The sequence below is a fragment of the Paenibacillus sp. FSL W7-1332 genome (genome assembly GCF_037969785.1).
Taxonomy (GTDB): domain Bacteria; phylum Bacillota; class Bacilli; order Paenibacillales; family Paenibacillaceae; genus Paenibacillus_AQ.
Window position 1 is genome coordinate 4410619 of the sequence record NZ_CP150209.1, and the last position, 115343, is coordinate 4525961.

The window sequence follows — 115343 nt, forward strand, 5'->3', positions numbered from 1 at the left end:
GCTGCGCCCCAGGCTTTTGCCAACTGGCATGCAAAGGTACCAAACCCGCCTGCCGCGGCATGGATGAGCACGGTGTCTCCTTCCTCAATTCCAACAGATTTCAATGCCATATGTGCCCCCTGGCCATTACCGGAGAAACCTCCAGCTATTTCCCATGGCATGCGCTCGGGTTTGATTACAATCTGATCCGCATCCACCACGACATATTCAGCGTAACAATGGAGCAGTGAGAACCCAAGTACCTCCATGCCCACTGCGAATTGATCGACGCCTTCCCCGACCTGATCGATCACGCCAGCGAACTCATTGCCCGGTATCATCGGGAAACGCTGTTGACGGACATAGCCTATGGTTCCGTTGCGAACCCCGCAATCAAAGGGCAGCACGCCAGCTGCCTTCACGCGGACTCGCACAGTACCCGGTCCTGCCTGCGGCTGCTTCATTTCCGTTAATTTTAAGACCTCAGGTGGACCGAATGAAGTAATGGCCATAGCTTTCATCTGCAACATCTCCTCTTTTCGTAATGCTTATTAAAAAATGAAATAAAAAGCGCCGCTACAACTGCAATCATGATCATCAGCATGAAGTATATATTGCTAAAGACATACGCGCTCAGATCGTGGATCAACGGGTTCCAAGCCTTAGCGGCTTCCAGATCCACCATGGTTCCGTAAAGGCTGGCAAATATCGCTCCTGCCATGAAATTCAACATCGACAATATGCCCATTCCCACTCCACTTTGTTCATGCGGCAGCGTCAATGAAATGGATTTGGACAGCGCAATCGACATAAAGGCTTGCCCGACACCACCGAGAATCAGGAACAAGGCAATCCATACAGGCGAGGCCCCCGTAAATGACGATAATAATAGAAAACAGAACAGAAATAAGCTTACGGCGATGTGGAACAGATATGAAGTGCCTTTACGGTCCGCCATCGTGCCTCCGAATTTGCTGAGTAATGCGGTAGCGATTGCTGCTGGCACCATAACATATCCCGTCAAACCCAGCCTCAATTGGTGAACTTGCGTTAACAGCGTCGGCGTCAGGAACACAAGAGAATATCCTATTCCTGTTACTGCGAAAGCAATTACCAAGCCAAGCGTGTAACGAACGTTTTTGAATACCCCCGGGTTTATAAAAGGAGCTGCCGCTTTCCGGATTCTCCAGATGAAACAAGTCAATAGCAGGACAAAACTGATCAGGGTCAATGCTGTTGGATTCGTAATAGAGAGCAGCAGGCTAGCTACAGCTCCTGCTAGCAGACCGCAACCGGGCCAATCCATTTGGGCTGTGCCAACTCTTTCATCATGTAAATATTTGTAGTAGAAAGGCAATGTCAACAGAATGAGTAACGGCATGCAAAATAACACGCGCCAATGGACAAAGCTTACAAGCATTGCCGCTACGGCTGGACCAGCTGCACTGCCGATAGCGCCGCCTGTCATCGATATCCCTAAAGCTCTTCCCCTATGCTTCGGAGGAAAATAGCGCACGGGGATGATGCCGGATATCGCCGGTATGACTGCTGATCCTGCAGCCTGCAGCATCCTTCCGAAGATGAGCATTCCGTAAACCTGAGACAGCATCCCGATAACCGAACCGACTATAAAGGTGATAAACCCGATGGAAATCAAGATTTTCAGCTTGTAACGATCGGCAAGCTTTCCGTAGATAACACTTCCCATAGCAAATACAAGCAAATACGATGTCGTTACCCAGCTGACTAAGGCCATGCTCAGCCCAAACTCTCGCCTGATTTCTGGGAGCACGATATTAAACATCGTTGCATTCATAACCGATATGGCAAGAGTAAATGCCAGAACGCTGATTAATGCTTCGCTTGATGACTTTCTTTTCCCGATTCCCATAAAAGCCCCTTCCTTCCGAATTTTAAAAGGGATACCCTATTACGTTTGTGTACCGATGTACAAATCTTAAAAGGGATTGTTTTCCTCTCGTTGTTTATTTTATAATGGGTTCGAAATAAACAAAAATATATAATATGCTATATAGATCATATACTGGAGTATATAGGGGGATGAAGGATGGAACTTCTGCAGCTGCGTTATTTTCAAACCGTAGCCCGAACGGAACACATGACGAAAGCAGCTCAAGAGCTTCATATTGCACAGCCTGCTTTAAGCAAAACCATATCCAGGCTGGAAGCGGATGTCGGAGTTCCGTTGTTTGATCGTCATGGCGGGAGAATCCGATTGAATACATTTGGGAAGCTCTATTTGGATAAAGTTGAACGTGCACTTCATTTGCTGGAGGAGGGCCAGAAAGAAATCAATGAACTTGCAGGACTTCAGCATGGCAGTATTCATCTGGCAACCTCAACCCTGGATCCGTTATCCGAACCGCTGAGTCAGTTTCTGGCGGAGCACCCTGACGTTAATTTTCAAATATCCCAGGTCGGAACGGATGACATGATGAAGTTGATGGAAATGGGGCAGGTCGATTTATGCTTTACTTCGATGGCGATGGAGCAACCCCTGTTATCTCAAGTGACCGTGCTTCGCGAGGATGTGTATTTGGCTGTACCCCAAGCGCACAGGCTCGCTGACCGTACGTCCATTAACTTGGATGAATTGAAGGAGGAAGCTTTTATCGGCTACAAGGAAGATTTTATATTCCAGCAAATGAACGATACATTCTTTCAGGAGGCTGGAATTACGCCCAGATATGTATGCCGGGTTGACGAACCTCCGGCTATTGCAAGTCTGGTTCGTGCCGGTCTTGGTGTTGCCCTCTTCGGATGTTCTCATGTCCAAGACGCCAAGCTTAAGCTTCTGCCCATTGCGAAGCCCGAATGCAAACGGCACTATCGGCTTATCTGGCATGAGAAGCACTATTTATCCTTAGCGGCTCGTCAGTTCCGTGATGACGTCATTCATTACTTTTCGGAAAAATCGTAATACACAGCAAGATTCCAATCATATACAATTTCGATTATTGAAGGCACTTCCTGCTCATGAACAAATGCAGGAGGTGTTTTTTTGCGAGAGAAATGTAGATGAAACAAAAAAATGATTGATTATTAATAGACAAAATATTATTATGTCTATGTATAAAACAACGAAATGCGCATTCGTTTGTTTTTACGCTATCCGATCTGTAAAGTACAGACCTCGAAAGGAGACTCTTTTATTTTGCTTAACAACCCCTATGTTCGAACGATTGTCTTGTCACGCGTTCTCTTGAATCTTGGCATTTGGGTTCGTAACTTTGCCATTCTTCTATACGTTACCGACTTGACGGACAATAATCCTATGTATGTATCCCTCATATCCGTAGCCGAATTTGCGCCGATTTTCTTGTTTGCCTTCATCGGAGGTACTTTTGCGGACCGCTGGCGGCCTAAGCGTACCATGGTCAGTTCTGATGCATTGTCTGCGATATCGGTATTTCTCGTGCTGATCGCCGTTCATAACGGGTCGTGGCAGGCATTACTGGTACTTACGTTCTTCTCAGCCGTCCTGTCCCAATTCTCTCAGCCTTCAGCGATGAAGCTGTTTAAACAGCATGTCCCCGCTGAACAGCTGCAATCCGTGATGGCCATGTTTCAATCGATGGTTGCCTTCTTTACGGTGATCGGCCCAATCGCCGGTGCATTTGTATATCAAACGTTCGGCATTGAAGTATCGCTGGTCGCAACAGGAGCGTTATTCCTGGGTTCTGGATTGATTCTGACTTTGCTGCCCCGTGATATGCAGAAAGAGACACAATCCAAGCAGCAGAACCTGAAACAAGAGCTTATCGAAGGCCTTCGCTATGTATGGAGTAATCATACGCTCCGAACCCTTGCCGCGACCTTCGCCGCGGCTGGCTTGGCAGCGGGACTTATTCAGCCGCTCGCGATATTTGTGACGATTGAGAACCTCGGTCGGGATAAGTCATTCTTGCAATGGCTGTTAACGGTCAATGGAGCGGCGATGCTCGTCGGAGGAGGCTTCGTCATGGCATTTGCCAAGAAAATCCCCCCTCAAACCTTACTAGCACTCGGTCTGAGCGTTAGTGCCGTCGGGACCCTTGGTATTGGCTGGTCAACCAGCGTCATCTTTACGATGCTCCTTCTAGTGATTAACGGATTCTTTTATCCCACCATACACATTGGAATCAACACCATGATCCTAAACAATACGGAAGGGCCATATATTGGTCGGGTCGGCGGCGCCCTAACCCCGATTTATATGGGAATGATGGTGCTGGGCATGTCGATCGGGGGATTGCTCAAAGACCAGCTGTCCCTGTTCGTCGTTTATGCGGCTAGCACACTCTTGTTCCTGACTGGTTCGGCTCTGCTGCTTCCATTATTTAAAAAGAGAAAGAGCACGGCCGGCGTATTGGAGCAATGAACAACAAAAAAGAGCCGCCTCACATTTCAAGAGGCGGCTCTTACTTAACTAGAGACCGTGTAGCAACTGGCGGTCATGTCGTCTTATTGTTTCAGGCTCGGATGATCCAGGCTTTGAATGCCTTCCCTTCTTTTAGCGTTGATCGCTTGACCCATGCTCTGCACGTCATCTCCTGAACCGCTTCCAGCGCATCATATCGGTTCCGCAAGTAACTGTAAGCTATATGGGTCAGTGTTTCCTTGTGTTCCATAATGGCCTGGTAAAAATCGGTCTCATCATCCGTTTTCGTCAGTGCCACCTTTTTCATCTCTGCTTGGGAGCCCATCATGATCTCCTAAAGTGCTATAAACAATAAAACCGAAGCTCTTCTCAAGAAGAACTCCGGTTTGTTGATAATTGAGTATCATTATGCGTGAAATTGTTGTCCGTCCAACACTTCCTTCACATAGCCGGCCCGGATCACAAAGTCACCGAAATGCTCGCCCTGCTCGCGTTCTTGTGCATATTGCTTCATGAGGGGACGAAGGGAATCCAAAATCTCGGCCTCTCCGATGTTTTCCTTATACAGCTTGTTCAGGCGATGTCCGGAGAAACCGCCACCCAGGTACATGTTATATTTGCCAGGCGCCTTTCCGATAAATGCGATTTCAGCCAGCATCGGTCTGGCGCACCCATTCGGGCACCCAGTCATTCGAATGACGATATCCTCTTCGCGAAGTCCGTTCTCTTCCAGGATCACATCGATTTTATCCAATAACGTCGGCAGATATCGCTCGGATTCGGCCATAGCCAATCCACATGTCGGTAAAGCTACGCATGCCATGGAATTTCGTCTCAGGGCAGAATAATGATTACCGTCCGTAAGTCCGTAACGCTTGATGAGGTCTTCAATCTTTTTCTTCTTATGGCTGCTGACATTGGCGATGATCAGATTCTGATTGGCCGTCAGACGGAAGTCTCCATTATGGATTTGAGCGATTTCGCGCAGCCCTGTCATCAGCAGGTAATCGGATTCGTCTTTCACACGTCCGTTTTGGATGAACAGTGTAAAATGCCATTTGCCATTGCTGCCTTTAACCCAGCCGTAGCGGTCTCCGTTATGATCAAAATGATACGGTTTTGCCTCCTCCAGCTTCCAGCCCAGACGGCTGGTCAGCTCGTTGACAAACCAGTCGATACCGCGATCATCAATCGTATATTTGAAACGAGCATGCTTGCGCACCGCGCGGTCTCCGTAATCACGTTGAATCATTACCGTCTTCTCGGCCAAGTCAACGATCTGCTCGGGTTTGCAGAAACCAATGACTTTCGCCACTTGAGGATAGGTTAACGAATCACCATGCGTCATCCCCATGCCACCGCCTACCGAAACGTTAAAGCCTTTCAATTGTCCATCCTCAATGATGGCAATGAAGCCAAGATCTTGGGAAAATACATCAACATCATTGGATGGCGGCACGGCCATACCGATCTTAAATTTCCGCGGCAGGTACACCGGGCCATAGATCGGCTCCTGCTCCTCTCCCTCTTGCAGGCTGTCTACAATCTTCTCGCCGTCCAGCCAAATCTCATGATAAGCACGCGAGCGCGGATCGAGATGACTGCTAAGCATTCGTGCCCATTCGTATACCTCCGAATGAATTTCGGATTGATAGGGGTTCGGGTTGCACATCACGTTCCGGTTGACGTCGCCGCAAGCAGCCAATGTGCTAAGCATGGCTTCATTCACTTCTTGAATGGTGCTCTTCATATTCCACTTCAATACGCCATGAAGCTGAAAGGATTGGCGGGTGGTCAAGCGAATCGTCCCGTTGGCATACTTTTGGGCTACACGGTCCATCATCAGCCATTGCTCCGGAGTCACGACTCCGCCAGCGGCGCGAACACGCAGCATGAACTGGTATGCGGGTTCCAGCTTTTGCTTATGCCGTTCGTTACGCAAATCCCGGTCATCCTGCATATAACTGCCGTGAAATTTCATCAGCCGGTTATCGTCTTCCGGAATCGACCCCGTTATGCGATCCTCTAAGGTCTCTACAAGACTGCCACGCAGATAGTTGCTTCGACGCTTGATGTCCTCAACATCACTATGCGGCGCACTATGGGGTGATACTAGATTATTATCAGACATGTTCATTTTTCTCCTCTCGCAACCACAGGGGTGATCTTAATACACATCCCGCTGATAACGTTTCTGTTGCTGCATGAGCGTCAAATATTCCGCAGCTTCTTCCGGACTCATCCGGCCTTCTTGTTCGAGAATAGACCCCAACGCAGAATGCACATCATGAGCCATCTTCTTCTCATCGCCGCAGACATAGACGCAAGCTCCTTCTTGGAGCCACTGATATAGATCCTTGCTCTTCTCCAGCATGCGGTGCTGTACGTATACTTTTTTATCCGTATCCCGTGAGAAAGCAACATCCATGCGCGTCAATACTCCATCCTTCAACCAACGCTGCCATTCAATCTGATAGAGGAAGTCCGTCGAGAAATGCTGGTCTCCGTAGAACAGCCATGATTTTCCTTCTGCCCCCGTCTCTTCCCGTTCTCCCAGAAAGGCTCTGAAAGGTGCCACGCCTGTACCGGGTCCGATCATAATGATCGGGGTGTCCGGATTCTCGGGCAGCTTAAAGTTCGGATTATGCTGAATGTATACAGGCAGCGTATCGCCCGCTTTCAGACGTTCCGCCAATTGCACGGAGCATACGCCGTAGCGGCGGCGGCCATGTGCTTCATAACGCACCGTTCGAACGGTAACATGAACTTCATCAGGGAAGGCTTTGGAGCTGCTGGCAATCGAGTACAATCGAGCAGGAATTTTGCGCAGTATGGATACAAAATCGCTTGCCGCCACTTGCTGCAGGCCATAATCCTGTACCAGATCAAGCAAATCCCGTTCCTCGATATAAGTGCGCAATTCTTGCTCATGACCTGGCTCCAGCAATGTCCGAAGACCTCCATTCCCTGACATTTTAACCACTTGCTCGATCAGTGGTTTCGTGAGAACGGTAATCTCGTAGTGACGGAGCAAGGCATCCCGAAGAGCTCGCGCTTCACCTTGTTTATTAATAACGACCACTTCATCCGCATTCCATCCCATTGCAGCGATGAGGTCATCCACCAGCTGCGGATGGTTTTCCGGATAGACTCCTAAGCTGTCGCCCGGCTCATACTGCAGATTCGATCCTTCAAGAGAAATTTCGATATGACGAGTTTCACGGTCGGATCCTCTTCCGTTCAAATTCAGGTTCTCGAGAATTTCCGCTTGAAATGGATTGCTTCTCGAAAATTCCGATTCCGTACTATCGCTCAGGGCTACCGCACTCCCATTTTCGACAACGGATGATCCCGCTCCAGCTTCATTCAACGATAGAAGAACCTGATTCATCCATTCTGCAGCCGACTCATCAAAGTCCACATCGCAATCGACTCTTGGCGTCAGCCGCTTGCCGCCCAATTCCTCGAGCCGTTTGTCGAAATCTTTACCCGTTTGGCAGAAAAATTCATACGAGGTATCCCCCAGCGCCAGTACGGAATATTGAAGATGGTCTACCTGAGGTGCTCGCTTGCTGTGCAGAAATTCATAGAATGGTATAGCATTATCCGGCGGCTCTCCCTCTCCATGCGTACTGACGATTATCAGGAGATTCTGCAACTTCTTCAGGTTATTGGGTTTAAAATCGCTCATAGAAGACATCGTGACCTGCAGGCCAACCTCTTCGAGCTTCTTGGATAACTTTTTCGATAATCCATGACCATTGCCTGTCTGTGATCCGTACAGGACTGTGACTTCTTTAGTAGCCGTCGCCACCGGTGCCGATGCGGCAGCTAACGTGTTCGCTTGTGGTGCTGCCGCAACTGCTGCTGCGGCTTCCGTTCCCTGTAACGCAGCGATGAATCCGCTGAGCCAGGTCCGCTGGGATTCCGTCAGTGTAGGCAGTAGGCGGTTCAGCAGTTCCACCTGCTCCTGATTAAAAGGACTGTTCATTACTTGAAGTTCCAACAATATCCACCTCTCAAAAGCGCACATTATTAATTCCTACTATTACGATACAATTAATTTTATTACTCCTCTGAACCTATCACAGCTTACCTGAACCGGTCAATTACAATGTTCTTATAGCATTTATCAGTTTTACTAATAAATCGATTTTCCGGGCTTTACTACAAGCGAAACCCGACCCTGTTTACGATAGAGAATATCGATATCTCCGAATGGCAATGATACCAATCATAAGGAGGAAGATTTCGGATGTTAAATCATGATTGCAATTTTACGCCGCTGAAAAACAAATTGAAGGAACAGCTCACAGATATCACAAGGCAATTACAGCATATCATTCTCAATTTGGACCAGGACAGTTCATGTCTGCTGGGTGAGCTGGATCATGTCAGAACAAAATTTTTAGAAGCAGAATCGATTTCTTCTACGTATTATCTCAATTGTTTTCTCTTCCCCTTCACCAGCAAATATCAAGAAATCGCGAAATCCATATATCATCTCAGTCAAAAAAAACGGGGTGCGCTCATTGTGATTCAACGGGAAGATGGACTTGATTCGTTAATGACGCCAGGGATTCCCTTGTCCGCAGAAATCACAAGTCCCCTGCTTGAATCCATCTTCGTTCCAGACAGCCCGCTGCACGATGGAGCCGTGCTTGTACGTAAAGAGATGATTATTTCCGCCGCGAACGTGTTGCCTTTAACAGCCAAAACGTATGGGGATCGTAAGCTCGGCACGCGTCACCGTGCAGCCATTGGCTTGTCCGAGATCAGTGATGCCTTGGTCCTCGTTGTATCGGAGGAGACGGGCAAGACCTCCTTCTGCATGAAGGGCACCCTCTATCCTTTATCCATCAGCAGCCCCTAATATCTAATGCTTAATCGTAGAGCCTCCTAGATAGCAAATGAAGTGAAATCTTCCCTGAAGGCTGTCATCTTCAAACAAAGCACTCGATTCCAAACCATGCAAAAGAGCCGCAGATGCTGATTCTGCGGCTCTTTTTATGGATCATCCCATGGTGGGATTTTATGCAAATGTATAGGTCCAGAAACGTTCCGTACCGAAGCGCTGTTCCACTTCCTTGGCCTTCATCTGTTTCTTGCCTAGCAGCTCTGCTGCCTGGAATTGAGAGCGATGGGCTTGAATGGAGTTCAGCTTCTGTACCATGAACATGGATACATCTTGATAAACATCCGGTTTACCCAATTCTTGCTCACAATTGTTGGAGAATGCCAGACATTGAACGACAGGTCTATCTCCTGCCGGCATCCGCTGAATCGTGCGGATTACGGCCGCGCCCGTTGCGTCATGGTCAGGGTGGACGCTATATCCAGGGTAAAACGTGAACACCAGCGATGGCTTTATCTCCTGAAGCAGAGAGGCAATCACGCTATCCAGCTTATTTTGATCCTCGAATTCAATCGTTTTATCATGGAAACCAAGCAATCTCAAATCCTGTATGCCTATAGCTTTGCAGGATTCCTCCAGCTCTGCTTTGCGAATGGTTGGAAGGGTGATACGGTTCGCAAACGGTGGAATGCCCATATTACGGCCCATCTCCCCAAGCGTTAAGCAGGCATAGGTAACATGAGCGCCTTCCATAATATATTTAGCCAGCGTACCGGACAAACCAAATGCTTCATCATCCGGGTGCGGCAATACGACCAGTATGTTTTGCTCCATCAATCCTCGTCTCCTCTCTCTATTAAAAAGGCTCCCGGCTCAACTGCAAAGCGACAACCAGTTTGCCCTGACTGTCATGACCTGCCATAATCAGCCGGTCGGTATCCGTCTGTTCGAAATGGGTGAGTCCTTCGGTATATACCCAACCCTGACTCATTTTCAATCCAACCCGATAGGGTCCATTGCCGGATATCGAACCGTGGCTGTAACGAATGATTGCATTCGTAATAAAGTTAGCCGCGGGATGCTTCGTGCTGTCATAATGGGCAGCATAAGCGCCTGTCGTCATCTCAAGATGAATATATAAATCCTGGTCCTTCAATTTATCAATCATTTGTTGTACTTCGGTTTGATTTATGAGTTCCATAGTTCCCTCCAATATAAAGAATCACAACATGCAAGCAGTCGATAGGATCATTCTATCATAATTTTAGAGCAGGACGAAAATACATAAACCAAGACGCATGATTTATCTCGCAGTAAAAAGCGTGGCGTATTCCGGTTGTACTGCATATGCATTAAGCTCATGCTCCGAAATAACCGTATAGCCTTCCTTGCGCAGCAGAGCCGTTGTCACGCCATAACCGGCTGTTTTCTCATTGGCAAATTCTCCATTATAAATCATGGAGCTTCCGCAGGAAGGACTGCTCTCTTTTAATACGATCAGCAAAGCTCCGAGCTCTTGTGCCATTCGAAGCGTTTGGTATGCACCTTTTATATACATCTCGGTCACGTCTTTCCCGGATAGCTCAACCACTCTAGCATGCCCTGCCAATACATCATCTCCGTTTCCTCCAACGATCTCCGCCGGCTCCCGTGGAGTTGAGAATCCGCCAAGCAGTTCGGGACATACGGCCACGGCTTTCTTTGCTTCAACCAGCTGCTGAATATTCGTATCCAGGCTGTCCGTAGCGTTATAACGAACCTTCAAACCGGCTAAACATGAGCTTACAACAATCACAAAGGCCACCTCAAATCTCTCGTTCTTACCTTTTTACTACCTACTACTGCCTAAGCCGTTTGCACTTATTTTAGTATCAGGAATCGGAACTCAAATGTCAACGAAATGCATAGGGCACCGATCATATCCCTCATCTAACGGATCATGGGAGCAACCCTTTTGAGGAAGTGATTCATTAATAATGGCAAAGAAATCAATATCGGCGGATCATCCAGCCGGGGAACATGCAAAGTTACATGAAGATGCGGAGTCTTAGCGTTTGGGGTAACGATAATAGGTTCCTTCGAACGGGTACGCAGTGTGGTAGACTTTGGAAGCAAAAAATCGACCGCCTGCATGCCCCATGGTACCGAAGTAGCCATCAGATAATACGTTCCGGGACTGACGTCGCCGAACCGAAACGAGCCGACGGAAGGTAACAAAGTTCCGTATAACGGAAGCCCTTCGGGAATCGGCTTGGCAAACAGCCCGATCAAGATCACGCCCTGAAATGGAGCCATTGCCTCTATCGTGCCTTCTACTGTCAGATTGGGATTCTCGACCGGTATGGAGTCACGCCAGCTGTTCAGTTTCTGCAGGGATGACAAATGCTCGTCCGCCTCTTCCTTCGAGTTTCGAAACTGGGAAGGGGTCACGCCTACTCTTTCCGTGAAGCGTGTCGTAAATGTGCCCAGACTCTGCTGACCGATCTCCATGGCGATATCCCGGATACTCAGATGTGTATGTAATAGCAAATCCTTCGCCTTCTCCAAACGAAGCGAGGACACGTAATATAATGGTGGCAGTCCGATTCGATCCTTAAATATACGTGAAAAATGATATGGGCTGTATCCTATGTAATTCGCCAGTGTTGATAACGGAAGGGGCTCATAAATATTGTTGTGAATATACGCGATTACCTCATCGATTTCAGCATATCGATCAGTCATCAGGTCTGCACCATCCTTCATTCCGGATATTATGTATGGGGCCATTCCAAAACGTTCGAGGAACAATTGTTCGCATTCATACTATCATATCCATCTAAAAAATGGAAGCTTTATATGTTAAAAATATCACCTCGCATGTATAATCATGCACATAAAAAAGCCGCGCTGCAAGCGCGGCTTTCTCACTATCAATCCAAGTCCGGAATATGAATCTCAACCTCTTTTTTGCTCTGGGAAGAACGCAAAATACCGTCCAGAATCGCTTGATTCCGAAGCACCTGCTCTCCCGGGATCGGCGCCGGCTTGCCTTCACGCACAGCGCTTACGAAATCCTTGATTTTCTCCTGGAATACGTTAAGCTCATGATGGACCAGCGGTATGGCGCTTTCGGTATGATGACCTTGGATATCATGGAACATGGAGATTGATCCTACCTTCCCGTCCCACACACCGCTCCAAGGGCCTGAACCTGCCGGGGTAATCTTCATGCCCGCATCCGTGCCCAGGAACATCGTCGCCCCCAGGGTATCCATATGCATAGCCCATGACGTTTTGAAGTTAAGCACAAGGTCTCCTTCGAATCGAATCATCGCTACGCCGAAATCCTCAACATTAAACGCACTGGATTCGGAGTGGTATTTGGGATTTGTTCCAAAATAATTCGATGTATACGCGGATACCGTTAACGGCTTGGGATATCCAAGCGCGTTCAGGGCCATGTCCAAGGAATAACAGCCAATGTCCGCCATGGCGCCTGCCCCTGAAATCTCCTGCCGGACAAACGTTCCACCCGGCATTCCACGGCGGCGGCCGCCTCCGGTTTCCACATAATACACTTTTCCTAGCTCGCCCTTTTGAATCAGATTCTTAATGATGCCCATATTCGGATCATAACGCGGCTGGAAGCCGACGTTGAGCATATTCCCGGTTTTTTTCGAAATCTGAACCATCTCGATGGCTTCATCCAACGTGACCGACATCGGTTTCTCGAGCATTACGTGTTTGCCCGCTGACAGCGCATCAACCGTGGTGCTATAATGCGCAACGTTTGGCGTACAGATGCTCACGCCATCCAGGTCGAGATCCAACAATCTGCGGTGATCATCAAATCCGATCGCTCCCTGAAGCCCCCAGCGCTCAATAAATTGATCGGCTCTGCCGGGTAAAATATCAGCTACAGCGACAATCTGCACATCGTCGATTTGTTTATAATATTTTGCATGCTCCCCCGCAATGCCGCCGCTTCCAATAATTCCAATTCGAATGGTTTTGCTCATGGCTGATACTCCCCCTACAATTTCACATTCATTGCCCGATATGTTGATGGCGTATATCCATATCTCTTTCGAAATACGGTATGCAAATAACTTCCGCTTGAGAAGCCTTCGTGTATTGCGATTTTATCAATCGACCAATTGGTATCGATCAGCTTCCTGCATACGGCTTCAAGGCGGACATGCTCCAGTATTTCGCTGAAGGACTGCCCTTCCGCTTGCTCCTTGAATATTCGCTGCAGCTGTCTTGAGCTGATATGCAGCTTCTCCGCGACGTCATCCAATACAACCTCTCCCGAAGAGTTCGCATGAATATACTCCAGTGCCAATTGATAGCGGTAAGCCTTCATATCCCGTGAAGGCAGTTCCGCTTCCGATGGCTCGGATTCATATGCGCGTACAGCGCGCAGCAGTATCTGAATAATGCACTGCTTAATCGTTGTATACAGACCCGAATACTTCTCTTGAGAAGCCTGATAAGCCTCAAGGAAATAAGGCATCGCACGATGGATATCCATCGTTGGCTTCAGCGGTAATCCTCTCAGCTTCTCCATACAGTCATCGGCTTCCGCCATTTCCCATGGATCCGAAGGAGGCAGTGCCGGACTCTCATGATCGGATACCTCATCGCGCGGAATAATGTCCACGTGCAGACATAATTCATCCATCGGCTCCGCTGCATCCGCCTCCTGATAATGAAGCACATTCGGACCTGTTAGATAAAACATGCCTTCCCGCAGCGCATAAGGCTCTTCTTCCATAATAACGCTCCCCTTGCCGCGGGGTATGAAATGAAATTCATACTCCGCATGCTTATGGAAAGAGACAATCTTTCCTGGCGGAAAGGTGGTGAGATGAAACCGAAGAACACGGATCTCATAACGTCCCCAATAAACTCTCAGGTCAAGTCGCTCCAAGGCATCCTGCCGATCTTTCATCAATTCGTATGGAAAATGGTTATTCATCCTGATGCATCATCCCTGTATCTTATGCTCTTATGCTTGCAGTTCATCCAAGCGAATGGCGCGATGCTCTTTGGCCGAACGGTTGGAGGCTTCCATCAGTTTGGTTAATTCAACCGCATATGCGATATTTTCCTCTGCAATGGTATCTTCTTGAATATGGGAAATCCATTGCTCAAATGCACTTGCACGATTGGCAGGCACCGGCAGCTCTACCCAGGCATCCTTGTACTCTTCTTTTTTCGTTGAACGAATAAGAAGTTTGTCGTCAGGCGTTCCGTACAGAATCGTTCCGTCCGTACCATGAATTTCAATTGTAAATGGCGAGAAGTTGTTTACAAATCCGGCTTCAACCACACCGACAGCTCCCGTAGCCGTAGAAAGCGTAGCAACGGCGTTGTCTTCCACCTCTTTACCCGTGATGTATCCGAAATTCGCATGGACATCAACCGCTTCTTCACCGAGGAACAAGCGTGTCAAATACATCGGATGGCATCCCAGATCGATTAATGCGCCTCCACGACACTCCTCCAGGCTGTAGAAATGCTCAGGCAGCCAACCGGCAGTCGCGCCATTATGAGACAAGCGTACACGAACGAGTGTTACGGTGCCAAGCAGCTCTTGCTGCAATACCTCGCGGATCGCCAAGGTATAGCCGTCATTCAGCCGCGGTAGCGATACCGTTAATTTGACCTGGTGCTCATTCACGGCATTGATGATATCGTTGACCTCTTGCAGGGTGGCCGCAATTACTTTTTCCGTGAATATGTGTTTGCCTGCCGCCGCAGCTTTCAACATGACTTCTCTGTGCATGGATGTCGGAGCATCCACGATCACGGCATCGATATCGTCACTTTGCAGCATGTCGTCCAGGGACTCATAAAAAGGTACGCCTTGCTTCTCTGCAGCTTCTCTTCCGCGCCCCGGGTTCTCATCCCATACCGCTACGATTTGAGCATCCGGATGCTCCTGCGCTTGTTTCGTATAATCCCACGCGTGTACATGCCAATAACTAATTTTTCCGATTCTAATCATTCTCGTCACCTCAGTATCTAATATTAAGACATCATGCCATTAATCTATCACACGAACCGCCCGATTCACAGTGTAAAATTGCGACAATCAAGTTAGATATCACGACATGATGGCAAACAAAAACTCCGCCAGTTGACGGAGCAGAATCATCTGAAAACTCACAGTTTCAAGCGTTCTCTTGCAGTTGTGATATGTGCAGTATGATGTTTACCGTGCCAGGCGTACATGCCCGTTGCGTATTCCAGGCTCGTTTTTCGCTGGTTCTCGGGGTGATAGAACGTTCTGAGATAGTCCTCGGTATTCATGATGTCTAATAAAGCGACCCATCTGGCGTGTATGCCATCAATCAAAACGAGTGAAGCATCAACATCCGCCGTCATTGAATCCTCAAGGGCTGCCCACTTCTGCTCGTCATAAGGCTTAACCGTTGGGTTGTCTTCCGTCAAAGCAAGTTTGAACCGGATATAGCTGTTCATATGACTGTCGGCCAGATGGTGAACGACCTGTCGGATGCTCCAGCCTCCATCTCGATATGATAAATCCAGCTGTTCCTGGCTTAGCCCCTGCACGGCAGCCCTCAGTTTCTCCGGCAGGCTCTTAATCTCTTGAATCCAAAGTTCCCTCTGTTCAGGCGTCGATGGCCCTTCCCATTCAAATTGTCCTATCGGGTATCTCAAGTCCATATTCCCTCACTCCTAGACCATCATTTTTTGAATCATTCGTACAGTAATGATAATAGCATTTTACAACGAGCCCATTATATCTTCAATTTCGTTTATTTGACCGTCCGATAGTGGTCCGAAAAGAGCGGCCCCAGTCAATTCCTCCACTTGCTTCCTCGTTTTAAAACCCGGAATCGGGATCGCGACGTGGCTTCGCCCCCAAATCCATGCCAGCGCCCCTTGCACCAAAGTCCGATCTTCACTGGTTAAAATCTCTCGAACCGCCTCAAGTTTAGCCAGAAACGATGGTACCGGTTTACCATCCTTGAAATAGGAAACCCAATCGTGACCGCTCCCCCTTACATCTTGATCACTGAACCTGGAGTCATGGTTGAATTTCCCGCTTAAGAGCCCCATAGCCAAAGGTGTATTATTGATGCTTGCTAAACCGTAACGCTCACAGAGGGCAAGCATCTCCTTGTCGTCACTGAGAACATTCAGCACATGTTGAATTGCCGCGGCTTCCGATTTTCGAGCAAACCATTCGGCATTGGCCACATCCCATGTACTCCAGCCATATGTTCGGATCAGCCCATCTTGACGAAGACCGTTCAAGGTATCAATCACCGACTCCACCTCGCCAAGACTTAATCCGCCTACATGAATTTGATAGACATCGATATAATCAGTGTCCAGGCGTTGAAGTGATCGCTCGCAAGCGCTGCGGACATAATCCGCTGAAACATTGTGACGAGTGAAAACCTCCTTTGTTGACTCATCATACGTAAAACCGAATTTGGTGGCAATCACCGCATCCTGCCGCCTTCCCTTTAACGCTTGGCCCAGGACCCGTTCACTATGGCCCGTTCCGTATACATCTGCAGTATCAAAAAAGTTAACGCCCCGTTCCAACGCAGCGTGAATCCCCGCTATGGATTCGCGTTCATTCACCTCTCCCCATCCATCCGCCAAGCCGTCCAATGTAAATTTCCCGCCTATGGCCCAGCAGCCCAGACCGAGCGGACTTACCGATATTTGCGATCTGCCTAACATTCGTTTCATTGTTATATTTCCTCCCTTTTCGAATCAGTTCGTCATCATTATAATAAGGAGAATGGTCTCTGATGAGATCCAATGATAACGAATTTGGAGGAACCATTTAGAGGAGGGATACGGTGTACGGCATTCAGATCGATCGTGAATCTAAACTGACGGTAACCCGTCAGATATGTCAGCAGCTGCGAAGGATCATCGAATCGGGACAACTGACAGCCGGAACTCGTCTGCTTCCTACGCGCGTTCTGGCAAAAGAATGGGGGATTGCGCGCAATGTCGTCATTGAGGTATATGAGCAGCTGACGGCTGAAGGATATCTGGAGGGGCGTGTAGGCTCCGGCACCTATGTAGCGGAAGGTATCATCCCCGTTCCCAATCCGCGTACCGCTCCCTCTTCGAGCAAGCAGCCGTTCCAGGGGCAGACAACCACTCAGCATGAACACGTCATTGATTTTGCCACGGGCGTTCCCGATCGCAACATGTTTCCACGACACATCTGGGCCAAGTATTTGAAAGCAGCCTCTGAATCTTCCGAATATGAAGACCATGATTACGGTCACATCAAAGGGGATTCGACGCTGCGCTCTGCCATCTGCGACTATGTATTCCGGGCTAAAGGCATCCAATGCTCACCCGAACAAATTGTGATTGTGTCCGGTGCCACTGAAGGGTTCCTTCTCCTTGCCAAATCGTTATCTTCCAAGTTTCATTCCATCTATATCGAAGACCCGACAATCGATATTACCCGGGATATTTTTCAGACGATGAACTATAATCTTGTTCCGGTCGAAGTTGATCATAGCGGTATGCGCGTCGACGCCTTGTCGAGTATAGCTCCAGGTCATCTGGTTTTATTAACGCCATCACATCAATTTCCAACCGGCAGCGTATTATCCATTCAGCGGAGACATCAGATCATAGGGATGCTGGAGGAAGCCGACTCTTTCGCTATCGAGGATGATTATGACAGCGAGTTCCGGCTTCGAGGGATCCCTGTGCCTCCTCTACAGACGCTGTCGCCTTCAAGGGTTATCTATGTAGGAACATTCAGCAAAACGCTGTCGCCCAGCCTTCGGATCGGATTTATGATTGTACCACCGAGTCTAAGCGATACCATTGCCGAAGTGAAAGATAAATTGAATTTACATACTCCGTACATCATTCAAAAAGCATTAAGCCAATTCATGTTGGATGGGTATCTGGAACGGCATATCCATACGATGAAGAAAATGTACAAGAAACGGCGCAATGTCATGACGGAGCAGCTTCAGGACTTATTCGGAGCAGATATTTCCGTTCTCGGCGATGATGCGGGAATGCATCTACAGATTATTTTCCATCCACAGCCCTACGCCCTTCTTCCATGGAATGACACGGCTTCCTATGGGTTCCGTGTTGAGCCTGTATCGAATTACAGAATTTCATCCTCTAGCCCCCTCTGTACAACCGGTATCGTGTTAGGTTATGGAAACCTGTCATCCGAAGAAATCGAGGAAGGATTACGCCGACTTTACTTGTTTGCTTCCTCTTGCAAGACACTCACTTAAATATCGACATGTTATGGATTTTATATGGATTCATGCTTTCACCCACTACATTAAAAAAATGGCTCGTCCGCTGTATGGGAACCGAGCCATTTCTGTTTTATCCAGGAATCCGATGTCAAACTCCCTCAATCCGTTCAAAATTACGCAGCGTCCGAAGTGCATTCCATGTCAGAACGCCCTTCCATTCCTCCTTGGCCAACGGCCATACCTCTTCGTACTGGTACCAGCTCCAATTGGGCTCCCAGGCACCATCTTCCCCTTGATTCCCTATAAGCTCATCCAGTTCCAGCGGAAGAAGCTCGCGGTATTTAGCAAAATAGGGCGAATCCGGCGAATCCATAATGCTGAGGGGCGTTGCTCCGTATCCCTCGCGGCTGCCAGGATCCCTGCTTATGCAATGATCCATGAAGACCTCAAGTGTTTCTCCGATCTCGGACGCCTGTTCTGTTGACAATCTTTCGTTCAAACGCAAATAACAAAACAATTCATGCATTTCATGAAGATCGCTGGATTGTTTCAGGTAGTTCACAGCATAATCAATCCTTGATTCCAAAAACTCCAAAGGGTATAACTCCCGCTCGTCGATAAAATAGGCGATAATATCCGCATTCGGATTTCCCCAATGATCTTTGAAGGCACCATACTGCCACCATATCGCCCTTGGAGACTGCTCGGCTTCCTTAGGGATGATATCCCACCCTGACCGTTCTGGTACATAGGAATGCTCGAGAAACTTTAAAGCGGATATCACCCGTTCGTTCCGCTCCGGATGATCTGGATTCAAGCGAAGAATCTCCAGCGCTCTGGTTGTTGCCAGAGCAGATGACTCTCTGCACCGAAGATCAGGTTCAAGTCCATGACCATATCCACCGTCCTCATTCTGATAGCTATCCAACTCAGTCAACACGTCCGTAAACGACCCGTTCTCGAAATCATACCGGAACAATGACCGTTCAAGATCCCTGGCCCGGTGCAGCATATATTGCCTGGCTTGTTCAAATCGCATCCTGTTTAGCTTCTTCACTTGGGTTCCAACTCCTCGTAAAAAGTGATTCGGTTGCCGAATGGATCTGTGACACATAGCTCTTTGCTGTTCCATGGCGCAATCTCTATCCCGGGTCTGGAATACGGATAGTTCTGGTTTAACAGCTGTTCGTGAAACCCCTCAATCCCCGCCATCTCCACGCGAATGGCTGCTCCCGGGGAACAGTCACCGTAATGCTCCGTCAAATGAATCGTTACCGATTCCTTTGATATTTGCATGTAAAGCGGTGCCGTTTCATCAAAGCGGTGTTCCCAATCCAAAGTAAAACCAAGATAGTGAATATAGAATTCCCTTGCCTTCGGTTCATCGAACACTCTGAATAAAGGTATGACTTTGCTCATGGTCTGCCCCTAACTACACCCGTATTTTTTCTAACTCGTTATGTATGCGCTGCCGTTGACTTATTTAGAATATATCATAAATTCCGCCAGGCTCGTCCTAAATCTAAAAACCCAGCACAGATCCATGCATCCACATTGCTGGGCCATCTTTTGCAAGTATTCATTTTAATTATATCATTATTCATTCCTGGTCACTTTGGCCAACTTCTTGGCCTTCTCGCGTTTTATACGACTCCACACCAGCAAAACGACAAATGAACTGGCCAGGCAAATGAAGATCACTTTCAAATAATGCTCCACCACGTTCAGAATGTACTGCCACTGCTCGCCGAATATAAAACCAATGCTGAAAAAAGCCAATACCCATGCAGCCACGCCCGTATATCCATACAGCCACACCGTCCGATAGGGAACCCGAATCATGCCGATAAAATACCCGATAAACTGCCTGACCCCGGGTATGAAAAAACAAATAATGAGCAGCTTATTTCCATATTTGTTGTAATAGACCTGCGTCTTCTCTACAAGGGACGGCTTGATAAACAGCCATTTTCCATATCGCTCGATAAGCGGCATCCCGAGTTTGTATCCCAGGATATAGGTAATGGTTAACCCCATGGCCGCTCCCATAAAAGCAGATCCAACTGCAGGAACCATATCGATAATTCCTTTATAGGTTAAAAAACCGGTATAGGTCAATGTGCTGTTTCCAGGAGGAATTGGAAGAGCAATAAAATCAAGGGGGAGCCCAATCAATAACACTAGATAACCATATTGTTCAAATAACTGCTCAACCAATTCAAACAAATTCATGGGGAAAACTCCTTCATCTTACCGATAACTGTCATAGTAGTGTTGTAGCGTCTCATTCACATAAACTTCTCTGTTCAGGACCTCGTAGGGCACCGGATTCACCTCTTCAGACCATTCACGGGAAAAGCGCTGATTCTGCTGTATATCCATCAGTCTTGTCAGGACCAGCAAAGCCGAATCTTTATGCGTGTTCAAGGCGGCCTGTCGTTTCATCTCTCGCAACAAGGACGGACTCTTAATTAATGTCAGCAGTTGATGCTTCAATTCACCGGCCATGGCCTGCCGTGCCACGCCTATTCCAACCAGATAATCCGCATTATCCTGCTCTTGGCCTGGCAAGGGTTTTACTAACAGCATCGGCCGCTCCATCGTTAACGCCTCGGAAATCGTGAGTCCTCCCGGTTTTGTCACCATCAGGTCCGCTATCGCCATCAATTCATGCATGCGATCCACATAACCCATAACAGTGATTTGCGGATGACCAGCAAACTCCTCCAGCAGAGCTTGATACAACTTCATATTACGGCCGCACACGACCATAAACCGAACATCCTCCGGGTATGACCTTGATTTCAAGAGCTCGATAATTTCTTTATCGATCATCCCTTCTCCGCCGCCCATGATCAACACAACCTGCTCGGATGGACGCAAGCCATAATGAGCTCGGAGCCGTCCGGGATCCATTGGCTGACTATACAGCGGATTGACGGGGATGCCGGTTACAGAAATCTTTTCGCTTGGCACGCCTTTGCGCTCCAACGCAACCTGCACCACATCGGAACCAACCATGTAATAATCCGTATGAGCGTGTATCCAGTAGCTGTGATCCGTATGGTCCGTCATGACGGTTGCCGTCGGTACATTGGTAAAGCCCATCCCTTTCAGCAGAGACATCCCTGCTGCTGCCGGCGGAAACGTGCTGACCACGATAGCCGGATTTTCCGTTTCCAGCATCGTGCTGAGCTTGTGAAGACTGAAGGTGCTGAAGCGTTTCAGCATATGGATGAGCGTGTTTTCCTCGCGCGTTTTTTGAAATAAATAGCCGTAAACGGATGGGAAATGTTTCATCCACTGCATAAAGAAAAACTGACCGGCCACATGCAGCCGCGGATGGGTTAACTCCATATAATCAATGACTTTAACGCGCAGATGAGGGTAGTTTCTTTTTGCTGATTCCACAATGGCCTTTGATGCCTGGTTGTGACCCTCTCCCAGACTTCCGGTTAATATGATGATTTTTTGCTCATATATGGATCTCATGAATATTACTCCTTATCTAACGTTATGTGATTCCAATGACATGCATCAGGTAAACGACCAGCCATCCTGAACCGAATCCAATCAGACTGCCTGCGAGACAATCCGTCGGGTAATGATATCCCCAATAAATACGGGATAGACCGACCAGCACAGCCAGGATAAGCAGCAGTATCGTCGGCAGCGGTGATACCAGAAAGAGCAGTGGTGTAATCACGGCAAAGATCGCTGTGGTATGTCCTGACGGGAATGAATAGTCCTTCAATGGGAAATTTCCGATCTTCACCTGCTCCAGAACCCGGAATGGGCGATCTCTTCTGACGATCTTCTTGATGAGGACAACAATCAGATGGCTAACGGTTAAGGCAATGGCACTCTGATATGCCGTTATGTCCCATGCTTCAAACGCTGCCCAGGCGATGAGCAGTGCACTCAGGATCGTGAAGGTGGCTCCACCGAGATGGGTGATACCTCCGAACAACCGATCAAAAGCTCTGTTGCTGATGGTCTGGTTGCACCAGACGAATACCCGATGATCGAATCTCCGCAATCGTTCTATCATTACTCTTCACCTGCCGTTACATCCGTCGATTCTGGTGGACCCTGCACAACAGGGACTTCCGCACGTTTCTTCTTGCGGTTCTTGATAAGACGCACTGTCAGCCAGATCCCTCCTATCAGAGCACCTACAGACAGTAGAATGATCGTAAGTACACCGTCCACCATATGCTCTGCAGCACGCCCGTACACGTAGAACAGGATACCTACGGTATAGAACTTCACGGCACGCCCGAGGGCTGCGTAACTGAGTAGTTTCCATAAAGGATAACTCATACAACCGGAGAGGATGGTGAAGATTTTGAACGGAATCGGCGTAAACGCACCGACAAGAATAGCGGCTTCCCCATGCTTGGTGAACAATGTGGTGGCCGAATCGTACCATTTTTTCTTCATGATCTTGGTTAAGACCAAATTTCCGGAAACCTTGCCGATTCCATAACCAATCGGCGTTCCGATCAGGCAGCCGACAAATCCGATCGTGGCAAGCCAGATCGCACGGTCTGGACTCAATGCACTTAAAGACAATTGCGAGAAAAGAGCCGGAATCGGAAAAATAATCGCATCAATCATAGCATGAATAAATAATCCGATATCGCCTAAATTACGTAAAAAATCCATCTGGCCTTGTCTCCTCTGCTAGGCTTCCTACTTGGCAGCCCGTATGCTGTGCGATATCGTTGGTTACGTTTAAAATCAATTTCATCCGTTCACATTCCTCTCCGAAATCATGTTAATGAAAGGATATCATGATTGGGAAAGGATGACTTCCGTCTTCAGACGATAATGAACCTAGACTTAGGTCTAGATACTAATAGTAGATATAATATAGTAGATATAGTAGATATAGTATAAACGAGTTTTATGATCAATAAGTTGAGTTTATAACCATTTGGACCAAAAACAAAAAAAACAGCTTAGCCGCAATGCGCGGCCAGGCTGCCAAGTTCTAAGACCATGTGCTATTCAAATTGACAAATTTGCGGGACTTCTCGGACCGAGTTCACCACATGATCGGCTTGCGATAAGTCCTGATTCCCCGAATTCGGGTTCACGAAGCCGATGCATTTCATGCCAGCCGCCTTCGCTGCAGCAACGCCGTGCCTTGCATCCTCAAGCACCATGCAATGCTCCGGATCCACACCGAGCAATTCAGCCGCCTTCAGATATACATCCGGCGCTGGTTTTCCCTTCTCCACTTCTTCACCGCTCACAACGCATTGAAAATGATCCAGGAGATCAAACTTACGCAAAACGGCTGAAATAAATACAGGTGGCGATGAAGATGCTATAGCCGCCGGTATGTTTCGTGCTTTAAGCTCCGCAAGGAGCTCCCGTATGCCATCAATAGGCTCCATTTCCCGGGAAGTAAGCATTTCAATTTTATTGGACAATTGGTATTCAATGATTTCCGAAACGGATTGGGTAAGCTGATGTTCATCCTTAATGGCTGCCCACATCTCCGGATTGGTCATACCTACATACTGCTCCAGCTGTTCATGGGTTATCGCCGATCCGTAGTAGTTCATCACCTGAATATCGACTTCAAAGTGAAGCGGTTCACTGTCAATAATAACCCCATCCATGTCAAAAATAAATGCCTGTATCATGTTCAAACTCCTTTGATGAAATGTTTTTAGTTAACGCCAGATTATATCGAGTACCGTTCCCAGCACTCCGGATTTATGGCCTCTGAGGACATCGGGATTGAATACTTCGACGAAGCCGCATCGGGTGCAGGATACAAAGAGATCACGCAAATGAAATGATATCGTGCAGCTCCATAAGGGAATGAATCTCATATTTAGGTTGAATGGCTGTCGGGTTTGCCTTGCGCAGCGGGTTATACCAGCAGGTGTCGATCCCGTAACGAATACCTCCTTGTATATCGGAAGTTAATGAATCACCAACAATAAGAACCTCGCTCTTGTCGGGATGGTTCAACTTATCGAAGGCATAATCGAATATGCCTTCGTGAGGCTTTTGGGACCCTGCATCCTCTGAAACAATGATGCATTCAAAGGAATCGCATAACGGCGACCGGCTAATTCGGTTATACTGCACCTGCTTAATTCCGTTCGTAATGATCGCCATCCGTTGACCGCGCTCGGTCAGTTGTCTGCACAGCTCTTCCGCCCTTTCCATTAGGAAGGAGCCTTGCCCTAAATATTTTATGTAAACATCGCTAAAGGCATCGGCATCCAAGGCGCACGTAATGCCGTGTTCTGCCAACAAACGCTCAAATCTGGCTGTACGCAATTCACACTGTGTAACCTTCCCCTGCTCAAAATCACTCCACAACTGCTGATTAATGCGTCTGTAGCTGTCTACGATGGCATCCGTGCACTCCTGACCAATTTCGCCAAATACGCCGGATAACGCAAAAGCCTCCGACTTGGCATAGTCGTATAAGGTTTCATCTGCATCAAATAAAATAACGTTGTAACGCACGGCTGCCCTCCTTACATGCTCACCCTTATTCCAATCTGGATTGTTGATTTAATTCCCGAATCTTCTGCCTTTGTTGGTGCTTTAGACGATCCCTGTTACTCTTTACCAGCTCCGTTAGACGAACAAGTATTAACAATAACAATGTAATGATTACCCCTACTGCCAGTATTATCATGACCCATTCGTCTACTCCGAAGAGCATAAATAGAAGCAATTCGATCAAAATAAAGAACCCTGCACCCAAAGCAAGCTGTTTCATAATACCTCCTTAACTCTCTCTTCGGAGTTTATAGAGATGATGCCGCTCCTGCTCAAGCTCAATTTCGCCCACATACTTAAACCCGCATTTTTGGATCACTTTATTGGAGGCATGATTATGAAGAACGGCTAATGCACTCAGCTCGCGCTCGCTTGTATTTTGGAACAAAAACTGGATTAATGCCCTTACAGCTTGGGTGGTATATCCCTTATTGTAATGCTGATTCGAGATTCCGTACATAATTTCTCGATTGGGCTGGGGCAGCTCCTCTTTAGGACCTGTATTGCACCAGCCGATACATTCGTCTGTTTCTTTCAAGACCATGGCTAGTCGCAGACGAAGCTGTCCCACATCCCCGCCGTTTTGAACAGCCTGCAAGAACTGCCGATTCTCCACAATTTCATAGTTGGTTAACCATTCAAGCCGCTGTTCCCTGGGTACATCCCAACCGGGCAGGAACTGTCTGATCTCCGGTTCATGCGTGATCTTAAAGATCGCATCAACATCTTCCACCATATATTCCCTGAGCAGGATGTCCTCACATTCAATTGTAAAGGGTATTTCTTGAGCATCGATATTTATCTTGTGGTTCAATTTAGCCTCCTGTATTGATTTGCTTATGTTCCCTGGCCCATGACGATGTCATCAATTGACTGGTCCGAGTATAAGTATCGTCAGGCTCAACAGTTGAGCGGCTTTGAATATTCCTTCCAGCTCAGACCAAATTCAGGCTCATCTGAATGGTAATCATCTTCTGATCATCATCTAACGTCGTAATACGGACATCGTAGGGCTCAAAACCAAGTTTATGATAAAAAACAAGCCCTCTGGAATTGGTATTATGGCAGCTAAGATAAAAGCGAGTCATTCCATATTTCTCTTTGGCTATATCCATCATGGTCTGTAACAGCTTCTGTGCGGCTCCCATTCCCCTATGCGACGGAGCAACAATAACATTGCCAAGCCACAGAGATTGATCAATATCCTCATAAAAATTTGCGTAAGCCACTACCTGCCCACTAGATTCTTCAACAATAACCGTGGGATCATATCGATTTTCCAGCAAACTCAAGACTTGCTCCGGCGTCCAAGGGAACTCCGATCTGGGACTAACATAAAACAGCTCCTCTGGCGTCTGAGGAAAGCTGCATATCGTTGATAAATCCTCGTCTGCCAGCGGTCTATGGATGTACATAATACAAGGTCCTCCTTACATCATATTTCGTGCAATATACATCCCTCTTCCAATCAAGCCTTCTGGATCGTGCTCCACGCGAAGGCCCGCTTCCTGGAATGCCTCGATCATCTCTTTCACGGTAAAGAGCCCCAAGCGATGCTCCTCCGTATAATGCTCGATTCCATGCTCGCTTCCAAACAAATACTCCATTTTCATGATCGAAATATCGCCTTCGCGGTCCGAATGGGACATCCTGCTCATATGGATCCCGCGACGCTCGGTCATGATCGTGTCCACTCTTCCTGTGGTCCAGACATCCGGTGTCAGCCACGGCTCAACCAGAATGACACCCTCCTCGTTCAGATGCTCCTTAAACTGCGTTAGGGTCTGCACCAACATTTCCAGCGTTTTCACATACCCGATGGAGCTGAACAGACAGAGGATCACATCATATTTCCGGTCCAAGCGAAAACGGGTCATGTCGGCCAACCGAATAATGACCATCCGGATTTTTCGACTTCGCGATCGAAACGAATTCCGGATTTAAATCGATACCATCGATCGTATAGTGCTGCTTTAAGAAAAAGGCGTGTTCCGCGGTTCCACAGGCAACGTCGAGTAAAGTCCGGTAATCCTTACCCTGTCTTCTAATATATTGCCGGACCTGCTGCGCCTCCTGCTCATAATCCTTAAAGCTGTAAATCACGTCATAATATTTCGACGATAAATCAAACATGGATACACCAACTTTTCGCATAATAAGTAACCTTCATGTCTTTATCTGCAGCCAAATAAGAGTTCGTAAGCTATAAAGACCCCTACTTAGATAACATCATCTAAAGTCGGGGCATCCGCTCAGTCATCTTCCATGATTATACAACCGTTCCTCAGATTGAGTAACCCTTTGTTCAAGTAAGCAGCAGACTTATGAACATCCATGATTATGGCTGTATCTGCTTATCCTTCGATATGCTTGTACCTGTACCAATAGGAATAGATCTCTTTGTACTGAAGACGATCGTACAATCGGCTTGCGGCAAAATTATTCTGTACCACCTGTAAATAGCTGCTTGTAGCTCCATGTTTCTTGGCCCAATGCAGAATATGTAACATTATCTGTTTGCCGTACCCACGATTTCGACAGGCCGGAGCGGTAACCAAATCATATATTCCTACATAGCCCTGCTCCAATGCACCAATTCCGCATGCTACAGGTTCAGTGCGATCATATAGGATGAAGAATCCATATTGTATCACGGAATAGTTAAACAGCTTTCTTTTTACAGCCTTGTTCTTCTCAGATATTCCGGTTAAGTCCGCAAGCACATCCAGCCATTCATCGGTCAGCTTGTCTTCGATCTGAACTTCCTTATGGGATGGGGACTCCATATCATCCAAGTGAGCCAATACTCGAAGACTGGTAGGATCCAATAGGGTATAACCCCTGGATTCTAAAATAGGATCGAGTTCCTGCGGATTGAATGGTGTGATTTTAAATACGACGTCAAGTCCGGCCTTAACATATAAACGCTCACAATGTTCAATCTGGCTATTAAGGTCGATCGAAGACTCCGTATAGAGAGCTTGAATTGAGTTGGATCTCTTGGTATAGCCGTCTGCAAATCGTAACAACCATCCCTGTTGTGTCAAGGTTTGGAGCGCTGGCCAAGCGTTTAAGGTAAGCTCCTCGATTCTCTTATGCACGTAAATCACTCCTACAAATATGTTAGGAATAAATATACGTTAATATGCATTTTTATTCAATAAATAAAATGTATTATTCCTTACTCTGAACCAGACCGTTCACCCTGTTTCGTTAGTGGAATTAAGCGCCTTATAAACTGAATATAACTGGAACATCTGCGAGTCTTCGTTTCCATATCATATGGTCAACTCCACTCCCCCAATGGTCCTGTAGGACATAATCGGGTTCACCCAGCTTCTTCTTCCATATCTTCTGTGCACGAGAGTATCCGCTATCCAAACAAAATTCCGTTAATCCTTTATTGAGAAGCGTAAGATACATGATATTTAACATTAGATTTCCGATCCCTTGCTGTTGGCAATCCGGATGAACAAATACCGTTCCGATTTCAACCACATCACGCAATCTCCCATCGGTAGCTTCCCGGATCAATGCATTAGATGGTCCATACTCGATGCAGCTCACAATGCTGCTATCTAGCAGTCCGATGAGAAAATATCTCTGCTCTCCGTTCGTTTCAAAATCTGCGTTCAGGTACCTATTTTTGCTGTCAATCTCCTGTTCAATATCCTCCAGTAAATCTGCCAAGCCTTCTTTGGCAAAAGTATCGGTAATTACGAACCTGAAAAAATGCTCCATAGCTTTTATATCGCCGCGATTTGGTCGCCTGACTTCTACTTGAAGCATGTTAGGCCTCCTTGTAGCTTCAATTACAATAGTCTCACAGATCTTTGGTGTGTTTCATAACATGGGCTTTAACCTCATCCTTTTGTTGATCGGTTAACTGGACAGGTTTCCAAGCATGATCGTCAGGGACATGGTTAGAGGTTGATCAAGCTCCTGCTCGAGATTGTTTGTATCCTCCGTCTGTAGATTTTTTAATCGTTTATGACTCTGATCGTACACCTTTGTTAGAATAAAGTTTCCGTCGCTATCATAATAGTCTTCAATCGCCCGTACTCGCGACAGCGTTGCTCCTCGATTATCTTCATGGTTGGTAATGGAATTCACTTTTTTATAACCTGCAGGCACATAGAATCCACCAGCATTCATTATTGTATTTTCAACGATATAAGCCTCAACATGCTCTACCTTTTCCCCTTCGCTCTGACAGGAGGACAATACCAATACCATCCATAGGATGCAGATCCATGAACCAACTCGACGTCTACTCTTCAGAGCTACACCCCCCTATATCCGTAATCAATTGCCAAAAGTGCCTGATACTATTGTTGATCACCTTGTTTTCTCCAGACCGGATCTCCAAAATGATCTTTGCCGCCGTTTCTTTAGCCAGCTTATAATCTTGAAACTCAATATGCCCTTGGCGTAAGGCTTCCTCTAGCTCATCTTCATCTTGAATGAAGAGGCTTCCGTCTGGAAGCACAATAACATCCAGATAGAGATCATCCCAATAAGGGATCCCTTCGTCACTAACTCCATTCACCCTAGAAATATCGTTCTCATGCGTTATTCCATGCGTTCATTGCGGATTACCATATGTATGTGGTCTTCCCAGACGCCGTTAATCTTCAAATATTTGATGGCCAGTCCTTCTTCGTAGAAGCCTAATCTTCTCACTACATTCAACGAAGCTATGTTTCTTGGCATAATGTTAGCTTCCAGCCGGTGCAGCCCCATCGTATCAAAGCAATAGTCGACCACGGCCCTTAGCGCTTCGGTCATATACCCTTGCCCCGTATGAGCCTTTGCCAGCTTGTATCCCACATGGGCCGATTGAAAGACGCCCCGAACGATATTGCTGATCGCAATCGAACCGATAATTTCATCATCTTTATGCAGCCACACTTTAAACAGAGTTCCGTCTGCTATGCTTCGGCTCTCCGCTCCCAGTATCTCCGCCTGCTTATCGAAAGTATAGAACTCAGCTTCTCTAGCTGGCTCCCATACCTTCCAATGCTCATCGTTCTTAACGATAAAATCCACCACATCCGCTGCCCGATCCCGATCAATCGTCTTCAATTGCAGACGAGAAGTTTGTATCGTTATGGTCATGCGACGCCCCCCTTGAACTACTTTAACTAAAATCTAGACAATAACCTATCCGTCCCTGGGAAATTAATGTTTTAGCTCCGAACGGGTAATTCCACGGGCTTCCCCCTCTGGAGTCAATCGGCAAGCACGAACACCAATAAAACCAAAATTGTAATTTTGAGTTTCTTCATTTTATTTCCCTAATATTTTCATAGATTAAAATGCCGCTTAACCTCTTCGTAGTTCTCCTGAATGCTTTTGCTTCCGTCCACGAATATAACCTTGAATCCCCGATTCATGGCGTCCTTGGCCACATATGCTGCAAAACCGATATCTCGTCCCATCCAATTTTGAAACGCGTTATCGGGATCATCGCATTGATTCAGAATATCATGGATCCATGCGCGCTTCGCATAATGCTCCTTCTGGAAATCCGGAACCGGTACGATCCATATTGCCTGATGGGGGCTGGATACCAGCTGTGCTACTTTTTCAGGTAAAAGCGCTGCTCCCTCCACAATGATGGGGGTTGAAGCCGGCAAAGCCGATACATCATCCACGATCATCGGAAACTCCTCGCGATAAAACTCCAGCTCCTCATCAATCTGCTGCTGAACCGGTCGTGACCATAATGTATTCCAGTTCATATCCTTCAAACGGAACATGGTGGGATGCTCCGACGGATTGCATGAGTGTACATGCTTCTCGTTGAACAGGTCACATTGATAATAGGTGTAGCCGTAATCTTTCGTGATCATTTCGGCAATCGTGGATTTGCCTGAACATGGGGAACCTCCGATCCAGTATACGTGGGAGTAGTCTTTTTTCTCGTTCATCATCTAATCATGCCCCTCTGTCGTTATCTTTTCTTAACTCGTTTCGAATGTCCAGCAATACGTTCCAAATCGCCCGCAAATATACCACAACGAATAAAAAGCCTACAATCAATATCAATGCGATCATACCCATAATCTCTCCACCTTTGCTGCTCTGACTGGAGACCTCCAATCGACCATAACTCTCGAATCCGGCTGGAAATCTCGTCCCTTCACAATGGAAAGCATGTAACAGCCTCCTTCGAATCTATTCATCGGAAAATGATGGTTATCGGTTATCTGGCTTCGTTTCCTCTCTAATTATAACTATTCTTTCTGCTAAAAAGTTACGCTAACCTAACATTCACACCATTGTCCTACATAACGAAAAGAACCGGCATTAACCCCCGGTTCTCAGTAAATTTATGGTAGTCATACGCTCTTGTACCTTGATCTTAGCCTACCACGGCATCCAGTTCCGTCTCACGCTGTTCATGTTCGGGAACTAACACCTCAACCACGACTCTAGTCGGTACGCAAATGATCTGCTGATAGGGTTCCGAGATAAATCCCATATCCAGTGCAATTCGCTTCGGAGCATCCGAGTATATCATCTGGATCCCGTAGTCATACACTTTCAGTGTGTTGTGTCCAAACTTGGTTTTAATATCAATGATACGTTCGTCCCCGGTCAGCGGGACAGTCTCGTATTCTTTGCCGTTCACCGTAATCAAAGCCTTGAGTTCTCCCTGCTGGAAATCTACATGGCTATGCTTCCACCACTGCAGTCCCGTGAAGGAGCCAAGGATCAGGATCAAGGCAAACAGGATCATATCTCCGCGTCTTATTCTGGACAACATGCTCCCTCCTCCCATGCACAGTCTTTGGAACCCCAGTATGAACGATGTGCAAAACCACCGAAATGAATTTTGTCACATTCGTTATCCATGTGAGCGGCTTGTACAACCGAAGGAGCAAGCCGCGAAAGCCTTGATGCAGCTCTCGCTATGGGGCAACCTGCCGGCTGCCCGGAACGGACTCGATCATGTGTTGGAGGCAGTGATTTCACCATGAATGGCTTGAATCACTTCCCTCTTTTCTATCAATACAACTCCGTTGACCTGCATGCACAGATTACATACCGCCCATAGACCCGTGCTCCCTGATAGCACCAATTCCTTCCGACATACGGATGTACATAACGCGAGATGCAATCCTGACACTTGGCCCGTTGTCCCGCAGGATCACTCGTATACCACCAGCCGGAAGGATAAGGGCATAAACCTTTACAATCGTCGATCACCGTCTTGGGGGTGCAAATAATATAATCCGACGGACAGGAGGCATCTGCGCCGCAGCCTGAGCAATATTGTCCATGCGGAGGCCGGCAGGGCCCCGCAGCAAACGAGATTTTAACGATATCGTTATCATCGGGACGAACTAATACTTTGGCAAGCGTCTCGGCCGTTTTTTGGGCAAATTTATTCAGCAGCGACTTCCGATTCATCTTCCGGGTAACCCGGCTGATCATCACCTGCGTCTCTTCGTCCTTGTTCTCCGGCTTCCGCCACATACTCTCACCTCATCTTAAGAAGCCCGTGATGCTTTCGCGTACGCTTCAAGCTGTTCCCGACTGTTGACCAATCCCTTATGCCTGATGACACCGTCCATATCCACCGCGTAGGCATAAGGGGTGACCTGCACATCGAGATGATTCGCAAACTCCGAACTTACGATCAGCACTTCATCGTCATAACCTATTTTTCGGACATACTCCGATGCCAAATCCACGGACGAGAATAGCAAAAGGATGGGTCTCACGTTATTCATCCTGGTGATCCGCTTAAAATCCGGCAAAATATCAGCGCATTCCTTACACGTCGGCGATCCAAACAGCATGATGGAAGGTGTGCCCATCAGCTCGCTTGTGGACCACTCGGCCCCCCGCAAGGTTGTCGTTGTGGCCCCGGGGATTTTATGGCCGACCGGAATGCCGGACTGATTCACGCCTCTCGCGGTACCCATCACCATAATCCCCAACTGCCGAAACAGGACCAGGTTCAGAATGACCAACGGTACAACCAGAATCCACAGTATGGCATATGAGATCCAGAAGAACGTGTTCATCGCAGCCCCCTTACAACCTTTTTATTTTGGAAATATGAGTTGCGGCAATCTCGCGGTATATTCGGATCGTATGCAGGGCATCCGGAACCCCTATGATGATAAAGAGCGATAGCAGCAGCATCATCCCCTCCATAAGCAGACCGGTTACATCAAAAGAGTGACGATGCGCAAACCAGTCAGGATGGCTGTAGATCAACCCCATAAGTCCCATCGTCAGATTGAACCCAATTAATGGAAACCCAAGCTTGGAGCTGATCTGAGGCCCGAGACAGCCGCAGTCCACCCTCCCTTTTTTTCGGATGAAATAAGCGACGCCCACACCCTGAACAAAATAAAGAAAAGAGATGCCCAGGAAACTGTACCGCGATGGAAAACCATATACCATGGTCACTGACAAGACCTGCAGGAGGATGAGCAGAGCATGCAATTGGGCACTTCCAGGGAACCGATCCGGATCACCGAATGCACGGCTCCAGCCAAAGCTCACCACGGACAACAGCATGGGCAGCGTAACGGATATTGCGAGTAAATCGTACATGGGCCCATATGCTCCTTTCTCTTCAGTAGCTGATGATCCAGATGATGGAACCGATGATCAGCAGCATAGAGACCGTTTGCCGCACGGCCGAGAGCAGCGTGAGATTGCGCACCCTTTTTTCAAGCATACGGTACACGATGGATCGGATCAGCGGGAGACTGAACACGGTGCCGCGAACGACTCCAAACGTTGCCCCTGCCAGCAAGCTAAGCCACCATGGAGCCGCGAACAAGGAGACCAGGATATAAGCGTGAAAGAGGACGCCCACCTGCAATGTGATGAAACCCAAGCCCAGAATCTGGCCCCATAATGCCGCCGAACGGTACCCTGCATGCTTGATCCATTCGGAGGGAACGATGAAATTGCCGGATGGAAGAATCCCCGTTTTATGAATGAGCTCCAAGCCCAGGAGTATCGCAAACAGCACCACAATAATAGAGTTTTGATATAAACCAACAGGGGTTAATTCCAGCAAAAAATTGATGAATCCGATCGCCAGTCCGGTTATAGCGCCGCCCAGGGTACAAGACACGATGTACACCAGCGCATATTTGGATTTACTGACCTTCGTGCCCTCCAGACTGCCTAACACATTCAGCCCACAGGTGGTGTCGACACTGGCTACCGCGGCACAGACGGCAAATATAAAGAGCAACATCGACAGCAAGTCATGCCACCTCCCCATCATCTCTAGACATGAACCCTTCACTCTTTCATCTTATGTGTGACAGCCTGTCGATTATTTATACAAATATACGATCCGCTGGGTATGCCGCTACATCGCTATCTCATTGAGAATAAAGAAACCGTCCATGGATAATCTCCAAAGACGGTTCTGATTTATGGAAGCATGCTCGATGATTTGGTTATGCGACTTTATGATAATCCGAGATATCAACCTCAAGCGGCATTTCGGCTGCGCGCGCTTTTTGGGCCGCTTTAAAAAATACGATAACCAAGATAACACTGATGACAGCACCCACGATATATGAAACATTCATGGACTGCCTGAACCCGATCTGCGCATTCAGAATATACACTGTCGTTGTGTAAAGCATGAAAGCACCCGGAATGAGGGCTACCCAGTAATTTTTTCGGGCAATGAACAGGTACATCGCACCGACAAACAGGGCAATCACTGCGGTGGCCTGATTGGCCCAGGAGAAATATCTCCAGAGAATGTTGAAATCAATTTGCGTTAAGGCAATGGAAATGACAAACAAAGGAATGGCAATGACAAGGCGCCGCTTCATGCTGAATTGCGGCAGCTTGATATAATCGGCAATGATCATGCGCGCGCTCCGGAATGCGGTATCCCCCGACGTAATCGGCAGCACGATCACGCCCAGCACAGCCAATGTGCCTATAACGGCCCCTAACGTCACCTTCGCAACCTCGCTTACGACAAGACCCGTTCCGCCGGTTGCCAGAAGCTCGTTCAAGCCGCTAGACCCCTGGAACAAACTCATCGCCGCTGCGGCCCATACCATGGCAATAATCCCCTCGGCAATCATCATCCCATAGAAAATTTTACGTCCCTGCTTCTCGGTCTGTGTAGTCCGGGAAATAATCGGTGTCTGGGTAGCATGGAATCCGGATAAAGCACCGCACGTAATGGTTAAAAACAACAGTGGAAATATTGGCATGTTATCCGGATGCAAATTGGCTAATGTCAATTCCGGTATCGGTACCTGCTGTACAATTAGCATCCCGCCGACACCAAGAGATGCTATGAGTAACAGCGCGCCGAATATCGGATAGAAGCGGCCAATGATTTTATCGATAGGCAGCAGTGTAGCCAGAATGTAATAGCCGAAAATAAACAGGGTGATGATCCACAAACTGACTTTGCCGTTCATCAGATTGTGAAGCAGGCTGGCCGGTGAGGTCACAAAGACGGTACCTACCAAGACCAGCAGCAGAATCGCGAAAGCGTTCACAACATGCTTCATCACTTTGCCCAGAAACTTGCCGGCAAGCTCCGGCAGATGTGCTCCTCGATTGCGGATAGAAATCATACCTGTCAGGTAATCATGGACAGCCCCGGCAAAAATACACCCCAGGACAATCCAAATAAAAGCAACCGGTCCATAGAGCGCGCCCATAATGGGTCCGAAGATGGGGCCCACACCGGCTATATTGAGTAGCTGAATCAGCGAGTTTTTGTTCGAACCCATGGGTAGATAATCAACGCCGTCCTGATTGACATAAGCAGGTGTTGCCCGTTCTTCTTTAACTCCGAACATTTTTTCAATGTATTTTCCATAAGTGAAATATCCAATAACCAGCAGAATGATCGATATGATGAAGGTATACATGCCTTCGCCCCCTTTTACTGAAATCGCTTACATTGATTATAAGAAATTATCGAGATCAGAGGGCGATTTTGAAATAACATGTCGTCTAGACGCATTAAGATGTTCAAATTTAAGGTTATTATGCACATTAAAGGGCTCTCATGCAGTCTTCATTCACAACATGAGCGTTCCATCCTTAACACATCCACGTTTCATTAAAGCTCCAAAGCCTCTCGAAATGCCTTGGCATAATTACGGCTTACGGCTAGTTTGTCGCTGCACCCCTTCAGCTCAAGCTGGAATGCGCCGTTAAACCAAGGAACCAGGCTTTTAACATAATCAAGATGTACCACATAGCTTTTATGAATCCGGAAGAACGGATACTGCCGAAGCTTCGTTTCCAGCTCCTTGAGTGGCGTTTTAACATGATATTGCTTATCGACTGTGACGATCTTGGAGTATGCCTCCTCCCGTGAGATATAAATAATATCTTTCGGGTCTATGAACATAATTTCCCCATCCACATCCAACGACAGCTTGCCCGATGATTTGGAATGAGCGGGTGCTGTCGGGTCTTCCCTTCGTAATGATTGCTCAAGGCGCCTTACCGTCTCCGCCAGTCTTTCTTCGTCTATAGGCTTTAACAAATAGTCCAGCGCTTCGAACCTGAAGGCCTCTACACCGAATTGAGGGTACGCCGTGGCAAATACGATTTTTGGAGGGAGCTTCAATTCGTTCAAGGCTCTAGCCGTTTCAAGCCCGTTCATTAAGGGCATTTCAATATCCAGAAACACGGCTTCCGGCTTCAACTGCATGGTCTTTAACACCGCCTGTTCCCCGGAATCCGCTTCTCCAACGATCTCGAGTGTAGGATGCTGCTTCAGTAAATAGTTCAGTTCTTCACGGCTGTACCGTTCATCATCCACGATGAGTGTTCGAATGCGTTCGATCATGTGTAAGAAATCCCTGCCTTCATGAGTAGAGTTATACGTTAGCGGCTGCGGGAATCTGGAATTGAATTTCAGTCCCGACCGCTTCATCACTTTGGATGTTTAATGATGCATGGGGCCCATACATCAAGCCCAATCTTCTGTTCACGTTATACACAGCCATTCCCGTACCCGATGAAGAATCGAGCATTTGGCGCCCCAATAACCGAAGCCGTTCCGGCGTAATCCCCGTTCCATTGTCCTTGATCGTAACGAATACACCGTTAGCCGGATCACCCTGAATGCGGATAAGTATGACACAATCGTCTGTTTTGTTCCTGAAACCGTGGCGTATGCTGTTCTCTATTAATGGCTGCAAGGTCAGCGGCGGTACAAGCGCCTGCAACGCGGAATCCTCTACTTCATATTGAATTTGCAGCTTATCCTCGAATCTGGTTTGTTCAATGCTCATATAAGATCGTATATGCTGCAGTTCATCCTGAAGCGTGGCCTTCTCGGTGGTTGCGGCGGTCAAATTCTGGCGGATATAGTCCGATAGACTCCGCAGCAGCTTTCTTGCTTTCTCCGCATCAATCCGTGTTAGAGAGAGTATCGTGTTTAATGCATTAAACAAAAAGTGCGGATGAATTTGTGCTTGAAGCGTCTTGATCTCAGCTTCTCTGGCAAGTTCCTTGGTTTCCTCCAATTGAGCAGCCTCCAACTGGTAGCTTAACAGCATCGTAAGACCTGACATCAATTCTGTTGTAACGTGGGTAATATCCTTCGGACTTCGAAAATAGAACTTTAGTGTGCCCACGGTCTGACCGCCCTGTTTCAAAGGTCCGATGACAGCGGCTCCCAGCGGACAATCCGGCTTCTGGCACTGAATATGCGCCCGATCCGCGATCAGCTGCTCCCCTTGTTCAATGACCCGGCGCGTCACTTCCGTCTGCAGCGGACGACCTGCCGCATGATGATCATCCCCCGTTCCGACATGGGCCAGAATCATCCGATCATTCGTAATCGCAATCGCACTGGCATTGACTTCCTCGTAAAGAATCTGGCATACCGCTTCCGCGGATTGCGCATTCATCCCCTGACGCATATACCCAATGGTTCTGCGGGCAATCCGAAGAGAAGCTTGTGCCTGCTGAGCCGCTACCTTCTCCTCTTCATTCAATACGGATCGGATTATGAGCAGAAACAATGCACAACCGATTCCGTTTGCTACAATCATTGGTACTCCAATATAACCGACCAAGGACATCGCCTGTTCGAATGGTCTGGACAAAAGCAGGATGATCAGCATCTGAAGGGACTCTGCCAATGCCCCCATTAGAAGCGCAGCTGAGAAACGAACCTGCTCATTCTTTTTATGAAACAGGCTGGCCAGAAGACCTGCAAGTATGGTCGCGAGCCCACAGGCCAAACTCGTAAACCCACCTAATGTAAAACGGTGAAGCCCTGCAATCAGTCCTGCACCAAGCCCGATTCTGTAGCCTCCGAACAATCCGGCCATAACAACACCGACAACCCTTGAATTCGCAATCGCTTCGTCTCCGGAAACTTGCATCATCCATTTGTTGACTTCAAGGGATTCGGTGTTCACCGTAATTCCGGTATACGTCCCGATAATCCCTAAAATCCCGAAGACTAATACGGCCTGAATCTGTTGTACAGACGTCAGCTTGTCCTGACTTATCATCGATCGGAAGAACCTCAACCGGGTTACGATAAATGCAATCGTCACAATTATTCCAATCCGCTCGGTCATTGTAATCAGCAGTTCAAACATGGCGTCACCCCGCAATCTGACTTTGAATCAGTAAATCGTCACACAATAGATTCCTTAAGAAGATTACCGTAAACCTGGCAATACATACTAAATTATCATGGCAGAGGCTCAAAAAACAACAAAAAACCTCCCGCTTCAATTCGTTCTAAAGCGGAGGTTGTTAAACTCCATACCGTCCTATTCGTTTGAGCGTCTCTCGTTTATATGGATATCACCTGAAGACCGGCTTTCTCCATTCCATGTATATACGATCGCTGAACCCTTTTTCCTCTGCATCTATCTCGGATTTGCGTTCAATCTCCACGAATCCTATTTTCTGATATAACGATAGCGCGACGTGGTTGCTGTCGGTCACTTCCAGAACATAACGCTTGTATGGCAGCTCCTCTTTGACATGCTTTATTAAAGCGGTGGAAACGCCTTTGCCTCGTACTTTCGTAGTAGTTGCCACACATTCGATATAACCCGTTTCCTCATCATAAGGCAGTGCCGGGTTAAATTCGTTCTTCATGACGTTATATGCAAGCTCCCCTGTCTTGTCTCCAAAAGCCTCCTGAAGCGGAGCTAACTCGACCGGCATGGCCCGCTGCCTATGATGGGAACAGGCTAAAATCCCGATAATGACGCCCTGGACCTCAGCCACATAAAACACCTCAGGACTGAACAGACTCCGGAAGGCTTTCTTTAACGTGCTTCGATCCTCGGTGAAATAGGACAGTTCGTTATAATACCCATCAACAAACACTTCCGCCACTTCCTCGCGAACGTCTCGTTCATAATCTGCCATTCTTCTAATCGTAATGGAGTACATCATGTTCTCCTCCTGTCAAAAATGTAATCTGCGCTTCATATCCTTTCGGAATCCCTTATCTGCAATCAGACACATCCCGCCGAACGTTAATAAGGCATATACGGCCGTCGCAACGGCTGTCCATAATATGTGCGACATGCCGACGGCATATAGTAATAAGGGTACAAACCCAAGCAAGATCAGGGTTAACAAGTAACCTGCGAACTCACGCCAGCGCATTTTTCTGGTGCAGCATATAACGGTAATCAGAAGGGTTGCCGCCATCATCAGGAACGGAATGACGTAACCGGTCGACCAGTAATTCGTACCCGCTGCCACGTTAAGCCATAGCAGCATGCCGGACAGCCCGAGCAGCTGTACGACGATTTTGCCGCCGAGGTGCGACTTGGACATCAAGGTATGTCTGATGAACAGCCATGCATAGAGCACGCAGGGCATGAGGTACAGACTCCACCATACTTCGTGATCTCCAAGAATATTTATAAGTAAAGATAAACCGATGACAGACACTGCAATGAAAGTAAGCCACTTGGATAACAGACTGCTCGCACGCTGCTCCTCTACAGCCTCATAGATGGGGTACCAGGAATTCCCTGTTGATGGTGCATCGCCCTTACCATGTAAATTTCTCCGGCATAAGGGACATGCTGCGTGCGCCGGGTCTACGGATACCCCACAGCTCTCGCATCTCATGCGCCCATCCCCCAATCATTGCTGACAATCCTTATATCCAATCCGCTTAGGCTGGCAAGCTGGCGAAAAAAGTGCCTGATCACATCGCTCTCGACGATATTCCTGGCAAAGGTGATGGTAAGCTGGTCATTGATCGAACTGACGGCACAGTTCATTGGACTCTTGGCCGTAGGATACATCGTGGTTTCCATTGATTCGATATGCGCAGCCATACTCGCTGGGATATCGACTCGGCCCAGATTGGTAAGCGTAAGCGTTTTGGCTTCTTCACCGTAATGGTCGAACCCATAACGAATCGCCAGATCCTTCAATTTCAGCGGCGTGAATCGGGATAATAGGTTTTTCTCGTATTTCATGCTGCCGGCCATCGCTTGGGTTAGATTAGACTTCGTCGTTTTCTCTTTCATCTGTGCATGCACGATACCTTGTACCTCATCCAATGTCATGCCTTCCTTCATCTGTACGCCAATGTTAATGACCGCAAAAAAGTTGCGCAGGCTGCTCGAAGGAAATATTTTACGCAGGTTCACCGGCATGCTGATCACAATCGGCCGGTTATCGTTGTTGAAGGGCAACGTCGTCTCATAAACCGCCATAATCAAAATCGCTGTCAGGTAAGCGGTGAGCGTTACTCCCTTCTGCTTGGCCGCCCCATTCAGCCGCGAGGCGTGAATCATGCCGTGGATGACGTTGTGTCCATACGGCGAGAATCGGGTACCGGGAATTTGCAGGGCCTCCGGCATTCTGGAATCGGCCGTGGCCGATGTATAATGAGCTTTAAAGCTGTCCTGTGCCTCGGCATAGCGAGCAAATGAAGCTGGCGGCAAAATCAGACCTTCCTTGTCCTCTACGTTTTCGCCGAGCAGATATAAATACTGGAACACCAAGGTTTTGAGAAACTCCAGTGCCCCACCCCCGTCTGTTAGCGCATGAAAAATCTCCACGCTAATCTTGTTGTCATGATATAAAACCCTCACCAAGCTTCCGCCCTCAGTCGAGAGAGCTGCAGGTGCACAAGGATAGGTGGATTCCGGTTCCACCATCAAACGCGTCTCCTTCTCCCGCAGAAATTTCCAGAACAGGCCATTTCTAAGCTCGACGTTTAATAGAGGGAATCTCTTCATTACGCTATCGAGCGCCTGCTGCAACACCGATGGCTCCACATCACTTGTCAGCATCATGGACAACCGGTAGGTTGATGAATTCTCCCTTCCTGCAACGGCGGGAAACAGCTTCCCGGCGTGGTCAAGTTTATACCATTCTTCCATCTGTTGCTCTCCTCATTTCTATTAGAACTCCCACTCAGCTGCAATTAACAGGTTTACCTTATGTACGTGGCAATGCCACTTTCACTCAAGCTTCAACCGCAGCCGATACCAAGATGGCATGCCCTTCTTCATGTAAAGGCCGCTTATCCGCCATTGAAAATCGCTTCATCAGCGATGAGCGGGTATGTATTAACATCATGGGAACGAGTAATTCCGTTCTTCGATCAATCCGGTTCTTGCCATCCGGGTGCATCACGGATAACAGCATTCGCAGATAGGACGTGGTCAGCTTCTGGAACAAGTCCGGTTTCATCGCTTGATGCTCAAAACCAAGACCGTGCGTTAATCCACGGTGCAGCAAAGTAATCCCAACCAATGCGCTGACCTCGCTGAACTCGGACCGATCTTCATATGCACGGCTAATCTGCAGCATGGACTTTCTTGCAAGTCTTGCTATTTTCAAAGCCGCACGATCCGGCCCTTCCGATCGGATTAATTTGAGAATCGTTTCATTGTCCAAATGCAGCTCGCCTACCAAATCTCCATTCTGAATGACCGTTGAGTCCTCGCAGACGATGCGCTCTCCTCGATGCTTCTTAATCATGACTGTGCATATGCCAAATCGCGAGATATGCGAGCTGCGGAACCTGGAAATGAAGCTGAAGATACGTTCCCACATCATCCAGGAGCTTTGCATGACGGTTTTAAGTAATTTTCGCAGCAGATGGAACACCTCACTATTTTTTAGTTTGAAAATGTCATTCCATGATTCTCCAGTAATCATCCGTTAATTTCATCATAAAGAAGATCTGCACAAGTTCACACCGTCTCAGGTACAGAGTTGCTCTCGGTCTCAAGACGGAGATGCGGGTCAAAACAGTTGCTGGCTAGTGACTTTGTATGCAAATCAAAACAACCTTTGGTCTGCACCAAAGGTTGTTCTGCCTTAACGCTTATATCATCAACTCATTAGCCTCTCTCTGTCCCAGAGTGCTCAGCTTTCCCTATCAATCCATAATAAAACAAGCGATCGATATCACGAAGCATGGTAGGGCTCGCTTGTGTAATGAATCCCGGTCGTGCCAGCGCCTCCTTAAACACTTGAATATAAAACAATGCCGCATCTATCGAAATTTCTGGATCAATAAAACCCTCCTGCTTGCCTTGCTCAATCAATTTCACAAAAAAGGGAATCGTTCTCTCCTTGTAAAATGCCTCGATATACTCTTGAACAGACGGTTCATTGCTGATTTGAATAAAATCCGAGTTAATCTGATCCATGCTATTCATTCGTCCCCTCAGCAACAACTCCAATTTCTCCTGAAAAGGGATGGGCTTATCGAGCAGCTGCTCATACTCGTTCATGATATTACTCATATAATCGATATACGTCATCCGGATAAGCTCTTCCTTGCTGCCAAAATAATTATATATGGAGACGGGGGACACGCGGGCGTGTTTGGAGATTTCTGCAATGCTTGTCTTTTCAGCTCCGTATTTCCTGATCAAATCGAAAGTTGCCTTCATAATCTGTTCTTTTTTCTTCACTGTGCGGAGTTGATAACCGTTCATATACTCACCTCTCGGATAAAACTATACGGAATGTTTTGTAATAATGCAATTCATATATTTCAAAAATATCTTGATCATTTCTTCTCGAAGGAATATTATGAAATATATGAATGCTTTTATTACAAATCATACAAAAGAAGTGTGATTATGAACCGTATTCCTGGACCCGACTCCGCCCTTGGCTGGAGGATCAATATGTTTCATTTCATCCGCAGTCCGTTCGCATTTCAGCAAACATTATTTGAACAGTATGGTAAGCTCGCTGCCCTGGGGAAAAGCCACAAGCCTTCATCTGTCTTTGCGTTTGGACCCGATCTGAACCGTCAAATCCTATCCAATCCGAACTTTTTCGAGATGAGCACGGCTCTTGTCAAAATACCCAAAGACACCGTAATGGGGGATTTATTCTATCATAATCTTCTATTGATGAGCGGCGAAAAGCACAAACAGCACCGTCGCCTGATACAGCCCGCCTTTCTGCATGGGCAAATTGAAAAATACGGTCAGGACATGGCATCCATAACGGAACTATTGGCAGACGAATGGAGAGGACGTACCCGGATTGACATCAACACCGAAATGAAAAAGTTAACGCAGCGCATCGCCCTTAAGACATTATTCGGTGTTCATCATACTGAAAAGATGGACTCCATGGGGATGCTGATCAATCGGTTTACGAAGTCTTTTTTGCTTACCACCCTCGCTCCCATTAATCTTCCCTTCACACCATATCGTCGATCTCTTCGTATTGCACAACAGCTTAATACTCAAATTCGGTCCATGATCCATGAGAAGCGGCAGGAGTCAGATGCAACGGATGTGCTAGCCGCACTAATTAGAGGACATGATGAGGATGATTTTGCATTATCGGATGAGGAATTAGTCGGGCATGCATTCTCAATCTATACAGCTGGTCATGAAACCACTGCAAATGCGTTGACTTGGACATTTTTTCTGCTGATACAGCACCCGGACATTTATGCGAACGTAATGGAGGAATTAAACGCCGTGATGAGTGGAAACCATCCGACTCGGGAGGAACTGAGCCGACTCTCCCTGCTGGACCATGTAGTTAAAGAGAGTCTTCGTTTACTTCCTCCAGCAAGCATCGGCACCCGCATTACGGCTGCGCCTTGTGAGTTGAATGGTTATGCCCTTCCGGCGGGAACGAATATCTTTTTTAGCCAATTCATTACCCATCGTCTCCCGGAGCTTTACGAGAGTCCGAATCAATTCAAACCGCATCGATGGGAGACCATTAAACCTTCCGCATACGAATTCTTACCATTCAGCGCAGGGCCTCATATGTGCATAGGCTGGCACTTCGCCATGCAAGAACTTAAGATTGTCCTTGCTGTTCTTCTTCAACGATATCAATTTTCATTAGTCCATAATGCCAAAATCACACCGAATCTGATGATGCGACCCGTTCACGGCATGCCTCTACGTATAACTTTGAAGAACGGCAAATTTGAACGGGTTGACGTACGTGGTACCATTCATCGGCTTATCGAATATGGAATAGATCCTGCTCCCCTTCAAAAATAATAACCTGCCACGTCTCTGACATCGGTTCTAATCGATTTTTTTCGTAATATTAAAAAGTAAGCGCTTCATATTGACGCAAAATGTTTGCTCACAGGATAAGCAAGCCATTGTAACTGCCGTAGAGTCCATTAGGTTTACATCATACTGACAAGGATGTGACTACAAAAATGCTTTCACATTTACGTAGGTGCGGGCTTTTGTTGCTGGCGGCAGTTCTGATTTCTACAATCTGTATCCCGCCTCCCCACGTTAAGGCAGCAGCGTTAATTACTATTGATTCTCATCAGGACGGACAAACGCTTCAACCGGGTGTGGCTGAGTTATCCGGAACCTACTCCGGCGTGTATGAACTTCAGCTCATCGTTAACGGTGCATTTGTGACGGATGTTCAGATGGATGACCCGAATGGCGATGACAGTGGATCTTGGTCCTACAAACTGGATACAAGTCAGTTGGACGGTCCCGTCGAAATGGTCCTTAAAGGAAATGATGCGGTTACGCGTTATGGTATCTGGTCCCCTTGGATTCACCTTAATATCGATAATCCTGCAGCTCATATCCCGGAAGTGCAGATTACCAGCCCAAGCGAGCATACGTTGCAGCGCAACAAAATGGATATTCACATATCTGCAGCGGGTAAAAATCCGATAGCCCAAGTTGAGCTCCGCATCAACGGAGGCGATTGGCTGCAGGTCTCCCCTGCCAAAAACGGATATAAATATACATTCGATTCGCGTCAATCCCCTCACCAGGTTCACAGCCTGGAGGCAAGAGCAACCGATTCTTACGGCAATACAGGCTATAGCCTTACGGTCTATGCAAGAACAGGGGGGAGGCCTCCGGCTAACCAAGGCAAACATCCCGCGACGGTTACGGATGCTGTCTATATGGATCTTGCCAACTCAACTCCCGTTAACGTAATAAATGATGTATACGATCCCTCCGCGACGAATCCTGAAACGGTGACCAGCAACGCCTATGACCCGGACCCGCTGCCGGATCAGGATCGTGCGATCTGGATCTGGGAAAATGCTTCCTACCCGCTAGTACTGAATCCAAATTCCCGAGCGACCCTCTCTTCCATGGCAAAGGATACAACCACCTTTAATCAACGTTCGATTACAACGCTTTATTTGGCTGTAGGGCAATATGACGGAGCAAAAATGCTGGAGGATCATCGAAGTGAGGTTCAACAATTCATCGAGTGGGCTCACTCTCAAGGTTTCTATGTTCAAGCGTTGATCGCCGGCGGCACCTCCCCACCTTACTTCGGAGCCTATAGTCGGTATCAGACTCAAGCCGTAAGAGAATTTGAGCAAATCTTGAATTACAATTTGGCTTCCGGCGAAACGGCTCGCTTTGATGGCGTAAACCTGGATACCGAACCGTATATCCTGCCGGATTTCAAAACAGCAAAGCCTTCTGTTCAGATTCAGTACCTGGATATGCTGCAGCTTCTGATGGAACGTAAACAGGCATCGGGCCTTACCTTGTCCGTCGGCGCGGCAATTCCAAGATGGTATGATACTTCTGCTGACGCCAGCAATATCTCATGGAACGGAAAGACGAAATGGCTGTCTGAGCATATTCAGGACACGGCCGATTATATCTCGATCATGAATTACCGCGATCAAGCCGATGGCAGCGCCGGCATTATCGCACAAGCGCTAAACGAGCTGGCTTATGCAAATACGATCGGCAAACCGAAGTCGGTTGTGATCGGAGTCGAGACGAAGGACATCGCCGATGGCGGGGATCCGGAAACCATCAGCTTCCATGAAGAAGGTCGAACTTATATGGAGCAGGAGTTAAACAAGGTTTATGATGCTTTTCTGAACGATTCAGCGTTTGGAGGCATTGCTCTCCATCACTACTCCTCGATCGTTGATTTTCCAAGCGAATGGGGACCTGGCGGCTACGCATGGCAGCCTCCTGCTGACCATGAACCGCCAAGCACGGTCAGTGGAGCAACAGCGGCCACGTTTGATTTTCAACGCATAAATATTACTTACAATATGGCGATGGACAACACCGCAGTAAATGCGTATCGGATCTACCGGAGTACCAATGCCGACTTTGAGATCGGACCCGCTACTTACGCCGGAATCTCTAAAGGACTTTCCTTCAAAGATACCGGTCTGCTGCCGAACACCACCTATTATTATAAAATCACGGCGGTCGATATCAGCGGCAATGAAGGAGCTCCCAGCGCGGGTGCCTCAGCAACAACAGCGCCATCCACAATGAAACCGATGGTCATTGATCAGATGACCATCACCTATTCTGCCGGTATCGCCAGAGTAACCATGCAGATGGTCGATAAGGAAACAAGGCTGCCTGTTTTAGCCAAAATCAGCGGACGGTTCACCCATATGGCAGGCAAATATGTTAATGCCGCGACAACTGCGGACGGCGTGTTCCAATCGCAGTCTGAGCTCATCTCCGTATCCCGAGGCGAGATCGGCTTCCTGCCACGGCGCATCATGGCCGACTCCTATTACTGGGCCAGTGCTTATGACCAACTCCCGTACCCGACGGTGATATGGGAGCCTTGAGACTCAGATATGCAGCGATTCAGAATACAGCAACACGTATGCAGATCATGCCTCCGAGATCCCTGTTGCCCCCAGATTTCTTAAGATCCTATGACAAGGTTGAAATCAGGGGACAAAGGGGACCGCTTTGCTTCTACAGCATGATTCCGCCTTCTCCGTTGGAGAAAGGAAACCAGACAAACCTCTCTTGATAATGAAGGTGTATACCGCCACATATCAAAGAGAGGTTTTCTTGTTTTATAAAAAATCTACTTAAGTTGTACAAATATCATTCATGTTAAGGCAGCGTGTTCAAGAATGGTTTCACTGTTTTGGCAAGCGTGTAATTCGTGGTCGTATCCCAGTTAATGGACCAGGTCATCGCTCCCCGTATATCGGGGTATTTAGCAACCGGTTTATAACTTCCACAGCTGTTTCCGGTTGCCAGACAATTTAGGGCATTATTTACGACGGTTGGCGAAACATATCCGCCTCCAGCTGCTGCTGAGGTAGCAGGCACTCCTAATCCCAATTGGGAAGGTGATACCCACTGCAGCGTTAAGTCCGAAAGTGCCGTCAGGAAATCAACCGTGCCTTGGGAATAGCATTTACCGTCACGGCCTAGCATACATCCAGAATTATAATACTGGACGTTAATTACCGTTGTTATATCCTTCAGATTGTTATAAAGCTGCATATAGGAGGTATTTGGATTCTGCATGTCTATCGTTTGGGGAGCCATCGTCAGAACAAAATCATTTCCTACTTTTTGCTTCAGTTGGCGGATCGCATTGGTTAAATTAGGTACATTCATGCCATGCTCCAGATCGATGTCTATCCCATCAAGCCCAAATTGAGTGATGATGCCGTACATGCTGTTCACAAAGTTCGTTACATTCGGGGATGGATTATTCAAATTAATGTTCCCCAATTCCCCTCCAATGGATATGATGACCTTCTTGCCTTGAGCGCGTTTGGCCTGAATATCCGCGATCAGTTCGGCATTCGTGTACCCGCCAAGGGCTGCGGATAGCGCAGAATCTACAGTGAAAGTGACACCACCAGGGTTAGCAGGATCCATCTCGGCAAACGCTAACACAATGATGTCGTACTGATCAGGTATATCTCTCACTTTTAACTTGCTCGCACCATTAACAAAGTTCTGCCAGTACCCTGTCAATATATGCTTCGTCGGCTGGGGACCTCCTGTTCCCTCTGAAGTGGTTGCATTCACGATCGCACTGGCAGGAGAAAGGTTGCCGGCAGCATCCTTAGCAATGACCTTAAAAGAATATGTCGTGTTCGGTGAAAGACCCGTTATTGTCGCTGTCGTACCAGCAACAGAGACCGCAAGGGACGTGCCTTGGTATACATCATATCCAGTCACGCCTACATTGTCTGTAGATGCCTGCCAGGATAAAGTAACGCTTGAAGAAGTGACTGCGCTTACAATTACATTCGTAGGCGTTGTCGGGGCTGCAGTATCATTACCTCCACCACCTTGAACAAACTGCCACAATGCAGGCACATTGGGCGGTTCCCATCCGGGTAATGAGGTATGAGCTTGAATAGCCTTATATGCTTTCCCATCGTACGTTACGTTGTCGTTAACGGCATAAGATACATTGGGTGCCCAAGCACCCCGATCTGCTGCAGACACCTCAAGTGGAAAAAAGTTCAACACCAAAGACACGACAACCAATAAAGGCAACATCATCACTCTCGATTTGTCCAGCACTCTAAATAAACCCTTTTTCATCCATTAATCCCTCCTCAAAAAATAAATTGATCATTCAGCTTCAGCCTAACTTGCGTAAGACGACATCACCTCCTTTATGAAATTTCCTTGTTAATTCTCTGATTCCAGATCGATGTATTTCACTTACTCAATTATGATTCATTTACATATTTCGTAAGTTGATTTATATGTAAAAAATTTACTTTATATGTTAATTATTATCAATAGCTCGGAAGGATCAATCTGTGTATGTAAGAAGATTTTCAAACAAGATATGCCTAAGACTAGGCAACACAAAAACAACCGTCCTCCTTGTAATGTGTTCAGGAGAACGGCCGCTTTGATCATTGTATGTAATGTTGTACTGACCCAACTCCTCGAGAAGCTGCACTACGCATGCGATCATGCTTCCGTCTTCTCCGTTGGGGTTTGTAAAGCATGTGCCACGCGCCAGCATTTGGTCTATTCGCCATTAGGTAAACACCCAGCTCGTGAGTTGAGTTCACAGTGTAATGCATGCCTTGCGATTTATTTTCAAATTTCAATATCCGCATCAACAAAATATCGCCCCTTTACCCCGCCGATCACTTTTTTCAGCTCGCCCAGTACCCGCTTCTCTTCCTCTGGATCGGTCCACCAATTGTCCCGTCTCCCAAGAGAGCGATGGTCCGGACACCATACATACTCATACCAAGGGGGCATAAAGGTCCTGAGCATCAGTTGGCATCGGCGCATATGTCCAGGTGCACTGACGAGCAAGAGTCGATGGATTCGTTGTAACCCCAATGCCCGATCAAGCACGGTTAGGGAGGCCATAATGTTTTCCTTCGTATGGTTGGACATCGTTTCAATAAAAATGGATTCTGGCAGAATGCCCATTTTTATGGCTTCATCCCGCATCATAACCGCCTCGGGCTGCTCCCACTCGCCAAATCGATCTCCACCCGTGAATAATAGATACGGGGCGCGTCCGGCTGTGTATAATTCAACCGCTTTCCATACCCGGTCCAGGTTTTTTCCGCCAAACACAAAGATACAATCACCAGACTGCGTACCATCATCAACTTCCGTTTCCGCTCCGAACACCACCGTTGTGATCTGTTCTCTCGTCAATATCTCTGGATTCATCTGTGAGATCAGCAATAAAGAACCCTCCCGTTGTCTCATGTTCATCAAAACCCAAGTAATGCCTGGCGACTTCATATCGATAAAACTGCAATAGCTTTGCAGCGTCTGGAGTCCTCCATGTGAACGGCAGCCGCATCCGTTAGGAAACTCTATACTTAATCTTTAATCTACAGGTTTAACACGCTTTGCCATGATAATATCCGGTTTTCCTATTCCGTTCGCATCTGGTATAACACCGACGATTGCAAAACCTAACTTTCTATAAAAGTTCGCTGGATGATCTAAACTTTCAAAATTGGATAGGTGTGCCGGAGTATCATGATACAAATTCACGTTAGATAGACTGGTTTGATTATACTCATCATCCGTACCCAATATGATGGTTATACCTCCACGTTGGTAGACCTGACGTTCAAAATCGATTACTAATAGCTTGCCAAGACCTCGTATTCTACTATCTTTTCTAATAACTAACGGATGAAGTTCCCACACATTACCGTCATATTGGCTTCTACCTCCAATCCACCCGATAACTTCATTATCTACATTAACTAATACTCTACTAATAGAATCATCACTAATTGATTCGAAAACTTCACGTATGGCAGATTCTATTGAGGGCCATGCCTCAAAACTCTCTTGCAGTAATCTCGCTGTTTGATTTATCTTATCAGTATCCTTTTCTAACAAATCCATTATGATCAATGTAAGTACTCACATCCTTCTTTAGATTTTAAAATTCATCTCATACCATAGTATTATTCAAAAAAAGACCAATCACTCGATCGTCCCATACCTGTACTTCTATATATCGTTCTGGTCCTAGATTCCCGTCTTTATTCCATTCTTGCGGCCAACCATATTCGTCTACCAATCGAAGGATTTCGTTCTTTAAGTAGACCTTCCCTCTGTAAGGCTTGTCGTCTTTAAAGCGCATCGTGGGAAATAAGTCACCATAAGTAAAACTAATCATCTCGGGATCAACATCATCGAGGGGAATCTTAACTTCCCTCCCGCTCTGATACCACTGCTTAATCCATTCGCAAGGGCCAAGTGTCATGTAATGTGGATATTTATTTGTCGGCCGTCCACCCTTGGCTATAAATAGATCTCTGGCACGCGATTCTAATCCGCGTCGGATTACGATATAATCATCCCCGCGTTGACTCGCAAACATATTTTTATTTTGTTGGAGTCTTCTCTGTACTTGCTTCGCTTCTTCGATAGATAGTGCAGACAGATTTCGAAAGGGACCGGTTGCTGCATCATAATAATGATATAAGAATAATTCCACGGCTTCTTCCTTTCCTCGATTACAGCGATATTATTTCGCTCGTAGATTTAAACCCCACTTATGTTTCTCCGAAGTCTCCGAGGCTTCAAATATCAGCCCGTCCATGGTCAACTTACCCTGATTCCATTTTAATCTGGATACTTGTACTTGTTAATCTGTTGACTGCAAATTTATAGAATGATCTGGAATCTCAATCTCAACATCATTTATTATTCTGACCTTGGATTTATGAGAAGAAATAACAGGAACTCCACTTCCATAAATCATGTAGAGACCATATTTTTGATTGTTTTCTTCATAAAAATACACCCCCGTACCTTTTGCCTCCCACTCCCGATTTTCAATAGCCGTCCATATTACATATTCATTCTTCATCCATTGATTAACATGAAATAATAAAAACACGGAAAGGACGACAACAAGGATAAGTAATAATTGTTTTTTCATGAGCTACTCCACATTATTAAATAGGAAACTTCTCTCGTATATCACGACTTGTGATTTAACGATTTTCACTCGCGATTCTCTCCTTTTCACCCTCGATGTAGTCATATACTTTTAAAATCTCATCTTCGTAGTTTTCTTTAATCTCAAAATACGGGACATCTGATGCTAAACACTTTTCACGGAATTCATCATGCTCCAGTATATAATCAGAAATGGTTCTTTCTTCAGGATAGGTACGTGTTTCGATTGCATTGCGATGTTGAATGAGGTTGGATTGGAAGTTTTGCTGGATGTAGGTGGTTGAAAAACCCAAGAATACCGGTATGATGTGGGCTGAGTAGGATGGCTCGATATCTTGAAGATGGTGAGGCAGGATGTAGCAGCCTTCAATGATTAGATTCTGGTTATTCTCTATGTTCGTCTTGATGATCTCTTTGAGGATCGGCCATAATTTTTCACCGATAAACTCTGCTGAATCCAGGGGGTGAAACCGCAGTTCATATCCGCTCTGTATAAGCCCATTTTCAAATGATCGATCGAAAGATATGGAACGTGATACCTCTCGAGCAATTGTTGAGCCATATAAGTCTTACCCGTGCAGCTGTTCCCGCTGATTAATATGATCATATTCGTTATAGTTCTCCTTTAAAGGCATTGGCATTGACTCGTTAGGCAAGTCAGCCCCGTAATGGCCAAGATACAGCAGGGATATTTCTAAGCCATGAATGCAGTTGTTAAATCCCCTATAGTCTGTTGGCATTATTAAATCTGTGTATTCCAAATTCCTTAAAATCTGAAGAAACTATTGATTCCCGAAGAGGACATAAATTCGGTGTAAACCTTAATTCAATCCCCTTGCTTATAAGTCTCTCAACCAGTCTATCAACCTTCTCTATCCCCACTGGCTTTACGGTTTGATAAGAAATATAATAGCCTGCAGTCTTATCGAAAACTTCAAACCCCTCGTCTTCAAATTGGTACTTGTACAACGTTTGTTGATCGATTCTTGCGTACCAATCATTTTCTACAGTTACGATAATGTCAGCCAACGTGTCGTTAAAAAACAACTCCCGGTTTCTGTCACTGATATCCTCTGTTCTTCTACATACAATTCGCGGACAATCCCTTGGGAAGTAATATGAGAATTCATGTTCCGCATCTATTGCCCAAACCACTGCCGGAAAGTTCGGTCGGTTCTGTTTTTCTCGTGGGATGAAGATTTCAATATCCGCCTCTTCGCTAAAATGAAAAAGCACTCATGCACCTCATTTTATATATGTATTTCAGTAATTTCGTATACTTTAATCACTTACTAAACGCGTAACAGTTTCACTGACTCAGGTCTTCTGGCAATCCGCCTAGATACATCTCCATAGCATTCGAATAGGTTTCTAGTGTTTGAATAATGACTGGATGGGGCTGTGCGTAATTAATCTTATAATCCTTCTCACCATATTCTTCCCTAACAGGAAAGGCTAATTTCTCCTTATCTATTGAAAACTGCGCATTAATGCCTTCCTTATTTCCTCTTGCGTCTAAACGTATCCACCTGTCATGCTCCCTCAAATACACAGTATTCAAAGCATGCAAACAGTACCCATCCTCGGGTTTATCGAATAAGGTTAACCTTTGATAACAAATGCCTGAAGGTATACCCATTCCTCGCAGTATTCCTGTCAACAAATGAGATTTCGCATAGCATATGCCATGTCCTTTGTTCAATACTTCAGAGGCCTTCCTTGTTACTTCTTCGTTTTTAATATCAAAAGAATGATCAATCTGATCGCGCACAAATTCAAATGCTGCCTGTATTCTTTCGATTTCAGTCTCTTCTGTAAAAGATAGGATCACAGCTTGTATTTGAGCATCAAAATAATCAATATACTCAGATGCCTGCAAATAGGCTTCCAATTGTGCTAACTGCTTCATTATTTCTCCCCCTAGTCGTATAACAGAAATTCCCCGCCTAACTTCTATCGTATTCACGACGTTCAAGAAGCTCAAACTTCGTATCGACAGGCATTCCTTTTTATTACAGATATTTTTTGAATGCTCTACTTGAATTACCGTCATATCCCAACCTATCGTAAAATTCATGAGCCTCAGTCCTTGAACTTCCACTTGTAAGAAATATCTTTAAACAGTTCTTCTCGGCGCATAAACCTTCGATATATTTCATTAATTCTGAACCATATCCCTTTCCTTGTTGTGCTCTTGAAATAATAACTCTTTCTACAACACCAAACGGCCTGGACCCCACTAATGCGTCCAAGCAGAGATGCAAATGAGCAGTTCCCACAATCTTTTGCTCTAGCTCGTAGACGAATAAGAAGCTATTCGGATTATTTTGGACTTCACTTATTCTTTCATTTGACACATATATTTCAGTGTTGCTAGGTAATAACTCCTTATATAATTCCTCAATTTGTTCTGCATCTTTTGGTTCCGCTTCTCGAATCATTGTTTTTCTCCTTTCCTTTCTTAAGCTGATTTCATATAAAGTTTCCATGTTTACGACGTCAACCCAACTTTAAGCGAACGTAAGTGAGCGGCCGTGATGGGTTGGATGGTACGGGCGTGTCCGCTCAGATTATTACCTGAACGATCCATATCTTGAAGCGGACCAAGAGGTGAACCTTGTGTTATGTGTAGCCAGTAACCTCATTAAACTCTCCACACATTGCTCTTAACAGTTTTATTTAGGATTAGTCTAACAACTTCTTCTGTTCCTATATGGTCCGTTTCAATATGTTCTAGAAATCTGCTATCCCTAAATGCAAGTAAACCAGCTTCTGTATGTGTCTGATACCACGTTCCAAATTGGTCACCACGCTCTTCAATTCGCTTTTTGATTGTGTCTTCAGACGCAATGAGACAAAAATGAAAAACATCATCAAAACTTTTAAATCCATTTAATATGTATTCGAAATGATCAGCTTTATAAATCGTCATCGGAACAATAAGATGTTTCTTATACTTATTCATTAATTCATGAGCTGTCTTAACCGTGAGGATTCTCCATAATTCCAGATCCTGGAAATCATCAGTTCGTTCTTCTTCAAATCTAGTTTCTTCGTTAATGATATTTCTTAACATGTATCCTATTTCTTCAGGATCATAAATCATGCTATTTGAGATTAAGGATTGAAGCATGTTAGCTGCCGAAGTCTTGCCAGAGCCGAATGTACCATTAATCATGATAATCACATAATCACCCCCATAGGTATGGATTTATATCTACGAATGATAAGTTGCTAGCTGCTACCCCTTCTACCCCAAAAACCTATTAATCTTCATTTTAATACCATCCGGTCTTTGTCTCTCCATGTTTATAAATTCTTACTACATCCGGGTCGTAATTAACTGGAGTATCTGAAAAACAAAACCATATTGGAGCTTTTGATGTTGGAAGTATAGTCGCATCTCTTACTGCCTGACCCTTGTATTGGATTTTTAAATTTTCAATATCCCTATCATTTATTACACCAAACGTTAGCGAAACAAGTTCATCATTTCCTGATATCTCAGTTGGTAAGTTTGTGAATGCTCTTGTAAGGATATGCTCGGTTTCATTAAAATGTTTACTACCAAACCCATAAATCCACTGATATTTTGATCTTTTCTTGGTTGCTATGCCGACCGACAAAATATCTTCTTCACCGTAAAAAACAATGCTGTATCCTCTATTCTCAGTAATATAATATATTTCATCATAAACAATGTTTGAATTAATCATCGCTTCTTCTATTGATGCGTAGTCATTTGGTCTATCCTTTTGAAAAAGAAATATCAATGCTATCAATAAAATAAGAATTATAAATATACTTACCTTAATCTTCAGATCGTTCACCTCTTTATGGCGTACACAACTTCTCGGAGATCTATAATCCAACTAAGTACCCACTCGACTAGTCATAATGTAATCAAAATTTTCTTGTAGTTAATCGGAATCTTTGAAGCTGTTAAGTTGTGGGATGATATACACTCATGGTCTTCCGGGAATAGATTGTATTTACCTGATTCTGTTTCCAGACCAGTAGCCCCCTAGCGGTCAAAGCTCGGCCCTCAGCCGAGGCCAGCGTGAATATTACGTTATCGGAAGTCTATGTCCTCATCGAAATTTCAACACATTCCTTTACTGTTCTTTCAAGAATATCAATGACTTCTTCAAATTCAAGAATTTCCAACTCTTGTTCTTTCGCCTCATCTTTCATTGCAAAGTCATTTTCTAATTCCTTTACTAATTCTGGCAGGTATCTATAATCAATCTCTTCTATCTCGATGGACTTGACTTCCATCGGTCTATATTCAATGGAATAATAATCAATCAATTTTCCATTGAGTCTCCAAAAATCTCTATAATACTTTAACTGCGCTTCTTTCTTATCCGGTTGAGGCAACCACTTTATTTTCTTGTAATAAATTTCTTCAACCCATATAACATCAGATATTAAATGAAAAAAGTAACCTAGATAAAATGGTTCTCTCATATATCTCAGATATTTCTCATGAAATCCCAAATAATCGGCAAATATTTGTCCTTCATTATTGGTCCTTACGAAATGAGAAATAGTTTTAGGGGTTTTCATATTTTTATTCACATCAGGAGCAATGCCACCTAAGAAAAATTGATCATCATCAATCTTTAATTCTTTAGCAAGACGGGCAGAAATACAATAATGCATGATTCTAGATCCCATGTTATTCTCCTTTGCATAGAGTTCTCATAACGTTCTTGTATGTAATCGAATGTCACATTCATATGCTACTCTCAAAATCATTTCCTTATTACTCTTTACTACAATCAGTTTTTCTTTATGTTTTTCCAGCATCTCAAGTATCTTTTTCTTATTATCCGCATCAAATTTGCTATTCCATTTCAACATTTCGATTAACCCTTTTAAGGTTTGTTGGTATTTAGATCTCTCCAGTTTTGTTCTCTGTTTGATAAATCTAGTTATAATTCTAAATGCTCTATTCATTGGTCTAGGTGATAAAAAGATAATTACATCTGCTTCTTCGAAGCTTCGTCCCAACCACTTGTGATATACCCCTTCAATAATCCACTGTTCTTTATTTATAATGTCTTCAAGTATTTTATACCGGACCTCCGGCGAATTTTTCCCACTCAATTCGACTGCACCATTCCACATAACATCATCTAATTCAAAGAAAGGAATATGTAATCGTTTGGAAATCTCTCTAGCTAAATATGTCTTTCCACTTCCTGTCGATCCAATAATATGGATCTTCATATGAGTGAACTTCATAATTCCCTCCCTTATACTTAATAGAGTTTCTCTTATCTAAGCCTCCCAGATCTTCCGACCGCAATGCGGTTAGATGCTGCAAGGTTGTCAGCATGGTTCTTCTTCTAGAAAATCTTCGGGCGGACCAAAGGACTCGACAGCAGCCCGCAGCGTGAATGCTGTGTTAACTGATGCGTGTACTTCTTCGAGATACCTAAAAATAGTACGTATATAAACCTTAGACAATATCGTAGGTTTTCAACATGATCATTGGTCGATTTATATCACTTTTGAAATACTGCGAGCAATTCTCCTAGCTTTAGCTACAATTTAAACCTTTGCTTAATCATACTTGCGACTTCCTCTGGCTTCAAAGCTGCATTGTTTATTTTCATGTAATTTTCTCTTTTGATTTCACCATCAAGAGTGTTCAACCGGTGCTGGGCCATTGAATTTAATAAATTACCTTCAGAGAAATCAATATCTCTTTTTGTAGGTTTATGTTCAAGTCTATTCGGACTTTTATTACGCTCTAGTCTTATGTCATTGTCCGCCTCAAGTTCAACAAAACAAACTACTCCACCTTTTGATTCAAAAATATGACAAACTTCATCTACATACTCCCAATCTGCAAGGCTGTCAAATGACCAAAGGAAAGTAAAAATCAATCCGTTTAAGTCACTATTAGCTACTTCTTCAAATATGGCTTTACGGATTAACCTCACCAACCTCTTTCCAGGTGCAGTACTATAACTAAAAAAAGGGGTAACGAACTCAATACTCATATGGTTATGAAAAAGCTTCAAACCTGTAATTTTTTCAAGTTCCTGACCTACTGTCATTTTACCAACTGCTTGTGGTCCAAAGATTAAAACGAATATCATAGTAAGCAACAACTCCATCCGTTTTACTTTTTAGAATCGTCAATTGAAATAGCCTCACCAATTGTCATTTCCCCAGTTTCAACTAACGTTCTCGAATTCACGACGTCCGACGAAGTCGGATATGTCCGGCTGCCACTACTCCTTGCAAGTATCATCTGTTGGAATGAGGGCGAATGTACCGATGCTTGAAAATGATGTTAGACTAACGCTTCGCTGTTCTACTCACGAATGATCTTATGTCTATTAATACGTGTTTAATACGCTATTTATATTGGTTTTCAAATACCCAAAATACTCTTTCCAGGTTCACTTCTTTTTCCAATTGTGTTATCATAATTTACAAAGAAGCCGAGTGCGGGAACACTCGGCTGAACAATTGGCTTGGATGGTTTATTCCCTTCTAAGCGATCAGAATAAAGACCCACCTTCGGCGCTAACCTTGGGGTGGGTTTTTACTTTCTCTTGTTGTTCGAATTGATGTATGTTAAAAGTGCAAGGATAAACGATCCAAACAGAAACATGATCGTCAACGCATCTTTAATTTCCATGGCTTCACCTCCTTTCGAAGGGAAACCATGCCCACCCAAGATTCAATTGTCTTTCCTTATTATACCATCATCTACCAATGAGATGAAGAACGATTGTTCGGTTTTTTTACTCAATCTTACATCCGTTGATTTCATCTAACGTTGTAAGTATTCACGAACCCGAAAGGCTTAAAGGAGCGAATGCGACTATTGTGCGGCATGAATTTCCGATAACTCCATATCCACGAACTTCGCAAATCCCCATCGCAATGAGAATCCACGAAGTTCATAGACACTACTGAGCTCACTCCATTTACCGAAACTCTAGATCCCCACCATCACATTCCCGCCACACACTGGAATATATGCCCCGGTAATAAACGACGACAAGTCCGAAGCCAGGAATGCCACGGCATTGGCAATCTCCTGGTCCGTTCCGCGGCGCTTCAATGGAACGGAGGCCTCATAGGAGGCGCTGTGCTCGGTTCCGTTCTCCCGATCGCGGTCGCTGATCGTCCAGCCCGGCGCGACCTGGTTGACGGTGATCCCGTGCTCGCCGATCTCTTTGGCGAGCACGCGGTAGACACCGTCCATGCCGCGTTTTCCCGCAACATAAGCCGATTGGCTCGGGAAGTTTTGGATCGAACATTCGGTGTTGATCCCGATGAACCGACCGCCTTGACGCTCGATCATAGCAGGAACAAAAGCTTTCGCCAGGTAGACGCTTTGCATGACGCAGGATTGGAACTGACTCTCATAATCTTCCGGCGCTTGCTGCAAGACGGATGTCCATTGATAGGATTCGACGGCATTGGCAACAATGATATGGGGCAGCACGCCGAAGTGTGCAAGCACCGCATCCCGCATGGCATTCACGGAAGCTTGATCCGTCACATCGGCTTGCACCGGGAAAGCCCGTCTTCCCATCGACTCTACTTCGCGCTGAAGCTCTTCTGCCTTGGCTTGGCTCCCCCGGTAATGGATAACCACATCCGCGCCGCATTCCGCCAAGGTTCTGACCATGACACGCCCTAATTGGCCTGCGGCTCCTGTAATTAACGCAATTTTATCCGTCAAATCCATCTTCATTGTTCATTCGCTCCTCTACCGTTTGACTGGTTATTTTCGCCTATCATACCATAATCACCTACCGCCAGACATGACAAAAAAAGACCAGAATCGAACTCCTGGTCCTCTGCCTAAACCTATCATAATCTATCTAATCCACGGATCACGGATCCTCTTCTAAACTTGCCAACCTAAACCTTAAGGTTCAAAACCCTTCTGGCTCACAAACAACTGCTCCTCCGGAAACTCCCGGCTAAATCGATCGTAGACCGTTCGATAAGCAGCGGGGTCGTACCATTCCTGCTCCCCAAGCTCCTCGTACAGAGCCTGAACAGGCAGTCTTTTCGTACGTTTCCCGCCACTGCCATCCCCCATGAAATAATCGTCGATGCACACGCGATGAACGAGCGGCCGCAGGATCTGCGGGAAAGCCTCCGTGCTCGGAAGCACGGGGGCAATAGCTGCCTGAGCGGGAATCCCCGCGTCCCTCAGCAGCTCGAGGGTTTTCAGTCTCGCTTGGATCGGCGGCGCTGACGGCGTAAAATGCTTGCGTATCTCCTCGCGGTCCGTCTCGACCGTCATGCTTACCCGCACGCGTTCTCCTAACTGCTGCAGCAGATCAACATCCCGCCGGACCAACGGACTGCGCGTCTGTACGAGCAGAAAATCCGGCGGTTCGCTGACCATCACCTCAAGCAAAGCGCGAGTCACTTCTTCCTTGGCCTCAACCGGCTGGTAAGGATCGGTGCTGGAAGACATGAAAATCGTGACAGGTCCCTTGGACTTGGCACGCTTCAGTTCTTTTCGGAGGATAGCAGCAGATTCAACCTTAACGTCAACCCAGCTTCCCCATTCCTGATTCCGGAATATCGATACCGGCATTTGCCGGACATAGCAATAAGAACAAGCGAAGGTGCAGCCCGTATACGGATTCAAGGTATGGCTGTATCCATTCAGGAATCCCGTTCCTTTATTGAGCAGGGTCTTCGACGTTTTGTAGAGCACTTCTTGTTTCACCTGGGACACCCCATTCCTACACTTTCTTCTATTATACTATTTCTCTCCTCACATCCCATAATGAATGAGTGGACACACGCGCCCCTCTACTTGGCATCATGAAAAATAATCCCGAGGCTGTATCGGGTCCCCGACGTAATCGTACCGACGCCATGCCGGAGCGTGGTCCGGTAATACCCTCGCGTTCCCTGAACAGGACGATGGTTGGTCGGAAAGATTAGACCCGCTCCTTGTTCCAACGTGATCACATGTCCCCGGCTCTGTGCCCGCGGCCGCTGCTCGATGAGCAGAAACTCTCCTCCCGTGTAATCGACTTCCTTCTCATTCAGAACAAACACTACTTGAAATGGGAAAAATTCATCTCCGTACAAATCCTGATGCAAGCAATTATAGCCGCCCTCTTCATATTTCAAAATCAACGGCGTCGAACGCTCTTGCCCCTGCGCATGGCACATGCCAAGAAACTCATCCAAGCTCACCGGATACCTCTCCTCATGTCCAAGCTGCGTCAACCAGCGGTTAGCGGTCAACGCTAGCTCAGGATAAAAGCCTTCCCGAAGCTGCTGCAGCGGTTCTGGCAGCGGAGCTTGATAATACTTGTACTCTCCTAGCCCAAACCGGTGCCTAGCCATATTGATCGTGCTGCGAAACCGCTCCTCTTCCGAATACGTGTTGATAATCTCCGCACACTCGTCAGGCAGCAGCACCTTTGGAACAACCGCATATCCCTGCTCATCCAAAGCTCCTTGTATCCCCGTCCAATCGAGCCCTGCTATTCGTTGCGGCAATGAATTAGGCATTATTCACCTTCTCCCTCATCCTGGCTCGCTCACCCTCAAGCTCCAGCAGCCGGGTCTTCATGGCAAGCCCACCGCGATACCCCGTCAATGCACCGCTTTTTCCAATTACCCGATGACAAGGCACGGTTATCAGCAGCGGATTAGCGCCTATAGCCGCTCCTACAGCTCGAACAGCTGCCGGCTTTCCAATCTGGTTGGCGATGTCCGAATACGTGAAGGTTTGTCCATACGGGATCTGGCACAGCGCATTCCATACCGCCATTTGAAACGCGGTCCCCTTATAATCCATAGCCACCTCAAACCGAGCGCGTTTCCCCTGAAAATACTCCACCAACTCGGCAGCATACGGCTGCATGGCTTCATCGTTCTGCACGAGTTCACAGCCAGGGAATTTCGCCTGTACCCAGTTCTCCAGCTCTGTTACAGGTTTATCCGGTGATCCGACGTAACATAAGCCTTGCTCCGTCGCCGCGATGTATACGTTCCAGTTATCATGACGCAGTTGGGTCCAGTTAATGGTAATCGAATGATTGGATTTCATGATCTTGCACCTCCGCATTTGTATTTTTTAAATATTGCGCGCGATAACTAAGGGGCGTCATCCCCGTCTTCTTCTTAAACAACGTGATAAAATAAGCCGTATTCTCCATGCCCACCTTATGGCCGATATCCGAAATGGCCAAGCTGGAATTTGTCAGGAGCTCCTTGGCCTTGCCGATCCGGTAATCCTGAATGTATTCCATCGGGGTCTGACCTTTGACGCGCTTAAATATCCGGTGCAGATGGTACGGACTGCCGTGGCTCACATCGGCCAAGACATCAAGCGACAAATGATCCATATAGTGTTTATCGATATACTCGGTGACAAGTTCAATCCATTCATGGTCCGGTAAACGCTCGCCCGTCGGCTTGCACCTTTTGCATGGCCGGAAGCGCTCGGCTTTCGCTTCATCCGCCGATTGAAACACGCGCACATTTTCAAACTTCGGGGGTCTGGATTTACAGGATGGCCTGCAGAAAATTTTCGTTGTCTGCACTGCATAGAAAAACTTGCCGTCACTATCCTTGTCGTTGTTGATAATGGCCTTCCACTGGGCTTCGGTCGGTTGTATTCGGTTTGCCACGTTTCCTCACCTCCGCTAACATTATAACCACAGGATAATCCTGTTGTACGCTTTTTGGAATAGAAGAGCAAGATAACAAAATTATACGGTCTGCGTTTATGGTACAACTAGTATAGAAGAGTTCAAGCGCGAAAGGAAACGATGAAGATGCAGGAGCCAAACCACAACCATGACGATAAGCCATATACAATGGAGAATCATCTCCCCCGGGCCAGCTGGGAAGATCATGCCGAAGCCATCAGGCTGTTCGTACCGAAGGAGTTCAGTTTTACGGAGAACCTCAGTTATTTGCAAAGATCGCCGAACGAATGTCTTTATCATATCCGGAATGACAGCATCTACCGGGCTATCCCACTTGAGGGTGACATCGCTGTGATTGAAGTCAGCGCGGAGCCTAAGGCGCAAGCCATCCTTGTTCGGTTTTTGGGGAATACGGCCCCCTCCGATCCCTGCAAGCGGGCGGAAGTAGCGGGTTATGTCCGGGACTGGTTCGATCTGAATACCGATCTCGTACCGTTTTATAACATGGCGGAAGCAGATCCATTGCTCAGTCAAGCCGTTCAATCCTTCTATGGACTTCGCAACATGGGCATTCCCGATCTGTTCGAAGCTTTGTGCTGGGGCATCCTGGGGCAGCAGATTAACCTGGCCTATGCCTATACGTTAAAAAGACGTTTCGTTGAAGCCTTCGGCCGCCGCGTGGAGTGTGAAGGAGAGGTTTATTGGATCTTCCCGAGACCTGAGGACATAGCACATCTGTTTGTTGAAGACCTGGACGGGCTTCGTATGACCGTAAAAAAAGGCGAGTATCTTATTGGAGTCGCTCAGCTTATGGTCGAAGGGAAATTGACGAAGGAGCAGCTGCTTGAAGCAGCCAGCTTAAAACAAGCGGAGAAACAATTAGTCAGCATCCGCGGGATCGGACCGTGGACGGCCAACTATGTGCTGATGCGCTGTTTGCGAATGCCGGCTGCATTTCCTATCGATGATGTCGGTCTGCACAATGCCATCAAACATCTGCTCGGCTTGGAGGCGAAACCGACGAAGAAGGAAATACTGCAGCTATCGGCAGCATGGGCGAACTGGGAATCCTACGCCACTTTTTATCTGTGGAGATTTCTTTATTAATAGTCCAAACGCAATAAAGAGGAGGTCTCCCACTTCTGCCATGACAGACAGCAGGAAGACCTCCTCTGATTAGCACATCGCTGATTCGAGAATCAACTACTCGATGAAATACAATTTGCCGTCAACCTCGAGTGAGATCGCGGATTGCGACAAATCGTCCTTAAGCTTCTTCGCATAGTCCACCACTTGATTAAGCGAGTCCTTATCAAGCTTCTCGGCAAACGCGTACACGATCGTTACTTTTTCCTTGATCAGGGTTTTGTTATTGTCCACCCATGCCCCTTCGCCCGGAATCGCAGTTGCCCCGCCAAACCAGCCGGACAGCTTCGTCAGCGTTTGGTCGACAAACTTCTGATGGGCTGCATCCGTAATCGGAATGTCACCCTTTACCGTTGAAGGCACGTAAATCTTAACGACATGATCCAAGTGGAACTGATCGTTCAGAGCACTCTGTGTAATGGCGGTTGCCGTTGGATTGCCCTCTGCGCTGAAAGACTGCTGAACCGGTACTACGATAAGTGTTAACAATAATGCCGCTGCGAATGCGATAAGCCAACCTTTTCTCTTCATGCCCATTTCTCCTTTATGTATGGTCTCGTGTCCCGTACAAGCATGGCATTTCTGTTGTCCAGTGCAACCTTCCTGCCATCCGCACGATACAGACTAGCACATATTATATACTGGCCTTTTCTTATCAGCTATGGGACATACGGATTATATTATGCGGAATCATGCAAAAAAGCCGATATTCCCGATAAACAAACTACGAGAATTCGACTTTTAATGAATACATCGCTATTTTAGCGTCCCGATCCAGGATAAACTCTCCACTGATCGATGATCCATGCTGCCATTCAAAATAGCTTGAACATCATGCAGCGTATCCTGCAAATGCACCCGCTCGCCCGGTAAACCGGTATAAGCCTCCGCAACGTAAAAAGGCTGCGTCAGATACGCCTCAAGCCGTGCTCCCCGCTCATAAACCTCTGTCTCGGATGCCGGAATGGCCTGCAATCCTCGTACTTGAACCAGTGAACGCAGCTCGCGATAACGGCGCAGCAGCTTCTGGGCCCGCTGTTGGACCGCTAAATGAACCTGATCCAGGTGCACGCCTTCCGATACGGAAGAGGTAGAGTATAACGGGTTTACGGCAGGAAACATATGTCTTGCCGCCAGATCGGCATCGAAATACCACAGCGTCTCCAGCGGGCCGTAAGGCATGTCTTCATCCACAGCCGCACCTTTGAGGTCCACAAGAAACGTCGTGATGTGCTGTATGCCCTCTTCTTGAAAACGTTCCTGAAGATCATAGATTTTGCCGGTCAAGACGTGCTCCCTGTCCGCTGCAAACACAATCTCATGATCGGTATTCGCATTCGCCACAATGGAATAGGTTTCTTCTATAGAATAAGCTACCCGTTCTACGTCATTCAGCATGTCCTGCAGCTCTGGATATTCGCCTTCCGGCTTTAGCAAAATCGTCATATACCCTTCCTGCTTGAAGTGATGAAACAACTCACCAAGCAGCACCAGTTGGCCCATTCCGGGACGGGCGACCAGACCTACGGTACCCCCTTTTGCCAAAGGAGCAAATAGATCAAGCGGTTTGATGCCGGTTTCAATCATCTCCACACTTTCTCCACGCAGAATCAGTTCATCCAGACTGCATTTTGCCAGAGATGCCAATGCGGCAATGGTGCGGACTTCCGCCCGACCAACGGGAATTTTCCCTGTACATAGGTTGGAGACCGTGGCCGGCCGTAATCCCACGGATTTGGCTGCGCTGGTCAGGTTCGGAACTCTTTGTCGTAAAAGTGATACATTCAGCTTCAGATTGTCCAAGTGCGTACACCCTTTTTAAGTGATTGATTGATGGTTCTTCCTAATCTTTTTCAGAAAAGAGTCTGCGGTGCGGACAAACACATCCACATCCGGTTCAAAAATATTGTGATCGTGCTCCCCGAACGCTACAATGATTGCCTGAGGCAGTGCCAGCTTATATTGTTCCACTGCTTCTAATGATAACCCGGGATGTGGTTTTACGCCACGGATAATAAGGACCGGGCAAGTCAGTCTAGTTAGGTCGTTCCACATTTCGACCTTAGCCGATTCCTGCTGCAGTGCCTGTAAAGCCGATATTTTCATTCGGTCAGACAGCTTCTTTCCTCTCCAAGGGGGCAGTGACGTGAAGAACTCCACCCATCCCGCAGGCAGCTCGGTATGAACCGCAGGATAGTCCCCGATGATCAAACCTTGAATGCGTTCCGGATTCTGAACGGCGTAGCCTAATTGATAGGACACCCCTCGAGAATATCCCATGAGTACAAAATGCTCAAGTTCAAGATGACGAATCGCCGCATCAATGTCGCTGATATGGTCTTCGAGCGTATAACCCGAAGCAGGCGAGTCACTTCGGCCCCGGCCGCGAAGCGTGATGATAACAATATGCCTGGGCGACAGCTTTTCCATAATGGCGATATAATCCTCAGCCGACTCGGACAGTCCCGGGATGACGACCAGTGAGGTTTGTTCGTTCCTAAGATCCCGATGTACCTCCGTCACATGAATATGTACCCCTTGGTTATTGACCATGGTCTCGTATAACTGCATGCATTAGACCTCCTTAAAAATTTACATTTATCTATGAAGTGTTACCTCAATGCCCCAAAAGGTAAAAATGCGTGCACGCCCTTACATGTGTTCACAATCTGGGTTACCCTTATATCGACCGTCAAGGTGGCATAGGCATATGCCTCCGTTCTTGAAATAGAGTAAAGCTCGGTCATGAGATCAAGCATCCCGCTTAATGCCATCCACATGGCTTCGTCCAGGTCCTCGTGAAACCCCATCGTGAGCCAGCCGGTACTTGTCTTGGCCCTGGGCATCGTTATGGGCATGTCGTCTCGGACATGAAAGGTTAGACTCGCCTTCTCCATGGGGCATTCCAGGGCGGGACCGCTAACTTCGCCGTCTCCCTGAGCCCCATGTCCATCCCCTGTTGAGAACAGCCCGCCATCCACCGGGATCGGCAGATACAAGGTGCTGCCGGCCGTTAATTCTTTGCAATCAAGATTTCCTCCATAAGGGCGCGGTGCAAAAGTCGTATGCTGACCTTTTTCATTCGGCGGCATGCCCATGATTCCCATAAACGGCTTCAGGCCGACGCTATACTTGAAATTTCCGAACTGGCTTCTGCCTGTCATGGTCTTGAGATCCAATTCAAAGTCCAGCGTCACTTCCTTGGCGTGGGCCATGCCCAGCTTCTCGTTCCAATAGCTCGGATAACCTCCGGCAGAGGTCCATCCCCATGATCCGGGAACGATCTCGTTGATCTGAATCTCCAATGTAAGCCCGGGTTTAGCCCCTTGAATATGGACGGGACCCAATAACGCATGCCCGAATTGCTTCTCCTGCCGCTCCGGCTTGCGCTTCGTAAACTTCATTCTCGCCGCGCCTGGGGCAGCACGTTTCTCCAGTCCCCAACCCGCATCTAAGGTTTGATACACGACAGTATCCCCAGATTGTATGTATAGGGCGGGTTCCAATTCCCTGCTGAAAAATCCATGAAGCGTATGAATATCCGGTTGTAACATATGAACCTGTGACATCCAACTTTCTCCCTTCACAGCCGTAATCAGAGTGGCCATTCCATGTCTCATATTCACTCTGTTACTTTATAAGGTATTTCAAATTACTCTTAGAGTCAATATAAAATTACTCCAAAACGTAATAATAATTACTCCAAACACAAACCATTGCCCCTTTCCGGTTGTACCATGGTTGTTCGTCGAAACACAAAAAACCGTCCACTGCGCAGATTCACTGCGAGGGACGGTTCATCTCCATGTCAGTTAAATTTTATATCAGCTAACGATGAGCGTTCATGGGAATGGTAACGGTTACTATGTGCACGGCCATTCTCACTACACACGATTCTTTATTCAAATCCTTACGCTGGAATCCCGCACGACGATCTGCGGCATCAATTTCACGGCCCGCTCTTCCCTCGGTATTCCCAACATGCGATCCATCAGGATTTGGGCTGCCTTGCGGCCGATTTCCTCCTGCTGCAAGGCAACGGACGTCAGCTTGGGATATACGCGGGAGGCAAGGTCCAGATTATCCATGCCCACAACGGCAACGTCATGGGGAATGCGAAGACCGGCTTCTTCGCAGGCCTTCATAACCCCGATTGCCATTAAATCGTTTGCGGCGACAATGCCCTCCGGATGGTCGGGCCCTTGAAGCCACGCTTTTGCCATCGCATAACCGCCGCTTTCAGTATAATCGGACTCGGCGATAAAACGCGGCAGCAAGGGGAGCCCCGCTTGCAGCATGGCATCCCGATACCCGCAGAACCGCTCATGGCCGGTCTGCTCGCTCAGATTGCCGCCCATATAGGCGATGCAACGCAGGCCTTGACGGATCAGATGCTCCGTGCTTTGCTTGATCCCGTCATATGTGTCCACATACACATAATCGAAGCGGTCATTCCCTTCCGGCGAGACATATTTATTCGTGAGCACGACCGGTGCCTGCAGCGCATTGATGGCCCCGATATTCTCTTCACCGAAATGAAAAGACACCATGATCATGCCATCGGCCACATTTTCCCGCAGGGTTTGAATTGCCTTCATCTCCTCCTGGAGCCTATGCTTGGTGTAAAACAGAATCATCAGGTAATCATGCTCTTCCAGCACCTGATTGATTCCGTTGATCATATCGAAATAAAAAGGGTTGCATATATCGGGCACGGCAAAAATAATTTTGTTGGTTTGTCTCATTTTCAGCATCTTCGCTGCATGATCGGGCGCATAGTTCATTTCCTTCGCAGCCGCCAGAATTTTGCTCTTCGTCTTGGGACTGCAGTAACCTCTTCCCGACAAGGCTCTGGACACCGTAGAAGGGGATACGCCTACCCGTTCAGCAATCGTATAAATCGTATGTTTGTCCATCCTATCCTCCATTAACAACCATGGATACGCCATATGCTCCCGCAAAAGGGTCCATGGATTCACACTATCACCTTACCGGCAGGTAAGCAATAGCTCCTCCTTTATATAACCTCCCGCTCATCATTACCCGGAAGCTCTGGAAATGGCGCATGGGGCTCGGCCTGATACCAGAACGCCGTCGATGCAATATCGCTCTGCTGCGGAAGATACCTTCCTCCGGACCTCCAGCCAAGATCCTGAATGGTTACGCGAAGATCGCTTTGAAAGCGGATTGGATCCATGACATGCCATCGATACATGCCAAAACGCTGCTGACTTCGATACAATCCGTCCGGCTTCAGCACTTGGTGCATCCCCAAATATGGCGTCGAGTAGGTTCGGTAGGTACCAATCGGCTGCTCCCAATTCCAGGCCCCGCCAAAATAATCTTCCGTTCCCGTACCGCATATGGTCGGATAATCCTGATCCCCGTCCATATAGAACTTGATCTCGCCTTCGCCCCACCAGCCGTTATTGTTCACCTGCCAGGCGAGGTAAGTCCCTACATAGTGCCCGTGTCCAGTCACCCCATCCAGAATGGTATAAACCTCTTTATAAGGAACGGGATTCGTTCTCCGCCACTGCGCGTGAAAATATGCCTCATCTTCCGGGATGTCCGTCAGTGTATAGTCAATTTGATAGTAAAGGACTGCCTTTTCCGGCGCACGGTTCTCCATTGTCAATCGGGCATGCTTGCGGAAGGGCATCTGCCAGTAGCTGTTCATGCCGCCGGCCGGATTCACGGCAACCGGAATTGAATTGACATCGCTGCGCTCGCCCCATCCGTTACAGAACAAATCACCGACGGGCACCTCAACTGAAGGTTCCTGCTCATCGTCCCAATACATGCGGATAATCAGATTGCGCCACAGCGTCGGATGACAAGTAAGCCAGATATGCTGAATCGCCCCGGGACCCTGAATGTCACCCATCGTAAACGTTTCTCCCGGTAAAATCTCCACGGAAGGGGAGACCTTCCAGCCTACGCCCAAATCACTGGAAGCCGCTGCGCCCGTGCCGTCGGTGGCCATGCCGCCCTTTCCTTTTTCACCGGTAAAATTCTCCGCGCTGATGGATCTTGTCTGCGCATTGGACAGCCGAGATAAATTTCCGAGGTGCATATTAAGTCCATTAAAGTTCATCATCTGTTATCGCTCCTTTTAGTATGTGATATCGTATCCGTACCGCTCTTTCAACGTTTGACCCAGACGGTCCTTAATCCGCAGGTAAGCCTCAGCTGCCGCACCGTTCCCCCAATCGAAGATGGTGAATGTCCCCATGCCTCGCCCCTCCTCGTCCACAACACCATCATGACCGTAATTCTCCATCATGAAGCCGTAATCCTTCTCGTTAAAGAAAGGATACGCCCGCTCCCACTGCTCTTTTGTTTTTTCGTTTTCGGGACAATACATCATGACGAACGAGGCCTGCAAAGCGGCTAACCCGCGCTCAATATATTCTTTTCGGTCCAACTCCACGCCATATTGCAGAATCAGCTCAGCAAACAGGCTTTGCCGGGCATCATTCCATTCCCCGTCGCAGTTCATGACGCCGAATCCGCCCACTACGTCGACGTACAGATAGGGCGGCTGCCAGGAAGCCTGCGTCATCAGCATTTCATCCAGCACACGTTGACCAACGATCATATATCGTTTGTCACCGTTTGTTTTATACATATGGTATAACGCTTCCGCCGTCCAAAACATGGAGAAATTGCACTGCTTGAACATGTTATTCCTAGCCACTTTGTTGCCTGGAAGCTCATCGCGCCCATAACCGCAGCAGGACCAATACGTCTCGAAATCCTCCCACCTGCCGGTCGGCACGATCTCCTGGATAACAACCTTAAGCGCCTGCTCTGCCGCTTCCATGTATTTGGAATCCGGGCGCAATTGGTGCAGCTTAAGCAAAAACGTGACGGAGAGCGACGTTTCCGGGGACTCCCGAAGGATATCCAGCGGTGCTAACGTATCCTGATCCAGCCAGGCTGGAAAATATCCCTTCTCGTCCTGGAGGGCCACGAGCGCATCCGCATAGCGCGCGGCATATTCCAACAGCCTTGGATCCGGCTCAAGCTCATCATGCCATCGAAGCATGAGCAGCGCCGTCCAGCTCATATCCAGCACATGATAAGGCGCTGCAGCGATCGCCCCCCAAGGATCGACCGGGTTGCGATTGGAATTTCCCCAGAAGGCTAACGCCCAGCTCCCGGACCGATTGACCTGCTGTCCATCTACCATCACCCGCTTCATCTCCGTCGCGATGACGGCGGGAAAGAACCCGCCTCGCTGCGGGGCCGCCAGCGCAAGCTCCTTCATAAGCATTGCCTTGCGAACCAGCTCCGGATCGTTCTGTTCCTTACCGTATCGGTAGATGCCTTGAGCCGAGCGAAGGGAGCTGAACCAGGCCTGATTCCAGATCGATCGGCTCTCCCTTTCGTTGGGCACGCCCGGATAATTCGGACTTTGACTCACATCGGCAATGAATACCGGTGCCCCTATGTTCCGTCCGTCCCATTCGAATTCCTGCCATACCGTGTCTTTCCAATGCCGAAAAGCCCATTCATAAGCATGCTTTACATAGCTATCTAGGCGGACCTCTCCATCGATCGATTGACTGAATTGGGCATGGCCCCATCGATCCCATAAAAACTGCAGCAACGGTCGCCAGGGGTTCAATCCGGCCTGATCATGATCCGCCATTTTCAAATAGAAACCGAAGCGTATCGTTCCTGAAGAATATGAGGCCCCATTCACCTTCTCAAACAGCACATGCTCGCTTACCCGAGTTCGGCTCATTCCCAAGACAAGCAGGTTATTAGGGGCATCCAGGTCCATGTACCAACGAGCGTCTGCATCCTTCGTGATCAGATCCAGATCCGGTATGAGCATGAGCGTCCTTGTATCGTCATGAACGATGAGCGCGGGCGAACGAAAGCAATGCTGGTCCATCACATGACGGGAAGTCGGCGTTAAATGAGGCGCCCAGTGAAAATGAGGCAGGAATGCCGGCTCCAAACGCATCTGCCAGTCATCCTGTTGAATCGTCTGCTCCAGCTCGAATGTCAGCACGCAGTGGATCGTCTCTTCATCCAGCTGATACAGACTTACCTCTGGCGCCGTTTGCCCGATATCGTCGTAAACCCATTGCTTCACAAAAGAATCCGGTAATCGTTTCATGGATGTCTCCCTTCTCCCCGTTATCCGACTATTTGGTTTACCGTCAAATCTTATCACGCCAAAATTCATCCATTATCTATATTCTCGAGTTCAAGGCTAGGTCAACTCCAGCATCGCGATGCTTCGGGCTGGAAGCGAGAGCAAGCGCCGATCATCTTGCTGCGGATCGCAATCTACGGTCTGCTCTCCCGTAAGCATGTACAGCCGCCCGCTCACTGCCGTTTTCCCGTAGTCTTCCGGTCGTAGATCTATACGTATCGTTTGCTCCGCTTCGCTCACATTCGCAAAGAACAAGCCAACATCGCCTTGCTCATTCTGCCATGCCGCATGGATAACGGAATCGGTCAGCAATACTCCTGCATTGTTATATTCCGGCGTTTCCTTGCCATGGTTATAGTGAAACCATTTCATAGAAGCCTGCGGGCTGTCGAAGGAGAGGGGCCGAAGCATGGTCCCATACGACCAGTACGTCTTCGCCGCTCCGGTCCGAAGCCGTGCATAAAGCGCCAAATACTCGGCCCGCTTCGTCGAAAAGGCATACCCGCGAGGATCAAACGGGTAGTAATGCTCCTCCGCCGGATTTTCGATCCCGTCCAGCGCCTCCATCGGACTGTATTCGTAATTCAATTCGTATACACCGCCCCAGAGATACGTGCGTGCCACCGTAAAATAGTACAGCTCCCCAATTTCCTCTGTCAGCTTGCCCCAGCCGTCCAATCTCAGCGCTCCGTACTCATGATACACGTATGTGAACATCGGGATCAGGCGGGCATCGCCTGACTTAAGCAGCTCCCGGATCGGCCAGCCTTCAAGCGGCGCTGCGGGCTGCCCTCCGGCCCGCGCCTGATAGTAGTCGATCAGATCGAGCATCGTCTCATTGATCATCTCGGTGCCCATAGGGATGTAACGTTCCGCGATTTCGTACATGGCCGCCTTCGTATCCGCATAGTTCCGCCGGTAGGCCTCCTCGATGATCCTGCCGGCTCCCACCGGATGACCATGGTTTTCATCCATGCAGACCTTTAGAATGTTGTTGGCGGAGATATCATAGTAAATCGCATCGATATCGTCGCTTCGCTGCAGCGCCGCATCCCGTTTTACATGAAAATCATGGGTATACGGATGTGCCGGACAGAGGAACGGGAAGCGGTAGGCATCCACGCTTTTTTTCAACTCGGGAAATTTCTGCTCGGCTTCCTTGCCAAGCTCTCCGTCGGCTCCGTCAAAATGGTACAGGTAATCGAACTCGAACGGGGCGAAGCGATGGCCCAGCTTTCGAATCAGAGCGATGTTCTCCGGGTTGAACCGGGTCGGGAACCAATCGTCATATCCTCCCGGCACGCCGCTGCCGAACGTCTGCGGCCGATGCGTCCAGTCGGGGCCTAGAATGTGAAACATCGGCGTTCCGATGCTGTCATGATATTTCTGAATCCAGGCCGTGCGGTCCGATCCCGCATTGATTCCGAAGGTTGCTGCTCCCATGTCCTCATGCAGCCATTGACTGCCCTCCTTCGCAGCCCTGCCCGAAAGCTTGCCGCGTGAACACCACTTCTGCCTTACGGCCCAGCTCTTGTATTGGTCAGCAGCTTCGTACCATCCGCCTCCAGACAGAAGCGACACCTGTACCGGGTAATGAGGCCGTATCCCTTTGCCGGGTCCCATATCGCTGCAGCCATGGATCACGGAGGCTTCCAGCATGCCATTCCCGTTCTTGTAGAAATTCAGCCATTTCGGATGGCCTTCACCGTCCAGCGCCGCGAAATACAGCCCGCCCCTGCCCTTGCCGTAGTAGGTAAAGAACTGCATCGTCGCCCCCGAGAAGCTTTCCGGGTACGGCATAAAACGAAACCCGATCCCGTCCGTTTCAAAAACCTTCATCGGGTTGTTAACTTCAAATCCGGTCGCGAAGGGATGAGCGATATAATCCTCCTCGCCATCCTCCGTAATCGTGGCCATGTTCGGGACAATCGGATATTCCAGGCTTAGCACCCTGTCTTCCGAGTGGTTATCAACCCCGCATTTGAATTCAATACCGTTCTCTTCCGCCGTGAGTGTTACGGACGAGGTTACAATCATGCCTTCCTGCGTGTGCCAGCATAATCGAACTTGATTATGCCCGGATGCGGCACGTTCCCGGCTCCATTCAAACTTTTGAAAAGAACTGCTAAACCCCGCGTCTGTCTCAAGTCGAAACGGATCCGTACGGCCACGACCCGAGTCCGCGATGTAATCGATCCCCTTTAAGCGATCGCGAACGGCTTGGATCGTTCCGTTATGCTCGCTGATCTCAACCCGAATGTGTCCGTTCTCAATGATAATCATACGCCACCTCCACTTTTTGGCATTGAAACGCTATTTCAATCCGGAGATTTTGATTCCTGAAATGATGTGCTTCTGGAAGAAGAGGAACAGGACAATGGTCGGCAAACAGGAAAGCGCCGATCCGGCCATCAACATGCCCATTTCCGTTGCACGCTCGGAACGGAAGGTGTACAAATACTGCATAATCTGAAACAGCTCCGGGTTGGTAATCGTCATCGTCGGCCATACGAAGGAATTCCAATAGGCCAAATAGGAGCCGATGCCTACAATGACAAAGACCGGGAACGACATGGGAATGAATATATGGGTAAAGATCTTGGTCCTGCCCGCTCCGTCGATCAGCGCCGCCTCTTCCAGCGCCATAGGGATATTCAGATAGAATTGGCGGATGAAGAACATATGTCCCGCAGAAGCGATCCCGGGCAATACGAGCACAGCAAGCGTATCGAGCATGCCCATCTCATTCACCACGATGAAAGAGGTCAGCAGGATCGCCATGCCGGGAATGAACATGGTGATGATGACGTAGACCCACAGAAACGTCTTGAACCGAAATTCGAGCCTGGCGAAGACGTATGCCGCCGTAGCATTAACGGCCAAGCTCAGCGCTGCAAATAATACCGCCCCCCCGAATGTGACGAGCATCGACTGAATGAAGGCCGAATCGCCGAGAATGTCCGTATAATTCTGAACCATCCACTTCTTGGGGAAGAATCGGAACGGCGTGGCAAGCACCTCCGCCTTGTCTTTGAACCCGGCGATGATGACCCACAGCAGCGGGAACAGAGCCATAATTGTCACCAGACCGGTCAAAAGTGTCATCAATGTTTTCTGAACTCCGTTGAACGTTTTCATCAAGTTATCCTCCTGTCTTCCCTAACCGTCGATCGCTTTTTCCGAATTCAATACTCTGAAGATGATGGCCGAGATGCTGCCCAGAACCACGAACAACAGCAGCGATGCCGCGATGGAATTGCCGACCATGACGTCGTTGCGGAAATGGTTCAAGATATACAGGTTCGGCGTTGTGGTCTCGCTGAGCGGTCCGCCTCCCGTCATTACGAGGGACAGCTCGAACTGTGAGATTTGCGCCGTAAATCCGGTTACGAGCAGATACAGAATCACATTGCGCATGAGCGGAATCGTGATGTACCACATGCGGACAAAGGTGCCCGCTCCCTCCAGTTCCGCAGCCTCATAGTAGCTCTTCGGAATATCGTGAAGACCTGCCAGCATGATCAGCGTTGTGAGACCGAAGCCCAGCCATACGGCAGGAGCGGCGATGCTGGGCAGCGCCGTAGCCACATCCGCAAGCCAAGCTTTCGGCTCATATCCGAACAGTCCGATGATATAATTGGCTAAGCCGCCGGCATAATCGAAGATAAAGACGAAGATGACCGATGCCACAATCCCGGAAATGATGGTTGGGATGTACACGGAGGTCTTCACGACGCTTGCGAAGCCGGAGCCCAGGTTCTTAATGATGTTGGCGAACAGAAATGAGAGAATCAGCATCGTCGGAACGACCATAAGGGCAAACTTGAGCCCTACCCAGATGGACTGGAGAAAGAGGTCATCCGTCAGCACCATATAGAAATTCTGTAAGCCCACAAAGGTGGAATCCTGGTAGAAGCTCCAATTATAGAAGCTCACTCGCAGGGCATAGAAGAAAGGTATGATGACAAAGATCGTTAGCAGGATGACGATGGGTGCGAGAAGCAAATAAGCCACTCCGTTATCCTGCCGGAAATTTTTCTTAAACATGTAGAGTCACCACCATGACCTAAGGATGAGGCAGCCATCCGAAATCGGATATCCGTATTTGAAGGGTTGATCCCCGATGGCCGCCTAAGCGCTAATTTTTCGGATTTGTGCCGGCAAGCTTGTTTTTGGTAATGAAATCGTTAATATCCTTCTCCGCTTTCTCCAGCGATTTGTCCACTGACGTTCCTTTCATGGCGTACTCAATGGAGGTGGCGAGCGCGAAGCTGATGTCCCATGGATAGATTGGCTCCGCTTGGGAGTATGGTATGATCTGTTCGGAGACCAGCGAACGCCATGCATCCTTCGATGCATCCGGATCGGACTTCATCGCTTCGTCCACCGATTTGCGCGGGGAGAACTTGGAGAATTGGGACGTCTTGAAAAAGTCGATCATGATGCTCGGATCACCCGCGAGGAGGTATGAGATGAAATCGGCCGATTCCTGCGGATGCTTGGATTTCCCGTCAACTGCCAGCGACCAGCCGCCGAGCGTTGCCGTCGGTTTCGTCAAATCGCCGTCCATCGATGCCATTGGTGCGATCCCTACTTTACCAACCATATCTTTATAGGTGTTGCGAAGCTGCCCGATTGCCCAGGATCCGCAAATCTGGATGGCAATCTTGCCCTCGCCGAAAGGCTTGATATCCGCATATCCGGCCAGAGCCTGCTTCGGCATGACGCCGGACTGGTAGGCTTTTTGGTAAAAATCCAGGAGCGCCTTGTATCCTTCATTATTCACGTCCGCTTTGGACCAGTCCTCCGTCACCGCAAGATGTCCTGCCGCGTTGTACTGCAGTCCCCAGCTCGACCAGCCCAGATCCGGAGCCGTTTGCGCGATCGATAATCCGAACACGCCTTTCTTGGTCAGCTTCTGAGCCGTCTCCAGAAGCTCCGTCCACGTGGTCGGCGGCTGATTCGGATCAAGCCCGGCTGCCTCAAACATGTCTTTCCGATAGAACATCACGGCTGACGGTTCAACGAGCTTCGGGTAAGCGTAGTACTGACCGTTGACGGCTACAAAATCCTTCATGTTGTCGTACAAATCATCGAATGCCGCAGAATCCATCAAATCGTTCAGCGCCATAAGCTGACCCGTCTTTGCCGCGTTGGCCACATTGCCGTAGTTGATCGTTCGGATATCCGGCGCTTTCCCCGCGGCTTGCGCTGCCTTCATCTTCTGGTCCCAAACGTCAGCCGGAACAATCGTCAGCTTCACTTCGACTTCGCTTTGGGATTTGTTAAATTCGCCGACCCATTTCTTGAACCAGGCATCGGTGGTATCCTCGAATTTTTGCGCCCAGAAATCAATCACTACTTTGTCGCCGGCGCCGCCTCCGTTGTTTACGCTTTCATTTTCCGGTGGATTGCTTAATGCTCCCCCTCCGGGACCGCCGGATCGTCCGCCGCAGCCTGTAATGAACAGTACGAGAACCAGAATTACGGAGAACAGAACACGCCAGGATTTGAAGCTGATGGTTGTTTTCTGCATCATGAACCCTCCTTATAATGGATCAAACTATTTAAATGCGATTCGCATTTAAACCGAACATGAATTGAATCCGTTTTCATTTTTCCAGCGAGGCTTTAAACCAGAAGACGTTGTATGGATCCCATAAAGACAAGGTAAAGTAGATCGTTTGCCCGTCATTCTCGGTATACCGCTCATTCATATAGGGACCGTACAGTCCCGGATAATCCTCGGCTCGGACCAAATCCAGAGGCTTGCCCCATGGTCCCCATGGCGTTATGCCTTCACGTATGACAACACCCCTACCTTCCTTCAGATATGTCATCAGCCAGCGTTCCAGATAAGCATTCCATACAACCGAAAGCTCGCCTGCCGTGTCATCCACCACTTCTATTGCATCCTCCATATCGGTGCTCCACTGGGGATTGCCGTCAGCATCCACGCCGCTAAAATACTCGTACTTGGACTGCTTCTCGATGTGCTCCTCCCCCACCTTCATAAGCTGAACGCCGCCAAAGCGCCCGGCTGGAATACCCCAGAAATAAATGTTCGAACCGCCTGCGTCATTCTCCACCTTATAGGAGCTTACCTGAATGAAATTGCCATCCCCCGGCCAACGGAGCTGGTCCTGCAGCTCCCAGGTTTCTCCGTTATCAACCGATTTGGCGACGCTGCTGTAATTGGCGTCCCACTTCCCCGGATCTCCCCAATGTTTGACCGACATGTAGTACAAATACAACGCACCTCCTGCCGCAATGCCGTGGGTCGGGATTTTCGTCATTTCTTCGTAGTCGATTTTGGCGGAGGGCAGCAGTTCCTTGGCCGTTCCGAATTCATCCGTCACCATGCCTTCAAATGTGATGCCGTCAGCCGCCTCCGCATCCGTTGTATAGGCCATCGTATTGGAGCGCCAGTAGCTGCCTCCTCCGCCAGTCTGTCCTGGCTCCCTCTCGCCGAACGTATCCCCGAACACGAAGTAAGTTCGTTCCCCGTCGTTCATCATGGAACCGAGGTCGGTCCCGTACACCGCGTAACGATCCGTGCGATTAGGCGATGGTTCGCCGGTCAATTGCGTTATTTGTTCCAGGCCGGTTATGCCTTTTAATAAAAACTCCTTATCTGCTCCATCAAGCTGGGGATTCACCTTGCTGCCGTTCGTGCAGCCGCAGAGCAGTAAGATTAGGCCGGCAAGCAAAGCCGTTTTCACCCTCAAGCTCATCTCCCCTTTCGATTCGATATCCCACCCTTGATATCAAGGGTTAGAATGGCCGAAGATCTGTTTCATGCTGGCAGGGTTAAGCGGCTTGATATCCGGCAGAGGCAATCGGTTATCGACCTTCGGCAGTTTCGGGAAAGGGCGATGCGGTTCTGCCTGATACCAATACGCCGTTGAGGAAACATCGTCGCTACGATGATTGTTATGGCCGTGCTCAATCGTAACCTTGATGCTGCTCTCGAACATGATCGGGTCCAGGATATGATAACGGTACGTGGAGATTTTGCCGCTCCAGTTCGGTCCCCCTCCCAAAATAATGCCATGATACGGGGTGCACACCTCCTGCTGCGGACACCAAGCCGTGTTGAAATAATCCTCCATGCCCGTTCCGTGCAAGGTCGGAGGCCACGGTTCCCCATCGATGAAGATCATGTCGTCGCCTTCGCCGTACCAGTTCCATTCCCGCGTATCGCGCAGGTTGTGGACATTGAAGTTGCAGCCGATGTAATGGCCCTTTCCGACCGCGTCCAAAATGACATAGTTGCCGCTGCCGGTCGTATTCTTGCCGCCGAATTCGTAGAAGGCGTTGTCCACCCCGGTGTCCGGAATACCGTCGGTCGGATTTTCCCGGTGCCACTGGGCATGGAATCTCAGCTCCTCCTCAGGCAGCTTATCGTAGGACTCATAATCCACATAGAAATAAAATTTGATTGGATGCTCCGCCTCGCTCTCAATCGTAATGCGGGCTCCATCCGCATACGGCATACGGAAGAAGCTGTTGAATGCCTTGCCGTCCTCGGGACTCATCATCAATGCCGCTGACGTATAATTTTTGGTGAGCCCGTGCCCCATTCCGAAAAAATCGCCAATCGGCGCTTCCACGCTGGGCTCCGTCTCTTGGTCCCAGTACATGCGGAGAACGATTTTTCGCGGCAAATACAATTCCTCCGCAGGGACGTCGCTGGCCATTGTCATCCAGATGTGAGTGATGGCGCCAGCGCCCGGAATGCTGCAAATTTCGGTCAGATCGCCTGGGTTGATGGAGAAGTAGTCTTTATTGCCTCCAGAACGGTCGTAGCTGGATTCCCGTTTTCTTTTTCCGGTTCGGGTAAGGCTGAGTGAAGATAATGCTGCTTGATGGTCCATGAATGATTCGCTCCTTTTTGGCTTGCGGATGATAGTTGAACGTACTTCGTAATGTCGTTTCACAAATTGTGACATCGATTGCAGAATTAGTTAATACGGAATGCAGATCTTTCCAGAACCTGCATTCCCAGTTTATGAGTCCAATGCTACCCGGCGATATTTCGTCGTGGCCAGACGTTTATTTAGGCGTTTTTTTTAGGCGTTCAATCTTTCATTCATTCCGGTGATTTTCCGCTCTTTAATGCTTTCAAGCGTTTCAACACCCCGTTTTCGCCTCTTCCCAAATAATCATGAAGTCCTTTATATTCCTTGTATAATTGATCATATACACGCACGTTGGCCTCAATCGGCTTAAAGGTCTCTTCACGAACACGAGCTATGGCTTCTGCTGCCTCTACGATGCTCTCAAAGCCTCCCCGCTCTTTGCCTGCCGCAACGGCGCCGAACATAGCTGCTCCAAAGGCAGCCGTCTGGACGGTATCCGCTACTTTGATTTCCTTGCCGGTAACGTCGGCATAGATTTGCATCAGCAGCCGGTTTCGCTGCGGCAATCCGCCGCAAGCATAGAGCTCCTGGACTTCAACGCCGCTTTCGGTAAAGGCTTCGATGATCGCTCGCGTTCCGAAGGCGGTAGCCTCCAGAAGCGCCCGGTATATTTCCTCTGGCTTGGTCTGCAGGGTCAATCCAAGGATGACACCGCTCAGATCGGCATCCATCAGTACGGAACGGCTTCCATTCCACCAGTCGAGAGCCAGCAGGCCGGTTTGGCCAGGCTCATATTGTGATGCTCCCCTCTCAAGCCACTCATGAATGCCGAGACGATCTTCGGCAGCCTTGCGTCTTACATATTCCGGCACTGCCTCTTCCACATACCAGGCAAATATATCGCCAACGGCCGATTGTCCTGCCTCATACCCGTAATAACCGGGGATGATCCCGTCCTCGACGACACCGCAAATCCCTTCTCCCGTCACTTCCTTGTCGCTTAATATCAAATGACAGGTAGAGGTTCCCATGGCGAGCACCAGTTTACCCGGAGTTACGACACTGACGGCCGGCACCATGGCATGGGCATCGATGATGGCTACGGCTACCGCGGTTCCTGGCAGAAGCCCGGTTATAGCTGCCATCGAGTCGGTTAATCCGCCAGCTTTTGAACCCAGTGGCTTGATTGGGCCTCGCAGCTTCGCCTCCACAAGGGTCCCGAACCTCGGGTCAAGCGACTGGAGGAACTCCTTGGACGGATATCCATCCCGTTTATGCCAATTGGCTTTATAACCTGCGGTGCAGCTGCTCCGTGCGAGCTGACCGGTCAATTCCATGACCACCCAATCGGCAGCCTCCATAAACAGTACAGCGTGCTCATACAACTCGGGAGCTTCATTCAGAATCTGTAAAGACTTCGCAAGCATCCACTCCGAGGACAGCTTCCCTCCGTAGCGTGCAAGAAATTTCTCCCCTCGCCGCTTAGCGGCCTCATTAATCAGGTTCGCTTCATCCTGAGCCGCGTGATGCTTCCACAGCTTTACCCAGCTATGCGGATTGTCCCTCCATTCCTCGAGCATGCACAGCGGAGTCCCCCCGGCATCCAGCGGCATCATCGTGCATGCCGTGAAGTCGATGCCGATCCCGATGACTTGATCCGGAGATACGTTAGCCTCCGAGAGCACGCGCGGGATGGATTGCCGAAGCACCTCTATGTAATCATCTGGATGTTGCAGCGCCCAATCCTGCCCCAGCTTCAAACCCGAGTGGACCAGCACCTCGTCCATGACTCCATGCGTGTATGGCGTCACATGGGTAGCAACTTCTCGCCCGGTCGTGATATCAACCAACAGAGCTCTGCCCGATTCCGTACCAAAATCCACGCCAATGGTGTATAACTGCTTCATGTTATCTGCCTCCTATTTGTACAAAGGACCGTAAGCTGCGCATGCCCGGTAATCGGCCGAGACCGGTTCCAGTCCGCCAAAGGCGGTCCAGGCGCTTGGCCGGAATATCCGTTCCTCCGGAACGTTGTGCATGCATACCGGAATGCGGATCATTGATGCCAAGGTGATCAATTCCCCGCCGATATGCCCATAACTCATAGCGGCATGGTTGGATCCCCAATTGCTCATCACGGTATATACATCCCTGAACAGGCCTTGACCGGTCAGATTCGGTACGAACCAGGTCGTCGGCCATGTAGGATCACTTCGCTGATCCAATATATCGTGTACCGCGTCCGGCAGCTCAACGGTCATCCCCTCGGCGATATGAAGGACCGGTCCAACACCCGCAACCCTATTTATTCTCGCGATCGTTACCGGCATACCTTCCCGGGTCGTAAAGTCGGTTGAGAAGCCACCCCCGCGGAAGAAATCAATAGCCGGAAACCATTTGACCGCATCGAGGCAGTCCTGAACTTCCTGCTGTGTGATTTCCCAGAAAGGCTTCATCGCCGGTCTGTCGTCCTTTGTCTGCCTTCCCGTCCCGTCAAGGGCAGCAGGCCCGGAATTGATCAGGTGGATCACGCCCTGCGCCGCAATTCCCTCAAGCTGATACCCGGTTACACGCTTTACGGCTTCCGGGCTCCAGTATGTACGAACATCCGCAAATACCTGCGCTGCATCCGTGAGAAGATGTCCGAACAGCATCGTAATCCCATTCAGATTGTCGTTCTCCGTTGCGACCATGTAGGGCTCTCTCAGACCATTCCAATCAAAGGATGAGTTCAGTATAGCCTCCATGAAATCCCCGGTCGGAAAATAATCCGTCCAGGCACGTTGTCCTTGAAAACCTGCAGCCAGCGCATTTCGCCCGAGCGCTTCCTCTCCGTATCCCATTTCCGCCAGCTTCGGATTACCCACCATCAAATCGCGCGCGATCAACGCCATCTTCGCGACGGTCTCCCAATCCTGCTGCTTCTGCTCATCGGTTCGCTTCAAATGCTCCGGATTGACGTCCGCCCCAGGCTTGCAGTTTTCTTTAATCCAGGAAAGCGCCCGCTCATATTCGTCATGATCGTAAATTTCCAGCTCGATTCGTCTTACGAATTCCGTCATATCCACATATTCATTGCGCATCCCAAGATACTTCTGGAAAAAATCCTCGTCGACGATACAGCCCGCGATTCCCATAGATACTGTGCCCATCGACAGATACGAAGTCCCCTTCATGGTCGCTACGGCAAGGCCAGCCTTTGCAAATTGCAAAAGTTTCTCCTCTACGTCAGCCGTAATTTCGGTATCGCCGATATCCTGCACATCCCGACCATAGATAGAGAAAGCCGGAAGTCCCTTCTGATTATGCGCGCCAAGAGCTGCTGCCAGATACACGGCACCGGGGCGCTCCGTTCCGTTAAATCCCCAAATAGCTTTCGGCCTTGTCGGATGCGTATCCATCGTTTCCGTTGGATAACACCAGGAGGGAGTCACCGAAATGGAAAGACCGACATTCTCCCTGGCAAATTTCTCCTCCGTACGTGCGGCTTCGGCTACGCCTCCAATGCAGGTGTCAGCCATCACGCATTCTACCGGCAGCCCGTTGCTATGCCTTAGCCGTTCGGTAAGCAGACGCGCCGTTCGCTTCGCCATATCCATCGTTACGTCCTCCAGCGATTCCCGAATGCCTCCCCTCCGACCATCTACAACAGGTCGTATACCAATCTTCGGCAGCTGATTCTGCAATCGATTGCAGTTGTGAGTTTGATATTGCATCGTCCTCATCCTCTCTGTTTTTAGAGCGGCAGCATATGAATCAATCCAACTGTTTCACTTCATTGCTGTAAATCGCTATTTCAGGTTCAGACAGCGGGGCCTCATCGCGAATTCGACGCAGAAGAATCTCGCCGGCTTTGATCCCCATGTCATAGGGATGCTGCTCCATATAATAGAGTCCCGATTCCTTGAGTAATGGACCAGCCTCTACTTCACCGAAAGAAGCTACGGCCATATCGGCCGGAATCTTTAGACCGCAACGCACAATCTCAAGCAAAACACCGAGACTCATGCGGTTATTCAGGGATATAACCGCAGTTGGCCTTCTTCCCCCTGCCAGAAAATGCTGTATCGCGCGGATTCCATCCTCCGTAGAAAAGTCTCCATTGTACACCATGGGTTCCTCGTTCAGACCGTATTCCTTCATTGCTTTCCGGACACCTTCAAGACGTTCCCTTCCTGTGCTGGATCTCGTCGGTCCATTTACTACACCAATAACCGTATGACCATCCTCAAGCAGCTTCCGGGTCAGGCGGGATGCGCCCTCGGTGTTGTCCTCGGCTACCAGATCGAGAGTCAAACCCGCTTCCGGCGAGTCCGGCTTCCGGTCTACGAGAACAATCGGCATTTTGGAATCCGCCAGCTGCTTGATCGCCGGATCATTGCCGCCCGACGTCGCCAGTACGACGGCGTCCACGCGCTTTTCCTGCATAAGCTTAAGCAGTCGTCGTTCCTTGTCCGGATTCTCATCCGAGCTGCAGAATATAAGCTGAAAGCCTTCTTTGCCTACAATGTCCTCAATACCTCTGGAGATCCCCATAAAATAAGGGTTGGAAATATCAGGAACAATAACCCCGATCATATAGGTCCGGTCCTGCTTCAGACTGCGGGCGATGGCGCTTGGACGGTAATTCAATTGGTTCACCGCCGCCATCACTCGCTCTTTAATTTCATCGCTTACATAATCGCTGTCGTTCAGCACTCTTGAAACGGTTGCCGTGGATACTTCTGCTGCCGCTGCTACTTGTTTAATCGTTGCTTTTGCCAAACATTGTTCACCTCAAAACGTCATGATTCCGCTATGTAATCGATTACGTAAACGATTACAATCACAGATTACAAGAAGGGACATGCTTATGTCAACCCTATTTTTTAAAACTTCAAAAGAGAATTGTACTCGACTTTTTGCATAACTCTAACTTATCTCATTCTTGGGCGATTGGATGGCTTATCACGCTGCTTCTAATATAGAAAAAAGCCCCTTACCATTATGCAAGGTGGCTTCAGGGGGCTCCGTGTACAGCTGTAATATTTCACGAATCTATCTCTGTCTTGCATTTGGGAACCTGGCTGGTCATTTGGGATCAAACTTAAAGAGCCCTGATATTTAAATACGTGTTGCTCTTCAATATCGACCTTACCCTAGCGATCGTATCCTTTCTAATGGGAGGGTGGTCCACTCTGCTAAGCAAAACCCAGCGCAGACACGCAATGGCTTCAAACAGCTCAAGCTCAGCGGCTTCGTAACGGTTCTCGGCACAAAATGCAACACGGTAAAAGGACGCTTGCTTCTCGCTTACATATATCCACATTAAGATAATCGACCATGCGATATCATATCGGGGATCGCCCATTTGGACATTCGTCCAATCGATCACGGTCAGTTTGTTTTCATGCTCAAGAATATTGCCAAGGTGATAATCGCCATGGATGATACATTCTTGTTTCATATGTGCACGCTCAACAAGCTCCATCAATGGATGTTGGATATCCGGGAACTCATCCATTCGAGGATAAAAATAAGAGACGAAATCATACCTCGGCAGCCCGAAGCCGTTCAGGCTATCCAGGGGCAGCTTATGTATATCCATTAGCGTTTTCGCAAGCTTTACTAGTTTAGACTGATTGACTATTTGTACGGGCGTGCCGTCGTAACTGGTCAGCATTACTGGATTGCTATTCCGGTCTGTCCCCCAGCCCACAGGCTTCGATACGGCCCTTCCATGCGAATACAATGCATTCAATATTCGATACTGCATTTGAACGTCGGGTTTGGACGTTTTATTCCAAACCTTTAGTACGTAGTCTGCCGATGGCGTGACGATCTTCGCCACCTCTGCTTCCAGACCGGACTCTAACGGGATGACTTGAATTGCAGGTTCATGTTCCAACAATAGCTCAAGCGTCTCGCTTTTCTCCAACCAAATGATTTCCCGCAAATTACGTTCCTCCGTCATGATGCAACGACTCGATCGTTGCGAAAATATGAGAATAAACAGCCTGGACATGGGTCTCATTCATTACACCGTTGTATAAACCGTAACCCCAATGCTCCGCATCCTTGCCGTAATAACCGGTTGCATACATATCCGTTGAAAGATCCGGAACCTCATCGTAAGACAATTCTTCGACCGTGAAGGGGACATGAGATTTTTTAGACTCAATATAGAAAAAGGGAACTTCAGCCTTATTATACACTTCTGTATACTTAGGCTCAGAAGCTTCCATCAAATGTTCTTTTGTTATGAATATGGCGTCCAGCTCCGCGGAAAGGTCTAGATCCTCTAGCTGCTGAAACGTAACTTCTTTAAAACCCACATGCCCCTTCTCCCTGACTTGCGGTGTTTCTCCGATCACACCAATGACGAGGCTTCTACCTTCATATAGGGGCGTATCCATCGAATCTCGTTGAGCATTGCCATTTATCAGGATAACAAATACGAGTAATAGGACCACTATCATTCTTATCTTCATGAAAATCTCCTTTGGCAAATTTCCCTTTCTCACCAGCGCATTCCATATCGCTTATCCCATTACTCTTTCTTTTTTATACTTTTTCCTAGCGACAACAACATGTGCAGTATCCAATAAATCACCAATACATTGAAAAAATAAGACAGCAGTTGAATGTGAACGCCCTTAATAAACCAGGGACTGCTATCCATGTAATCCGGATAATACTTGATAAAGAATCTAAACGGAAATCCATATTCGATTCGGGGTGCACCCTCACCCTCCGCCCATATTTTACCTGGGAACACAAGGATGGTAAACAGAGCCAGCCATGCCGAGATATTAAATATGCTCTTGTCTATTCTCATACGATCACCTCCATATTCCAATAACTCCATATTATGTGTTTTCCAAAGCTTGGTAAACACTTATCTTAACCTTGAACACATAGCTGTACAACAAAAAAACCGCGATCAACGCGGTTTTCATGAGTTTCGTTTATCTATTTCTCTGCTGAGAAACTTGCTTTTCCTAAAGGAGTCCGATGCATTCTCCTAGATGCTCCCCAATCATGTATCACATTTAGGACCTCTTCAAATTCTCTACCTTGGTCTGTCAATGAATACTCCACGGTAACCGGCATAGTCGGCAATACCTGACGGCTAATGATGCCGTTTTGCTCCAGATGCCTCAGAATCACTGTCAATGATTGCGTGCTGATATTGCCCAAACTCCGACGCAAGCGGTTAAACCGCTGGGGACCATCATGCAGTTCACCGATTACGTGAACCGCGCGTTTCACTGCCACTATTTTTAAAACCTCGCCGATAACCTCCGTACATGCCTCATAATCCTCACGATGCTCTGAACGATCGCTCAAGTCATCACCACCCTAACGTAAAGTAAGTTGGTCTATATTAAATGATCTAATCAATAAATATTGCCTACTGTTATTGTTGATTTAGAGTCATTATAATTTGGCACATAGCTGTGATCAAGGTGCAAACTGGAATACTGCATCACGTATCACCTGGAATCGCGCGATTCTCTTTCTGAATGGGGTCACATATCCGGAGATGTGACTTCGAACAAAAAAATATAACAGGAGGAGACAATACATGTCGACCACCATTACTACCATAAAAGAAATTCGCGCACCCTTATTCGCTATCATCATTGGCATGTTTATGGTCCTACTTAATATGACAGCCATGAATGTAGCCATTCCTAATCTAATGAATTCCTTTCAAAGCTCGTTATCTTTCATGCAATGGGCGACCACGGGTTATATTCTTGCCGAAGCGGCCATCATTCCGGTAGCCGGCTGGCTGGCTGATCGTTTTGGCAGCAGGCGCATGTTTATCCTGGCAATCTTCATTTTTACAATCTGCTCTATTCTGTGCGCACTCTCGGTCAACGCAGAGCAATTTATACTATTTCGTGTACTTCAAGGTTTAGGAGGAGGCATAGTCATGCCCATTGGTTATGCCATTGTCTTTCAGATCAGTCCTCCTGATAAGGTAGGAACCGTAATGGGATCGTACTTGGGCGTTCCCATTCTTATTGCACCAGCCATCGGACCCGTGTTTGCCGGGTGGTTGGTGGATAACGTTAGCTGGCCCTTTTTATTCTGGGTGAATGTACCTGTAGGCTTATTAGGAATCTGGTTTGGACTACGCTATCTTCCTAAACTGAAGAGTCAGACTCAAGCTAAGCTGGATAAACTCGGAATGATTTTTGGTCCAATCGCTTTTGCCGCCCTCGTCTATGGCGTGAATCAAGCGGGCGATGCCGGATGGGGCTCCATACAGACCATTATCGGCCTTGCGGTTGGTGTTGCGGCGTTTCTACTATTCATCCTGATTGAACTTGGAAGTAGCGAGCCGCTCCTTGAGTTGCGAGTGTTCCGCTCCAAGTCTTTTACAAGTGCTATGTTAATTCTATGGATAACAGCCGCTGCATTCTATGGAAACTTCTTTCTGGTTCCCGTTTATCTCCAGCAGGTGAAAGGACTTAATGCTTTTGATACTGGGCTTCTCATGATATCACCTGCTATTGCCAGTATCGTACTCATGCAGATTGGTGGACGTATGTATGATCGGTTTCGTAGTGTAAAGCTGCTTGTTATTATCGGTACTGCACTTCTTGGTCTGGGAGCATTCTTGCTCTTTACGGATTCATTTGGCAGAGGAACGGGAATCATCCTTGTCGCCATGACCTTAGCCGGATCCGGCCATGCATTATATGCTATGTCTTTGAACGCCTTCGTTATGAACGCTGCACCGCAAGGATTAATCAACCGTGTGACATCCCTAAACAATGCTTCACAGCAAGTTGTGGGCTCCTTTGCCGTGGCTGTCTTCTCAACATTGTTGACAACCCGTATTTCGGCCTCTTCTCATTCCATACCGAAAGACGATGCTTGGGCTGATGCGTTCTCGTTTACATTCCTTGTTGTGATGACTGTGGCCGCTCTTGGGGTCGTCATGGGGTTATTGCTCCGTAAGCCGTGGGAACAAGTGGATAAACCCATCGATCAGCAACAGCATAATAAGATGACGGGCGGATAAACAAGAATAAGAATCCCCTCAATAGGGGGATTCTACATTATAAAACGATTATAGCGTGCTTACTTTCACTTATTTCTTAACGGCTCTTTTCCGCTCTCCAATCAGAGGGAACTCACCGATCCGAAGCCTGGCGCTTCCGTATGGAACCAACTCCAATTCCGTAATGGGCTGTCCGTCCGTGTTCGGATGCAGCGGAGGGTTTCCGGCGTTGTTGCCTTCCATCTTCCAATCCCGAATCAGCTGGCCTTTCACCTTCACCCTGACAGGTGCATCCTTTGCCAGGAACGGCTGGCGGACCATATCCTGCTCAAGCACCTCGAATGACGTATCGGCGACCAAGCCGTATTTCCATGGAGATGCAGGGTAAATCTCCCAATCGTGGAACATGTCGCGCTGCCGGATCATCTGCCAGTTCTCCTTCACGGGCAGCACATACACCAGCGGCCCTCTTTCAATGCTGGTAGCGTACATGCTGCGCGTAACAGTCTTCACTTCCATCGGCAAATGAATATCCAATCGGTCGCCGTTCTGCCAGTTCTGTACGATTCGTGCATAACCGGACTGCACCTGGAATGGCAAATCGCGCCCATTCAGAGTTATGACAGGATCGTCGCACCAGGCCGGGATGCGCAGCGATAGAGGAAACGATGCCTCGTATTCCAGCGACAAATGGATCTGAACGCGATCCTTGAACGGATATTCCCCGGTTACCTCGACGACAGCCGGAACGCCTTGACGACCGACCGTCGTTCTCACCGTGCATGGGGCATAGGAAATGGCAACAAGCCCGTCCTCCTGATCCTTCATCCATAGGTGCGACGTTAGCTTTGGCCAGCCCTGATGCATATTGGCCGTGCAGCATCCGAAATTCGGCTCCAGACCGAAGACATTGGCATCCGGACTGTTGCTCCATGCCCGCGGAGCGACATTGCAGATCATCTGGTTGACTTGCTGATCATACTGATGCGAGGTCCAATCCGGGGAGATGGCGGCGGGCAGCGCATTAAATGCGACCTTCTCCAAAATATCCCCGAAACGTCCATCCCCGAAAATACGCGTCAGCTGCTCCATCGAGAACATATACTCCACGACGGCACATAATTCTACGCCTTGACTCGGATGGGTGCCGGATAACCATTCGTCTCCGGAGAACATGCCATGCGCTTGACCGTGATACGTCATTAGGGAATCGATGCCCCGATGCACGCTTTCCCGCTCCACCGGATTGCCACTCAATTCAAACAATACGCCCGGCGTTTTAATTCCCATCGCTACATTCACGACATGGGTCGTCCAATCCCACTCTTCGACCTTTCGCCAGAACGGAAAATCATGAAAGATATCGCTCCAGTCCGTTGTTTGTCCGGCAACGATATCGGCAAGCTCTAACAGAAAAGGTTGCTTCGTACTTCGATATAACCACACGATGCACAGCAGCATCTCCGCACCCCTGGTTTGGGCCCAGCCCCGCAGCGGCTGTTCCTCGATAACCGAATGGACATAAGTAAAAAACTTCGTCAGAAAAGGAATGATCCGTTCATCGCCCGTTGCTTCTTCATGCTGCATCATCACTTTCAGCATGATCATGTAATGCCACCAGTCCTGCTCCTTATCGATATCCTGATTGACGGAGGTTATGCGATTCGGACCGAACAAGCCATTCTCCTGCTGGCTCGCAAGCGACCACTCGATCCAGCGATTCGCTTTGGCAATCAAAGACTCGTCTTCGAGCAAATAGGCTAGCGGTAGCAAACCGTCAACATAATAAGGTCCCCGTTCCCAGCTCTCTCCCTGGCCGCCCAGCCACCCGTTCTCATCCCCTACGTCTTTCCACTGTTCTTCCAAATGTCCGGTAAAACCGCTTGCTTGAATCTCCAACTGACTCTTTAGCCATCCGGCCGGTTTAATCGCTCGAAGCGGCAAACTGTTAAACGCAGTCTCATGCAGCATCAACTTCCACACTCCTTGTTTCTGTTCTTGTAGGTGCACACTCTGGTAGAAATATACCATCTTACCCGGGCGGTGCCCTATACACAGAAACAACATCTTTTTATCCGATTGCAACATGCTGGCGTATTGAATCCGGACCGGCAAAGCGATTATCATAGAGAAAAGTCCGTTTTGAGGAGGAGGCCTGGTCGCAGATGATCTTCCAGTTGATGGCGCCGCCGTTGCCCCACTATATCATTTGTGGAGAAGATACCTATCAGGTAGGAGACAAACATCCGGATCGCTATAACATTGGGGTCTTTGATCTGATTCTGGTGACAAAAGGGGCGCTTTTCCTGGAGGAGAACGGAGCTGCTTACAGGGTGAAGGCCGGCTGCTACTTTATTCTTAGACCGGATGCAGCCCACCGGACATTTGAGCCCTGTCAGGAGGAAACCCACTTTTATTGGCTGCATTTTCAGACGCTAGGGTCTTGGATTGAAACAGAGGAGCTGACCCTTTTTGCCTTATCGCAAACCGATCAGCCTTATGTGCAGATCGAGCGTTTCTCTTTTTATATACCCAAGTATGGAGAGCTGCCTTCGATAGAGCAGGCGAAACTCCTGTTAGAGCAATTGCAGAACCTTCAGTCATCGTCTTCTTCCGCGGCACGCTGGAAACAGGAGCAGCTGCTGCATGAGCTGCTCCTGCTGCTTCAAGCCGAAGAGGACGGGATCCAGCATCAGAATCCTCAATATGCCATAGCCGAACGAACCGCCAACTATTTGAGACAACATTACAAAGAACCGGTTAGCTATCAGAGATTATCCGAGGCCATGCACTTCCACCAGAACTATCTGTCGATCTGCATGAAAAAAACGTTCGGCTGTACGCCCCTGGAATTTCTAACACGGCATCGGATCGAACAAGCCAAGCGACTATTGATCCACACCAACGATCCGATCGGACGCATTGCCGAAGAATCCGGATTCGGTTCTTTTCCGTATTTCATTCGCAGCTTTATTCGGTATACAGGCTTCAAACCCAAATCCTTTAGGCAGAAATACCGTTCCTAACAAAGCGTTCACAACACCTCGGTTGCTTAGAATACGCTTCGTACCAAGCCCCCGTCGATTCGAAGCGCTGAACCGTTAATCGCCGAGGATTTGGGACTGCTGAGATAAGTAACAAAATCCGCAATCTCCTCCGGTCGAATCAATCGCTGAATGATGGAAGTCGGCCGATTCTCCTTCATAAACCGCTGCTCTGCTTCTTCGATCGAAAGATCCTCATCCGGATATAGCGTATTCAGCATCGTTTCAACGCCTTCCGTAAGCGTGGAGCCAGGCATGACGGTATTCACCGTGACGCGGGTCCCTGTCGTCAGCTCAGCCAAGCTTCGGGAAAGGGACAGCTGCATCGTCTTGGTTGCGCTGTAATGTGCCATCTCCTGGGACGGCATGATGGCCGCTTCACTCGCGATAAATATAATTCGACCTTCATTGCGATTGATCATATTCTTCAAATAGTGCCGGGTTAAGCGAACTCCGCTCATGATATTGGTCTCGAAGAACCTGAACCAATCCGCATCAGGGATATCGAAAAATTCGGCAGGCTCAAATATCCCCAAATTATTGATCAGAATATCCACGACCGGAGCAGCTTCCCTGACCTGATGACAGCCCTCCTCCGTTCCGAGATCCGCCACGGCAATACGCAGCTCGGCATCCGGATGCACAGCGTGAATATCATGGATCGTCTGTTTTACTTTGTCCTCATGTCTTCCATTTATAATGACGGACGCTCCCTCGGCTGCAAGCGACATGGCAATCGCTTTGCCGATGCCGGACGTTGAACCTGTTACCAATGCGACTTTTCCCTTCAGATCCAAATTCATTAAACATCTCTCCTTCCGATATGTAGGAATGACCCTCCCGATTCCCGTCGTTACCGCCCGAGGTTCAGGAGAGCCACAATATTCATTAAACTTCTGTCCTTACTTAAACGCAGATTCCTTAGAAATCAAAATTGTCCGGATCCGGTCCCACCCTGTGATTTTGATTCAAGTTATCGATGCGCTGCATATCCTCAGCGGACAATTCAAAATCAAAGATATTCGCATTCTCGGCGATCCGATGTTCTTTGGTCGATTTCGGAATCGTGACAACGCCGTTTTGTAAATCCCAACGAAGAATAATCTGCGCGATCGATTTATGATGCTTCTCTGCGATGTGCTGAAGATCCTCTTGATCCAGCAGCTGTCCTTGCATTAATGGAGACCATGCTTCAAGCTGAATTCCATTCGCCTGGCAGTACGCCTGCAGTTCTTTTTGCGTTAGTCTTGGATGATATTCCACCTGGTTCACCATCGGTTTAATTTCCGTTTCCTTCATTAAACGCTCCAGATGATGGATCTGGAAATTGCTCACGCCAATGGCTTTAACGCGTCCTTCCTTGTACAACGTTTCTAACGCCTTCCACGCATCTATATATTTCCCTTCAACCGGCCAGTGTATAAGGTACAAATCCAAATATTCCAGACCCAGCTTTCGCAGACTTTCATCGTATGCCTTCAATGTCGATTCATAACCGAGATCGGCATTCCATACTTTAGATGTGACAAACAGATCTTCCCGCTTGATTCCGGCAGCTTCCAAGCCCTCGCGAATGCCTTGTCCAACGCCTTCTTCATTGCCGTATATGGCGGCAGTGTCTATGCTCCGATATCCATGATGGATGGCCGTGCGAACGGCATTCACCAGCTCCGGTCCTTCTTCTACTTTAAATACGCCAAGTCCAAACCAAGGCATGTTAACTCCATTATATAAAGTGGTTGTATCTTGTAAGTGTTGTGCTGTCATGTTGATAAACCTCCGAACATTTTTTTGTTTTTGTTGTAAAAAAGTTAGCCTATACAGCAGTATCTCCGATAATACGCTTAGACATCACCTCCCTTCATAAAATGATCATTTAGGCCGCTTGCTTACTCGGCTTATCCTTCTCCTTCCGTTCCAGCTTCAAGCTCCATCCGGTGAGAACCACCGCGCCGAGCACCATCAGCGCCCCGATCCATGCCGTATGAATCAGGCCCATGGAATTCGTGATTAAGCCGCCCAGAAAAGCGCCAATGGCGATGCCGGCATTAAATGCGGCAATGTTCAGCGCGGAAGCCATATTCACAGCCCCCGGTGCAAACCGCTCAGCCAGCATGACGACATAAACCTGTAGTCCCGGCACATTCATGAAAGCCAAAAATCCCATGAGAATAATCGTGATCAGTCCGGCCACTTGAAACGGTGCGGTAAACGTAAGCGTGATCAGCACCAGCGCTTGGGCAATGAACATATAGAATAATGCTCGAAGCGGGTTGCGATTGGCTGCCTTCCCGCCGATCACATTACCGACTGCAATGGCGATTCCGTATACTAGCAGGATGATGGCCACCGTATTTTCCTTGAAGCCTGTTATATCCTGCAGCAATGGGGATAAATAAGTGAAGACGACGAAGGTCCCCCCATAACCGAGGGCCGTAATCAGGAGCATAAGCAGCAGTCTTCCATTCGTCAGCAATTTAGCCTGGTCACGGAATGAAGTGCGTTCTCCCTTAGGCAAGTCCGAAGGGACCAGGATACTGTTCGCGATCAGCGCAACAATACCGACCACGACAATGGCGACAAAAGCAAGTCTCCAGCCCCACTGTTGACCTATAAACGTACCAAGCGGAACCCCGGTAACCGTCGCTACCGTCAGTCCCGTAAACATTATGGAGATTGCGGATGCCCTGCGGTTCTCAGGCACTACGCTTGCGGCAATGATCGAGCCGATCGACATAAATACGCCATGCGAAAAGGCCGAAAATACACGTGCTGCTAGCAGGATACCAATAGAAGATGCGCCCGCTGCCAAGCTGTTACCAATAATAAAAATGATCATAATCCAGAGCAGCAAAGTCTTCCTGGACATCCTTGATGTCAGCGACGTTAGGATCGGCGCACCGAAAGTAACGCCAAGCGCATACATCGAAACGGTCAATCCGGCGGTCGTGACGGATATGTTCATATCCTCCGCAATCAACGGCAGTAGCCCTACGCTGATAAATTCCGTAGTTCCGATGGCGAAGGCACTGACGGCAAGCGCCAGCAGCGCCAGCATACTTCTTTTCTTATCTATAATCATGATGTTCCTATTTCCCCCTATCCTATTCTCTTGCTTGTATATTGTAAAAATATGACGTATGGTGTAATCCAGCTGGCAAATGCTATTATGAGTGATATCATTACTTGTGTGAAGAACGTACTTTTTTGTAATGTAGGTACCTGGCAGTACCCTAGGTACTTTTTAGTGCCTATGAAGAATAGGAGGATGAATATGCAAACGAAGAAATACAACATCGCCGTCGAAGCGACATTGGAAGTGATCGGGGGCAAATGGAAATGCGTGATCCTCTGCCATCTGACCCATGGCCGTAAAAGAACCAATGAGCTGAAGCGTCTCATGCCGCACATCACCCAAAAAATGTTGACGCAGCAGCTGCGGGAGCTGGAGGACGATGGAGTGATCAATCGGATTATTCATAATCAAGTACCGCCTAAAGTGGAATATGAGCTGAGCGAGTACGGCATGAGTTTGAGCGGAATTCTGGATATGCTCTGTGCATGGGGGGAAAAACATATCACGAAGGTATACGGGGACAAATTCAGCGTGCTTGAGGACAGTATCCTGAATGATAAACTGAAAGTCTCGGACGAGCCCACAGCCACAGATGCACGCTTGACATGATTTATAAGCACTCTTGATACAAATAGCAAGGGCAAGGTCCGTGATCACGGACCTTGCCCTTTTCATATTCACTTTATGTCTTCAAACCATAAGATCAATTCAGGGATGAAAGAAATGTAATGCCCTCCTGCCCATTCCATGCGTAAGCACCGAGACCGGTGGTTATTTCGCATTCTCTTTCTCTTTTTGGCTGACGATCATATCCGTCACTTCCTCCGCCTGGGCCAGGACAGCAATCGGATCGAACGGCCAGAACCGTTTGGCATCAAGATAAAACACGCGATCCTGTTTGACGGCCTCAATCGAAGTCCACACCTTGTCCTTCTTATCCATCTCGGCACCGTTAGACTCATCAAAGAAGATGTAGTCGCCGGCATAATCATTCAGAACTTCCAGGGAAACCTCTTTGTAAGTCACGTTGGCATCAATCAATTCTTTTTGAATCGTTGCCGGAGGCGTTAACTGAAGCTCCTTGTATATTGCCAATCCTCCCCGATAAATGCCGTCGCCGTACAGGTAGAAGGTTTTGCCGAAAGCGCCAAAGATGGAAAAAGTTTCACCCTCTTCAATAACGCCATTCACTTTCGCGCGCAGTTCTTCTATTTTCTTATCAAATTCAGCGAGCCATTCCTTCGCTTCTACTTCTTTGCCAAGAATAGCACCCAATCCCTCTACTTCTTCGTGCACGCTTCGATAGGTTTCATAAGGCAAAATGACCGTCGGCGCGATTTTAGACAGCTTCTCGAAAACTTCCGGATCGGAGTTAGCGCTGATAATCAGGTCAGGGTTCAGTTCCACTATCTTTTCCGGAGCGCTTTCCCCCGTATTTTCTATGCCCTCAATCTTGTCTTGGATATGGACGTTCTCGAGATCCGTCGCTGTCGCGCCGACCGGCTTTTCTCCGAGCAGCAATAAGGTAGGTAAATATGCATCGACTACAATTCGCTGTGGATCGGCGGGATACTCGATCGGACCATGAATCGTATCCACCTTTCTAGTCATAGGAGCTGCGGCTTCAGTCTGGGGCTTGTCCGCGCCTGCAGCTGTTTCGCCTGAAGAACCCGCTTCGTTGGTGGTATTTCCATTCCCGCCACATGCGGAAATCAAGAACGAACATAGGATGAGCATGGAGAGAGTTACCCGAAATTTAGATGTGAACATAGTTTCATCCTCCTCATAAAGTTTAAGCTTGGATCAAGCACCGAATTGAGCCCGATGCAATCGGCTGTATATACCATGCGCTGCGAGCAGATCTTCATGGATACCTTGTTCGGCGATACCTTTGTCTGCAACAACCACAATGCGGTCTGCATTCTTGATCGTTGCTAGTCGGTGTGCAATCACCAGGGTCGTACGTCCCTCCGACAGTTCGGCCAGCGCCTGCTGAATCGCCGCTTCGGTCTCCGCATCCAATGCAGACGTTGCTTCGTCCAAAATAAGAATCGGCGGATTCTTGAGGAACATCCGGGCGATCGACAGGCGCTGTTTCTGTCCGCCGGACAGCTTAACGCCTCTCTCGCCAATTAAGGTGTCCAGCCCATCCGGAAGCGAAGCGACCAGATCCTCAAGCTGGGCACGGCTCACGGCTTTCATAATGTCGCTATCTGCAGCATCCAGTCGGCCATAAGCAATGTTTTCGCGAATGCTGCCATCAAACAGGAATACATCCTGCTGCACGATGCCAATATGGGAACGAAGGGATTGCAGCGTCATGTCCCGGATATCGATTCCGTCAATCGTAATCCGGCCAGCAGCAGTATCATAGAAACGCGGCAGCAGAGAACACAGGGTGGTCTTGCCCGCTCCGGACGGACCCACAAGCGCAACAGTTTCACCGGCTCGAATCGATAAATTAACATCCTGCAGCACTTGATCTTTGTTCTCGTAACCGAAGGATATCCCGTGAAAGGCAATGTCTCCCCGCAAATGGTTAACTGGCTTGGCACCCGGCGAATCCGCAACGTCCGGTTCGCTCTCAAGCAGCTCCAAATACCGCTTAAAACCGGCGATTCCCTTCGGATACATCTCAATCACCGCATTGATCTGTTTAATCGGCCCGAGGAACACGTTGGACAGCATGACAAAAGCGATAAATTCCCCGTTGGTCATCCGCCCTTCGATTACGAACCAAGTACCGCACACCAAAACGAACAGGGAGATGAATTTCATCAGGATAAAGCTGATCGAAGAGTTCCAAGCCATGATGCGGTAAGCAACCAGCTTCGTTAAGCGGAAGCGGTTGTTGTTCTCCGCGAAACGAGCCATTTCATGCTCCTCATTCGAGAAGGCTTGTACCACTCGGATACCGCTGACGTTGTTCTCCACCCGTGCGTTGTAATCGGCAATATCGGAGAACATGCGCTTGAACGCAGCCGACATTTTCCCGCTGAAATACAGCGATAGATAGACCATCAATGGAACAATCACAAACGTCATCACCGCGAGCTCCCAGTTAAGTCCGAGCATGATGCCCAAAGCTCCGGCAAGCGTCATGACGGCGATGAACAGATCTTCCGGACCGTGGTGGGCAATTTCTCCGATATCCATCAAATCGTTTGTCATCCGCGAGACTAGATGTCCCGTCTTGTTGTTGTCAAAAAAACGGAAGGATTGCTTCTGAACCCGATCAAACAGTTTTTTGCGCATATCCGTCTCAATGTTGATGCCGAGTTTATGCCCCCAATAGGTGACGACGTAATGCAAGAAGGAACTGACAACATAAATGCCGAGTAGACCCAGACAAGCGTATAAGATCCACTTCCAGTTGCCGCTTGGCAGCAAGTCGTCAATCACGCGGTTGACGGCAACCGGGAATATCAATTCAAGTAAAGCCGCAAAGATAGCGCAGCAAAAATCCAGGATAAACAGCCCTTTATAAGGCTTGTAATAGGAAAAAAATCGACGCAGCATAAGGACCTCCTTAATCCGATATTCCGCTATTGAAATGAGCAAGTCCTTTCTTTTTAACAATTGCCCCATTTAGATCCGTGACGAACTTATCCTTTTATGCCCTCGATCTGGATAACAGGTACAGGAAATAAGGAGCACCGATCACCGCAACCACGATCCCCGTCGGAATCTCAGATGGTTGGATGATCCAACGCCCAAGGGTATCGGCCGTGATAACCAGCAGTGCACCAACCAGTGCCGTTACCGGCAGCAGCAGCTGATGCTTCGCACCGACCAAGCGTCTGGACAGGTGGGGTGCGATAAGTCCGACAAATCCAATTCCGCCGCTTACCGCAACGCACGAGGCTGCCAAGCCAACCGCCGCTGCCAACAGCTTCAGCTGCTCCTTCGTGACGGAAGCACCGAGTCCGGTCGCCATCGGTTCTCCAAGATTGAGAACGTTCATCACCTGCGCTTTATACATGACGAAGGGCAGAAGCACAAGGATCCATGGGAGCAATGCCAATACAAACTTCCAGCTCGAACCCCAAATGCTGCCCGCCAGCCAAGTGGCAACAAACTGATATTTTTCCGGACTCAAGCGCAGCGTTAGCACAATCATTGCCGCACTAATGCCAGCCGCAACGGCAATCCCTGTTAAGAGCAGCCCCGTCGGCTTAAAGCCCTGATTCTTCTTATAGGCCAGCACGCATATTAATGCAGCAGTTAAACTCGCCCCAATCAATGCAAGCACCGGCAGTAGATAGACAGGGGCCGCCGTCGTACTTGGAAAAAAAGAAATGAACAGCATCACCATCAAGCCTGCACCTGCATTAATCCCCAAGATACCCGGATCCGCCAGCTCATTACGGGATATTCCCTGCATCACACATCCCGATATCGCTAAGCCTGCCCCAATCAGCAGCGAGATGACGATACGCGGCAAGCGGAATTCGAACAGCACCAGCTCCTGCTTATCCGTCCCGCCGCCAAACAGTGTCTTTATGACCTCAAGCGGCGACAAACGAATGACCCCCGTGTTCATACTGATTAGGAATACTAGAACGATCAGGGCAGCCAGCACAGACAGGGTGATGATTTTGCGCTTCTTGTCTTTTCGCCCATGCATGGTATTCGTGATGGTCTCCATTACAGCTCCCTCCTTTCTTTGCGTGCCAAGTAGAGGAAGAAGGGCACCCCGATCAATGCGATGATCGCACCCACCGGTGTCTCGTAAGGAGGGTTCACCATTCTTGCTGCTAAGTCGGCAATGACGACCAGCAAGCTCCCCAGAACGGCCGAGCAAGGAATGATGAGGCGGTAATCCACACCAACCAGCTTGCGGGTGACGTGCGGAATCATGAGACCGACAAAGCCTACCGCACCGACAACCGAGACGGCAGCCCCTGCCAGCACCAGCACGATCACCGTTCCGGCCAGCTTGACGAGACCCGTTCGCTGCCCGAGCCCGCGGGCGATCTCATCGCCGAGGCTGAGCATGGTAATAGAGCGTGACAATGCAATAGCTCCCAATATAGCAGCGACGATCCACGGCAGCATAATCTTTAGGTGGACCCACTTAATCCCCGCGGTTCCGCCGGCATACCAGAACGCCATGTCCTGTCCGACCTGAAAATACAATGCGATGCCTTCGCTAAGCGCACTTAACAAAGCACTAAGGGCAGCACCCGCAAGAACGAGACGTACCGGCGTTAGGCCTCCTTTTGCCATGGAACTGACCCCATACACGAGAACCGCACCTAATCCTGCTCCAAGGAATGAGAACAGAATCAGGTACATATAAGGCAGCCCCGGAAAAAAGGAAAAACAGAGGGCAATGGCAAAACCCGCTCCCGCATTTAATCCGAGCAAACCGGAATCAGCGAGCGGATTGCGGGTCATCCCCTGCATGATCGCGCCGGATACGGCAAAGCAGGCGCCCACCATCGCCCCGCCGAGGACTCTCGGCAAGCGCAGTTCCTGTATGATCTGATGCTCCGTCACGTCGGGATTAAAGAAGAACACCGCTTCCCAAACATTTCTCAGATCAATATCGGCCGCTCCGAGCGATATCGATAAAGCTATGCCAAGCACCAGCGCTGCAACGCCGCCCGTAAGAATCAGGGTCGCAGCCCATGGTCGCCCCTTGAGTGTAACGTCGGTCTTGGAATCTGTAAGACTTGGATTGGACGTGTTTGCTGACATCATTTTCCCCTCAATAATATGATATTGATTCTCATTATCAACTGTAACTATAAAATATATGTCTTTCCTGCGTCCATGGACATCTTGAATTTCTCACCTGAAAAAAGTCCATGCCCAAGTCAAGCGTTTTTTTCCAAATATAAGCGATACTGCTTTGGGCTTAACTAAATGTCCCGCTCCTAATGGATTGTGCCATTGACACGGAAACCTCTATTCCATTACAATAAATGCTAATTGAATGAGGCGATGGAGTTCGCCATAACCGCTTCGATAGCTAATGACTCCTACCAGAGGTCGCTTTCCTGGTAGGAGTCTGTTTGTGTATTGAAGGGTTAGCGGCGAATATATAGAAACGGGTGAAACTGCATGATTAAAAAATGGTTTAACACTGCCGAAAAATGGCCATACGCCTTGTTGTCCGGTTACTTCATCAAATGGATCGTTCTGGGAAGTTTTGTAGGATTGATGACGGGCACCGCCTCCGCCTTCTTTCTTTACAGTCTGGACTATGTAACCTCCCTTCGCATGGAGAATCCTTGGCTGCTGTTCTTCCTTCCCTTGGGAGGGGCCGGGGTCAGCTTCCTATATTACAAGTTTGGCAAGAGTTGCACCAAAGGGAATAATCTCATCCTTGAACAAATCCATGGCGGTACAGAATCCGTACCATTGCGCATGGCGCCATTGGTGCTAATCGGGACATTGATCACGCATCTGTTTGGGGGATCTGCAGGACGTGAGGGCACTGCCGTTCAGATGGGAGGAAGTTTATCGGAGGGGTTCGGCAAGCTTATCCGCGTAACGCCGGCGGATCGAAAAATACTGCTAATCTGCGGAATTAGCGGCGGCTTCGGATCCATCTTCGGCACGCCGCTGGCGGGAACCCTATTTGGACTTGAAGTGCTTGCCATCGGACTGATCTCGCATCAAGCCCTATTCCCTGCATTCGTAGCCAGCTTGGTCGGGAATCTGATCGCCACCTCCCTATGGGGCGTCAGCCATCTGCATTATCCAATCGGAGAAATTCCGGCTTTGAGTTTCCTCGTAATCCTAAAGGTGATTTTCGCCTCGATTCTCTTTGGTCTGACAAGCCGGCTGTTCAGTGAGCTAACCCATTCCTTGAAGCAGTGGTACGGTTATTTCTTCCACAATCCGATGATCAAAAGCGCTGTCGGCGGCATCATCATCATTGCGCTGGTTTATCTGCTTGGGACACGCGAATATTTGGGGCTGGGACTCCCCCTGATTGAAGCCTCCTTCACAGACGAGGTATCGCCTCTCGCCTTTCTCGGCAAGATCCTCTTTACCTCGCTGACGCTCGGAGCAGGTTTCCAAGGAGGGGAAGTAACCCCGCTGTTTGCCATCGGTGCAACGCTGGGCAACGCGTTATCCGAATGGATCGGATTATACGCTCCGTTCCTGGCTGCACTAGGATTTATTGCCGTCTTCTGCGGAGCGACGAACACCCCGATTGCTTGCTTTATTATGGGAATCGAACTGTTCGGCGGGGAAGGCGCCGTGTATATGTTGATGGCCTGCGTTATCAGCTACCTGTTCTCCGGGCACTCCGGCATCTATACCTCCCAACAAATAGGCATATCCAAACACCCGCTTCTCTCGTTTCCGCTGGGCACAACGCTTGCGGGTGCAAAAACGTTAAATAAACAGAAGCACAAACAAAAGACGTCCAAGTAATCGGACGTCTTTTGCCTTTACACCGAGCTTTTGCGAATCGAACGGTAACTAAAGAGAGCAAGGATGAGCGTGATCGGAATGAACCACAGCGACAATTCAAAAGCAGTGTTTTTCACAACCCAGTCAATCACATGTCCCCACCGGCCATATTGGGTAATCAGTACGCTGAGCCCCGATAATAGAATGAAATAGGCCGCAAGCATGACAAAGGTTTTAATACCACGATGCCGAAGATAGAAAATACCGATTCCCATCCCGATAAAGGCAAATGAAACAAGTACTATGAAATAGATCATAAATTGTTCTAGCAACGTGCCGTCATTTAAATACGGCAGTTTAAAGAAAGATACCCGATTTCCCCAAGAACCCGTTGACCGTTCAACTTCAGCTAATATCAATAAAATGATTGACGTAAAGATGCTGTACGAAACCAACATAAGAACAGATCCTGCAAAGAAGTCCGTTCTTCGAATACTGAACCCTAGGGCGAATGGAAACAGCTGCAGCACCGAAACCAAAGCCCCGACAAAGACATAGATAAAAATCGTAGCCAAGCCACCGGCATAGAATGAATCTCCATTAACCATTAGGCTGATAAAATAGTTAGTCAGAAAACTGAATGCCGTGATTACCCAAGGCAAGTAAATCCAGGATAATTTCTGTTTCGTATAAATACGCAGTACGCCAGGAATTCCGTTCATAGTTGGCCCCCCACCTTTTCACGCTTAGTCAGATATACGATTAACTGTTGAAGGGAGACGGGGGCTGTTTCCAAACCCAATTCTTCCGCCTCTTTTTTTAACTTCGTTGATGCGCTTCCCATTAACGTAACGGACAACATGGAAGCGAAAGACTCCCGATGGATCACTTCCTGCCCCTGGATGAACGATTCGACCATCCCGGAGGGACCGACGATCGTATAAGCGCGTCCCCGCAAATCATCCGTGGCGTCGTCCAGCAATAATTTCCCGCCATCAATGACAATGATATGCTCCAGCAGTCTGCTAACCTCGTCGATCAAATGAGTGGACAGAATTATCGTACGCGGATGATCGGTGTAATCCTCGATCAATTGATCATAGAACAGCTCTCTGGCCACGGCATCCAGACCCAGATAAGGCTCATCAAAGATTGTAATGGGTGCGCGGCTGGCGAGTCCGACAATGATGCCAACCGACGATAGCATACCGCGGGACAATCTTTTCACGAGTCGCTTCATGGGCAATCGAAATACCTCGATCAGTTCCTTGGCATATTCCGCATCCCAGTTCGGATATACGCTCGCTGCAGTTTCCATCACATCCCTGACCGTGAACAGATCCGGATACTTCTGACCTTCCTTAATAAAGCATACCTGCTGGATGACCTTTAGATTTTCATAAGGATGCTCACCAAATACGCGGATCTCACCCTGGGTTGCGAATAGTTGCGCTGTGATCATCTGCATGATGGTCGTTTTGCCGGCTCCGTTCCTTCCCAGCAATCCGTAGATCTTGTTGGCTTCTACCGTAAAGCTCACATTATCGACGGCCATAGTATCCTTATATTTCTTACTCAAATTCTTGACTTCAATCACGGTTTGGCTCATCAGTCTTGCTCCCCTCTGCGGATCATTTCCGATAATTGATCTTTGGTAATCCCAAGCTTCGCCGCTTCCTTAACCATGGCGACAACGTACTGCTCATAAAACTCCGTCTTGCGCTTCTCCATCAGCAATTCACGAGCCCCTGAGGCTACAAACATGCCAATCCCCCGTTTCTTGTACAAAATCCCTTGATCCACCAGCAGATTAACGCCTTTGGCAGCCGTTGCCGGATTGATCTGGTAAAAGGCTGCAAACTGATTCGTTGACGGAACCTGTGTCTCCTCAGGCAGTCGTGCTTCGATGATGTCGTCTTCGATTTTGTCGGCAATTTGCATGAATATCGGTCTGCTGTCATCAATCTGAAATGCCATTTACCTCACCAACTTTCGTTTATAACCTTCATTGCATCATTGGTTAGTTACTCATGTAATTAACCATATAAGAGACGAAGCCCCTTGTCAATGGGTTGTCGGAATATATTTACAAAAATCAAGCAAACACAAGACTTTTGTCCTAAACAAATAGTCCTTACCTTCCGATAAAGTATAGGCGCAAATCCAGCGTTGCCCACTACAGATAAAGAGAAGAAGGAGCTTGAGAGGAACATGAAAAGAATCATTGCAATCGTTGTACTAGCCATGCTGACGGTAATAACGCCGCTGTATGCCGCATCCGCCGCCAAGAATTTGGCTTATGTGGACAAGAACGGCCAGTCCTATATTTCGGTCGGGGTCCTCAAGACCTATGATGGTGTAAAAGTGGCGTATACAGCCGCTGAAAAAAAACTCCATATTACTCGCGAAGATACTGCTCTCACCCTATACCTGGGCAGTCGGAATGCATACGTAAATGGCAAGAAGGTTCAGTCTAAAGCAATTCCGTTCTCCGAAAACGGCTCTACCTATGTACCCCTGCAATTTGTCAGTCAACATCTGGGCTTAAAGCTATCCTGGGGCCATAATAGATCCACCCTGAAAATTACGGACGGGAATGCAGCACACACGCTTCCTGTTCTATCTGGAACATTCATATCCAGCCAAACCAAGCCCGTGACGTCGACTAGAAAAACCTTTAAGGTTGGCTCCCGTTCCTTCAGCGCACAGGTGGTCACCGTTTCACTTCTCCATCCGAAGGTGGAACTGGACGTTGTTCTGGCAGGCAATAAAGCAGGGAAAGTCGAGGATTTGCGCAGTATAGCCAAGCGCAGCAAAGCCGTAGTAGCTATTAACGGCACATTCTTTGATGCCTACACTTCCGGTGCATACAAAGCGCCTTACGGCTATTTGGTCAGCAAAGGCAATATTTTGCACAAGGCCTCGGGGGATAATCGAACGATCTTCGCCTATGACAGCAACAGTCTGGCCGCCATGATTCCAGGACTTGATTTCAAATCCGTATATGATGCCGGACATATGGAAGGAGCCCTTCAAGCTGGCCCGCGTCTGCTGACTGACGGCAAGGTGACCCTGGACGTCAAGAAGGAAGGCTTCAAAGATCCGAAGATTCTAACAGGCGGCGGCGCACGGAGCGCGTTAGGTATCACGAAGGATCATAAACTGATCATGTTAACGACTGGCGGAGCAACCATTCCACAGCTTGCGGAAATCATGAGGCAAGCCGGGGCATACCAAGCGATGAACCTGGATGGCGGTGCCTCCAGCGGCTTGTATTATAATGGATCGTACTTAACGACGCCTGGGCGGCAGATTAGTAATGCCATTGTCGTAAAATATAAATAGTTACCTCCTCTCCCCTGTTTATCCGGTTCTTCTGCCGGCTGATCAGGGGTTTTCTTTATAAGCAGCACTACCTCCGCTTCGAGCTGCATATGCTGATCAAGAAAATGTTTCACCATGAGCACCTATTGTGTAAATATATAGCAAACTGTCTTTTGTGAACGATTCGTAGGCTGTGGTTCATTCAGCGGGGGGTGGATTCCATTACATCGTCTATTGCGGTCATACGGACGAAAATCAGGGACACGATCGAGGGGATATATCGGGTTTGGAGGGAATGGATTGGGAAATACCCTTTCATTGCCAAGGTGTATCACTTATTTTCCTGGCTTTCCCTACTTGTACTCGTTATTAGTCTGGTGCTGATCGAAGAATCACGGACCATGCTAGTTCAATATTTATGGTCTTTCTACGTATTGCTGCAATTTTGGCTGCTAAGCCGAAGCAAAACCGTTGCCTGGAAACAGGTCAGCTTGTTTGTTCTCTCAGGGGTTCTTATGGTCATTCCCTTGACCAATGGGACCATGCAGGGACTTCATTTGATTTTTGGAGGACGGACTACCGATACATGGTCATTTGCCGTCATGACCCCGGTTGTTGAGGAAATTTACAAGCTATTGCCGCTGGGACTGTATTTGTTTTTTTCAAGAAGAGCCACGACGTTAAGCCTTAGCGATTATGTATTGTTAGGGGCTGCTCCCGGCATTGGCTTTCAATTTATGGAGGAGCTGTCGAGGCGCCTGGTCCAAAGCAATTACGGGGTGTCGTTTCTCGGCGGCAAAACGCTACATTGGGAGTTCTTCGATTTATTTCCGGGCTACTTCGAGGAAAGTTTTATTCCGACCATGATGAATGTTACGCATCCTGTACATAGTGCCATGATCGCCCTTGGAATCGGCATCGCTTTCCGGTACGCCAAGCGTCTCTCTCGCTGGACCTATGCTTTTCCGGCTGTCCTTCTCCTCTGGGCGATCCTGAACCATGCGGCCTGGAATGGGCAGAATCGGCTGCCGGAGTGGACACTGACTCTTCATGAGTGGACCGGTGAAGGCTACCGAACCGAAGGCTTCTTCCTGCTCCTGCTGGTTGCAGGTTTGTTCATCGACTACTTCGATTTGCATCGAATCCGTGACCGTCTCCCGGTTCTGAAGGGTGAGGGCCTTATCAATCCATTAACGGAGTGTTGGCAGATGGCGCGGGCTCTCTTAACAGACCGGAAACGCCTAGGTTACCTGATGGCATTCTACCGAGAACGGCGCGAGCTCGGATATTCGTTATTATATGGCAATCTTGAAGCAGCAAACCAAAGGGATCAGATTCAGGAGAAGGTTAGACAGTATACTGCCGTTCTGGGAGCTATCGGCATCCTCATGCTTGCTGCAGGGCTTCTCTCCGCTATCGGCACTTCGATGATTGCTGCTGACTCCTCCTGTTTCGCATGCTTGTTCGACTCACTCCAGAACTGGTGGGACCGGCTTAGCGGCTGGGAGCAAGCGGGTATCATACTGGGAGCCTTTGCCCTTTCGCTGCTGTTTGTCAGCTTCTGGCCTGCTCTTGGCATTGCCTTGACCGGCGCAGGCATTGCGGGTGGCGGACACGAGATTGCCGGATACATCCGCGACCCGAAAAAGCTGCTGTCCCCACAAAATGCGGCAGCTGCCGTGTTAGCCGTCATCCTCAGCCGCATTCCGATAGGTAAAGGGGTATCTTGGCTGTCCAATAAGCTGGGTCCCACTGCGAGAAGGTGGCTGGATACGCTTTCCGAGAAGCTAGGTTTGAAAACGCGCAATGAGCCGGATGTTCCCACTGGCGGAACTCGGGATCCGAAGCCGGACACTACGAATGAACAGCCGGAAGAGGCTCCGAGGAAGCCGGAGGAAGATAAGCCTGACAATGAAAAGCCGGATGAAAATAAGCCTGACAACGAAAAGCCGGATGAAAATAAGCCGAATGATAAACCGGATGAAGAAAAACCTGACGAAACGGAAGGAACCCCGCAAGAGGTACCGAGATATTCCGGAGAGCTGCAGAAGGTTAACAAGCCGGATGCTGCCGCGGATGCGCTTGCGGAGCGACTTGGCGGCGAATCGAGAATGAAGTTTGATTCCGACCCGATCGGCAGGGAATTCGACGCCATTAGCGATGAGTATGTTGCCCAGACCAAGCCTGCCCTGCAGCAGGTTAACAAAAAGGTCCGCGATCAAATGAAAGCGACCTTCGAAGCTGCGGAGCAGACCGGCAGAAAGGTCTATTATCATTTTGAAGGGGAGCCCGCCCAATCGGTTATTGACAAATTACATGAATACAGCCAAAGATATGGAATAGAAGTCCACATTGATACCGATCCATTATAACGACAAGGAGTGAGCATTCATGTATGAATTTCACGGCTGGGCTGCCATTCAGGAGAATCCTGCGGAGGCGGATGCCGGGCAGCTCGACATGATCATTCAGAAAATACAGCTTAAGATAACCGAATTTGCTTGGGGAAGCGGCTTGTTATCCTTAAATGCGGCTAACGGCTCCTATTACCTTCATGTCGGAGGTTTTACGAACCGCAAGGGAGCCGAGGCTGCCGAGATCGTTGCGCTGTATCAATTGATCGGCGAAATCGCGCCCGGTTCATACGGTCTTCTGTATACCAGAGACGATGAGAATCTGGAAGGCTATGATAACGAATTCCGGGTTCAGGTGCTGGCACGCGGGCAGTTGAAGGAACAAAGCGATCCGTTTCTCTCCCCTTGCGTCCCGGTGATCGAAGACGAAGTCGATTAATGACATGATAACTAAAGTTAGATAATAAAAGAAATCCCGTTACTCGCTACGTCATGATGTTCTCATGGATGGCGGGTTACGGGATTTATGGTTTATCTGGATATGGATCATCTATTCAATGATGTAACTACTACATACTCTTTGCACAAATTGATTGTGATTGCCACTGTGACTTAAGCTCGTCCGTTCAATTCATCCATCGTTGCCTGTATGATGATCCGCAGGCCATTCAACATCGTTTCATGGGATAAAGTCGGCAAGGACGGCTTCTCCACGGCCATCTCCATCGATGCCGGAAAATGTACAAAACCGCCAATGGCAGATTTTTGCTTTAAGCGAATATCGTTCAAAATCGCATACATCGTATTATTGCAAATATACGTTCCGGCTGTATTAGATACCGCAGCTGGAATTCCCGCTTCCTTCAGCCTGTTGACCATCAAACGGATGGGAAGGGTTGAAAACAGTCCGTCCGGTCCATCGGCGTCTATCGGCTCATCTTGAGGTCTTGCCCCCCGATTATCCGAAATCGTCGATTCCGGCGGTATGTCCTTGATATTGATGGCGATGCGTTCCGGGGTAATGGCGGTCCGCCCACCCGCTACGCCGCAGGCAATGACCGCATCGGGCTCGTATGCCTTCATCTCTTGCAGCAGAATCTCCGCACACTCATCGTAATGTACGGGAAGAAGCAGCGTTCTGATCTCTGCGCCGGGGAAGGAATCGTGCTTGATGTCCTCAACCAGTCTCTCCGTTGGATTAACTGAGCTGCCGCCAAAAGGTTCAAAGCCTGAAATTAATATTTTTAGCATGTATCATATCTCCTGTACTCGTTTATGTAAACTGCCGGGTCACGAAAATCGTACCAGCTTTTATTATAGCAGTGCTTGAACGCTTACGCCTTCAGCTTCAAGCCGTGATCGCAAGGCGCTCGCGAATAGCGTTGCATGCGGTCCATCTCCATGAATGCAGACGGTATCTGCCGCAATGGGGATCACCTTGCCGCTCAGGGTAACTACCACTTTGTTTTTCACCATTCGGACTACTTGCGTGACCGCAGCTCCGGGATCGGTTATGATGGCATCCGGCAGATGTCTCGGCGTGAGTGTGCCGTCATCCTGGTAGGTACGATCCGCAAACACTTCACTTGCTGTGCGAAGCCCTGCCTTCTCCCCCGCTGCGATTAACTCGCTGCCTGCCAACCCATACAGAATGAGAGTTGGATCGATATCCTTGATTGCCGATGCAATCGCATCCGCAAGGGCTCTGGATGTCGCTGCCATATTATACAGGGCACCGTGAGGTTTTACATGCTGCAGCCCGGACCCTTCCTGTATCGCAAAAGCCATCAAAGCTCCAATCTGATAGGTTACCATATCATAAGCTTCGGCAGGCGTAATCTCCATTCTTCTTCTTCCGAAGCCGGCCAGATCGGGCAAGCCCGGGTGCGCGCCGATTGCGGCACCACTCTCGATCGCTTGACGGACCGTTGCCCGCATGACCGCCGGATCGCCTGCATGAAATCCGCAAGCGATGTTGGCCGAAGTTATACTGCGAAGAAGCTCCGTATCATTGCCTAACCTGTAAGCACCGTAGCTCTCTCCCATATCACAGTTCAGGTCCACTCGAACCATGCTGACTCACCACTCCTTTAATTTAAGCTTGATCATGGACTCCAACATTCGAAACTCCCGAACATGAGCCGTATAGAGCTGTTCTGCTTCAGCCAACGAAATACCCGCAAAGCGAATCGCTGCTCCAGGCGACAGCTGAGCGATCAGCGAAATATCGACGGTTGCCACTTGCGCAATTTTGGGGTACCCTCCAAGCGTCTGCCGATCCGCCATTAGAATGATGGGCTGGCCATCTGCAGGTACCTGTACCGTTCCAAGGGCCACCGGCTCGGATATATATTCCTTTTCATGGGTCAATTGAAGCAGCGGACCGGACAACCTGTAGCCCATACGGTCCGATTGCGGAGTAACGGTGAACCGTTCTCCGAACAGCGCCTGCTTGCTGCCGTCGTCAAAGTCATCATATTGACGCCCTTTCAGCACACGTATCAACGTCTCCTGTCCTGGACCAGGATACCTTTCAGCAGAGACGGCCCATTTTGCGGTGAGGAAACCGCCATAATCATCAAGGTATCGTTCAGACGAGACCACAGGAAGCATAGAAAGATGGGCATGCAGCGTATCCCCCGTCTTCAACGGCCTCCCTTCATACCCGCCGATTCCGGCCCTTAAATAGGTGCTGCTGCTGCCCATTACCTGGTTGACATCAAATCCGCCCGACACCGCCATATAAGAACGGCAACCCGATACCGGCTGTTGAAACCTCAGAACACGGCCTGCTTTGATCAGCACGGGACGCCACATCGGAACCTTCACTCCTTCTATCGAGGGTGATAAATCCCCGCCGGTAATGGCAACCCACCGATCGCTATGAAATTCAACCGCAAATCCTGACCATGTAATTTCCAGAACGGCCTGATCATCCTCATTGCCAACTAGTCGATTGGCGATCCGATAAGCAGAGGTATCCATTGCTCCAGCCGTGATAATGCCGTATCTGCCGTAACCCCGTCTTCCCGCATCCTGAAGAGTCACAAGAAGTCCCGGCTTTATAACGGTTATACTCATAGACCCACTTCCCTTAACTGTTCGTATTCCTCCGCTTGAATAGGCCGAAACCGGATATATTGCCCGCTCTTCAACAGCGTTGGAGGCTCCGCTTCGGGACGAAATAAACCGAGCGGCGTCCGGCCGATAATCTGCCACCCACCCGGCGTTTCGATCGGATATATGCCGGTTTGCGTGCCGGCAATTCCTACGGATCCAGCCGGAATTTGCAGCCGGGGAGTCTGTTTCCTCGGTGTCGCAATCTGCTCCGGAACACCTCCAACATAGGGGAAGCCGGGCGCGAATCCAATGGCGTATACCAAGTAATCCTGCCCGGAATGAATACGAATGACATCCCTGGGGGTAAGGTCGTTCTGCTGAGCTACTTCCTCCAGATCCGGCCCATAGTCGCCCCCATAACAAATCGGTATGTCAACAACCTCATATTTCGTGATGTTCTTCTCTTCGGCTCCCGCCTCCATCCGCTGCTCGAGCATCGAACAGACGTAAGCAAACACGGTATCGAATCCGTCCGGTTTGCCGATCTTATCATAATCATAGTAAACCGCTACGCTCGTATACGAAGGGATGCATTCGATCCAGCCTGGAAAAGGGTTCTGCTCTATTCGTCTCGTCATAGCCGTGACCTGGCGATGCACCTTCTCACTCACGATATTTTCGAATTGTATGTGAACAGCCGAATCCCCTAAAGGGAAGAACGAATAAGACTTGCTCATAGGACATTCTCCATTCCATATGTACTGCTGATTATCGTCAATATTGAATGATTATTCCTATGATAGCAGAGAAACAGGCATCCGTTGAATATGCAATTTTATTATTTGTCGATGGAATCAGGAACAGTTGACTCTGACGGATCAGGCCAAGCGTCCATGCTGTATATCTGTATAATTTTAGGGAATGGTTGGCAAAATACTGAAGACGTACTTTGATAAGGAGGTGCCACCAACATGAGCCCACAAAACCAGAACAGTAACGAACCGACAAAAGCAGAAGTTCAAACCACGAAATTGAACAAAATGCCGATTCCAGGTGAATTCGACACTGAGATTTCTGCCGAAGAAGCAGCCGAGGTGTTTCAACAGCAGCAGCCAAACGCTGGTCATAGCTCCGAGAACCAGCAATAATACAAGTAGAAGACCTCACGGAAGATCCGTTGTTCACAGGATCGTCCGTGAGGTCTTTTTAGGTGTATTATTTACAAGTCATTCGGGTTTGTGGTTTAAATGAACCAACCACGAGACTTCATTTATGAGAGAAGGACACCCAGCCGAGCCCCGTATTCTTCCGCTTATATCCCCTTGGTGCCTAACCGCTTCGCTAGTTCGGCCAGATCATGCCCTTTCAGTGCGCCTTCCACCAGCTGCGGGAGAAGAGCAGGGGTGCATGCAAAGCAAGGTGTTCCGTCCCTGGACAGCAGCTTGGCTACCTGCTCATCATAGAACGGTTTTCCCTCGTCGGATAATGCGAGGAGACACATCGTCTTGACTCCCGCTTCCCGCAGTTCACGCATTCGCCGGATCAGCCCGGCTTGATTGCCGCCTTCATACAGATCCGAAATGATAATAAACAGCGTTTTTTTCGGTTCTTCAATAAACTGCTCGCAATAAGCGACCGATTTATGAATATCCGTTCCGCCGCCAAGCTGGATGCCGAATAACATATCCACCGGATCATTGGCACACTGCTCCGTCAGGTCAACAACTTCCGTATCGAACACGACCACACGGGTGTCTAGCGAGGGGATGCTTGCAAATATGGATCCGATAACGGAAGCCCAGATCACGGATTCCGCCATGGAACCGCTCTGGTCGATATCCACAATAACGGTCCATTCTTTGCTCCGTCTTGCCCTGTCAAAATAATAAAAACGCTCCGGCACGATCTGCTTGCGGTCCGCATCATAATTTTTCAGATTTCGCTGTATCGTCCGCTTCCAGTCAATACCGCTGAGCGAAGGAAGCGGTGTATGCTGCCTGCGGTTCAACGCCCCTGTCACAGCCCGGCGAATATCCTCCTGCAGACGCTGGACAAGCTCATCCACAACCGCCTTTACCAGCAGGCGCGCCGTATCCTTGGTTTTCTCGGGAATCTTCCCTTTCAGGGACAGCAGCGTGCCAACCAGCTGTATATCCGGCTTGACCGTAGCCAGAACCTCCGGTTCAAACAACAGCTGCTTCCAGCCCTTTCGTTCCATGGCATCATTCTGGATAATAGACACCACGTCTTCGGGGAAAAAGGTGCGGACATCCCCCAGCCACTGCGCAAGCCGGGGAGCGGACTTTCCTTGCCCGGCTGTCCGCTGCCCCGCGGCCGCACTTCCGGCTTCCGCCCCGCCGTCCGTATTATCATAAATCGCGGCCAGCGCACGGTCCATAATCATCTCTTCCTCCGACAGCTGTATGCTTCCCCCGGGGTTATAGCCCGCTAGCTGAGGTTCGGCCGACTGGCCCAGAATGAGCCGCCAACGCGATATTTGGTTGGGTTCCGGTATGCTCATCGTCTAAAAGTCCTCAAAGTCAAAATCATTCAAGTCGTCAATCATCTTCGCTTCTTCCTCCTTCAGATCGCCGGTCAAAATCTCGGCAGCCTGCTCTGCATTCACACCCCATAGCTCGCCAAGCAGCTCGGCAATCATCGTCTTCTCCTTCGCCGAAAAGCTGCTGAACGCCCGGCGCAGAAAAACAAGCGCACGAGTGAATTCATCATCCTCCAGGGACTGGATGTATTCATTCAGCTGCTCCCACAGACTTAACCGCGAGAGAAGAGCATATCGGTTCCGCATCGATAAGCCTTCAAACCATCCTGCCCCCAAATCGGCCGGAATGCCGGGGGATAATCTCCGCGACACTTCTTCGGCACACTGCCGGGCGGAAATCGCATTCCGCTCCATCAATACTGCACATGCATATCCCGACAAACGGGCGTTCAGGTCATCTCTTTCGGACAAATGCCCGAGCTCTTGCAGCCAAAGTTCCTCGTCCACCTGCTCCGCATGCTCCAAGGCGACGCTGTTCAGCTCATTCATGGCGGTTATCATTGAGCCGGATACCTCGTCGCTGCACTGGCTGCCATCGAGCAGAAACAAGCAAGCGCGCGTAAAGAGCTGCTGCAGCAGCGGTACAAGGGGCTCTGTATCCATCCGCCTGATCCCGCCATAACGGATCAGCACGGATAACTCCCGGGAAGCTGCCGCAATCTGAACGACATCGCGGCTGTCCACAGCAAGCTTTTGCAGGGTCTGCCGACCCGCTTCCATCTGATGAATCATCCCGCATTCATACGCGATACGAATCAGCGCAGAGGCTTCGGCAATCGAACTGCAGCCCGCCAGCTTTTGCTGGAGCATATAAGCGGCAGCCACCTCTACCGTCTCACCCAGCAGCGTCGATTCAACGACCTGAATTTCAACCTCCGGCGTCCATTGCACAACCCAGTGCTCCGCCCATGCTCCTTGCTCCTGCCCGCTGGGTCTGGCCTTAACAAATTCAATCCCCAGCAGCTTCAGGCGATGAAACAAAAAGGACCGGTTCAAATCGAGATACGCGGACTCTTTCGAGGTAACCCTCCGGTTCTCGCGCAAATCCAATATTAAATCGTTGGCTACAACCGATTTATACTTCTCCAGCTTCAGCCTCTTCAGCTGGCGGTTCAGGTCGTCTTGGATCGGGGTCTGGCTGACGCCTTCCGCCAGCTCGCCGACCGCCGTGCCGATCTCCACACGTGCAAGCTCCTCAGCCACGACCGCAAGTTCGCCGCGCCCAAGCAGCGTCTGGGCCGCATCCCGCAAATCCCGAAGTGTCGGGAGACTGCCCCCGTGGAGCGCTGCCAGCGACTCCGCCAGCCGGACGGCTTCGATCACCTCCGCCGTGGAGCGGTGGGTGCCGTTCTTTCTCATCGAGCCCGCCACCATGGATAAATAATGATGCGGCAATTCCGCTAGAGAACCCTCCTGCATTCGTTCCCACATCATCTCAAAATAATGGGGAGCGATATTCCCGGCACCATAACCGGAAATGGACGACAGCTTATAATAGGAATAAGGCATAAGCGTCAGCTTGGTTATCCGGGAAGGAAGCTGACTCAATTCCTCGTCGCTCATCGGGCTGGACAAATCGCGAAGAGCCGAGGCATGGTAAGCCCCGCACACGACTACGATGCGCTCGGGGTCATGCCCCGCCGCAATCGCTTCAACAATCTGGCGGCGCATATACGACTCCCGGACGGCATTGTAGGCGTATTCCACAGTATCCTTCCACCGCTCTTTCTCCTCCGACAGCTCTCGCATCTCCATGGAAAAAGCCGATATGGATTGCCGGTAAGAACCTTCGCTCAAATTATGCTCGTAGCTCCGCTCCCAGTACATATCGTAATCGTCTTCACCGGCAAGCTCGGCAATCCGCTCATATAGGGATTTTTCGTCCGGCCGACTTTCGTCCATCGGTCCAGCTGGTACCGAGTCGGAACCAAGTTCCTCGCCTTCAAGTTCTTTCACGCGCGTTTCGTCATCCGAGCTGCGGCGCAGATCCTGCAGACAGACGGCAGCAGATGAGGGCAGGTCGATAAATGCGGCATAAGCTCCGTGCTTCTGCGCCCATCTCATGGCCTGAT

121 protein-coding genes and 1 riboswitch (2 of these 122 only partly in view) are annotated in these 115343 nt (G+C 48.5%); of the genes, 16 read left to right on the plus strand and 105 right to left on the minus strand.

The window, feature by feature from the left end; genetic code table 11:
- Together MKX98_RS19620 and MKX98_RS19625 are read right to left on the minus strand one after the other, a co-directional pair.
- Positions 1–500, minus strand: the 5' portion of a protein-coding gene (locus tag MKX98_RS19620) for an NADP-dependent oxidoreductase (protein WP_339218005.1). The gene continues 424 nt to the left of window position 1, outside the view; the window shows 500 of its 924 coding nt (coding positions 1–500); it begins with the start codon at positions 498–500; the stop codon falls past the left edge of the window.
- Positions 497–1870, minus strand: coding sequence for an MFS transporter (locus MKX98_RS19625; protein ID WP_339218006.1), 1374 nt, complete (start codon positions 1868–1870; stop codon positions 497–499). Before MKX98_RS19625 ends, MKX98_RS19620 begins: the two co-directional genes overlap by 4 nt.
- A 177-nt stretch (positions 1871–2047) precedes the next feature.
- Here MKX98_RS19625 and MKX98_RS19630 point away from each other — a divergent pair, with 177 nt between their 5' ends.
- Positions 2048–2920, plus strand: a complete 873-nt coding sequence (locus tag MKX98_RS19630) for a LysR family transcriptional regulator (protein ID WP_339218007.1) — start codon at positions 2048–2050, stop codon at positions 2918–2920.
- Between the two features lie 234 nt (positions 2921–3154).
- Positions 3155–4360, plus strand: a complete 1206-nt coding sequence (locus MKX98_RS19635) for an MFS transporter (protein ID WP_259445221.1) — start codon at positions 3155–3157, stop codon at positions 4358–4360.
- A 91-nt stretch (positions 4361–4451) separates the two neighbouring features.
- On the opposite strand, the gene MKX98_RS19640 is transcribed toward MKX98_RS19635, so the two are convergent.
- The 3 genes from MKX98_RS19640 to MKX98_RS19650 all read right to left on the minus strand — a co-directional run bounded on the left by MKX98_RS19640 (position 4452) and on the right by MKX98_RS19650 (position 8366).
- Entirely contained in the window at positions 4452–4688 is a 237-nt protein-coding gene (locus tag MKX98_RS19640) for a sigma factor (protein ID WP_339218008.1), read from the minus strand.
- Positions 4689–4766: 78 nt separating this feature from the next.
- Complete coding sequence (cysI, locus tag MKX98_RS19645; RefSeq protein ID WP_194543240.1) at positions 4767–6491, minus strand: assimilatory sulfite reductase (NADPH) hemoprotein subunit; 1725 nt, start codon at positions 6489–6491, stop codon at positions 4767–4769.
- Positions 6492–6527: 36 nt separating this feature from the next.
- Positions 6528–8366, minus strand: a complete 1839-nt coding sequence (locus MKX98_RS19650) for an assimilatory sulfite reductase (NADPH) flavoprotein subunit (RefSeq protein ID WP_339218009.1) — start codon at positions 8364–8366, stop codon at positions 6528–6530.
- A gap of 249 nt (positions 8367–8615) precedes the next feature.
- Here MKX98_RS19650 and cdaS point away from each other — a divergent pair, with 249 nt between their 5' ends.
- On the plus strand, positions 8616–9233 hold the full coding sequence (gene cdaS, locus MKX98_RS19655) for a sporulation-specific diadenylate cyclase CdaS (RefSeq protein ID WP_194543242.1): 618 nt from the start codon (positions 8616–8618) through the stop codon (positions 9231–9233).
- 159 nt (positions 9234–9392) lie between these two features.
- Here cdaS and bshB2 read toward each other — a convergent pair whose 3' ends face one another.
- The 9 genes from bshB2 to MKX98_RS19700 form a co-directional block, all read right to left on the minus strand.
- On the minus strand, positions 9393–10049 hold the full coding sequence (bshB2, locus tag MKX98_RS19660; protein WP_113061801.1) for a bacillithiol biosynthesis deacetylase BshB2: 657 nt from the start codon (positions 10047–10049) through the stop codon (positions 9393–9395).
- 22 nt (positions 10050–10071) lie between these two features.
- Entirely contained in the window at positions 10072–10416 is a 345-nt protein-coding gene (locus tag MKX98_RS19665) for a YojF family protein (protein WP_071218620.1), read from the minus strand.
- Between the two features lie 102 nt (positions 10417–10518).
- Positions 10519–11010: a DUF523 domain-containing protein gene (locus MKX98_RS19670; RefSeq protein WP_194543243.1), complete on the minus strand. Its 492-nt coding sequence runs from the start codon at positions 11008–11010 to the stop codon at positions 10519–10521.
- Positions 11011–11144: 134 nt separating this feature from the next.
- On the minus strand, positions 11145–11939 hold the full coding sequence (locus tag MKX98_RS19675; protein ID WP_339218010.1) for an AraC family transcriptional regulator: 795 nt from the start codon (positions 11937–11939) through the stop codon (positions 11145–11147).
- A gap of 188 nt (positions 11940–12127) precedes the next feature.
- A complete protein-coding gene (locus MKX98_RS19680) occupies positions 12128–13216 on the minus strand; it encodes a Gfo/Idh/MocA family oxidoreductase (RefSeq protein WP_071218625.1) in 1089 nt (362 codons plus the stop codon).
- A 14-nt stretch (positions 13217–13230) separates the two neighbouring features.
- Positions 13231–14178, minus strand: coding sequence for an AraC family transcriptional regulator (locus MKX98_RS19685; protein ID WP_194543245.1), 948 nt, complete (start codon positions 14176–14178; stop codon positions 13231–13233).
- Positions 14179–14208: 30 nt separating this feature from the next.
- Complete coding sequence (locus MKX98_RS19690; protein ID WP_194543246.1) at positions 14209–15210, minus strand: Gfo/Idh/MocA family oxidoreductase; 1002 nt, start codon at positions 15208–15210, stop codon at positions 14209–14211.
- A gap of 158 nt (positions 15211–15368) precedes the next feature.
- A complete protein-coding gene (locus tag MKX98_RS19695) occupies positions 15369–15893 on the minus strand; it encodes a YfiT family bacillithiol transferase (protein WP_339218011.1) in 525 nt (174 codons plus the stop codon).
- A 60-nt stretch (positions 15894–15953) separates the two neighbouring features.
- A complete protein-coding gene (locus MKX98_RS19700; RefSeq protein ID WP_194543248.1) occupies positions 15954–16934 on the minus strand; it encodes an aldo/keto reductase in 981 nt (326 codons plus the stop codon).
- 113 nt (positions 16935–17047) lie between these two features.
- Here MKX98_RS19700 and MKX98_RS19705 point away from each other — a divergent pair, with 113 nt between their 5' ends.
- Positions 17048–18475, plus strand: a complete 1428-nt coding sequence (locus MKX98_RS19705) for a PLP-dependent aminotransferase family protein (RefSeq protein WP_339218012.1) — start codon at positions 17048–17050, stop codon at positions 18473–18475.
- A gap of 115 nt (positions 18476–18590) precedes the next feature.
- Here MKX98_RS19705 and MKX98_RS19710 read toward each other — a convergent pair whose 3' ends face one another.
- From MKX98_RS19710 to MKX98_RS19815, 22 genes are all read right to left on the minus strand, one after another.
- The gene (locus MKX98_RS19710; protein ID WP_339218013.1) at positions 18591–19499 is read right to left on the minus strand and encodes a hypothetical protein; all 909 of its coding nucleotides are present in this window, start codon (positions 19497–19499) and stop codon (positions 18591–18593) included.
- Positions 19496–19861 (minus strand): glyoxalase superfamily protein, encoded by a 366-nt coding sequence (locus MKX98_RS19715; protein WP_194543251.1) that lies wholly within the window; start codon positions 19859–19861, stop codon positions 19496–19498. The genes MKX98_RS19710 and MKX98_RS19715 overlap by 4 nt, the downstream gene beginning before the upstream one ends.
- A gap of 177 nt (positions 19862–20038) precedes the next feature.
- On the minus strand, positions 20039–20674 hold the full coding sequence (locus MKX98_RS19720) for a DedA family protein (RefSeq protein WP_220684828.1): 636 nt from the start codon (positions 20672–20674) through the stop codon (positions 20039–20041).
- An 18-nt stretch (positions 20675–20692) separates the two neighbouring features.
- Positions 20693–21934, minus strand: a complete 1242-nt coding sequence (locus MKX98_RS19725; protein WP_220684827.1) for a glycosyltransferase — start codon at positions 21932–21934, stop codon at positions 20693–20695.
- A 22-nt stretch (positions 21935–21956) separates the two neighbouring features.
- A complete protein-coding gene (locus tag MKX98_RS19730; RefSeq protein ID WP_194543254.1) occupies positions 21957–22493 on the minus strand; it encodes a phosphatase PAP2 family protein in 537 nt (178 codons plus the stop codon).
- Complete coding sequence (locus MKX98_RS19735; protein ID WP_194543255.1) at positions 22493–23110, minus strand: VTT domain-containing protein; 618 nt, start codon at positions 23108–23110, stop codon at positions 22493–22495. Before MKX98_RS19735 ends, MKX98_RS19730 begins: the two co-directional genes overlap by 1 nt.
- Before the next feature lie 341 nt (positions 23111–23451).
- Entirely contained in the window at positions 23452–24099 is a 648-nt protein-coding gene (locus tag MKX98_RS19740) for an HAD family phosphatase (protein WP_339218014.1), read from the minus strand.
- 30 nt (positions 24100–24129) lie between these two features.
- Positions 24130–24291 (minus strand): zinc ribbon domain-containing protein, encoded by a 162-nt coding sequence (locus MKX98_RS19745; RefSeq protein ID WP_339218015.1) that lies wholly within the window; start codon positions 24289–24291, stop codon positions 24130–24132.
- A complete protein-coding gene (locus MKX98_RS19750; protein ID WP_339218016.1) occupies positions 24242–24940 on the minus strand; it encodes a YjjG family noncanonical pyrimidine nucleotidase in 699 nt (232 codons plus the stop codon). Before MKX98_RS19750 ends, MKX98_RS19745 begins: the two co-directional genes overlap by 50 nt.
- Before the next feature lie 25 nt (positions 24941–24965).
- Complete coding sequence (locus MKX98_RS19755; protein ID WP_339218017.1) at positions 24966–25199, minus strand: hypothetical protein; 234 nt, start codon at positions 25197–25199, stop codon at positions 24966–24968.
- Between the two features lie 9 nt (positions 25200–25208).
- Entirely contained in the window at positions 25209–25793 is a 585-nt protein-coding gene (locus tag MKX98_RS19760) for a GNAT family N-acetyltransferase (RefSeq protein WP_259445218.1), read from the minus strand.
- 121 nt (positions 25794–25914) lie between these two features.
- Positions 25915–26394, minus strand: a complete 480-nt coding sequence (locus tag MKX98_RS19765) for a GNAT family N-acetyltransferase (protein WP_339218018.1) — start codon at positions 26392–26394, stop codon at positions 25915–25917.
- Positions 26395–26409: 15 nt separating this feature from the next.
- Complete coding sequence (locus tag MKX98_RS19770; RefSeq protein WP_339218019.1) at positions 26410–26880, minus strand: hypothetical protein; 471 nt, start codon at positions 26878–26880, stop codon at positions 26410–26412.
- The gene (locus MKX98_RS19775) at positions 26825–27133 is read right to left on the minus strand and encodes a class I SAM-dependent methyltransferase (RefSeq protein WP_339218020.1); all 309 of its coding nucleotides are present in this window, start codon (positions 27131–27133) and stop codon (positions 26825–26827) included. Before MKX98_RS19775 ends, MKX98_RS19770 begins: the two co-directional genes overlap by 56 nt.
- A 200-nt stretch (positions 27134–27333) precedes the next feature.
- Positions 27334–28080 (minus strand): GNAT family N-acetyltransferase, encoded by a 747-nt coding sequence (locus MKX98_RS19780; protein WP_339218021.1) that lies wholly within the window; start codon positions 28078–28080, stop codon positions 27334–27336.
- 130 nt (positions 28081–28210) lie between these two features.
- Positions 28211–28768: a GNAT family N-acetyltransferase gene (locus MKX98_RS19785; protein WP_339218022.1), complete on the minus strand. Its 558-nt coding sequence runs from the start codon at positions 28766–28768 to the stop codon at positions 28211–28213.
- A 93-nt stretch (positions 28769–28861) separates the two neighbouring features.
- Positions 28862–29215, minus strand: a complete 354-nt coding sequence (locus tag MKX98_RS19790; RefSeq protein ID WP_339218023.1) for a hypothetical protein — start codon at positions 29213–29215, stop codon at positions 28862–28864.
- Positions 29216–29249: 34 nt separating this feature from the next.
- Positions 29250–29528 carry a DUF402 domain-containing protein gene (locus tag MKX98_RS19795; protein WP_339218024.1) on the minus strand — a complete coding sequence of 93 codons (279 nt, stop codon included), beginning with the start codon at positions 29526–29528 and terminating at the stop codon, positions 29250–29252.
- Between the two features lie 23 nt (positions 29529–29551).
- Positions 29552–30097, minus strand: a complete 546-nt coding sequence (locus MKX98_RS19800; RefSeq protein WP_339218025.1) for a GNAT family protein — start codon at positions 30095–30097, stop codon at positions 29552–29554.
- Positions 30098–30285: 188 nt separating this feature from the next.
- Positions 30286–30915 (minus strand): hypothetical protein, encoded by a 630-nt coding sequence (locus MKX98_RS19805; RefSeq protein WP_194543264.1) that lies wholly within the window; start codon positions 30913–30915, stop codon positions 30286–30288.
- A gap of 4 nt (positions 30916–30919) precedes the next feature.
- Positions 30920–31045, minus strand: a complete 126-nt coding sequence (locus MKX98_RS19810) for a hypothetical protein (RefSeq protein ID WP_258394524.1) — start codon at positions 31043–31045, stop codon at positions 30920–30922.
- 301 nt (positions 31046–31346) lie between these two features.
- Complete coding sequence (locus MKX98_RS19815) at positions 31347–31751, minus strand: NusG domain II-containing protein (RefSeq protein WP_233354986.1); 405 nt, start codon at positions 31749–31751, stop codon at positions 31347–31349.
- A gap of 37 nt (positions 31752–31788) precedes the next feature.
- Between MKX98_RS19815 and MKX98_RS19820 the strand changes: the two genes are divergently transcribed.
- Complete coding sequence (locus MKX98_RS19820) at positions 31789–31965, plus strand: hypothetical protein (protein WP_339218026.1); 177 nt, start codon at positions 31789–31791, stop codon at positions 31963–31965.
- Between the two features lie 28 nt (positions 31966–31993).
- Here MKX98_RS19820 and MKX98_RS19825 read toward each other — a convergent pair whose 3' ends face one another.
- The 12 genes from MKX98_RS19825 to MKX98_RS19880 form a co-directional block, all read right to left on the minus strand.
- Positions 31994–32464 (minus strand): hypothetical protein, encoded by a 471-nt coding sequence (locus MKX98_RS19825; RefSeq protein ID WP_194543267.1) that lies wholly within the window; start codon positions 32462–32464, stop codon positions 31994–31996.
- Positions 32465–32478: 14 nt separating this feature from the next.
- Positions 32479–33018: a methylamine dehydrogenase gene (locus MKX98_RS19830; RefSeq protein ID WP_339218027.1), complete on the minus strand. Its 540-nt coding sequence runs from the start codon at positions 33016–33018 to the stop codon at positions 32479–32481.
- A gap of 10 nt (positions 33019–33028) precedes the next feature.
- Positions 33029–33556: a MauE/DoxX family redox-associated membrane protein gene (locus tag MKX98_RS19835; RefSeq protein WP_339218028.1), complete on the minus strand. Its 528-nt coding sequence runs from the start codon at positions 33554–33556 to the stop codon at positions 33029–33031.
- A 22-nt stretch (positions 33557–33578) separates the two neighbouring features.
- On the minus strand, positions 33579–34214 hold the full coding sequence (locus MKX98_RS19840; protein ID WP_339224525.1) for a hypothetical protein: 636 nt from the start codon (positions 34212–34214) through the stop codon (positions 33579–33581).
- A gap of 208 nt (positions 34215–34422) precedes the next feature.
- The gene (locus tag MKX98_RS19845; protein WP_220684813.1) at positions 34423–35874 is read right to left on the minus strand and encodes a carbon starvation CstA family protein; all 1452 of its coding nucleotides are present in this window, start codon (positions 35872–35874) and stop codon (positions 34423–34425) included.
- Between the two features lie 194 nt (positions 35875–36068).
- Complete coding sequence (locus MKX98_RS19850) at positions 36069–36806, minus strand: LytTR family DNA-binding domain-containing protein (protein WP_194543272.1); 738 nt, start codon at positions 36804–36806, stop codon at positions 36069–36071.
- A gap of 31 nt (positions 36807–36837) precedes the next feature.
- Positions 36838–38577 (minus strand): sensor histidine kinase, encoded by a 1740-nt coding sequence (locus MKX98_RS19855; protein WP_194543273.1) that lies wholly within the window; start codon positions 38575–38577, stop codon positions 36838–36840.
- A 211-nt stretch (positions 38578–38788) separates the two neighbouring features.
- On the minus strand, positions 38789–39391 hold the full coding sequence (locus tag MKX98_RS19860) for a GNAT family N-acetyltransferase (protein ID WP_339218029.1): 603 nt from the start codon (positions 39389–39391) through the stop codon (positions 38789–38791).
- Positions 39392–39403: 12 nt separating this feature from the next.
- Entirely contained in the window at positions 39404–40081 is a 678-nt protein-coding gene (locus tag MKX98_RS19865; protein ID WP_194543274.1) for a DUF6320 domain-containing protein, read from the minus strand.
- Positions 40078–41349 (minus strand): alcohol acetyltransferase, encoded by a 1272-nt coding sequence (locus tag MKX98_RS19870; protein WP_339218030.1) that lies wholly within the window; start codon positions 41347–41349, stop codon positions 40078–40080. The genes MKX98_RS19865 and MKX98_RS19870 overlap by 4 nt, the downstream gene beginning before the upstream one ends.
- Positions 41350–41434: 85 nt before the next feature.
- A complete protein-coding gene (locus MKX98_RS19875) occupies positions 41435–42031 on the minus strand; it encodes a polysaccharide deacetylase (protein ID WP_233354987.1) in 597 nt (198 codons plus the stop codon).
- A gap of 287 nt (positions 42032–42318) precedes the next feature.
- Positions 42319–42921 (minus strand): TetR/AcrR family transcriptional regulator, encoded by a 603-nt coding sequence (locus tag MKX98_RS19880; protein ID WP_194543276.1) that lies wholly within the window; start codon positions 42919–42921, stop codon positions 42319–42321.
- 195 nt (positions 42922–43116) lie between these two features.
- Between MKX98_RS19880 and MKX98_RS19885 the strand changes: the two genes are divergently transcribed.
- The gene (locus MKX98_RS19885) at positions 43117–44469 is read left to right on the plus strand and encodes a cytochrome P450 (RefSeq protein WP_339218031.1); all 1353 of its coding nucleotides are present in this window, start codon (positions 43117–43119) and stop codon (positions 44467–44469) included.
- A gap of 200 nt (positions 44470–44669) precedes the next feature.
- Entirely contained in the window at positions 44670–47024 is a 2355-nt protein-coding gene (locus MKX98_RS19890; RefSeq protein ID WP_339218032.1) for an Ig-like domain-containing protein, read from the plus strand.
- Between the two features lie 277 nt (positions 47025–47301).
- On the opposite strand, the gene MKX98_RS19895 is transcribed toward MKX98_RS19890, so the two are convergent.
- The 20 genes from MKX98_RS19895 to MKX98_RS19990 form a co-directional block, all read right to left on the minus strand.
- Entirely contained in the window at positions 47302–48762 is a 1461-nt protein-coding gene (locus MKX98_RS19895; protein WP_220684808.1) for a glycosyl hydrolase family 18 protein, read from the minus strand.
- 513 nt (positions 48763–49275) lie between these two features.
- Positions 49276–49869 carry a YdcF family protein gene (locus MKX98_RS19900; RefSeq protein WP_339218033.1) on the minus strand — a complete coding sequence of 198 codons (594 nt, stop codon included), beginning with the start codon at positions 49867–49869 and terminating at the stop codon, positions 49276–49278.
- A gap of 162 nt (positions 49870–50031) precedes the next feature.
- On the minus strand, positions 50032–50565 hold the full coding sequence (locus MKX98_RS19905) for a GNAT family N-acetyltransferase (RefSeq protein WP_194543281.1): 534 nt from the start codon (positions 50563–50565) through the stop codon (positions 50032–50034).
- A gap of 49 nt (positions 50566–50614) precedes the next feature.
- Complete coding sequence (locus tag MKX98_RS19910; protein WP_220684807.1) at positions 50615–51163, minus strand: hypothetical protein; 549 nt, start codon at positions 51161–51163, stop codon at positions 50615–50617.
- 150 nt (positions 51164–51313) lie between these two features.
- Positions 51314–51610, minus strand: coding sequence for a hypothetical protein (locus tag MKX98_RS19915; protein ID WP_339218034.1), 297 nt, complete (start codon positions 51608–51610; stop codon positions 51314–51316).
- 55 nt (positions 51611–51665) lie between these two features.
- Positions 51666–51923, minus strand: coding sequence for a hypothetical protein (locus MKX98_RS19920; RefSeq protein WP_339218035.1), 258 nt, complete (start codon positions 51921–51923; stop codon positions 51666–51668).
- A 430-nt stretch (positions 51924–52353) separates the two neighbouring features.
- A complete protein-coding gene (locus tag MKX98_RS19925) occupies positions 52354–52866 on the minus strand; it encodes a DUF6886 family protein (protein ID WP_339218036.1) in 513 nt (170 codons plus the stop codon).
- A gap of 73 nt (positions 52867–52939) precedes the next feature.
- Positions 52940–53539: a transglutaminase family protein gene (locus tag MKX98_RS19930; RefSeq protein ID WP_339218037.1), complete on the minus strand. Its 600-nt coding sequence runs from the start codon at positions 53537–53539 to the stop codon at positions 52940–52942.
- A 103-nt stretch (positions 53540–53642) separates the two neighbouring features.
- Positions 53643–54119, minus strand: a complete 477-nt coding sequence (locus MKX98_RS19935) for a GNAT family N-acetyltransferase (RefSeq protein ID WP_339218038.1) — start codon at positions 54117–54119, stop codon at positions 53643–53645.
- 155 nt (positions 54120–54274) lie between these two features.
- Positions 54275–54808 carry an AAA family ATPase gene (locus MKX98_RS19940; RefSeq protein ID WP_339224527.1) on the minus strand — a complete coding sequence of 178 codons (534 nt, stop codon included), beginning with the start codon at positions 54806–54808 and terminating at the stop codon, positions 54275–54277.
- 100 nt (positions 54809–54908) lie between these two features.
- Positions 54909–55460, minus strand: a complete 552-nt coding sequence (locus tag MKX98_RS19945; RefSeq protein ID WP_220684802.1) for a hypothetical protein — start codon at positions 55458–55460, stop codon at positions 54909–54911.
- A 253-nt stretch (positions 55461–55713) separates the two neighbouring features.
- Entirely contained in the window at positions 55714–56310 is a 597-nt protein-coding gene (locus tag MKX98_RS19950; protein WP_339218039.1) for a hypothetical protein, read from the minus strand.
- A 24-nt stretch (positions 56311–56334) separates the two neighbouring features.
- Positions 56335–56880 carry a DNA topology modulation protein FlaR gene (locus tag MKX98_RS19955; RefSeq protein ID WP_339218040.1) on the minus strand — a complete coding sequence of 182 codons (546 nt, stop codon included), beginning with the start codon at positions 56878–56880 and terminating at the stop codon, positions 56335–56337.
- 302 nt (positions 56881–57182) lie between these two features.
- Complete coding sequence (locus MKX98_RS19960) at positions 57183–57743, minus strand: AAA family ATPase (RefSeq protein ID WP_339218041.1); 561 nt, start codon at positions 57741–57743, stop codon at positions 57183–57185.
- Between the two features lie 452 nt (positions 57744–58195).
- The gene (locus tag MKX98_RS19965) at positions 58196–58291 is read right to left on the minus strand and encodes a putative holin-like toxin (protein WP_220091170.1); all 96 of its coding nucleotides are present in this window, start codon (positions 58289–58291) and stop codon (positions 58196–58198) included.
- Between the two features lie 303 nt (positions 58292–58594).
- A complete protein-coding gene (locus MKX98_RS19970) occupies positions 58595–59359 on the minus strand; it encodes an SDR family oxidoreductase (protein WP_194543289.1) in 765 nt (254 codons plus the stop codon).
- Between the two features lie 177 nt (positions 59360–59536).
- On the minus strand, positions 59537–60355 hold the full coding sequence (locus tag MKX98_RS19975; RefSeq protein ID WP_339218042.1) for a radical SAM protein: 819 nt from the start codon (positions 60353–60355) through the stop codon (positions 59537–59539).
- Positions 60356–60441: 86 nt separating this feature from the next.
- The gene (locus MKX98_RS19980; RefSeq protein ID WP_194543291.1) at positions 60442–61155 is read right to left on the minus strand and encodes a 2OG-Fe(II) oxygenase; all 714 of its coding nucleotides are present in this window, start codon (positions 61153–61155) and stop codon (positions 60442–60444) included.
- A complete protein-coding gene (locus MKX98_RS19985; protein WP_339218043.1) occupies positions 61148–61696 on the minus strand; it encodes a methylated-DNA--[protein]-cysteine S-methyltransferase in 549 nt (182 codons plus the stop codon). Before MKX98_RS19985 ends, MKX98_RS19980 begins: the two co-directional genes overlap by 8 nt.
- Entirely contained in the window at positions 61668–62279 is a 612-nt protein-coding gene (locus MKX98_RS19990) for a bifunctional transcriptional activator/DNA repair enzyme AdaA (protein ID WP_339218044.1), read from the minus strand. The genes MKX98_RS19985 and MKX98_RS19990 overlap by 29 nt, the downstream gene beginning before the upstream one ends.
- A 147-nt stretch (positions 62280–62426) precedes the next feature.
- Here MKX98_RS19990 and MKX98_RS19995 point away from each other — a divergent pair, with 147 nt between their 5' ends.
- The gene (locus MKX98_RS19995; RefSeq protein ID WP_339218045.1) at positions 62427–63407 is read left to right on the plus strand and encodes a DNA-3-methyladenine glycosylase; all 981 of its coding nucleotides are present in this window, start codon (positions 62427–62429) and stop codon (positions 63405–63407) included.
- A gap of 96 nt (positions 63408–63503) precedes the next feature.
- Here MKX98_RS19995 and MKX98_RS20000 read toward each other — a convergent pair whose 3' ends face one another.
- From MKX98_RS20000 to MKX98_RS20095, 20 genes are all read right to left on the minus strand, one after another.
- The gene (locus MKX98_RS20000) at positions 63504–63977 is read right to left on the minus strand and encodes a DUF3574 domain-containing protein (protein WP_071220445.1); all 474 of its coding nucleotides are present in this window, start codon (positions 63975–63977) and stop codon (positions 63504–63506) included.
- Positions 63978–64202: 225 nt separating this feature from the next.
- A complete protein-coding gene (locus MKX98_RS20005; protein WP_220684798.1) occupies positions 64203–65249 on the minus strand; it encodes a hypothetical protein in 1047 nt (348 codons plus the stop codon).
- A 15-nt stretch (positions 65250–65264) separates the two neighbouring features.
- Complete coding sequence (locus MKX98_RS20010) at positions 65265–66017, minus strand: alpha/beta hydrolase (RefSeq protein WP_339218046.1); 753 nt, start codon at positions 66015–66017, stop codon at positions 65265–65267.
- 41 nt (positions 66018–66058) lie between these two features.
- Positions 66059–67015, minus strand: coding sequence for an acetamidase/formamidase family protein (locus MKX98_RS20015; RefSeq protein ID WP_339218047.1), 957 nt, complete (start codon positions 67013–67015; stop codon positions 66059–66061).
- A 333-nt stretch (positions 67016–67348) separates the two neighbouring features.
- A complete protein-coding gene (locus tag MKX98_RS20020; RefSeq protein ID WP_071220441.1) occupies positions 67349–68362 on the minus strand; it encodes a LacI family DNA-binding transcriptional regulator in 1014 nt (337 codons plus the stop codon).
- A gap of 101 nt (positions 68363–68463) precedes the next feature.
- Positions 68464–69546: a glycoside hydrolase family 172 protein gene (locus MKX98_RS20025; RefSeq protein WP_339218048.1), complete on the minus strand. Its 1083-nt coding sequence runs from the start codon at positions 69544–69546 to the stop codon at positions 68464–68466.
- Between the two features lie 15 nt (positions 69547–69561).
- Entirely contained in the window at positions 69562–71580 is a 2019-nt protein-coding gene (locus tag MKX98_RS20030; RefSeq protein ID WP_339218049.1) for a hypothetical protein, read from the minus strand.
- A 96-nt stretch (positions 71581–71676) separates the two neighbouring features.
- Positions 71677–73902: a DUF6259 domain-containing protein gene (locus tag MKX98_RS20035; RefSeq protein WP_339218050.1), complete on the minus strand. Its 2226-nt coding sequence runs from the start codon at positions 73900–73902 to the stop codon at positions 71677–71679.
- 30 nt (positions 73903–73932) lie between these two features.
- The gene (locus MKX98_RS20040) at positions 73933–74757 is read right to left on the minus strand and encodes a carbohydrate ABC transporter permease (RefSeq protein WP_259445214.1); all 825 of its coding nucleotides are present in this window, start codon (positions 74755–74757) and stop codon (positions 73933–73935) included.
- 21 nt (positions 74758–74778) lie between these two features.
- Positions 74779–75666 (minus strand): sugar ABC transporter permease, encoded by an 888-nt coding sequence (locus tag MKX98_RS20045; RefSeq protein WP_071220435.1) that lies wholly within the window; start codon positions 75664–75666, stop codon positions 74779–74781.
- 91 nt (positions 75667–75757) lie between these two features.
- Positions 75758–77158: a sugar ABC transporter substrate-binding protein gene (locus MKX98_RS20050; RefSeq protein ID WP_339218051.1), complete on the minus strand. Its 1401-nt coding sequence runs from the start codon at positions 77156–77158 to the stop codon at positions 75758–75760.
- Between the two features lie 73 nt (positions 77159–77231).
- Positions 77232–78341: a DUF4185 domain-containing protein gene (locus MKX98_RS20055; protein ID WP_339224529.1), complete on the minus strand. Its 1110-nt coding sequence runs from the start codon at positions 78339–78341 to the stop codon at positions 77232–77234.
- A gap of 45 nt (positions 78342–78386) precedes the next feature.
- The gene (locus tag MKX98_RS20060; protein WP_339218052.1) at positions 78387–79496 is read right to left on the minus strand and encodes a glycoside hydrolase family 172 protein; all 1110 of its coding nucleotides are present in this window, start codon (positions 79494–79496) and stop codon (positions 78387–78389) included.
- A 215-nt stretch (positions 79497–79711) separates the two neighbouring features.
- A complete protein-coding gene (locus tag MKX98_RS20065) occupies positions 79712–81388 on the minus strand; it encodes a ribulokinase (protein WP_339218053.1) in 1677 nt (558 codons plus the stop codon).
- Between the two features lie 12 nt (positions 81389–81400).
- Positions 81401–83197, minus strand: a complete 1797-nt coding sequence (locus MKX98_RS20070; protein WP_339218054.1) for an L-fucose isomerase — start codon at positions 83195–83197, stop codon at positions 81401–81403.
- Positions 83198–83237: 40 nt separating this feature from the next.
- Entirely contained in the window at positions 83238–84245 is a 1008-nt protein-coding gene (locus tag MKX98_RS20075; RefSeq protein WP_339218055.1) for a LacI family DNA-binding transcriptional regulator, read from the minus strand.
- 322 nt (positions 84246–84567) lie between these two features.
- Entirely contained in the window at positions 84568–85416 is an 849-nt protein-coding gene (locus tag MKX98_RS20080; RefSeq protein WP_339218056.1) for an aminoglycoside phosphotransferase family protein, read from the minus strand.
- A gap of 1 nt (position 85417) precedes the next feature.
- Positions 85418–85984, minus strand: coding sequence for a hypothetical protein (locus MKX98_RS20085; protein WP_339218057.1), 567 nt, complete (start codon positions 85982–85984; stop codon positions 85418–85420).
- A gap of 26 nt (positions 85985–86010) precedes the next feature.
- Positions 86011–86298 carry a hypothetical protein gene (locus MKX98_RS20090; RefSeq protein ID WP_220684783.1) on the minus strand — a complete coding sequence of 96 codons (288 nt, stop codon included), beginning with the start codon at positions 86296–86298 and terminating at the stop codon, positions 86011–86013.
- 134 nt (positions 86299–86432) lie between these two features.
- Complete coding sequence (locus MKX98_RS20095; protein WP_194543308.1) at positions 86433–86810, minus strand: helix-turn-helix domain-containing protein; 378 nt, start codon at positions 86808–86810, stop codon at positions 86433–86435.
- A gap of 238 nt (positions 86811–87048) precedes the next feature.
- Here MKX98_RS20095 and MKX98_RS20100 point away from each other — a divergent pair, with 238 nt between their 5' ends.
- Positions 87049–88500, plus strand: coding sequence for a DHA2 family efflux MFS transporter permease subunit (locus tag MKX98_RS20100; protein ID WP_339218058.1), 1452 nt, complete (start codon positions 87049–87051; stop codon positions 88498–88500).
- A 69-nt stretch (positions 88501–88569) separates the two neighbouring features.
- Here MKX98_RS20100 and MKX98_RS20105 read toward each other — a convergent pair whose 3' ends face one another.
- On the minus strand, positions 88570–90450 hold the full coding sequence (locus MKX98_RS20105; protein WP_339218059.1) for a beta-L-arabinofuranosidase domain-containing protein: 1881 nt from the start codon (positions 90448–90450) through the stop codon (positions 88570–88572).
- 194 nt (positions 90451–90644) lie between these two features.
- Here MKX98_RS20105 and MKX98_RS20110 point away from each other — a divergent pair, with 194 nt between their 5' ends.
- Positions 90645–91505 carry an AraC family transcriptional regulator gene (locus MKX98_RS20110; protein WP_194543311.1) on the plus strand — a complete coding sequence of 287 codons (861 nt, stop codon included), beginning with the start codon at positions 90645–90647 and terminating at the stop codon, positions 91503–91505.
- A gap of 26 nt (positions 91506–91531) precedes the next feature.
- Here MKX98_RS20110 and MKX98_RS20115 read toward each other — a convergent pair whose 3' ends face one another.
- The 3 genes from MKX98_RS20115 to MKX98_RS20125 form a co-directional block, all read right to left on the minus strand.
- Complete coding sequence (locus tag MKX98_RS20115; RefSeq protein WP_071220423.1) at positions 91532–92326, minus strand: SDR family oxidoreductase; 795 nt, start codon at positions 92324–92326, stop codon at positions 91532–91534.
- 118 nt (positions 92327–92444) lie between these two features.
- Positions 92445–93290, minus strand: a complete 846-nt coding sequence (locus tag MKX98_RS20120; RefSeq protein ID WP_339218060.1) for an aldo/keto reductase — start codon at positions 93288–93290, stop codon at positions 92445–92447.
- 109 nt (positions 93291–93399) lie between these two features.
- On the minus strand, positions 93400–94605 hold the full coding sequence (locus MKX98_RS20125; RefSeq protein WP_339218061.1) for an MFS transporter: 1206 nt from the start codon (positions 94603–94605) through the stop codon (positions 93400–93402).
- 192 nt (positions 94606–94797) lie between these two features.
- Here MKX98_RS20125 and MKX98_RS20130 point away from each other — a divergent pair, with 192 nt between their 5' ends.
- Positions 94798–95208: a helix-turn-helix domain-containing protein gene (locus MKX98_RS20130; RefSeq protein WP_339218062.1), complete on the plus strand. Its 411-nt coding sequence runs from the start codon at positions 94798–94800 to the stop codon at positions 95206–95208.
- Between the two features lie 162 nt (positions 95209–95370).
- Here MKX98_RS20130 and MKX98_RS20135 read toward each other — a convergent pair whose 3' ends face one another.
- From MKX98_RS20135 to MKX98_RS20150, 4 genes are all read right to left on the minus strand, one after another.
- On the minus strand, positions 95371–96369 hold the full coding sequence (locus MKX98_RS20135; RefSeq protein WP_339218063.1) for an ABC transporter substrate-binding protein: 999 nt from the start codon (positions 96367–96369) through the stop codon (positions 95371–95373).
- A 33-nt stretch (positions 96370–96402) separates the two neighbouring features.
- Positions 96403–98118: an ABC transporter ATP-binding protein gene (locus MKX98_RS20140; protein ID WP_071220418.1), complete on the minus strand. Its 1716-nt coding sequence runs from the start codon at positions 98116–98118 to the stop codon at positions 96403–96405.
- 94 nt (positions 98119–98212) lie between these two features.
- Positions 98213–99247 carry an iron ABC transporter permease gene (locus MKX98_RS20145; protein WP_339218064.1) on the minus strand — a complete coding sequence of 345 codons (1035 nt, stop codon included), beginning with the start codon at positions 99245–99247 and terminating at the stop codon, positions 98213–98215.
- Positions 99247–100302 (minus strand): iron ABC transporter permease, encoded by a 1056-nt coding sequence (locus MKX98_RS20150; protein ID WP_339224531.1) that lies wholly within the window; start codon positions 100300–100302, stop codon positions 99247–99249. Before MKX98_RS20150 ends, MKX98_RS20145 begins: the two co-directional genes overlap by 1 nt.
- Before the next feature lie 233 nt (positions 100303–100535).
- Positions 100536–100596: riboswitch (Fluoride riboswitch) on the plus strand.
- Positions 100597–100668: 72 nt separating this feature from the next.
- On the opposite strand from MKX98_RS20150, the gene MKX98_RS20155 reads away from it, so the two are divergent.
- Positions 100669–101994 carry a voltage-gated chloride channel family protein gene (locus MKX98_RS20155; RefSeq protein WP_339218065.1) on the plus strand — a complete coding sequence of 442 codons (1326 nt, stop codon included), beginning with the start codon at positions 100669–100671 and terminating at the stop codon, positions 101992–101994.
- A 17-nt stretch (positions 101995–102011) separates the two neighbouring features.
- Here the strand turns inward: MKX98_RS20155 and MKX98_RS20160 are convergent, their stop codons facing one another.
- The 3 genes from MKX98_RS20160 to MKX98_RS20170 are packed head-to-tail and all read right to left on the minus strand — an operon-like array spanning position 102012 to position 103950.
- Positions 102012–102695 (minus strand): hypothetical protein, encoded by a 684-nt coding sequence (locus MKX98_RS20160; protein ID WP_339218066.1) that lies wholly within the window; start codon positions 102693–102695, stop codon positions 102012–102014.
- Positions 102692–103582, minus strand: coding sequence for an ABC transporter ATP-binding protein (locus MKX98_RS20165; RefSeq protein WP_339218067.1), 891 nt, complete (start codon positions 103580–103582; stop codon positions 102692–102694). The genes MKX98_RS20160 and MKX98_RS20165 overlap by 4 nt, the downstream gene beginning before the upstream one ends.
- Positions 103582–103950 carry a GntR family transcriptional regulator gene (locus tag MKX98_RS20170; RefSeq protein WP_009591066.1) on the minus strand — a complete coding sequence of 123 codons (369 nt, stop codon included), beginning with the start codon at positions 103948–103950 and terminating at the stop codon, positions 103582–103584. The genes MKX98_RS20165 and MKX98_RS20170 overlap by 1 nt, the downstream gene beginning before the upstream one ends.
- A 234-nt stretch (positions 103951–104184) precedes the next feature.
- On the opposite strand from MKX98_RS20170, the gene MKX98_RS20175 reads away from it, so the two are divergent.
- The 3 genes from MKX98_RS20175 to MKX98_RS20185 all read left to right on the plus strand — a co-directional run bounded on the left by MKX98_RS20175 (position 104185) and on the right by MKX98_RS20185 (position 108090).
- A complete protein-coding gene (locus MKX98_RS20175; RefSeq protein WP_339218068.1) occupies positions 104185–105318 on the plus strand; it encodes a phosphodiester glycosidase family protein in 1134 nt (377 codons plus the stop codon).
- A 305-nt stretch (positions 105319–105623) separates the two neighbouring features.
- Positions 105624–107669 carry a restriction endonuclease fold toxin gene (locus MKX98_RS20180; protein ID WP_339218069.1) on the plus strand — a complete coding sequence of 682 codons (2046 nt, stop codon included), beginning with the start codon at positions 105624–105626 and terminating at the stop codon, positions 107667–107669.
- A 19-nt stretch (positions 107670–107688) separates the two neighbouring features.
- Entirely contained in the window at positions 107689–108090 is a 402-nt protein-coding gene (locus MKX98_RS20185; RefSeq protein ID WP_194543323.1) for an immunity 7 family protein, read from the plus strand.
- Positions 108091–108263: 173 nt separating this feature from the next.
- Here MKX98_RS20185 and MKX98_RS20190 read toward each other — a convergent pair whose 3' ends face one another.
- The 4 genes from MKX98_RS20190 to pxpB form a co-directional block, all read right to left on the minus strand.
- Positions 108264–108902: a pyroglutamyl-peptidase I gene (locus MKX98_RS20190; protein ID WP_220684768.1), complete on the minus strand. Its 639-nt coding sequence runs from the start codon at positions 108900–108902 to the stop codon at positions 108264–108266.
- A 63-nt stretch (positions 108903–108965) separates the two neighbouring features.
- A complete protein-coding gene (locus MKX98_RS20195; RefSeq protein ID WP_194543324.1) occupies positions 108966–109724 on the minus strand; it encodes a 5-oxoprolinase subunit PxpA in 759 nt (252 codons plus the stop codon).
- A gap of 6 nt (positions 109725–109730) precedes the next feature.
- Entirely contained in the window at positions 109731–110732 is a 1002-nt protein-coding gene (locus tag MKX98_RS20200; protein WP_194543325.1) for a biotin-dependent carboxyltransferase family protein, read from the minus strand.
- A complete protein-coding gene (pxpB, locus tag MKX98_RS20205; RefSeq protein WP_194543326.1) occupies positions 110729–111448 on the minus strand; it encodes a 5-oxoprolinase subunit PxpB in 720 nt (239 codons plus the stop codon). Before pxpB ends, MKX98_RS20200 begins: the two co-directional genes overlap by 4 nt.
- 234 nt (positions 111449–111682) lie before the next feature.
- Here pxpB and MKX98_RS20210 point away from each other — a divergent pair, with 234 nt between their 5' ends.
- Positions 111683–111859, plus strand: coding sequence for a hypothetical protein (locus MKX98_RS20210; protein ID WP_181469919.1), 177 nt, complete (start codon positions 111683–111685; stop codon positions 111857–111859).
- Between the two features lie 164 nt (positions 111860–112023).
- Here MKX98_RS20210 and MKX98_RS20215 read toward each other — a convergent pair whose 3' ends face one another.
- Entirely contained in the window at positions 112024–113232 is a 1209-nt protein-coding gene (locus MKX98_RS20215) for a VWA domain-containing protein (protein ID WP_194543327.1), read from the minus strand.
- Between the two features lie 3 nt (positions 113233–113235).
- Positions 113236–115343, minus strand: the 3' portion of a protein-coding gene (locus tag MKX98_RS20220; RefSeq protein WP_339218070.1) for a DUF5682 family protein. It continues 265 nt past the right edge of the window; the window shows 2108 of its 2373 coding nt (coding positions 266–2373); its start codon lies beyond the right edge, outside the window; its stop codon occupies positions 113236–113238.

What these genes read in the sequence shown, in the direction of transcription:
- MKX98_RS20130 (WP_339218062.1), top strand. Translation starts at nt 94,798, where the DNA reads ATGCAAACGAAGAAATACAACATCGCCGTCGAAGCGACATTGGAAGTG.
- MKX98_RS19690 (WP_194543246.1), bottom strand. Translation starts at nt 15,210, where the DNA reads ATGATTAGAATCGGAAAAATTAGTTATTGGCATGTACACGCGTGGGAT.
- MKX98_RS19815 (WP_233354986.1), bottom strand. Translation starts at nt 31,751, where the DNA reads ATGTTGTCCAGAATAAGACGCGGAGATATGATCCTGTTTGCCTTGATC.
- MKX98_RS20040 (WP_259445214.1), bottom strand. Translation starts at nt 74,757, where the DNA reads ATGAAAACGTTCAACGGAGTTCAGAAAACATTGATGACACTTTTGACC.
- MKX98_RS19735 (WP_194543255.1), bottom strand. Translation starts at nt 23,110, where the DNA reads ATGGATTTTTTACGTAATTTAGGCGATATCGGATTATTTATTCATGCT.
- MKX98_RS20000 (WP_071220445.1), bottom strand. Translation starts at nt 63,977, where the DNA reads ATGAAGAGAAAAGGTTGGCTTATCGCATTCGCAGCGGCATTATTGTTA.
- MKX98_RS19955 (WP_339218040.1), bottom strand. Translation starts at nt 56,880, where the DNA reads ATGAAGTTCACTCATATGAAGATCCATATTATTGGATCGACAGGAAGT.
- MKX98_RS20100 (WP_339218058.1), top strand. Translation starts at nt 87,049, where the DNA reads ATGTCGACCACCATTACTACCATAAAAGAAATTCGCGCACCCTTATTC.
- MKX98_RS19875 (WP_233354987.1), bottom strand. Translation starts at nt 42,031, where the DNA reads ATGATGTGGGAACGTATCTTCAGCTTCATTTCCAGGTTCCGCAGCTCG.
- MKX98_RS19810 (WP_258394524.1), bottom strand. Translation starts at nt 31,045, where the DNA reads ATGGGTATGATCGCATTGATATTGATTGTAGGCTTTTTATTCGTTGTG.
- MKX98_RS20070 (WP_339218054.1), bottom strand. Translation starts at nt 83,197, where the DNA reads ATGCAATATCAAACTCACAACTGCAATCGATTGCAGAATCAGCTGCCG.
- MKX98_RS19730 (WP_194543254.1), bottom strand. Translation starts at nt 22,493, where the DNA reads ATGATAGAACGATTGCGGAGATTCGATCATCGGGTATTCGTCTGGTGC.
- MKX98_RS20195 (WP_194543324.1), bottom strand. Translation starts at nt 109,724, where the DNA reads ATGGTTCGAGTGGACCTGAACTGTGATATGGGAGAGAGCTACGGTGCT.
- MKX98_RS19675 (WP_339218010.1), bottom strand. Translation starts at nt 11,939, where the DNA reads ATGACTGATCGATATGCTGAAATCGATGAGGTAATCGCGTATATTCAC.
- cysI (WP_194543240.1), bottom strand. Translation starts at nt 6,491, where the DNA reads ATGTCTGATAATAATCTAGTATCACCCCATAGTGCGCCGCATAGTGAT.
- MKX98_RS19980 (WP_194543291.1), bottom strand. Translation starts at nt 61,155, where the DNA reads ATGCCTAATTCATTGCCGCAACGAATAGCAGGGCTCGATTGGACGGGG.
- MKX98_RS19745 (WP_339218015.1), bottom strand. Translation starts at nt 24,291, where the DNA reads ATGAGATTCATTCCCTTATGGAGCTGCACGATATCATTTCATTTGCGT.
- MKX98_RS20150 (WP_339224531.1), bottom strand. Translation starts at nt 100,302, where the DNA reads ATGTCAGCAAACACGTCCAATCCAAGTCTTACAGATTCCAAGACCGAC.
- MKX98_RS19835 (WP_339218028.1), bottom strand. Translation starts at nt 33,556, where the DNA reads ATGTACGATTTACTCGCAATATCCGTTACGCTGCCCATGCTGTTGTCC.
- MKX98_RS20015 (WP_339218047.1), bottom strand. Translation starts at nt 67,015, where the DNA reads ATGTCACAGGTTCATATGTTACAACCGGATATTCATACGCTTCATGGA.
- MKX98_RS19785 (WP_339218022.1), bottom strand. Translation starts at nt 28,768, where the DNA reads ATGCTTCAAGTAGAAGTCAGGCGACCAAATCGCGGCGATATAAAAGCT.
- MKX98_RS20145 (WP_339218064.1), bottom strand. Translation starts at nt 99,247, where the DNA reads ATGGAGACCATCACGAATACCATGCATGGGCGAAAAGACAAGAAGCGC.
- MKX98_RS19630 (WP_339218007.1), top strand. Translation starts at nt 2,048, where the DNA reads ATGGAACTTCTGCAGCTGCGTTATTTTCAAACCGTAGCCCGAACGGAA.
- MKX98_RS19640 (WP_339218008.1), bottom strand. Translation starts at nt 4,688, where the DNA reads ATGATGGGCTCCCAAGCAGAGATGAAAAAGGTGGCACTGACGAAAACG.
- MKX98_RS19665 (WP_071218620.1), bottom strand. Translation starts at nt 10,416, where the DNA reads ATGGAACTCATAAATCAAACCGAAGTACAACAAATGATTGATAAATTG.
- MKX98_RS19740 (WP_339218014.1), bottom strand. Translation starts at nt 24,099, where the DNA reads ATGATACAGGCATTTATTTTTGACATGGATGGGGTTATTATTGACAGT.
- MKX98_RS19870 (WP_339218030.1), bottom strand. Translation starts at nt 41,349, where the DNA reads ATGGAAGAATGGTATAAACTTGACCACGCCGGGAAGCTGTTTCCCGCC.
- MKX98_RS19755 (WP_339218017.1), bottom strand. Translation starts at nt 25,199, where the DNA reads ATGAAACAGCTTGCTTTGGGTGCAGGGTTCTTTATTTTGATCGAATTG.
- MKX98_RS20090 (WP_220684783.1), bottom strand. Translation starts at nt 86,298, where the DNA reads ATGAGAATAGACAAGAGCATATTTAATATCTCGGCATGGCTGGCTCTG.
- MKX98_RS20060 (WP_339218052.1), bottom strand. Translation starts at nt 79,496, where the DNA reads ATGGACCATCAAGCAGCATTATCTTCACTCAGCCTTACCCGAACCGGA.
- MKX98_RS20215 (WP_194543327.1), bottom strand. Translation starts at nt 113,232, where the DNA reads ATGAGCATACCGGAACCCAACCAAATATCGCGTTGGCGGCTCATTCTG.
- MKX98_RS19820 (WP_339218026.1), top strand. Translation starts at nt 31,789, where the DNA reads ATGAACGATGTGCAAAACCACCGAAATGAATTTTGTCACATTCGTTAT.
- MKX98_RS19965 (WP_220091170.1), bottom strand. Translation starts at nt 58,291, where the DNA reads ATGGAAATTAAAGATGCGTTGACGATCATGTTTCTGTTTGGATCGTTT.
- MKX98_RS20155 (WP_339218065.1), top strand. Translation starts at nt 100,669, where the DNA reads ATGATTAAAAAATGGTTTAACACTGCCGAAAAATGGCCATACGCCTTG.
- MKX98_RS20030 (WP_339218049.1), bottom strand. Translation starts at nt 71,580, where the DNA reads ATGAAACGATTACCGGATTCTTTTGTGAAGCAATGGGTTTACGACGAT.
- MKX98_RS20200 (WP_194543325.1), bottom strand. Translation starts at nt 110,732, where the DNA reads ATGAGTATAACCGTTATAAAGCCGGGACTTCTTGTGACTCTTCAGGAT.
- MKX98_RS20160 (WP_339218066.1), bottom strand. Translation starts at nt 102,695, where the DNA reads ATGAACGGAATTCCTGGCGTACTGCGTATTTATACGAAACAGAAATTA.
- MKX98_RS19950 (WP_339218039.1), bottom strand. Translation starts at nt 56,310, where the DNA reads ATGGGATCTAGAATCATGCATTATTGTATTTCTGCCCGTCTTGCTAAA.
- MKX98_RS19880 (WP_194543276.1), bottom strand. Translation starts at nt 42,921, where the DNA reads ATGAACGGTTATCAACTCCGCACAGTGAAGAAAAAAGAACAGATTATG.
- MKX98_RS19850 (WP_194543272.1), bottom strand. Translation starts at nt 36,806, where the DNA reads ATGATCGAACGCATTCGAACACTCATCGTGGATGATGAACGGTACAGC.
- MKX98_RS19775 (WP_339218020.1), bottom strand. Translation starts at nt 27,133, where the DNA reads ATGCGAAAAGTTGGTGTATCCATGTTTGATTTATCGTCGAAATATTAT.
- MKX98_RS19720 (WP_220684828.1), bottom strand. Translation starts at nt 20,674, where the DNA reads ATGAATTTGTTTGAATTGGTTGAGCAGTTATTTGAACAATATGGTTAT.
- MKX98_RS20105 (WP_339218059.1), bottom strand. Translation starts at nt 90,450, where the DNA reads ATGCTGCATGAGACTGCGTTTAACAGTTTGCCGCTTCGAGCGATTAAA.
- MKX98_RS20175 (WP_339218068.1), top strand. Translation starts at nt 104,185, where the DNA reads ATGAAAAGAATCATTGCAATCGTTGTACTAGCCATGCTGACGGTAATA.
- MKX98_RS19840 (WP_339224525.1), bottom strand. Translation starts at nt 34,214, where the DNA reads ATGTTGCTCTTTATATTTGCCGTCTGTGCCGCGGTAGCCAGTGTCGAC.
- MKX98_RS19905 (WP_194543281.1), bottom strand. Translation starts at nt 50,565, where the DNA reads ATGGATTTGTTAGAAAAGGATACTGATAAGATAAATCAAACAGCGAGA.
- MKX98_RS20165 (WP_339218067.1), bottom strand. Translation starts at nt 103,582, where the DNA reads ATGAGCCAAACCGTGATTGAAGTCAAGAATTTGAGTAAGAAATATAAG.
- MKX98_RS20210 (WP_181469919.1), top strand. Translation starts at nt 111,683, where the DNA reads ATGAGCCCACAAAACCAGAACAGTAACGAACCGACAAAAGCAGAAGTT.
- MKX98_RS19805 (WP_194543264.1), bottom strand. Translation starts at nt 30,915, where the DNA reads ATGATGAACGAGAAAAAAGACTACTCCCACGTATACTGGATCGGAGGT.
- MKX98_RS19855 (WP_194543273.1), bottom strand. Translation starts at nt 38,577, where the DNA reads ATGTTTGAACTGCTGATTACAATGACCGAGCGGATTGGAATAATTGTG.
- MKX98_RS19685 (WP_194543245.1), bottom strand. Translation starts at nt 14,178, where the DNA reads ATGAATAACCATTTTCCATACGAATTGATGAAAGATCGGCAGGATGCC.
- MKX98_RS19830 (WP_339218027.1), bottom strand. Translation starts at nt 33,018, where the DNA reads ATGAACACGTTCTTCTGGATCTCATATGCCATACTGTGGATTCTGGTT.
- MKX98_RS20050 (WP_339218051.1), bottom strand. Translation starts at nt 77,158, where the DNA reads ATGATGCAGAAAACAACCATCAGCTTCAAATCCTGGCGTGTTCTGTTC.
- MKX98_RS20170 (WP_009591066.1), bottom strand. Translation starts at nt 103,950, where the DNA reads ATGGCATTTCAGATTGATGACAGCAGACCGATATTCATGCAAATTGCC.
- MKX98_RS19970 (WP_194543289.1), bottom strand. Translation starts at nt 59,359, where the DNA reads ATGAAGATGGATTTGACGGATAAAATTGCGTTAATTACAGGAGCCGCA.
- MKX98_RS19625 (WP_339218006.1), bottom strand. Translation starts at nt 1,870, where the DNA reads ATGGGAATCGGGAAAAGAAAGTCATCAAGCGAAGCATTAATCAGCGTT.
- MKX98_RS19900 (WP_339218033.1), bottom strand. Translation starts at nt 49,869, where the DNA reads ATGAATCCAGAGATATTGACGAGAGAACAGATCACAACGGTGGTGTTC.
- MKX98_RS20125 (WP_339218061.1), bottom strand. Translation starts at nt 94,605, where the DNA reads ATGATTATAGATAAGAAAAGAAGTATGCTGGCGCTGCTGGCGCTTGCC.
- MKX98_RS20185 (WP_194543323.1), top strand. Translation starts at nt 107,689, where the DNA reads ATGTATGAATTTCACGGCTGGGCTGCCATTCAGGAGAATCCTGCGGAG.
- MKX98_RS19700 (WP_194543248.1), bottom strand. Translation starts at nt 16,934, where the DNA reads ATGAAACGAATGTTAGGCAGATCGCAAATATCGGTAAGTCCGCTCGGT.
- MKX98_RS19985 (WP_339218043.1), bottom strand. Translation starts at nt 61,696, where the DNA reads ATGAAATCCAATCATTCGATTACCATTAACTGGACCCAACTGCGTCAT.
- MKX98_RS20140 (WP_071220418.1), bottom strand. Translation starts at nt 98,118, where the DNA reads ATGCTGCGTCGATTTTTTTCCTATTACAAGCCTTATAAAGGGCTGTTT.
- MKX98_RS20110 (WP_194543311.1), top strand. Translation starts at nt 90,645, where the DNA reads ATGATCTTCCAGTTGATGGCGCCGCCGTTGCCCCACTATATCATTTGT.
- MKX98_RS19765 (WP_339218018.1), bottom strand. Translation starts at nt 26,394, where the DNA reads ATGTACATCCATAGACCGCTGGCAGACGAGGATTTATCAACGATATGC.
- MKX98_RS20045 (WP_071220435.1), bottom strand. Translation starts at nt 75,666, where the DNA reads ATGTTTAAGAAAAATTTCCGGCAGGATAACGGAGTGGCTTATTTGCTT.
- cdaS (WP_194543242.1), top strand. Translation starts at nt 8,616, where the DNA reads ATGTTAAATCATGATTGCAATTTTACGCCGCTGAAAAACAAATTGAAG.
- MKX98_RS19935 (WP_339218038.1), bottom strand. Translation starts at nt 54,119, where the DNA reads ATGGAAACTTTATATGAAATCAGCTTAAGAAAGGAAAGGAGAAAAACA.
- MKX98_RS19800 (WP_339218025.1), bottom strand. Translation starts at nt 30,097, where the DNA reads ATGACCATAACGATACAAACTTCTCGTCTGCAATTGAAGACGATTGAT.
- MKX98_RS19885 (WP_339218031.1), top strand. Translation starts at nt 43,117, where the DNA reads ATGTTTCATTTCATCCGCAGTCCGTTCGCATTTCAGCAAACATTATTT.
- MKX98_RS19680 (WP_071218625.1), bottom strand. Translation starts at nt 13,216, where the DNA reads ATGAGCAAAACCATTCGAATTGGAATTATTGGAAGCGGCGGCATTGCG.
- MKX98_RS20010 (WP_339218046.1), bottom strand. Translation starts at nt 66,017, where the DNA reads ATGCAGTTATACGAGACCATGGTCAATAACCAAGGGGTACATATTCAT.
- MKX98_RS19995 (WP_339218045.1), top strand. Translation starts at nt 62,427, where the DNA reads ATGCAGGAGCCAAACCACAACCATGACGATAAGCCATATACAATGGAG.
- MKX98_RS19825 (WP_194543267.1), bottom strand. Translation starts at nt 32,464, where the DNA reads ATGTGGCGGAAGCCGGAGAACAAGGACGAAGAGACGCAGGTGATGATC.
- MKX98_RS19960 (WP_339218041.1), bottom strand. Translation starts at nt 57,743, where the DNA reads ATGATATTCGTTTTAATCTTTGGACCACAAGCAGTTGGTAAAATGACA.
- MKX98_RS20025 (WP_339218048.1), bottom strand. Translation starts at nt 69,546, where the DNA reads ATGATGAACTTTAATGGACTTAATATGCACCTCGGAAATTTATCTCGG.
- MKX98_RS20115 (WP_071220423.1), bottom strand. Translation starts at nt 92,326, where the DNA reads ATGAATTTGGATCTGAAGGGAAAAGTCGCATTGGTAACAGGTTCAACG.
- MKX98_RS19725 (WP_220684827.1), bottom strand. Translation starts at nt 21,934, where the DNA reads ATGAGATCCATATATGAGCAAAAAATCATCATATTAACCGGAAGTCTG.
- MKX98_RS19865 (WP_194543274.1), bottom strand. Translation starts at nt 40,081, where the DNA reads ATGAGATGCGAGAGCTGTGGGGTATCCGTAGACCCGGCGCACGCAGCA.
- MKX98_RS19695 (WP_339218011.1), bottom strand. Translation starts at nt 15,893, where the DNA reads ATGGACTTGAGATACCCGATAGGACAATTTGAATGGGAAGGGCCATCG.
- MKX98_RS20135 (WP_339218063.1), bottom strand. Translation starts at nt 96,369, where the DNA reads ATGTTCACATCTAAATTTCGGGTAACTCTCTCCATGCTCATCCTATGT.
- MKX98_RS19915 (WP_339218034.1), bottom strand. Translation starts at nt 51,610, where the DNA reads ATGAAAAAACAATTATTACTTATCCTTGTTGTCGTCCTTTCCGTGTTT.
- bshB2 (WP_113061801.1), bottom strand. Translation starts at nt 10,049, where the DNA reads ATGGAGCAAAACATACTGGTCGTATTGCCGCACCCGGATGATGAAGCA.
- MKX98_RS19715 (WP_194543251.1), bottom strand. Translation starts at nt 19,861, where the DNA reads ATGAGCAAAGTCATACCTTTATTCAGAGTGTTCGATGAACCGAAGGCA.
- pxpB (WP_194543326.1), bottom strand. Translation starts at nt 111,448, where the DNA reads ATGAGCAAGTCTTATTCGTTCTTCCCTTTAGGGGATTCGGCTGTTCAC.
- MKX98_RS20190 (WP_220684768.1), bottom strand. Translation starts at nt 108,902, where the DNA reads ATGCTAAAAATATTAATTTCAGGCTTTGAACCTTTTGGCGGCAGCTCA.
- MKX98_RS19895 (WP_220684808.1), bottom strand. Translation starts at nt 48,762, where the DNA reads ATGAAAAAGGGTTTATTTAGAGTGCTGGACAAATCGAGAGTGATGATG.
- MKX98_RS19790 (WP_339218023.1), bottom strand. Translation starts at nt 29,215, where the DNA reads ATGGTATTGGTATTGTCCTCCTGTCAGAGCGAAGGGGAAAAGGTAGAG.
- MKX98_RS20035 (WP_339218050.1), bottom strand. Translation starts at nt 73,902, where the DNA reads ATGATTATCATTGAGAACGGACACATTCGGGTTGAGATCAGCGAGCAT.
- MKX98_RS19860 (WP_339218029.1), bottom strand. Translation starts at nt 39,391, where the DNA reads ATGATGTACTCCATTACGATTAGAAGAATGGCAGATTATGAACGAGAC.
- MKX98_RS19940 (WP_339224527.1), bottom strand. Translation starts at nt 54,808, where the DNA reads ATGATTAATGGTACATTCGGCTCTGGCAAGACTTCGGCAGCTAACATG.
- MKX98_RS20020 (WP_071220441.1), bottom strand. Translation starts at nt 68,362, where the DNA reads ATGGACAAACATACGATTTATACGATTGCTGAACGGGTAGGCGTATCC.
- MKX98_RS20065 (WP_339218053.1), bottom strand. Translation starts at nt 81,388, where the DNA reads ATGAAGCAGTTATACACCATTGGCGTGGATTTTGGTACGGAATCGGGC.
- MKX98_RS20120 (WP_339218060.1), bottom strand. Translation starts at nt 93,290, where the DNA reads ATGACAGCACAACACTTACAAGATACAACCACTTTATATAATGGAGTT.
- MKX98_RS19770 (WP_339218019.1), bottom strand. Translation starts at nt 26,880, where the DNA reads ATGGTCATTATTCGGTTGGCCGACATGACCCGTTTTCGCTTGGACCGG.
- MKX98_RS19845 (WP_220684813.1), bottom strand. Translation starts at nt 35,874, where the DNA reads ATGTATACCTTCATCATATCGATCATTCTGCTGGTTATTGGATATTTC.
- MKX98_RS19930 (WP_339218037.1), bottom strand. Translation starts at nt 53,539, where the DNA reads ATGAAGCAGTTAGCACAATTGGAAGCCTATTTGCAGGCATCTGAGTAT.